General features: G+C 41.6%; 94 protein-coding genes and 3 tRNA genes (1 of these 97 running past the window's edge). 41 read left to right on the forward strand and 56 right to left on the reverse strand.

Annotation, left to right across the window (positions count from 1 at the left end; all coding sequences use genetic code 11):
- Window positions 1-141: 141 nt before the first annotated feature.
- The 5 genes from NZ848_RS15210 to NZ848_RS15230 all read right to left on the reverse strand — a co-directional run bounded on the left by NZ848_RS15210 (window position 142) and on the right by NZ848_RS15230 (window position 7995).
- Window positions 142-1704 carry a magnesium chelatase gene (locus NZ848_RS15210; RefSeq protein ID WP_390890887.1) on the reverse strand — a complete coding sequence of 521 codons (1563 nt, stop codon included), beginning with the start codon at window positions 1702-1704 and terminating at the stop codon, window positions 142-144.
- 413 nt (window positions 1705-2117) lie between these two features.
- A complete protein-coding gene (locus tag NZ848_RS15215; protein ID WP_259016236.1) occupies window positions 2118-3152 on the reverse strand; it encodes an Ldh family oxidoreductase in 1035 nt (344 codons plus the stop codon).
- A 3-nt stretch (window positions 3153-3155) separates the two neighbouring features.
- Window positions 3156-4100, reverse strand: a complete 945-nt coding sequence (locus tag NZ848_RS15220; protein ID WP_259016237.1) for a sugar phosphate isomerase/epimerase family protein — start codon at window positions 4098-4100, stop codon at window positions 3156-3158.
- A 191-nt stretch (window positions 4101-4291) separates the two neighbouring features.
- Complete coding sequence (gene nagA / locus NZ848_RS15225) at window positions 4292-5422, reverse strand: N-acetylglucosamine-6-phosphate deacetylase (RefSeq protein WP_259016238.1); 1131 nt, start codon at window positions 5420-5422, stop codon at window positions 4292-4294.
- A 128-nt stretch (window positions 5423-5550) separates the two neighbouring features.
- Complete coding sequence (locus NZ848_RS15230; protein ID WP_259016239.1) at window positions 5551-7995, reverse strand: hypothetical protein; 2445 nt, start codon at window positions 7993-7995, stop codon at window positions 5551-5553.
- A 394-nt stretch (window positions 7996-8389) separates the two neighbouring features.
- Between NZ848_RS15230 and NZ848_RS15235 the strand changes: the two genes are divergently transcribed.
- The 3 genes from NZ848_RS15235 (at window position 8390) to dnaJ (ending at window position 11453) form a co-directional block, all read left to right on the forward strand.
- Window positions 8390-9301 carry a hypothetical protein gene (locus NZ848_RS15235; RefSeq protein ID WP_259016240.1) on the forward strand — a complete coding sequence of 304 codons (912 nt, stop codon included), beginning with the start codon at window positions 8390-8392 and terminating at the stop codon, window positions 9299-9301.
- Window positions 9302-9648: 347 nt separating this feature from the next.
- A complete protein-coding gene (locus NZ848_RS15240; RefSeq protein ID WP_101725211.1) occupies window positions 9649-10212 on the forward strand; it encodes a nucleotide exchange factor GrpE in 564 nt (187 codons plus the stop codon).
- 89 nt (window positions 10213-10301) lie between these two features.
- The gene (dnaJ, locus tag NZ848_RS15245; protein WP_101725210.1) at window positions 10302-11453 is read left to right on the forward strand and encodes a molecular chaperone DnaJ; all 1152 of its coding nucleotides are present in this window, start codon (window positions 10302-10304) and stop codon (window positions 11451-11453) included.
- Between the two features lie 35 nt (window positions 11454-11488).
- On the opposite strand, the gene NZ848_RS15250 is transcribed toward dnaJ, so the two are convergent.
- Window positions 11489-14440: a tetratricopeptide repeat protein gene (locus NZ848_RS15250; protein ID WP_259016242.1), complete on the reverse strand. Its 2952-nt coding sequence runs from the start codon at window positions 14438-14440 to the stop codon at window positions 11489-11491.
- 273 nt (window positions 14441-14713) lie between these two features.
- On the opposite strand from NZ848_RS15250, the gene NZ848_RS15255 reads away from it, so the two are divergent.
- Complete coding sequence (locus NZ848_RS15255) at window positions 14714-17698, forward strand: glycosyltransferase family 117 protein (RefSeq protein ID WP_259016243.1); 2985 nt, start codon at window positions 14714-14716, stop codon at window positions 17696-17698.
- A gap of 56 nt (window positions 17699-17754) precedes the next feature.
- Here the strand turns inward: NZ848_RS15255 and NZ848_RS15260 are convergent, their stop codons facing one another.
- Window positions 17755-18522 (reverse strand): YdcF family protein, encoded by a 768-nt coding sequence (locus NZ848_RS15260; protein ID WP_259016244.1) that lies wholly within the window; start codon window positions 18520-18522, stop codon window positions 17755-17757.
- Window positions 18523-18637: 115 nt separating this feature from the next.
- Between NZ848_RS15260 and NZ848_RS15265 the strand changes: the two genes are divergently transcribed.
- Complete coding sequence (locus NZ848_RS15265) at window positions 18638-20074, forward strand: TlpA family protein disulfide reductase (protein ID WP_259016245.1); 1437 nt, start codon at window positions 18638-18640, stop codon at window positions 20072-20074.
- A 194-nt stretch (window positions 20075-20268) separates the two neighbouring features.
- Window positions 20269-20661 carry a RidA family protein gene (locus NZ848_RS15270; protein WP_101725205.1) on the forward strand — a complete coding sequence of 131 codons (393 nt, stop codon included), beginning with the start codon at window positions 20269-20271 and terminating at the stop codon, window positions 20659-20661.
- Here the strand turns inward: NZ848_RS15270 and NZ848_RS15275 are convergent, their stop codons facing one another.
- From NZ848_RS15275 to NZ848_RS15295, 5 genes are all read right to left on the reverse strand, one after another.
- Window positions 20662-21312 (reverse strand): response regulator transcription factor, encoded by a 651-nt coding sequence (locus tag NZ848_RS15275; protein ID WP_101725204.1) that lies wholly within the window; start codon window positions 21310-21312, stop codon window positions 20662-20664.
- A 9-nt stretch (window positions 21313-21321) separates the two neighbouring features.
- Window positions 21322-22005, reverse strand: a complete 684-nt coding sequence (locus tag NZ848_RS15280) for a sensor histidine kinase (RefSeq protein ID WP_259016246.1) — start codon at window positions 22003-22005, stop codon at window positions 21322-21324.
- A gap of 100 nt (window positions 22006-22105) precedes the next feature.
- On the reverse strand, window positions 22106-22789 hold the full coding sequence (locus tag NZ848_RS15285; protein WP_253534130.1) for a hypothetical protein: 684 nt from the start codon (window positions 22787-22789) through the stop codon (window positions 22106-22108).
- Window positions 22790-22813: 24 nt separating this feature from the next.
- Window positions 22814-23287 carry a hypothetical protein gene (locus tag NZ848_RS15290; RefSeq protein WP_259016247.1) on the reverse strand — a complete coding sequence of 158 codons (474 nt, stop codon included), beginning with the start codon at window positions 23285-23287 and terminating at the stop codon, window positions 22814-22816.
- Between the two features lie 217 nt (window positions 23288-23504).
- Window positions 23505-23699 carry a cold-shock protein gene (locus NZ848_RS15295; RefSeq protein WP_101725200.1) on the reverse strand — a complete coding sequence of 65 codons (195 nt, stop codon included), beginning with the start codon at window positions 23697-23699 and terminating at the stop codon, window positions 23505-23507.
- Between the two features lie 203 nt (window positions 23700-23902).
- Between NZ848_RS15295 and NZ848_RS15300 the strand changes: the two genes are divergently transcribed.
- The 3 genes from NZ848_RS15300 (at window position 23903) to NZ848_RS15310 (ending at window position 27529) form a co-directional block, all read left to right on the forward strand.
- Window positions 23903-24124 carry a PspC domain-containing protein gene (locus tag NZ848_RS15300; protein WP_101725199.1) on the forward strand — a complete coding sequence of 74 codons (222 nt, stop codon included), beginning with the start codon at window positions 23903-23905 and terminating at the stop codon, window positions 24122-24124.
- Between the two features lie 183 nt (window positions 24125-24307).
- Window positions 24308-25672: a M20/M25/M40 family metallo-hydrolase gene (locus NZ848_RS15305; protein WP_259016248.1), complete on the forward strand. Its 1365-nt coding sequence runs from the start codon at window positions 24308-24310 to the stop codon at window positions 25670-25672.
- A gap of 246 nt (window positions 25673-25918) precedes the next feature.
- Entirely contained in the window at window positions 25919-27529 is a 1611-nt protein-coding gene (locus NZ848_RS15310) for an IS1634 family transposase (protein WP_259016249.1), read from the forward strand.
- 205 nt (window positions 27530-27734) lie between these two features.
- Here NZ848_RS15310 and NZ848_RS15315 read toward each other — a convergent pair whose 3' ends face one another.
- Window positions 27735-28724 carry a YhdH/YhfP family quinone oxidoreductase gene (locus tag NZ848_RS15315; RefSeq protein ID WP_259016250.1) on the reverse strand — a complete coding sequence of 330 codons (990 nt, stop codon included), beginning with the start codon at window positions 28722-28724 and terminating at the stop codon, window positions 27735-27737.
- A gap of 136 nt (window positions 28725-28860) precedes the next feature.
- Between NZ848_RS15315 and NZ848_RS15320 the strand changes: the two genes are divergently transcribed.
- The gene (locus NZ848_RS15320) at window positions 28861-29853 is read left to right on the forward strand and encodes an MBL fold metallo-hydrolase (RefSeq protein ID WP_259016251.1); all 993 of its coding nucleotides are present in this window, start codon (window positions 28861-28863) and stop codon (window positions 29851-29853) included.
- 84 nt (window positions 29854-29937) lie between these two features.
- On the opposite strand, the gene groL is transcribed toward NZ848_RS15320, so the two are convergent.
- From groL to NZ848_RS15355, 7 genes are all read right to left on the reverse strand, one after another.
- On the reverse strand, window positions 29938-31569 hold the full coding sequence (gene groL, locus NZ848_RS15325; protein ID WP_253534135.1) for a chaperonin GroEL: 1632 nt from the start codon (window positions 31567-31569) through the stop codon (window positions 29938-29940).
- Window positions 31570-31681: 112 nt separating this feature from the next.
- On the reverse strand, window positions 31682-31957 hold the full coding sequence (locus NZ848_RS15330; RefSeq protein WP_101725194.1) for a co-chaperone GroES: 276 nt from the start codon (window positions 31955-31957) through the stop codon (window positions 31682-31684).
- A 211-nt stretch (window positions 31958-32168) separates the two neighbouring features.
- Complete coding sequence (locus tag NZ848_RS15335) at window positions 32169-32711, reverse strand: hypothetical protein (protein ID WP_259016252.1); 543 nt, start codon at window positions 32709-32711, stop codon at window positions 32169-32171.
- Window positions 32712-32770: 59 nt separating this feature from the next.
- Entirely contained in the window at window positions 32771-34051 is a 1281-nt protein-coding gene (locus NZ848_RS15340; protein WP_259016253.1) for an adenylosuccinate synthase, read from the reverse strand.
- Window positions 34052-34092: 41 nt separating this feature from the next.
- Complete coding sequence (locus tag NZ848_RS15345) at window positions 34093-34554, reverse strand: Fur family transcriptional regulator (RefSeq protein WP_101725191.1); 462 nt, start codon at window positions 34552-34554, stop codon at window positions 34093-34095.
- Between the two features lie 294 nt (window positions 34555-34848).
- Complete coding sequence (locus NZ848_RS15350; protein WP_253534138.1) at window positions 34849-35367, reverse strand: hypothetical protein; 519 nt, start codon at window positions 35365-35367, stop codon at window positions 34849-34851.
- Between the two features lie 46 nt (window positions 35368-35413).
- Complete coding sequence (locus NZ848_RS15355) at window positions 35414-37684, reverse strand: RelA/SpoT family protein (RefSeq protein ID WP_253534139.1); 2271 nt, start codon at window positions 37682-37684, stop codon at window positions 35414-35416.
- A 214-nt stretch (window positions 37685-37898) separates the two neighbouring features.
- Between NZ848_RS15355 and NZ848_RS15360 the strand changes: the two genes are divergently transcribed.
- Window positions 37899-37980: transfer RNA gene (locus NZ848_RS15360), tRNA-Leu, on the forward strand.
- Between the two features lie 134 nt (window positions 37981-38114).
- The gene (locus tag NZ848_RS15365; protein WP_259016254.1) at window positions 38115-39458 is read left to right on the forward strand and encodes a trigger factor; all 1344 of its coding nucleotides are present in this window, start codon (window positions 38115-38117) and stop codon (window positions 39456-39458) included.
- Window positions 39459-39535: 77 nt separating this feature from the next.
- Here NZ848_RS15365 and gpmI read toward each other — a convergent pair whose 3' ends face one another.
- The 5 genes from gpmI to NZ848_RS15390 form a co-directional block, all read right to left on the reverse strand.
- A complete protein-coding gene (gpmI, locus tag NZ848_RS15370) occupies window positions 39536-41074 on the reverse strand; it encodes a 2,3-bisphosphoglycerate-independent phosphoglycerate mutase (protein ID WP_259016256.1) in 1539 nt (512 codons plus the stop codon).
- Window positions 41075-41194: 120 nt separating this feature from the next.
- Window positions 41195-41719, reverse strand: coding sequence for a hypothetical protein (locus NZ848_RS15375; protein ID WP_259016257.1), 525 nt, complete (start codon window positions 41717-41719; stop codon window positions 41195-41197).
- 14 nt (window positions 41720-41733) lie between these two features.
- Window positions 41734-42243, reverse strand: coding sequence for a low molecular weight protein-tyrosine-phosphatase (locus tag NZ848_RS15380; RefSeq protein WP_259016258.1), 510 nt, complete (start codon window positions 42241-42243; stop codon window positions 41734-41736).
- 78 nt (window positions 42244-42321) lie between these two features.
- Window positions 42322-43971 carry an amidohydrolase gene (locus NZ848_RS15385; protein ID WP_390890888.1) on the reverse strand — a complete coding sequence of 550 codons (1650 nt, stop codon included), beginning with the start codon at window positions 43969-43971 and terminating at the stop codon, window positions 42322-42324.
- A 55-nt stretch (window positions 43972-44026) separates the two neighbouring features.
- Window positions 44027-45448, reverse strand: coding sequence for a M61 family metallopeptidase (locus tag NZ848_RS15390; RefSeq protein ID WP_259016259.1), 1422 nt, complete (start codon window positions 45446-45448; stop codon window positions 44027-44029).
- A 113-nt stretch (window positions 45449-45561) separates the two neighbouring features.
- Here NZ848_RS15390 and rpmH point away from each other — a divergent pair, with 113 nt between their 5' ends.
- Both rpmH and NZ848_RS15400 read left to right on the forward strand, forming a co-directional pair.
- Window positions 45562-45717 (forward strand): 50S ribosomal protein L34, encoded by a 156-nt coding sequence (gene rpmH / locus NZ848_RS15395; protein WP_101725182.1) that lies wholly within the window; start codon window positions 45562-45564, stop codon window positions 45715-45717.
- 118 nt (window positions 45718-45835) lie between these two features.
- The gene (locus NZ848_RS15400) at window positions 45836-46186 is read left to right on the forward strand and encodes a ribonuclease P protein component (protein WP_259016260.1); all 351 of its coding nucleotides are present in this window, start codon (window positions 45836-45838) and stop codon (window positions 46184-46186) included.
- A gap of 20 nt (window positions 46187-46206) precedes the next feature.
- On the opposite strand, the gene NZ848_RS15405 is transcribed toward NZ848_RS15400, so the two are convergent.
- The 6 genes from NZ848_RS15405 to NZ848_RS15430 form a co-directional block, all read right to left on the reverse strand.
- Window positions 46207-46896, reverse strand: a complete 690-nt coding sequence (locus tag NZ848_RS15405; protein ID WP_253534146.1) for a LytR/AlgR family response regulator transcription factor — start codon at window positions 46894-46896, stop codon at window positions 46207-46209.
- Window positions 46897-46922: 26 nt separating this feature from the next.
- Complete coding sequence (locus NZ848_RS15410; RefSeq protein ID WP_259016261.1) at window positions 46923-47507, reverse strand: TlpA family protein disulfide reductase; 585 nt, start codon at window positions 47505-47507, stop codon at window positions 46923-46925.
- Window positions 47508-47511: 4 nt separating this feature from the next.
- Window positions 47512-47757, reverse strand: a complete 246-nt coding sequence (locus NZ848_RS15415) for a tetratricopeptide repeat protein (RefSeq protein ID WP_259016262.1) — start codon at window positions 47755-47757, stop codon at window positions 47512-47514.
- On the reverse strand, window positions 47726-47938 hold the full coding sequence (locus NZ848_RS15420) for a hypothetical protein (protein WP_259016263.1): 213 nt from the start codon (window positions 47936-47938) through the stop codon (window positions 47726-47728). Before NZ848_RS15420 ends, NZ848_RS15415 begins: the two co-directional genes overlap by 32 nt.
- A gap of 142 nt (window positions 47939-48080) precedes the next feature.
- Complete coding sequence (locus tag NZ848_RS15425) at window positions 48081-49679, reverse strand: sensor histidine kinase (RefSeq protein ID WP_259016264.1); 1599 nt, start codon at window positions 49677-49679, stop codon at window positions 48081-48083.
- Window positions 49680-49770: 91 nt separating this feature from the next.
- Window positions 49771-50154, reverse strand: a complete 384-nt coding sequence (locus NZ848_RS15430) for a helix-turn-helix domain-containing protein (protein WP_253534152.1) — start codon at window positions 50152-50154, stop codon at window positions 49771-49773.
- A gap of 323 nt (window positions 50155-50477) precedes the next feature.
- Between NZ848_RS15430 and NZ848_RS15435 the strand changes: the two genes are divergently transcribed.
- The 4 genes from NZ848_RS15435 (at window position 50478) to NZ848_RS15450 (ending at window position 55285) form a co-directional block, all read left to right on the forward strand.
- A complete protein-coding gene (locus NZ848_RS15435; RefSeq protein ID WP_253534154.1) occupies window positions 50478-51152 on the forward strand; it encodes an ATP-dependent Clp protease proteolytic subunit in 675 nt (224 codons plus the stop codon).
- An 863-nt stretch (window positions 51153-52015) separates the two neighbouring features.
- A tRNA-Ala gene (locus NZ848_RS15440) sits at window positions 52016-52087 on the forward strand.
- 522 nt (window positions 52088-52609) lie between these two features.
- The gene (locus tag NZ848_RS15445; RefSeq protein ID WP_259016265.1) at window positions 52610-53704 is read left to right on the forward strand and encodes a slipin family protein; all 1095 of its coding nucleotides are present in this window, start codon (window positions 52610-52612) and stop codon (window positions 53702-53704) included.
- A gap of 48 nt (window positions 53705-53752) precedes the next feature.
- A complete protein-coding gene (locus NZ848_RS15450; RefSeq protein WP_259016266.1) occupies window positions 53753-55285 on the forward strand; it encodes an RtcB family protein in 1533 nt (510 codons plus the stop codon).
- 17 nt (window positions 55286-55302) lie between these two features.
- Here the strand turns inward: NZ848_RS15450 and NZ848_RS15455 are convergent, their stop codons facing one another.
- From NZ848_RS15455 to NZ848_RS15470, 4 genes are all read right to left on the reverse strand, one after another.
- The gene (locus tag NZ848_RS15455) at window positions 55303-56004 is read right to left on the reverse strand and encodes a hypothetical protein (RefSeq protein ID WP_259016267.1); all 702 of its coding nucleotides are present in this window, start codon (window positions 56002-56004) and stop codon (window positions 55303-55305) included.
- Window positions 55983-56600 (reverse strand): hypothetical protein, encoded by a 618-nt coding sequence (locus NZ848_RS15460; RefSeq protein ID WP_259016269.1) that lies wholly within the window; start codon window positions 56598-56600, stop codon window positions 55983-55985. Before NZ848_RS15460 ends, NZ848_RS15455 begins: the two co-directional genes overlap by 22 nt.
- A 161-nt stretch (window positions 56601-56761) precedes the next feature.
- Complete coding sequence (locus NZ848_RS15465) at window positions 56762-57394, reverse strand: NUDIX hydrolase (RefSeq protein ID WP_259016271.1); 633 nt, start codon at window positions 57392-57394, stop codon at window positions 56762-56764.
- Between the two features lie 68 nt (window positions 57395-57462).
- Entirely contained in the window at window positions 57463-59091 is a 1629-nt protein-coding gene (locus tag NZ848_RS15470; protein WP_259016272.1) for an NAD(P)/FAD-dependent oxidoreductase, read from the reverse strand.
- A 127-nt stretch (window positions 59092-59218) separates the two neighbouring features.
- Here NZ848_RS15470 and NZ848_RS15475 point away from each other — a divergent pair, with 127 nt between their 5' ends.
- From NZ848_RS15475 to NZ848_RS15490, 4 genes are all read left to right on the forward strand, one after another.
- Entirely contained in the window at window positions 59219-61588 is a 2370-nt protein-coding gene (locus NZ848_RS15475; protein WP_259016273.1) for a 4Fe-4S dicluster domain-containing protein, read from the forward strand.
- 77 nt (window positions 61589-61665) lie between these two features.
- The gene (locus NZ848_RS15480) at window positions 61666-62217 is read left to right on the forward strand and encodes an NADH-quinone oxidoreductase subunit J family protein (protein ID WP_259016274.1); all 552 of its coding nucleotides are present in this window, start codon (window positions 61666-61668) and stop codon (window positions 62215-62217) included.
- Window positions 62218-62273: 56 nt separating this feature from the next.
- Window positions 62274-62579, forward strand: coding sequence for an NADH-quinone oxidoreductase subunit NuoK (gene nuoK, locus NZ848_RS15485; RefSeq protein ID WP_259016275.1), 306 nt, complete (start codon window positions 62274-62276; stop codon window positions 62577-62579).
- Window positions 62580-62639: 60 nt separating this feature from the next.
- A tRNA-Arg gene (locus NZ848_RS15490) sits at window positions 62640-62713 on the forward strand.
- Window positions 62714-63050: 337 nt separating this feature from the next.
- On the opposite strand, the gene NZ848_RS15495 is transcribed toward NZ848_RS15490, so the two are convergent.
- Both NZ848_RS15495 and NZ848_RS15500 read right to left on the reverse strand, forming a co-directional pair.
- Entirely contained in the window at window positions 63051-64223 is a 1173-nt protein-coding gene (locus NZ848_RS15495) for a hypothetical protein (RefSeq protein WP_259016277.1), read from the reverse strand.
- Window positions 64224-64526: 303 nt separating this feature from the next.
- Window positions 64527-64934: a hypothetical protein gene (locus NZ848_RS15500; protein ID WP_253534168.1), complete on the reverse strand. Its 408-nt coding sequence runs from the start codon at window positions 64932-64934 to the stop codon at window positions 64527-64529.
- Between the two features lie 201 nt (window positions 64935-65135).
- On the opposite strand from NZ848_RS15500, the gene NZ848_RS15505 reads away from it, so the two are divergent.
- Together NZ848_RS15505 and NZ848_RS15510 are read left to right on the forward strand one after the other, a co-directional pair.
- Window positions 65136-66011: a DMT family transporter gene (locus NZ848_RS15505; RefSeq protein WP_259016278.1), complete on the forward strand. Its 876-nt coding sequence runs from the start codon at window positions 65136-65138 to the stop codon at window positions 66009-66011.
- Window positions 66012-66336: 325 nt separating this feature from the next.
- Entirely contained in the window at window positions 66337-68523 is a 2187-nt protein-coding gene (locus NZ848_RS15510) for a S9 family peptidase (RefSeq protein WP_259016279.1), read from the forward strand.
- A gap of 46 nt (window positions 68524-68569) precedes the next feature.
- On the opposite strand, the gene NZ848_RS15515 is transcribed toward NZ848_RS15510, so the two are convergent.
- Window positions 68570-70309, reverse strand: coding sequence for a glycosyltransferase family 39 protein (locus NZ848_RS15515; protein WP_259016280.1), 1740 nt, complete (start codon window positions 70307-70309; stop codon window positions 68570-68572).
- Between the two features lie 16 nt (window positions 70310-70325).
- Complete coding sequence (rpe, locus tag NZ848_RS15520) at window positions 70326-70994, reverse strand: ribulose-phosphate 3-epimerase (protein ID WP_259016281.1); 669 nt, start codon at window positions 70992-70994, stop codon at window positions 70326-70328.
- Window positions 70995-71153: 159 nt separating this feature from the next.
- On the opposite strand from rpe, the gene NZ848_RS15525 reads away from it, so the two are divergent.
- Window positions 71154-72110: an isopenicillin N synthase family dioxygenase gene (locus NZ848_RS15525; protein ID WP_259016282.1), complete on the forward strand. Its 957-nt coding sequence runs from the start codon at window positions 71154-71156 to the stop codon at window positions 72108-72110.
- Between the two features lie 143 nt (window positions 72111-72253).
- Complete coding sequence (gene chrA, locus NZ848_RS15530) at window positions 72254-73387, forward strand: chromate efflux transporter (RefSeq protein ID WP_259016284.1); 1134 nt, start codon at window positions 72254-72256, stop codon at window positions 73385-73387.
- 16 nt (window positions 73388-73403) lie between these two features.
- Here the strand turns inward: chrA and NZ848_RS15535 are convergent, their stop codons facing one another.
- Window positions 73404-73760: a hypothetical protein gene (locus NZ848_RS15535; protein WP_229236196.1), complete on the reverse strand. Its 357-nt coding sequence runs from the start codon at window positions 73758-73760 to the stop codon at window positions 73404-73406.
- A gap of 433 nt (window positions 73761-74193) precedes the next feature.
- Here NZ848_RS15535 and NZ848_RS15540 point away from each other — a divergent pair, with 433 nt between their 5' ends.
- Entirely contained in the window at window positions 74194-75177 is a 984-nt protein-coding gene (locus tag NZ848_RS15540; RefSeq protein WP_259016286.1) for a DUF4382 domain-containing protein, read from the forward strand.
- A gap of 148 nt (window positions 75178-75325) precedes the next feature.
- Here the strand turns inward: NZ848_RS15540 and NZ848_RS15545 are convergent, their stop codons facing one another.
- Window positions 75326-76759 carry a sensor histidine kinase gene (locus NZ848_RS15545; RefSeq protein WP_101725160.1) on the reverse strand — a complete coding sequence of 478 codons (1434 nt, stop codon included), beginning with the start codon at window positions 76757-76759 and terminating at the stop codon, window positions 75326-75328.
- A 295-nt stretch (window positions 76760-77054) separates the two neighbouring features.
- Between NZ848_RS15545 and NZ848_RS15550 the strand changes: the two genes are divergently transcribed.
- From NZ848_RS15550 to NZ848_RS15560, 3 genes are all read left to right on the forward strand, one after another.
- Window positions 77055-78020: a hypothetical protein gene (locus NZ848_RS15550; protein WP_259016287.1), complete on the forward strand. Its 966-nt coding sequence runs from the start codon at window positions 77055-77057 to the stop codon at window positions 78018-78020.
- Between the two features lie 109 nt (window positions 78021-78129).
- A complete protein-coding gene (locus NZ848_RS15555) occupies window positions 78130-79035 on the forward strand; it encodes a helix-turn-helix domain-containing protein (protein ID WP_259016288.1) in 906 nt (301 codons plus the stop codon).
- A 98-nt stretch (window positions 79036-79133) separates the two neighbouring features.
- The gene (locus NZ848_RS15560; protein WP_253534187.1) at window positions 79134-79898 is read left to right on the forward strand and encodes an SDR family NAD(P)-dependent oxidoreductase; all 765 of its coding nucleotides are present in this window, start codon (window positions 79134-79136) and stop codon (window positions 79896-79898) included.
- A 46-nt stretch (window positions 79899-79944) separates the two neighbouring features.
- Here NZ848_RS15560 and NZ848_RS15565 read toward each other — a convergent pair whose 3' ends face one another.
- The 4 genes from NZ848_RS15565 to NZ848_RS15580 form a co-directional block, all read right to left on the reverse strand.
- Entirely contained in the window at window positions 79945-81606 is a 1662-nt protein-coding gene (locus NZ848_RS15565) for an AMP-binding protein (RefSeq protein WP_253534189.1), read from the reverse strand.
- Window positions 81607-81779: 173 nt separating this feature from the next.
- Complete coding sequence (locus tag NZ848_RS15570; protein WP_253534191.1) at window positions 81780-83267, reverse strand: glycine--tRNA ligase; 1488 nt, start codon at window positions 83265-83267, stop codon at window positions 81780-81782.
- Between the two features lie 16 nt (window positions 83268-83283).
- Window positions 83284-83733, reverse strand: coding sequence for a hypothetical protein (locus NZ848_RS15575; protein ID WP_259016289.1), 450 nt, complete (start codon window positions 83731-83733; stop codon window positions 83284-83286).
- Complete coding sequence (locus NZ848_RS15580; protein WP_259016290.1) at window positions 83720-84877, reverse strand: AAA family ATPase; 1158 nt, start codon at window positions 84875-84877, stop codon at window positions 83720-83722. Before NZ848_RS15580 ends, NZ848_RS15575 begins: the two co-directional genes overlap by 14 nt.
- A 92-nt stretch (window positions 84878-84969) precedes the next feature.
- Between NZ848_RS15580 and NZ848_RS15585 the strand changes: the two genes are divergently transcribed.
- Entirely contained in the window at window positions 84970-85935 is a 966-nt protein-coding gene (locus NZ848_RS15585) for a helix-hairpin-helix domain-containing protein (RefSeq protein WP_259016291.1), read from the forward strand.
- A 31-nt stretch (window positions 85936-85966) separates the two neighbouring features.
- Here NZ848_RS15585 and NZ848_RS15590 read toward each other — a convergent pair whose 3' ends face one another.
- From NZ848_RS15590 to NZ848_RS15620, 7 genes are all read right to left on the reverse strand, one after another.
- The gene (locus NZ848_RS15590) at window positions 85967-86485 is read right to left on the reverse strand and encodes a hypothetical protein (protein ID WP_259016292.1); all 519 of its coding nucleotides are present in this window, start codon (window positions 86483-86485) and stop codon (window positions 85967-85969) included.
- A gap of 121 nt (window positions 86486-86606) precedes the next feature.
- On the reverse strand, window positions 86607-88994 hold the full coding sequence (locus NZ848_RS15595) for a TonB-dependent receptor (protein WP_259016293.1): 2388 nt from the start codon (window positions 88992-88994) through the stop codon (window positions 86607-86609).
- A 41-nt stretch (window positions 88995-89035) separates the two neighbouring features.
- Window positions 89036-90196, reverse strand: coding sequence for a DUF4249 domain-containing protein (locus NZ848_RS15600; protein WP_259016294.1), 1161 nt, complete (start codon window positions 90194-90196; stop codon window positions 89036-89038).
- 42 nt (window positions 90197-90238) lie between these two features.
- Window positions 90239-91369 carry a DUF4249 domain-containing protein gene (locus NZ848_RS15605; RefSeq protein WP_259016295.1) on the reverse strand — a complete coding sequence of 377 codons (1131 nt, stop codon included), beginning with the start codon at window positions 91367-91369 and terminating at the stop codon, window positions 90239-90241.
- Between the two features lie 27 nt (window positions 91370-91396).
- Window positions 91397-92539 carry a DUF4249 domain-containing protein gene (locus tag NZ848_RS15610; RefSeq protein WP_259016296.1) on the reverse strand — a complete coding sequence of 381 codons (1143 nt, stop codon included), beginning with the start codon at window positions 92537-92539 and terminating at the stop codon, window positions 91397-91399.
- A 30-nt stretch (window positions 92540-92569) separates the two neighbouring features.
- Window positions 92570-93610 (reverse strand): DUF4249 domain-containing protein, encoded by a 1041-nt coding sequence (locus NZ848_RS15615; protein ID WP_259016297.1) that lies wholly within the window; start codon window positions 93608-93610, stop codon window positions 92570-92572.
- Window positions 93611-93759: 149 nt separating this feature from the next.
- Complete coding sequence (locus NZ848_RS15620; protein WP_259016298.1) at window positions 93760-96150, reverse strand: TonB-dependent receptor; 2391 nt, start codon at window positions 96148-96150, stop codon at window positions 93760-93762.
- Window positions 96151-96282: 132 nt separating this feature from the next.
- On the opposite strand from NZ848_RS15620, the gene NZ848_RS15625 reads away from it, so the two are divergent.
- The 4 genes from NZ848_RS15625 (at window position 96283) to NZ848_RS15640 (ending at window position 100392) form a co-directional block, all read left to right on the forward strand.
- Entirely contained in the window at window positions 96283-97635 is a 1353-nt protein-coding gene (locus NZ848_RS15625; protein WP_259016299.1) for a M24 family metallopeptidase, read from the forward strand.
- A 358-nt stretch (window positions 97636-97993) separates the two neighbouring features.
- On the forward strand, window positions 97994-98686 hold the full coding sequence (locus tag NZ848_RS15630) for a response regulator transcription factor (protein ID WP_253534212.1): 693 nt from the start codon (window positions 97994-97996) through the stop codon (window positions 98684-98686).
- Window positions 98683-100056 carry a sensor histidine kinase gene (locus NZ848_RS15635; RefSeq protein ID WP_259016300.1) on the forward strand — a complete coding sequence of 458 codons (1374 nt, stop codon included), beginning with the start codon at window positions 98683-98685 and terminating at the stop codon, window positions 100054-100056. The genes NZ848_RS15630 and NZ848_RS15635 overlap by 4 nt, the downstream gene beginning before the upstream one ends.
- A gap of 141 nt (window positions 100057-100197) precedes the next feature.
- Window positions 100198-100392 (forward strand): hypothetical protein, encoded by a 195-nt coding sequence (locus NZ848_RS15640; protein WP_253534215.1) that lies wholly within the window; start codon window positions 100198-100200, stop codon window positions 100390-100392.
- 43 nt (window positions 100393-100435) lie between these two features.
- Here NZ848_RS15640 and NZ848_RS15645 read toward each other — a convergent pair whose 3' ends face one another.
- Together NZ848_RS15645 and NZ848_RS15650 are read right to left on the reverse strand one after the other, a co-directional pair.
- Window positions 100436-101248, reverse strand: a complete 813-nt coding sequence (locus NZ848_RS15645) for a mechanosensitive ion channel family protein (protein WP_259016301.1) — start codon at window positions 101246-101248, stop codon at window positions 100436-100438.
- A 76-nt stretch (window positions 101249-101324) separates the two neighbouring features.
- Window positions 101325-101831: a molybdopterin-dependent oxidoreductase gene (locus NZ848_RS15650; protein WP_259016302.1), complete on the reverse strand. Its 507-nt coding sequence runs from the start codon at window positions 101829-101831 to the stop codon at window positions 101325-101327.
- A gap of 186 nt (window positions 101832-102017) precedes the next feature.
- On the opposite strand from NZ848_RS15650, the gene NZ848_RS15655 reads away from it, so the two are divergent.
- The 4 genes from NZ848_RS15655 to NZ848_RS15670 all read left to right on the forward strand — a co-directional run bounded on the left by NZ848_RS15655 (window position 102018) and on the right by NZ848_RS15670 (window position 109427).
- Window positions 102018-102383: a winged helix-turn-helix domain-containing protein gene (locus tag NZ848_RS15655; protein WP_259016303.1), complete on the forward strand. Its 366-nt coding sequence runs from the start codon at window positions 102018-102020 to the stop codon at window positions 102381-102383.
- Between the two features lie 59 nt (window positions 102384-102442).
- On the forward strand, window positions 102443-103198 hold the full coding sequence (locus tag NZ848_RS15660; RefSeq protein WP_259016304.1) for a sulfite exporter TauE/SafE family protein: 756 nt from the start codon (window positions 102443-102445) through the stop codon (window positions 103196-103198).
- Between the two features lie 163 nt (window positions 103199-103361).
- Window positions 103362-105809: a glycoside hydrolase family 95 protein gene (locus NZ848_RS15665; RefSeq protein ID WP_259016305.1), complete on the forward strand. Its 2448-nt coding sequence runs from the start codon at window positions 103362-103364 to the stop codon at window positions 105807-105809.
- A gap of 261 nt (window positions 105810-106070) precedes the next feature.
- A complete protein-coding gene (locus NZ848_RS15670; protein WP_259016306.1) occupies window positions 106071-109427 on the forward strand; it encodes a ThuA domain-containing protein in 3357 nt (1118 codons plus the stop codon).
- A gap of 72 nt (window positions 109428-109499) precedes the next feature.
- Here NZ848_RS15670 and NZ848_RS15675 read toward each other — a convergent pair whose 3' ends face one another.
- Both NZ848_RS15675 and NZ848_RS15680 read right to left on the reverse strand, forming a co-directional pair.
- Entirely contained in the window at window positions 109500-110924 is a 1425-nt protein-coding gene (locus tag NZ848_RS15675; RefSeq protein ID WP_259016307.1) for a CotH kinase family protein, read from the reverse strand.
- 210 nt (window positions 110925-111134) lie between these two features.
- Window positions 111135-111935, reverse strand: a complete 801-nt coding sequence (locus tag NZ848_RS15680) for an XRE family transcriptional regulator (protein ID WP_259016308.1) — start codon at window positions 111933-111935, stop codon at window positions 111135-111137.
- A 93-nt stretch (window positions 111936-112028) separates the two neighbouring features.
- Here NZ848_RS15680 and dinB point away from each other — a divergent pair, with 93 nt between their 5' ends.
- Together dinB and NZ848_RS15690 are read left to right on the forward strand one after the other, a co-directional pair.
- Window positions 112029-113219, forward strand: a complete 1191-nt coding sequence (gene dinB / locus NZ848_RS15685; RefSeq protein ID WP_259016309.1) for a DNA polymerase IV — start codon at window positions 112029-112031, stop codon at window positions 113217-113219.
- Between the two features lie 27 nt (window positions 113220-113246).
- Window positions 113247-115343: the 5' portion of a DNA polymerase III subunit alpha gene (locus NZ848_RS15690; protein ID WP_259016310.1), read on the forward strand. It continues 891 nt past the right edge of the window; the window shows 2097 of its 2988 coding nt (coding positions 1-2097); its start codon is at window positions 113247-113249; its stop codon lies beyond the right edge, outside the window.

Raw genomic sequence — 115343 nt, forward strand, 5'->3', positions numbered from 1 at the left:
ATAGGACTATTTATGTACTTTTTGAATCTTACCAGGTAAAATATCGCTACGCCGCTTAGTAAAACCCGAATCATTCCTATCTGAACTAAAAAAAGAAGCTGCCCCTTTTTGGACAGCCTCTTTTGCGTAGTTATTTATCAATCAATACCGCTTAAAATCTTCATTATCTTCATCCTCATCATCAAACTTCATTTTGTTGGGGTCAAACATGCTGTCGAGCAGGTCTTTGAATTGCAGACCGGTGTCTAGCGCCTGTTTGCTGATTAACGAAAATTCGGCCAGGCCGTGCAGGGCAAATTCCATCATAAACAGCTTGTCGTTCTCGTTAAGGCGCGGGTGGAAATTCTCCACCAGTTCATCCAGCCCGTCAATGGTTTTTAGTCTGGCTTTGTATTCACGGTCGGTCAAATCGTTCAGAAAATCAATCACATTGCCTTCGCCAAACCAGGTTGATACCTGCTGAAAAGGATTCTTACCTGCTTTCTTTTTCTTCAATGCTTCGGGGTTCGGGAAGTACTTCAGAAACTCCGTCCGCATGGCTTTGCCAATCAGGCTTTGTGCCACATACACAGGGCCTTCAACCTCGCCTTCATATACCAGCTCAATTTTACCGTTAATGGCCGATATAGCTCCGTAAATGTCAGACACCCGGGCATGTACGTTTTTCTCACCGTTGATGAGTGAACGTCTTTCGGCTGAACTCAACAGGTTTTCGTAGGCCGAGATAGTCATCCGGGCAGAAACCCCGCTTTTCGCATCTACATATTCACTGCTGCGGGCTTCAACGGCTATTTGTTCAATCAGGTCTTTCAGTATATCGTTTACCTCAATTTTCTTCTGTTCGGCTTTAATAATGGCTTCCTGTTGGGTGATTTTACGCCCAATATCAATCGATTTCGGATAGTGGGTTACTATCTGGCTATCGATACGGTCTTTGAGTGGCGTTACAATACTACCACGGTTGGTGTAGTCTTCAGGGTTAGCGGTAAACACAAACTGGATATCCAGCGGGATTCTCAGTTTGAATCCGCGAATCTGAATATCGCCTTCCTGGAGAATATTGAACAAAGAAACCTGAATACGGGCTTGTAAATCGGGCAACTCGTTGATAACAAAAATACAACGGTGCGAACGCGGAATCATGCCGAAGTGAATGACACGTTCGTCAGAATACGGCAGTTTCAAAGTGGCAGCCTTGATAGGGTCAACGTCACCAATTAAATCGGCAATAGAAACATCCGGCGTAGCCAGTTTTTCATTATAGCGTTCGGCACGAGAAAGCCAGCTCACAGGCGTAGCATCACCTTTTTCGGCAATCAGGTCTTTGGCATAGCGTGAGAGCGGTTCAAGTGGGTCGTCGTTCAGTTCAGAGCCTTCCACTACGGCCACGTATTCATCAAGCAGATTTACCATCAGGCGGGCAATACGGGTTTTGGCTTGTCCGCGCAAACCCAGTAAGTTAATATGGTGCATAGAAAGAATGGCTTTCTCTACATCAGGTATAACGGTTTCTTCATAACCCCATATACCCGGAAAAACCGTTTCTTTATTCTTTAGTTTTTCAATCAGATTGTCTCTTAATTCTTGTTTAATAGATTTTGGGCGATAATTACTGGCTTTCAGTTCACCCAGTGTTTTAATTTTCAATAAGTTTTTGTCGAATGCCATAATGCGAATGCTGCTGATTTTGCGTGTTATAAGCATAACGGATTTAACGCCCAAATGGTTTGTGTGCCGATTTTATTTGCAGAAAATAATGATTTTTTAATGAGGATATAAGAAAGGGTCATTTCTATGGCAGATTGCAAAGAAATGACCCTTATGGAATGGCATTAATGCCTAGCTGCATTGACCCAGAATATACCATAAAACAACAAATACGATAATGGTGCCAAAGCAACCGCCACCTAATTTCTTTGCGCCATAACCGGCTAGCAGACCTCGTAGTAAATTATTCATGCGTGTTTCTGAATTTTATAGAGTTTTAAAATTTAAGTGTACGATGAAAAAAAACTACGCCTGCGCCATATTACGTATAGTTGTGGTAATCGCTCCACAAATCATATTCAAGCGGCTATTTTCAGAATCCACACTTATTAATTGGGGAAATTGTTCTACTAAGCTAAACCAACACCATATTTACGACCCAGTTCAAGCAAAGCCTTTTCAGTTTCAGGCAACAGATTTACGCCGTTGGCCAGTTGCTGCTTTTTTAGTTCAAGTCCTCTGGCGCCCGGCATTCTTACCGGTTGGTCGGGGTTAGCAGGTTCTGATGCCAGGCATTGGTTTTTCAGATATTCAGCCTCACGCTTAAAAGCCGATTCACCTGCAAAGCCTTTCGGGCTTATTATTTGTAAGTAAACAGATGCACCCCAAAGGGTAGGCTCATCAGCACGGCCATGGCCACCTAAGGCACTGGTGAGGGCTTCTACCATCAGGCCTAGCCCAAAACCTTTATAACCGCTGTCCAGCCCACCCAATGGCAGAATTGAACCGGGCGGATTGGCAAAGAATGTGGCAGGGTCGTTCGTAGCATTGCCTTGGGCATCCAGCAGCCAGTGATGAGGCAGCATCTCCTGATTCCGATGCGCACGTGCTACCAGACCGTTAGAAGTGGCAGACATACTTACGTCTATCATAATCGGGTCAGATTCCGTCGGATACCCCACCGCCAGCGGGTCAGGGCTGTATACCGGGGTAAGTCCGCCATACGGAGCCACGGTTTTGTTACGGGGGTCTGAACAGGCCAGCAGAATCATCAAACCTTGCCGGGCTACATTTTCAAGATAAGCAGCCAGACAACCAATATGATGCGATTGCCGAATGGTGATGATAGACGTGCCAAAGGCTTCAGCGCGTTTGGTAGCTTCTTCAATGGCTTTCACTACCAGCCAGGGGCCGGGTAAATAGTTGCCATCTAAGGCCAGCACTGCACCAAAATCATTAATGACTTTGGCTTGGCCTTGTTTGGTCATACCGTCTTTTTCTAACTCGCCAACGTAGGCAGGCAGCAACTGCAAGCCATGTGTCCGGTGGCCGAGTAGCTCACCTTCCAAAAGAATATCAGCCGTATGGAATGCCTTTTCTGCATCCAGCCCGGCTTGTTGCAATAGGTTCAGGCTGAACTGTAACAGTGCCTCTGAGCTTCTCATAAATCAGGCAGTGGCTTTGGCAACAGAGGCTTTCATTTTAGACAGACCCAAAGTGGCAGCTACCAGCGCATCCATTTTCCAGTATTCTTTGTTGAATAGCTCTAAAGATAACACAATGGGCGTATTTTTGCTGTTCAGGTCGCGCAGTATCTGGGTCATAGGAGCAATGCCATCGCCGGGTAAAATACGATCGCCGTCGTTGATGCTTTCTCTGGGTGGCTGGCCGGGGTAATCGTTCATGTGGAACATCTGAACCGAAGAACCATTGATGGTTTTCAGGCTGTTAAAGCTGGAACCTCCTTTATGCAGGTGGTACACGTCTGTCAATACACAAGCCTTGGGGTGGCCACTTTCAGAAGCCACAAACAGTACCTCACCAACCAGATGAAGATTGGTTGAGAAGCCCCACATTTCCAGTTGAGGTATCACGCCGTAGTTATCGCTTACCTCCAGCAATTTGCCATATCTTTCTGCTACGGCCTGTAAGTTAAGTACCTGGCCGGTAGTAGCACCAAACGGAGGGGCTGCAATGCGCTTACAGCCTATTTCGGCCAGCATAGCCATTTCTCTTTTGTTCTGCTCTAAAGCCTTTTCACGTTCGGTAGCATCATCCACTATCCATTTCGAGAAGCCGATGGCATCTTCAATGGTGATACCCAAATCGGCAGCACGTTTCTTAATATCTTTCAGGCTGCCACCTTGTGCCTTATATTTTTCAACGGTGTTTACCCATATTTCAATGGCATCATAGCCTGCTTTGGCAGCTGTTTCTATTTCACCAACCAGCCCGAGGTTCTGCTCGCGGATGGTACTGGTATTTAAACAGAATTTAAAATTGTGTTTGGCTTTGGTGTGGGTTTCGGCCATTGCATCCGGCAAACCCAGACCAAGGCCTGCACCAACTGCTAATGTGTTTTTAAGTAAGTTTCGGCGAGAGATAGCGCTCATTTGCTGTAAAATTTAATAAGTTTCAGATTGAATGTTTCATAATAGTATTGAAAAGTAAATATAGGTGTATATGAGCGGGTTTTCAAGGAAATCGCAAGTTTAGTGCAATAGGGGATGGGGAGATGACAGCCTTTTAAAATACCATTCTATTCCACCGCCATCATTCAGTAAAATGAGCATTTGCTGCTCACCTACCTGATTATCAGCGGCTCAAAATCCGTGAGGGCTTCATCAAATACCACAAACCTGGCTGGATACCCCGCTGCAATTTGCCCAACCGATTGCTCCATGTTTACTGCCCTGGCAGCCCGTATGGTGGCCATCTTGATGGCTTCTTCCAGGCTGATACCTACTTGCTGCACGGCGTTGCGCACAGCGTCAGCCATGGATATAGCCGCACCTGCCAGATTCCCCTCCGTGTTACGGTATTGTCCGTCTTTCAGGTAGGCATCAAATGCTTCCCATTGAAAATGCGTTACCTTACCACCCACAAAAAGCGCATCAGAAATCAGAAACAGCTTATCTTTTTTGATTTTATAGGCTATTCTTGCCGCAGCGTAGTCGCAATGGTAACCGTCGAGAATAATAGGCGCATATACATCAGGATTATCAAAAGTAGCGCCAACCACACCGGGTTCACGGTGGCCCATCTGGGTCATGGCATTGTACAGGTGCGTGCAAAGGCTGATGCCCTTCCGGTAGGCATATTGCGCCTGTTTATAAGTAGCGTTAGAATGGCCTAATGATAACCTGATGCCGCTATCGAGCAGCATTTCCAATTGCTCGTCGGTAAAGTTCTCGGCAGCAATGGTCATTATTTTTATTACATCTTTGCCGTATCTGATAATCTCTTCCAGCTCGTTGTTGGTGGGTTTTCTTACATAAGCTGCCAGATGCGCCCCACGTTTAGCCATATTCAGAAACGGCCCTTCCAGGTGCATACCTAATACGCCCGCATCAGGGTTTTTCTGCATAAAGTTTCTGGTCGCTTCTATGCCTTTCAGAATATTTTCTGTCGGTGAGGTTATCAGGCAGGGCAGCACATGGGTGGTACCCAGTGCCAGGCTGGCCTCATAAATATCCTGTATGGTTGCTTCGGTTGGGTATTGGGTAAAGTAGTGCTTTTCGCCACCGTTAATGTGCGTATCAATAAAACCGGGGGCAATATGCCTGCCTGCCAGGTCTATGGTGCGTGCCTTTTCATGCCCGAAACTATCAATGGGCTGAATGGCCTGCACAACGCCGTTTTCTATGATAAGGGTATGGTTTTGAAGTACTTGTGTGCCGGTATGAATAGTGGCATGGGCTAAGACGGTCTGCATGGTAATAACTACGCTTTTTTTTGTGGCAAGTTAGGGAAAATATGTTTGAAGGCAGGTTGTTAGATAATAAAATCATTTAGCTTTTCAAAATCTTTAGTAAACCCCATACAAGCAGTATTTCTTTAAATTTAATGCCATACTTCGGGATAAATAGTTATTTTTCCTATAATACTTAGGGGTAAACAACTATTATACGTTATTGAAGACGTGTTTGCCATTTGAGATAGCATTATTTCATTTTTATTGTTAAGTAGGTTTTTTACAATAATAGATAGTTTCAGACCATTATTTTTTAATAGGAATTTCCCGGCTTCAAAGTCAATAAAAGATTGCAAATAATAGGTGTTACTTTTAGAAGATTGTATTCTTACCTGGGTATCAAAATATGATTTTTTGCCAATTTCAATACTGAATTTGCTTATTAAAGTATTGTTTGTTTGAATGCTTCCTTGCAGAATATTTATTTGAGAGTTGAGTTGTGTTTTGAAATTTATTGCCGTATTAACTTTCCATGCAGTATTTAGGTTCAGAAAACCATGGGTTGTGTTGAGTACGGTAATCATATCTTGTGTTTTTTGGAATAACTTTATTCGGGCAATTCCTGAGGCTAAGAACCAGGAGAAATTACTGCCCGGGTTTATTCTGAAGATGTTCAGATTAATATGAAGGCTATTATTTGGCAGGTCGGTGTTTGTGAAACGACTACTAAAAACGCCATATAGCGGAAGATAAGTGTTTTCTGAAATTATATAATCATCATATCTTTTATAAGAAACCTGAAGCCCAAAGTTATATCCCTTTTCTATTCCTGAGTTTACCGAAAAATCCAGGCCTTTTTGGGTATAAAAACTTAATGCCGGGTTTCCTGTTTTTATATCATAAAGATTACTGCTATCTGGTGTACTGATGGTCTGCTGCCAGGTAGGTAGCATTGGTTCTTTGGCATATTTTATGGCAAATTTCAGGTTAGGTATTCTATACTCTATCCTTGTAAATGGGTTAACAATAAATGTAGGCTCTGAACTGAAATTGCTACCAAAAGCAAGTCGTTTGATGTCCCAGTGCCAATAAGAAACACCACTTATTATATCTAATCTACGTCTTTTATACAGTGCGAAAAGTGTTAATTCTGTAAGCTTGTTTGTTTGAATATTATCATAATTAATGTCGACAAGGGCATTGTTATTTTTAAATTTTGTAGTTTGTTTAATTGCCACGTCTTCAAAAACCTGCCTGGCTTTACCCTCTAATAGTATTCTTCGGCTAATAGGTTTTGAATAATTTAGTTGTAAAAGATGATAAACCTGATTGTTTCGTCTGGTATTAGATTGCTTTTGCAAATATGATAAACTTTCATTGCTAAAATCAACATTTTCAGTTGATACACCCACCCGGTTTTGATAATACACCGAGGCTATCACTCCTGTTTTTTTTCCTTTATGAATGGCATTTGTTTGAAAAATATTTTCAAATTTCTGTTGGTTATTTTCTTCTGTATGTATGTTGTTTACATTCTGAAGGGTAGAGTCAGAAAAGGAACTTTCGATGTTTTGATTATATAATAAGCGATTATTATCCACTTTTATTTGATCTGAAAACCGAATCGATAGTCTGTCAGTAGGGTTATATGTTAGGTAAGTATTGCCAATGATATGTTTGGCAGGAGCTAGTTTATCAGATACCTCATTGGTTTTTTGTGTATTTGTGCCTAAAAAACGTGTATCTATTTTATGTTGATTATTTGTTTCAGTCAGAATACTTCCATAGACAAATCCATTAAACTCTATTTTCTTATTTTGAAAAGTATAATTTAAACCATTGTCAAAAACTTTGTTTCTTCCTACTAAAACATTATTAGATAGTTTGTTTATTTCATTTACAAATGATTCTTTCGGTGGGTCATAAAGTCCTATTACTGAAGAGGCCCGATTAATTGAATTTCTGAAATTCGTCATCAATAGCCTATCGATTGTTTTTGAATCTATGCCTTTTTCATTAATATTATTAGCAGAAGAAAAAACATTGAAAAAACCTTTTGATGTAATCTTTGAAAAATTGCCATTAACAGAATAACGGGCATTTGGTGCAAAACCTGCTCCAATATTACCAAAGCCACCATTTTTTCTGTCTTCTTTCAGTTTTAAATTCAGTGTGCTTTGTGTTTTGCCAGAGGCATCTGTGGTTTCAATAAACTCCATTCGTTCAATCATGTCGGCCTTAATATTATCGAGTGTCAGAGCCGGTAAGCCACCAAATATTGTTTTTCCGTCAATTGTAATAGCAGTTACTGGTTTTCCATGAATACTGATATTATCTCCCCAATCAATAGTAAGACCTTGTACTTTTTCAAACAATGTTTTGGCAGAAGCATGTGGACGAGCATCGTCTGTATGAAGATTAATAATCAGAGAGTCACCTTTGTATTCAAATCTTTTTCGTTTTTGTTTAATAACCACTTCCTCAAGCGCGATAGTTCTTTCTTTTTGTTCAACTTCTCTCTTATTTTGGGCAAAAGCGTAGCTTATTTGTAGAAAAACAGAAACAAATAATACTATTCTTTTTATGACTATCATTTTCAGGAATCTTCGTAAGATAAAGTTAGAAGCATGGGTATCTTTAATAAAAAGTGCTGGCTCTGGTAAAATAAAATTAAAGCCAAATGAGTAGGTTATCAGAGACCATCAGTCTTCTGCACTAAAATAACATAGAATCCAGCCCTCTCCGAACCAGCCTATTACTTCTAAGCTTTTACTCAATCTTTTTTCGGGTTTTGACTTTAATGTTATTATTTTCTTTCAATTTTACTCTTTGTCAACTCCCTTTGAGGCATAACCTGAAAAAGAAAGTAAAAATACGAAACTGAAAAAAGCGATTAATTTTTCATTGTATTAATTGTTTTTGGTTTAAAAAAATGAGCCAGCTTGTAAAGTTAAATAATTTTTTATTATTTGGGATAAAATAAAAAATATGAAGAACTTAAAACTTACTCTCTTTCTGGTTTTTTTACTCTCTTATTCTACCATTCTTATTGCGCAGAATAATTCATTTGTTTTTGAAAAAACAAGTGCTATTCGACAAGAAGTGACCTTCATTTCGCAAATATATAGTAAGCCCAATATCCGAGAAGTAAAATTACCTAATGGGCAAACGGCAACTATAAATAACATTGGAGGGAGCCGGACCAGGCAACACCTAAGAATAAGTGATATTGTAATTAAACCTTCTAAAGAAAAAATAAGCCTTGGCATAAATACCAAACGAATAAAGAATGATGCCTATGGGATAGCCATAGACACCGACACCCCATTTACTACTGACCAACAAACACAGGCTACTTTAGATACTTATTTGAATCAGTTGGGCGAAATTCGCAAACTTACAATAAGCACAGACAAAATGGTATCACCTAAACCACTCGAAGAAGTGGTTTGGGGTGGGCCTTTATTAAACCCAATTCATGAATTGTCTGGAGTTTTGCTTGCCAATACCCTGATAAATTTACAAAAAGGTAAAGTCTGGCAAGATACTATTAAAGGTATTTATAACGCTTATATAAATAGTTACGAAGTAATAGAAATCAATAATGAAGATTTTGTAGTTGCATTATCAGGATATTTAGAAAAAACAATTCCACAGTCGCTTCCAAATGATGAAGTTGTTGATTTCAAAAGTGTAGTTGAAAGCGGAAAAAAAATTGAACCGGTTACCGTTATTAATTCGGCTAAATACACCGGTAAAATTGTGGTTTCTGCAAAGAGCATGCTAATAAAAGAAATGAATATACTGATGCATAGAAGCGAAACAGTGTCGCTTTTCGGTTCGGTTGTACCCAAAACGCTTGATATTGAATTTACAATTAAAAATAGGGTAGTCCGATAAATGATTTGTTTAGTATTACGTTTTTTGTTTAAAAGAGCAGACACAACATAAGTTTAGTTAAAGGCTACCCGATTTTTGGCACCTGTATAAATTACAGAAATTGTTTCTGCTAAATATTCGATTTCTCCTGACTTTCTCCGTAATCCAACACCCGGATATTGCACTTTTATTTATGATTTCCATTTTTTGATAATTTTATAATTCGCACCACAAAATTCATCTTCATTTGGAAATCTTTTATTTACTCTAAACAAATCAGGGTGTAACTGAAATTCTGCCATCTTGTCAGTAAATTATGTATTGGCAAAATAATTGACGATTTTTGCAAAAACAAAATTGTTGGAAAAATGGCAGAGAATAAAGAAGGACAAGAAATAACTGACGACCAAGTACAAGAAAACAGTGAAAATCTGGCAGAAGAAACTGCAGCAGAAACCCCGGCTACTGAAAGCACAGAAACAGAAGATAAACAGGCATTGCTGGAAAACCAGCTGGCCGAGGCTAAAGATAAATACCTGCGCTTGTATGCTGAGTTTGAGAACTTCCGCCGCCGCACAGCTAAAGAAAAAATTGAGACCATCCAGAATGCCTCTGAGGGCTTGATTAAAGAGTTGATTCCTGTAATTGATGATTTTGAAAGAGCCAACAAATCTTTTGAAACCGTAACAGAAATTGAACCTTTGAAAGAGGGGATATCGTTGATATTTAATAAGTTGCAAAAAACGCTGGCAGCCAAAGGCTTAAAGCCGATGGAGGCAAAAGACCAGGTTTTTGATGCCGAACTACACGAGTGCATTACCCAGTTTGCAGCCGGTGACGACAAAAAAGGATTGGTGATTGATGAGGTTGAGAAGGGGTACTTCCTGAACGATAAGGTGATTCGCTACGCTAAGGTGGTAGTGGGTAGCTAAGCAGACAATATTTTTTGAGCGCAATAGTATTGGGTAAACGGCAGGCATGGCCGGGTTCTGTTTACGCAATGCAAGTATATACAATCATTATGGCACAAAAGAAAGATTATTACGAAGTATTAGGAGTAGGTAAAAACGCTACTGAAGATGAGCTGAAAAAGGCTTACCGGAAGCTGGCTATACAGTATCACCCGGATAAAAACCCGGGCGACAAGGCCGCCGAGGAGAAGTTTAAAGAAATAGCTGAAGCCTACGGGGTGTTGTCTGATGCCGAGAAACGTCAGCGGTACGATCAGTTCGGGCATCAGGGTGTGGGTGGTGCCGGTGGTGGCTATGGTGGCGCAGGTGTCAATATGGAGGATATCTTCAGCAGTGTCTTTGGTGACGACAGTCCGTTCGGTAGCTTTTTTGGCGGTGGTGGCAGACGCGGAGGCGGTGGCCAGCCGGTTAGAAAAGGCTCTGACTTGCGTATCAAGCTGAAACTGGATCTGGAAGAAATTGCCAACGGTGTTGAGAAAAAAATAAAAGTAAAACGCTATGTGGCCTGTAATACCTGTAGCGGTAATGGGTCGAAGAACGGTAACTCGCTCAAGACCTGCCAGACCTGTAACGGCTCGGGGCAGATACGCAAGGTAGTTAGCACCATGCTGGGCCAGATGGTATCTACCAGTACCTGCCATACCTGTAATGGCGAAGGCAAGGTAATTGTAGACCGTTGTGAAGTGTGTTTTGGCGAAGGCCGTGTACTGAACGAAGACCTGATTTCTATTAAAATACCTGCCGGGGTAGGCGAGGGCATGCAATTGTCTATGACAGGCAAGGGTAACGTACCCACCCGTGGTGGTGTGGCCGGAGACCTGCTGATAGTAATAGAAGAAGAAGAACACCCCGAACTGAAACGCGACGGCAGCAATATTATTTTTGATTTGAAACTGAACTTTGCCGATGCCGTATTGGGCAAAGATGCCGAAATACCCACCATTGGCGGCAAGGTGAAAATCAATATCAAGCCGGGTACCCAACCCGGAGAAGTACTGCGCCTGAAAGGCAAAGGCCTGAAAGAAATAAACAGCTACAGCATTGGCGACCAGTTGGTGCATATTAATATTTATACCCCAACCAGCGTAAGCCCCGATGAAAAGGCCATACTGGAAAAACTAAGGGAAGCGCCGAATTTCCAGCCCAGAGCTACCAAAAACGACAAAAGTTTCTTTGACAGAATGAAAGATTTCTTTCATTAAGATGATGAAGCCCTCTGAATGGAGGGCTTTGTTGTTTATGGGGTACCTAGTTCGGTTAAGGCGTTTTGTACTTTCTGAAGGAAATTTTGGTATTCAATAGCTTCGGGGGTTGATTGAGTTAATTCAAACCATAAGTTTTCAGCTTTCTTAAAATATAAAAATGCTGCATCTTTATTGCGGTTATCCCTGTAAAATTCACCCAATTTGAAATAAGAAATGGCCAAACCATTTTTGAAATTAACCTGATTGGGATAGTCTCTGTAGAGTTCTTCAAAGAGCTGATTACAATTCTGAAAGAACTCTAAAGCATTTGGCAAGTTACCCATGGCATGGTTAAGGTCGCCTAATTTTTCATAAGAAATGGCCAGGCCATTTTTAAAATCAACCTGATTAGGAAATTCTTTGTAGAGTTCTTCACTGAGTTGATTATACTTCCTAAAGAATGCTAAAGCATTTGTAAAGTTACCCATCTCCTGGTTAAGTTCCCCTAATTTACCATAAGAAATGGCCAAACCTTTTTTGAAAGATGCTTGATTGGGATAGTCACCGTAGAGTTCTTTACCTAGCTTATTTCTTTTCAGAAAGAACTTTAAAGCTTTTGGCAGGTTACACATAGCCTGGTTGAGGTCACCTAATCTTTCATAAGAAATGGCCAGACTATTTTTGAAAGATACTTGATTGGGATAGTCTCTGTAGAGTTCTAGAAAAAGATTATTTTGTTTCTGAAAAAATTCTAAAGCGTTTTTCTGGTTACCAATCACCAAATTGAGATCGCCTAAATTGGAATACGCAATGCCCAGATTGCGTTTATTATTAATATTTCCGGAATCAATTCTGCAAAGTTCTTCGCCTATATTTAAGGACTTTTGAAAATACTGCATTGATTTTTCTAAATTTCCATGTGTTTGGTGGTAGTTACCTATTCTTTCAGATAGTCCTCCAAGGTAATTATGTATATTTTCAAGGTTATTGATTACACTTTCAGCATAGCTGCTGTATAATATAGACTCTTCATATTTGATATTGATTAAGTTTCCCGTACTCAATTCATATTTCAATTTTTTATTCAGGTTTAATACCAAAGCTGAGCAATCCTCAAAAAGATTTTCGTTTTTCTTTCGGGTTATTTCCTGTATTACCGGGCTGCATTTAAAGGCGGTTTCGGTTTTGTTATAGTCCAGCCAGCCTTTTTGTGCCAGTAATAGCAGGGTATCTTCAAGGTTTTTGCTGTCAGGAAGCAATTGTTCAAGCGTTTCAAAAAAGATACTTTCAGCAGGTAATACCGAAAAAACTGAAAGTAGGGCGGTTTCTTCACTGCTTAGGCTTCCTAAGTCATACATGGCCGAGATGATTTCAACCGGTGTGGCTTCTTTAAATTCATGCCAGTCGGTATCTACTTCCTTATTTTTGCTTAAGCCTAATAAGCCTTTCTGTTGCAAGTCAGATAGTAAATCTTGTAACTGGTAGTTCTTTTTTAATTTGTTTAAAACATGTAGGTTTTTAGCCAGTAACTCAATTACCAGCGTATTACCACCCACAGCCTGATAGATTTGCCTGAAAAGTTCATCTTCACGGGCATTATGCTTTTTGTAATATCGCATAAATAAAGCAAGCGCTTCCTTTTCTGGTAAACCACCAATTTCATAAAACGCTGCTTGCCGGAACTCCGTAATACGGGTGGTAAGTAGAATATGAAAATTGCTGCATCGGCGTAAAGTTTGGTAATTGACGTTGAGGTCATCCAACTCATTGGCATTATCAATAACCAGCAAACAGGGTTTGGGTAAAGAGGCCATGTTGGCAAGAAGTATTTCCAGCCGCTCTTCTTGTGGGGTTGTATCATCAAATTGTATCTGCAAGGGTACTGCTAATTTGAGCAGGGCATTCGTGATGCCTTGCTCATTCAATACCCATGCCAAATGGGTATAAGCATCTTGGTATGTATGATAATAGGTAGACACCAATGAGGTTTTACCAACACCCCCCTGTCCATTCACTAGTAACAGAAAATTTGAACCTTCCGAGAGTTTCTGATGAATAGCTGTTAACTCTTCTTTTCTTCCTAAAAATACTTCAGGTTCGAACGGAGGACGGGTAAGGTGGTGCGGTGGCTTGTTGGGTTGAGAATTTTTTATTAAGTCTTTTATTTCTTCCTGCCCTTGTTTTAAATGTTCAATTCCCGCTTTTATTAAACCGAACTCCTGAAGTTTTACAAGTACTAATTCTATATTACCGTTGGTTAATTTGCTTATTTCCAGCAGTCTATCCAGTTTTGTATTTATCCTGATAAATTCTTTTTTGAAATACGCTTTAGCAACAGTCAGCGATTCAGATGGTTTTTCTTGCCTTAATGCCTGAATTTCATGATTTATTTTTTCCAGAATAGCAGAGTTATCGGACGAATGCCTTATTAGTCCTTCCAGACTTTTTATTAAAAAGGCTTTAAGGGGCTTTTCGTCTTTATCATCCTTCATGCCCTCCATAAACACTAATTCATAGCACTCTGATAGATGTTCTTTGAAGAAAGCCTTAATTTCAACCAGTTTGCCCTCTTCGTCTTCATATCCCCTAAAAACATATTCATGTATATCTGCCAGCCATTCCTCTTGGTTATTTACCATTTTTATAATATCGCCAGTATCATGGGTTAAATTTCTTGAATCTCTAATCAGATTTTCGAAAGTCTTCTTTATATACTTATCATTGTACGGATTCTCCTGAAGATATCTAACCGTTACTAACTCAACGGCTTTTGGCACTGAGTTTATCATGAGTTTTTCAATGTCATGATTAAGTTCCGGGTCTGGCCTTCCAAGGTAGCCTGCTAATGCGACAGGGTCATATTGAGTGATGTAATTAGAAGCAAGGTTGCCAGCAATAGCTGTAATAATGTCGCCTAAACATCCGGTTGGATCAACGGCTTTAGCCACAGCGAAAGAGCCAAGTGCAGAGGCTAATTTTGCAAAATTGAATACTTGTTGGGTCATTTGATAATGCCGGAAGTGTTAAAATATTTCTGAACCCAAAATACAAATATTCTATGATAGAAGTTAAAAAGTTGTTTGGTTTATTTTGAGGCACATCAGATAGGGTTAAACCTCAAAACAAGTTTCATGGCTCTTCCCCCTTCCCCCTTTTAACATAATTTAAGTTCGATTTTAAGGATACTCTGACCTAAATTCTCTATTTTTGAGCCTCATTGTGATTTGGGAACCGAAACTATCCTGAACTAAAGCATTTAAACATTTATTTACTATCAAATGAACAATTTTAAAAGGCTTAATAATATTGTAGGCTGGGCTATATTTGCCATTTCATTGATTTCTTACACTTTAACGGTTGAACCCACAGCCAGTTTCTGGGACTGCGGCGAGTTTATTGCCTGCGCCTACAAACTACAGGTGCCTCACCCTGCCGGTGCTCCGTTGTTTTTGTTAATTGGCCGCATGGCCTCTTTGCTGGCAGGTAGCGACGTAACCAAAGTGGCGCTGATGATAAACATGGTGTCGGTTATAGCCAGTGCATTCACCATCTTATTTATGTTCTGGACCATCTCTTTGCTGGCGCGTAAGGTGTTCGGCAAAAAAGGTGAAGAACTCAACTCATCAGAAATTATTCTGGTTTTAGGTGCCAGTGCTGTTGGTTCTCTGGTGTATGCTTTCTCTGACTCGTTCTGGTTTTCGGCAGTTGAAGCCGAGGTTTATGGTATGTCATCGTTCTTTACGGCCATTGTGGTTTGGGCGGCTTTCAGATGGGAGTTGATAGAAGACGAGTCAGACGCTAACCGCTGGTTGGTTTTTATTGCCTATCTGGTAGGGTTGTCAATCGGTGTGCACTTACTGAATCTGGTAACTATTCCGGCGCTGGCCTTAATCTATTATTATAAAAAGACCAAAAAAGTAACATGGAAAGGTGGCATTATTGCCTTTCTGATAGGTATGGTGGTGTTGGGCATTGTTAATGTTGGCGTTATTACGGGTATACCGTCGCTGGCGTTCACTTTCGAGAAATTGTTTGTCAACGTGTTTGGTATGCCTTTCAGTTCAGGTAGTTTGTTCTTTGTTGTGTTTTTGATAGGCTCTTTAGCTTATGCTATTTTCTATACCAATAAAAAAGGAATGGTCGTTGCCAATACGGCATTGGTTTCGTTTGCTTTTATTCTGATAGGCTATTCAAGCTACACCATTGCCTTGATACGCTCAAATTACAATCCGCCTATCAACGAAAACAACCCGAGCAACGTATTGACCTACGTATCGTACCTGAAACGTGAGCAATATGGCAGCCGCCCGCTGTTATACGGCCCTGTATTTACAGGCAAGCTGGAGTCTATCGAAAACGGTGACCCTATCTACAAAATAGGTAAAGATAAATATGAGGTTTACGACCACAAGCCTAATTATATATGGGGGCCAAACAGCGAAAGCCTTTTGCCGCGTATGTGGAGCACAGATGCTAACCACCAGGCGGTGTACCGTCAGGAAATGGGCTTGTCGCCTGAACAAAAACCTACGCTTATAACCAACGTCATGTATATGTTTAAACGTCAGATGGGTTACATGTACTGGCGTTACTTTACCTGGAATTTCTGGGGGCGGTCAAGCGATATTGAAGGGGCCGGGCCGACTAATATTTTTGAGTCGAAGAGTGCATTGCCTCCGGCAGTAAAAGAAAACCGTGCCAGAACCAACTTCTTTGGTTTGCCTGTTATTTTGGGTATTCTTGGTTTATTATACCATTATTTCCGTCGTGAGCGAGATGCCCTCGTGTTATTCCTGTTATTTCTGTTTACAGGTCTGGCACTGGTAGTATTCCTGAATGCACCACCGATTGAGCCACGCGAGCGTGATTATATTTACGTGGGTTCGTTCTATATCTGGGCAATCTGGATTGGCTTGGGTGTAATGGGCTTGTTCGACTACGTGTTCAAGTTTATAAAAAATGTGCAGTCAAGAGCCATTGCCTCAACGGCTGTTGGTTTGGTAGTGCCTTTAATTATGTTGCCACAGGCATGGAGAGGCCATGACCGTTCGAACCGTTATCACCAGATAGATTTCGCCAAAAACCTGCTTAACTCTTGTGCCAAAGATGCGATATTGTTTACAGGTGGCGATAACGACACTTTCCCGCTATGGTATGTGCAGGAGGTAGAAGGTTTCAGAACAGACGTGCGCGTTTGTAACCTGAGCCTTTTAGGAACCGACTGGTACTGCGAGCAGATGAAACGTAAAACCTATGAGTCAGACCCACTGCCGATTACGTTCTCAACCGACCAGCTACTAAGTGGTGTAAATGACCAGATTCCGTTTGTAGAGCGTTTGCAGGCACCCATTAACCTGAAAGAGTTTCTGGAACTGGTAAAGAAAAATGACCCTGCTATACAGATACCACTGACAACCGGCGAGAGCATTAATTCTTTGCCGTCAGACAGCCTCTTCCTGACCTACAATGTTGAAGATGTGAAAAAACTGGGCTTTGTAGCCAAACAGTATGAGCCGTATCTGAACGGACAAATGGTGTGGAACATAGGCAAGCGCGATTTGTTGAAAAATGATTTGATGCAACTGGAAATGATTGCACAGAACAACTGGAAAAGACCTATCTATTTTGCAGGTACACTGGCCAGCGACAATTACCTGAACCTGCGCGAATACATGCAGCTGGAAGGCTACGCTTACCGCCTGATGCCATTTAAAGTAGCGGATGGTGAAGACGGCTTTGTAAATACAGACGTCATGTATGAGAAGATGCTAAAGAAAATGGCATGGAGAGAGATGAATAATCCGAAAGTATATTACGATTCTGAAACGTATCTGAAGGTTCCTATTATCACGGCTCGTCTGGCATTTCTGAGACTGACCGACCAATTGATTAGAGAAGGTAAAAAAGACAAAGCCAAAGAAGTATTAGATTATGCCAACAGGGTTCTGCCGGATGCGGCTATTCCTTACGACCAGCTTTGTACCAATTACGTAATGTATTACTTTGAAGTGGGCGACCCTAAAAAAGCAATGGAAATTGCCGAAGTAATAACCAAACGTGCCGACGAGAACCTGGCTTATTTTACCGAAAAAGCTACCCGAACAAGTGCCGAATGGATGCCGGATAACGTACAGCAGTTTATTGAAATCAGCCTGAGAAACCTGCAGATTATTTCAAATGTATGCAATCGTAACGGTCAGGAAGCTGCCGCCAAAAAGTATGAGGCAATCTACAACAAACACTATTCAAGATTAAGCAGATAACCTGCCCAGAGCAATAAACACCGGAGGGGCTTCTGAAAGGAGGCCCCTCCGATGTTTTATAACCAGCCAGCCAGTTTGTAGCTTACATAACCAATCATTTCTCTGATAACTAAATGGGCAGTTCGCATGGGCGATGTATCGGGTACGAACTGTACAAGGGCCCAGGTTCTGTTGCCCGAAATGTAATTAGAGCCATAAGGTGTAACCTTTACTCCGGCTTTGATGAAACAGCCCGTGGCTCTTTTCTGATGAAATGCCGATGTAATAAGCAGGCAGGTTTCGCCTGCAAAGTGCTTCCGCAACAGGGCGGCTGTGTTTACGGCATTTTCTCTGGTGTTGGTTGATTGGTCTTCTTTAAAAATGTCTTTCGCCGGCACGCCAGAAATAACCAGGTATCTGGCTATCTGGTCAATTTCTCTGGTGGGCCTTTCGCCAAGTATTGGTATCTCGCCGCCACTGATAATGATCTTTTTTATTTTACCAGCTTTATACAATTGAATGGCCTGAGCCGCTCTGTCGGCTGAGCCCCCCAGAAATATATTTTCTTCAGGTGTTTTGGCGGTGTTAATTATCCCGCCCGTAAGAAGAATGCCGACATCATGAGGCGGCACAGCCGCAATAGATGTTGGTGGTATTTCCCAAAGCCGGGCTATTTCATCAACAAAGAAAGGAGTAGAAATAAAGTAAAAAAACAGAAGGGCCGCAAGCAGCAGTTTCCTCGATTGGTTTCTGTTTTTTGTAATAAAAGCCAGCACAAGCAGAATAAGTATAATGCCTGCCGGCATAAGCACAAAAGCAAAAATCTTTGAAACAATATGAAACATGCCCCGGCGTTAAATTTGATGACAATATTTGAGAGTTTAACAAGCAATTAACTCGAACTCATAAATTAAGCACTTATATTTGCTATTTAACATATTAAGACTAAAAAATAAGAATATGCTCTCTGTAAAACACCGGACACACCTGTTTCTTATCGCATTTTTGTTTTCAATTGTCAGCTTATTTGCCCAGCAGCCGGGGCATTCTATTAAAGTAAGGCTCAAAGGTATGCCCGAAGGCCGAACCTGCCATCTGGCGCATTTTTTCGGGTATAATCAATACATAAAGGTTGACTCGGCCAGGGTAGAAAACGGTATGCTTGATTTTAAAGGCAAAGACCCTCTGAAAGGTGGTATCTATCTGATTGTTTTATCGCCCACCAAATATTACGATTTTGCAGTTGATGGCAAAGAGCAGTTTATGGAAATAGAGAGCGATACCACCGACTTTGTGGGCAAAGTAAAATTTAAAGGTTCAAAAGAAAACGATTTACTTTTTACCTACCGCAGGTTTCTGCAAGATAAAAACAAAGAAGCAGAGGCTGTGAATAATGCTGCCAGAGGAAAAAATGACCCGGCCACCCAGGATAACGTAAGAAAACAAATGGCGCAGATTCAGGCTGATGTTGAGGCATACATGAAAGCCTTTACCAAAAACAATGCCGGCACATTTGTAGCAAAGGTTGTAAAAAGCAATGTTGAACCCGAGCTGCCCACAGTTTTACCTAAAAAGGCAAATGGCAGGCCAGATTCTACCTATTTGTTTAATTATTATAAAGCCCACTTTTTTGATCATATAGATTTTGCCGATGAGCGCCTGTTGCGCTCGCCTTTTCTGCATTCAAGGCTCGAACGTTACTTTAAAGACCTGGTGTATCAGGTAACTGACTCTATCAATAGAGATGCCGACAGGGTTTTGAAGCTGGCTAAGGGAAATACAGAAGTTTACAGATTTGTGCTGTGGCAGATAACCAACAAATATGAAAACTCTGAAATAGTGGGGCTTGATGGTGTATTTGTGCATCTGGCTGAAAATTATTATCTGAAAAACGCACCCTGGCTGGATTCAACCCAGAGAGCTAAATTCAAAGAGAGAGTGGATATAATGAAACCGCTACAAACCGGGCTGGTGTTTCCGCAGTTGATTGTTACTGACTCAACAGGTAGAGAACACACACCTATGCAAAGCAAAACCAAATATACCGTTGTTTATTTTTATGACCCAGACTGCGGCCATTGCCGCGACTCCGCCCCGAAGCTGGTAAATTTTTACAACGCTAACAAAGGAAAGGTTACCGTTTACAACATAAGTATCATAAACGACAGGAAGAAAATCAGCAGCTTTATAAACACCTACAAAACCAATGAGCTGATAAACGTCTGGGACACCAGAAACAGATATGTTTATGCAAAAGACTTTGATGTTTACTCAACGCCAACCAATTACATACTTGATAAAAACAAAAGAATAATAGCGAGGAGGATTCCGGTAGAAAAAATTGAAGATTTTCTGAATTTCTATGACCGCCAGCAGTCGCAAAAAGTAGCTAATTAACCAAATTGGCCTGGTCAAAAGCAACAGCCACTCATGAAAACGGCTGTTGCTTTTTTTTTATTATCCGTACACTTTTTTGGTAAGAAAAATTAAGCTCAATATTACGGCAGTGTTATCAGATTGATAAAAATGATGCAGAATTTGTAAAAGGCTTTTTTTCTTCTAACTTTGCCCGCCAAATCTTAATAAAATTTATGAGTCGAATCAATATATCTACAGGTGCAAAGTGGGAAGACATTGTCGGGTATTCCAGAGCAGTAAAAATTGGTAATGTTATTGAAGTAACCGGTACCGTTGCTACCGATAACAGTGGTGAGCTTGTGGGTAAAAACGATGTATATATTCAAACCAAGTTTATTATTCTAAAGGCAGAGAAGGTGCTTGAACAACTGGGAGCCAGCCTGAAAGACGTTATACGCACGCGTATATTTACTACTGATATTTCAAAATGGGAAGCCATAGGCAAAGCGCATGGCGAGTTTTTTGGTGTTATAAAACCATGTACAACCATGGTAGAAGTTAAAGCCCTGATTGGCGAAGATTATCTGGTTGAGATTGAATTCTCTGCCGTGCTGGAAAACAAGTAATCAGACCAGGTGGTTTTTAATAGCAAAAGCCACTAGCCCTGCAGTATTTTTTACGCCCAGTTTTTCTATCATCCGTAGCCGGTGCCCTTCTACAGTTCTGGGGCTGAGAGACATCTTGTCGCCGATTTCTACGGTTGAAAGGCCGTCGCAGATGTGCTTCAGAACCTCTTCTTCACGTTCAGACAGGTCTGTTTTATAGTTGAATATTTTCTTTTCCTGTTGGTTCTTCCTGGTCATTTTGCGCAGCATTACCTTGCTTGCAAAATCGCTGAAATAAGTACCCGTTTCCACTACTTTTTTAATGGCTTTTTCTACCTCTTCGGGGTCGCTGTCTTTCAGCAGGTAACCGCTTGCGCCTGTCTCCATCATGTGCATCACATATTTGTCTTCATCATGCATAGAGAGTATCAGCACCTTTGTTTTCGGAAATTTCTCCTTAACAATCTCGGTAGCTTTCGTGCCATCTAACTGTGGCATCTGAATATCCATCAGAATAACATCAACTGTTGTATGTTGCAGCTTATGAAGCAGCTCAAGGCCATTGGTAGCTTCCATTACCACTTCAAAACCGGAAACCTGTTCCAGAATCGAAATCATGCCTTTTCTGAAAAGGCTATGATCATCTACTACTGCAATTCTGATATTTGACATAACAAATAACTAAGATAATAACGGAATCTCTATGGTTGAACTCGTTCCTTTGTCCAGAATAGACTGAATAGCAAATGTGCCATTCACTACGCTCAGACGGCTTTCTATGTTTCGCAGACCCAAACCAGACTTTACGTCTTTTTTTACCGCTTCCAGGTTAAATCCTTTACCGTTATCAGTGAATACAAAGCTAAGTTTTTTGTTCAGAAGCGACAGCTTGAGGGTTATCTCTTGTGCTTCGGCGTGTTTCAGGGCGTTGTTAACCAGCTCCTGGGCTATCCGATACACGGTCAGTTCAATTTTATTATCAAACCTTTGGGTGTCGTCTATGCCTTCATGGTTAAAAATAAACAGTACTCCGGTGGCTATGTGTATTTTCTGAATAAACTCGTCAATGGCTATAATTAATCCAAAATCTTCAAGCGTGCTGGGTACCAGTTCGCGCGATATTCTTCGCACCTGGCTGATTGATTCTTCCAGAAACTCCTTGGTTTGCTGGCCCTGCTCTATCACTTCGCCTGAGGTATCTATTTTTTTTAGTAACTGATTAAAGCTCATCTTGGTTACCGAAAGCATGGCGCCTACCTCATCATGCAGGTCTTTGGCTATACGGCGTCTTTCAACTTCCTGAACCTCCAGCGACGACTCAAGCAAGCGTTTATGCATCTCGGCCTTAAGCTCCTGAATATTCATCTTTTGCTCTGCTTGTTTTTTCTTATAATAGACCACAAACAAAATGCAAAAGATAATTAGTACCAGAAGCCCCGCGGAACCCAGAAATATAAGCTGCAGGTCACTCATCTTTATGACTGTTGTACAAAAAGTTACTGTAATAAAATGCCAGCGAGACCGTAAAATGGAATACAAAACTAAGGGCTGAGTTTATTCCCCAGGTAATTTGCGTGGTGGATATGGCCGCCTTTACCAGAAACAAATTTACAAAGAGGCTTCCACCAAAATAGAATAACAGCCCAACACTTACCCAAAAGTAGGAAAATTTTGTGATATTTTCGACTTTTAAATCCTGTAGCAGCTCATAGAAATAAGCCAGCACAATTACGAGTATAATCAGGCTTGATGCTGTGTAGGTATATTGATTAAAAGAGCCGGTATTCAATTTGGTAAGCGAGCCAGAGGGGATTTCAAGAATGGCACAGATAGTGAAAATGAAAGAGGCTGAAATAATAAATAAACGCCAATATTTATAGTGCAGTAGCCTGTAGTAAAACCATACAATAAGGTAAAAACCCAGTACAGACTGCCAGTTGTAAAAAAATAAAGTGTTAAAGTTTTTAAGTCCTGAGTAATAGAGTAAATCTGAGGTTACTCCGAAAGTGTTTCTGATGAGTGTAAGAATAACATACACAGCAAGTATTCTTAGTTCAGCGCTAAGATATTTTCTTTTAAATAGTATGATTAACGCCGGAATAAGAATACTTACTTCTGAAACCGTTGAAAAGAGCATTAGTCCGTTCATTCGATTAGTTTCGTCCTTTTAAATTTAATTTTGGCCGTACGGTGGTTGAGGAGAACCGCCTCCCAGTCCATTGCCATTCGGGTCGTCGCCGTTTCCGCCAAGGCCAATCATAATGTCACTGCCTTTTTCATCTACAGCAACAAGAAATAATCTTGGCCTCATTTCAGGGTCTCCACCTTCAATTGGCTCTGTAGAAATCTGTGTTAATCCGGTTTCGGGGTTAATTTTTTCGTAGGCTAGTCCGTAATAAACTCTGATACCAACCACTGTGGCTTGTTTTTGGGCAGTTGCAATTAAATTTTCAATGCTTTTGATACCAAAAAACTCTGCATCTCTTATGGTGTTATCAATTATAAATCTCGAATCATAAGAATTTTGTCTGCTAGGTGCAGCCACATCTTTTTTGAATTGGTTCGAGTAATCCTTTGTAGAAGAAACCGAACATATAGTTCCTATGTTTTCAGCTTCTTTTAGGGAGTAAGGCCAATTTTCTGTCATGATAGTGAGTTGTTTTAATGGTTAAATAAAAGGATAATTGTTTTGTAGTGTTTTAGAAAACTCACCGAAATATATGAGTTAGTTTTAAAAGAATTGTTAAAATACGTAAAAACCCCTGATGAATTAAGTGTTTTTACGCGAAAGCAAAAAATAAAACCTCACTATTGTTCACAATAGTGAGGTTTCTGAAATGAGCTCAATCGTACTTAGAAAAAAATTATATTTTTTTCACGTTGACTGCATTCAAACCTTTACGGCCTTCGACAACTTCGTATTCAACTGTATCGTTTTCACGAATTTTTCTGCCGCCTAGTCCAGTCACATGAACGAAGATCTCTTGCCCTGAAGCGTCATCAACGATAAATCCAAAGCCTTTGGTCTCGTTGAAGAATTTTACTACACCTGTTTGCATTGAAATTGAAAATTAAAAGAAAATGAAAAATTGAATCGCAATGTACATATTTTTAATGATAGTGCAAGTTTTTTGACAAATTTATTAGGACAAAACTCATATTTATTTGCACAAAAATGTATCGGGCTATATTAAAAAATTGTAGTTTTATTGTTTATAAGGATATTATTAGTAGATTCGTAATAACTTTGTGAAAAAAAGAAATGATACGCCTAAGATACCTAGTAGAAAACCAGCTTTTCGGGGTTTGTTCCCGTCTGGGAGAGAAGCTTAACTTCTCAGCAAGTAGCGTGAGGTTGTATTTTATCTACGCTTCTTTTTTTACCTTCGGTTCGCCGATTATCATCTACCTTGTTCTGGCGTTCTGGATGGAAGCCAGAAAGCATCTGCGTCGTCATAAAAACCCTACCGTCTGGGAGTTTTAGTGCCGTAAGTATCTTCGTTAAGTATATTGTATTTAAGGGCAGTACTTTGTATTTGGCCGTAATGTTGTTTTTCAGAAATTCGCGTTTTCTTCGTTGCATATACAGGCAAGTTGATTGGTAATCTTGCCTAAAAAATGTACTTTTGAAAAAACGAAATCTATAAACACTTCCTGACAGACACGTATGAAGAAAATCTTCTTTCCCTTGCTTTTTTTAGCGCACATTGGCTTTGCGCAGCAAAATCCGGACAGCCTGCAAATCAGAAAAATCTATGATGAGATTCTGACAAAAGGCGAATGTTACAATGTATTGACTTACCTGTGTAAGAATATCGGGCCGCGCCTAAGCGGGTCTGCCGGGGCAGCAAAGGCTGTGCAATACACCAAAAAAGTAATGGAGGATTACCGCTTTCCAAAAGTGTTTTTACAAGATGTAATGGTGCCGCACTGGGTGCGCGGTGCTAAGGAAGATGCCTACATTGAAACCGGTAAGGCCAAAATGAAGGTGCCAATTGTAGCCCTGGGTGGCTCAGTTGCTACTCCGCCCACCGGAATTAAGGCAGAGGTAATTGAGGTGAAAAGCTTTGAAGAACTGAAAGCTTTGGGAGAAGCAAAAGTAAAGGGCAAAATAGTGTTGTTTAACCGCCCGATGGACCCTACCAAAATTAATACCTTTGAGGCTTACGCAGGGGCTGTGCAGCAACGTGGTAATGGCGCTTCTGAAGCCGCCAGATACGGTGCAGTAGGCGCTATTATACGCTCAATGACTACCCTGCAAGACGATAACCCCCATACCGGAGGTATGAGATATGCACCGGGCATACCGATGATACCTACGGCTGCCATCAGCACTAACGGAGCTGATAAGCTGAGTAAGCTATTAAAGGAGAACCCGAAATTGAAATTCTATTTTAAACAGAGTTGCGAAACACTGCCCGATGCGCCATCGCACAATGTAATTGGTGAAATTAAAGGCACCGAAAAGCCGGATGAGATTATTGTAGTTGGCGGGCATTTAGACTCTTGGGACCTGGCAGAGGGCGCCCAGGATGACGGAGCAGGGTGCGTACAGGCAATTGAAGTATTGCGCACACTGAATGCACTGGGAATAAAACCGAAGCGTACCATACGAGTAGTGATGTACATGAACGAAGAGAACGGTTTGAGAGGTGGAACCAAATATGCCGACCTGGCCAAACAAAACAACGAAAAACATATTGCAGCCATTGAGTCAGACAACGGTGGTTTTGCACCCCGTGGCTTTGGCATGGTAGGTACCAACGAGCAGATAGCTAAAGTAGAAGTGTATAAAAAGCTATTGGCACCTTATGGGCTGGCAGAAATTGGCCGTGGTAGCGGTGGGGCAGATATTGGCCCTTTGGGTAATCAGGGTACATTATTGATTGGTTTCAAACCAGATTCGCAACGGTATTTTGATTTTCATCATGCGCAAACTGATAACCTGGATGCCGTTAATGAAAGAGAACTGAAACTGGGTGCCGCCTCAATGGCAGCACTGGTTTACCTGATTGATAAATATGGTCTTTAATGGTATAGCAACTGAGCCCCTTTGACCGACGGGGCTCAGTTGCTTTTATAACCTTACTATTACTCTTCCCATTTGCCCGCCTTTCAGAATCTTCTTTATTTCTTCTTGAGTTTGACAGTTGTTTTTGGAAAAAGCTCTTGGATGGCTAACTGGGGGCTATTTTGGCTATTTTTCGGAAAAAGTGTAGAGAGCCGATTGTGTTTTTGTCTATTGACATTCAAAGCTATATGGTTGTAATTTTGCATTATGGCATATTTGAAAGTAGAGAGAAAGCAATCAGGCACTTATTTGCGCATTTTGGAGAGTTTCCGAAATGGGTCAGGGAAGCCTAGTTCGAGGGTTTTGTATTCTCTTGGTAAGGTTGAAGATTATAAGCCTGAAGAACTTCGTAACATTGGCATCAGATTTTACGAATTAGGTGGAGGAGAGTTGAAGACTATTTTGGAAGGGGACCTAATCGAATTAGGTCGATACAATTATGGTTATCAAAAAGTATTTGGTTATGCCCTGGAGCAGTATGGGTTAAGGCTTCTTTTGGATCGTCTTCAGCAAAAGAGCAAGCTTCAGTTCAGTCTTTTTGACAGTGTATTTCTGATGCTTTTGGAACGACTGCAAAGCCCTTGCAGCAAACGCAGCAACTTTCAGCATCGTGATGAGTACATAAACCTTCCCGAATTGTCATTACAGCACTTGTATCGGGCTCTGGATAAGTTGGCTCAGTATACTGAGTTAATCCAGCAGCAGATTTTTCAAACGGGTCGGAATCTTTTCAATCAAAGCCTGGATGTGGTATTTTATGATGTAACGACCTTCTACTTTGCCAGCGAAGTTGAGAAAGAAGGACAACTCAGACAAATGGGTTTTGGTAAGGATGGCAAAATAGGTAAAACACAAGTTCTTTTTTGTATGCTCATAGACCACCTGAAAAACCCTATCGGTTATAGGGTTTTCAAAGGCAACACCTATGAAGGGGATACTTTTAGGGAAGCACTGGGCGACCTTAAAAAGCGATACCAGATTGACAAAGTAATTGTAGTAGCCGATAGGGGGATGCTTTCAAAGAAAAACCTGGAAATAACAAATAGCAAAGGCTACGAATTTATCATTGGAGAACGTTTGAAGAGTCTGCCCCAAAAAACGCAGCAAACCCTACTCGACTTAAAGAATTACCATCAGCAGTGGATATACAAAGATGCTACCGGACAAGATGTTTTGATTCGCTACACCACATTAAAACAGGAAGGCAAGACCTTTATTACTACCTACTCGGCAAAAAGAGCGGCCAAAGACAAGCAAGACCGGGAAGATAAACTACAGCACGCACAGCACCTCTTGAAGAACCCTTCGAAAATCAACAATAAAGCCACCAGATTCTTCTTAAAATCAAATGAAAACCAGAAATATAGCCTGAATGAAGAAAAAATAAAGGTCTCCGAAAAGTATGATGGGTTTTTAGCTATAAGCACCAATAATCAAAGCATGGCGGTAGCCGAAGTTCTGGACCAATACAAACAACTATTCAAAATAGAACATAGCTTCAGAACCTTCAAATCCCATCTGGAAACCAGGCCCATGTTTCACTGGACAGACCAGCGAATCGAAGGACATATATGCCTGTGTTACATAGCCTTCGCCATACAAAACTTTGTCTTACAAAAAATTAACCGCGATAAAAATGTAATCACTGAAAAAGGGTTGAGGGATACCCTTGACAAAATGCAAGTAAGCCTGATAGAAAATAACGGAGCCAAATCTTATCTAAGGTCTATGCCAACAGAAAACGAAAAAATTATCCTCCAAAAACTGGGCTTAAAACCAATATTACCCATACAAACGCAAGCAAAGTTTAAAATCTGAACTCGTACTCCAAATAACGGTTTGTAGAGAGCCGATTGGATATTCATGTACCTTATTATCAGCCACTTATCCCAAAATCGTGTCAAACTCAAGAGAACTGAAACTGGGTGCCGCCTCAATGGCAGCACTGGTTTACCTGATTGATAAATATGGTCTTTAATGGTATAGCAACTGAGCCCCTTTGACCGACGGGGCTCAGTTGTTTTTATAACCTTACTATTACTCTTCCCATTTGCCCGCCTTTCAGAATCTTCTTTATTTCTTTGCTTAGGCCTTTTAGTGTTACGGTTCTGGCAATCTGCTCAATTTTCGTTGGCTTCCATTTGCCGGCCAGGTTCTTCCACATCTTTTTTCGCCATTCAATATCACATTCTGACGAGTCAATACCAAACATAGAAATACCCCGCAGAATAAATGGATAAACCGTTGTGGTTAGCTCAGCCGATTGTACCAGCCCGCAGATACTAACGACACCGTTATATTGCATGGTTTTCAGGATAGTGGCCAGAATTGCCCCACCTACCGTATCTACACAGCCGGCATACAGGCCTTTCAATAGTGGCCTGCCCGAATGGTCATGTACAGCATCCCGATTTAGTACCTCTGTTGCTCCAAGATTTTTCAGGTAAGCAGCGCCTTCCGGTTTACCTGTAACAGCTACGGTTTCAAAGCCTAATCTGGCCAGTATCATTACGGCCAAAGTGCCTACGCCTCCGGTTGCGCCGGTAACAATTACTTTGCCTTTATCTGGCGTAAGGCCGTTTTGTAATAATTTATCTATGCACAATGCGGCAGTCAGGCCCGCTGTGCCAAAAATCATGCTTTCTTTCAGGCGCAGTCCACGTGGCAGCTTTACTACCCATCTGGCTGGTATCCGAATATATTGGCCGAAACCTCCTGCGGTATTCATTCCTAAATCAAAGCCGGTTACCAATACTTTTTCGCCCTTGCTGAACTGGTCAGTGGCCGACTCCTCCACTATGCCTGCTGCGTCAATACCGGGTGTATGCGGATAATTGCGCGTAACACCTTTATTGCCGGTTGCCGATAACGCATCTTTATAGTTAAGTGATGAATACTTAACGCGTATTAATACTTCGCCTTCCGGCAGGTCATCAGTAGAACGCTCAATAATCTGATTGGAATAGCTTTTGTCGGCGTTTTCGCTGACATAAAATGCTTTAAATGTAGGCATACCAGGCTTGGTTGTTTAAGCAAATATCAGTAAAAGTTTCAATACACCCGCAAAATTTTTGCTTCAAATTACAGGCCTTAGGCAATGGAACTTTTATAAGGCACTTTGGTTTTTAAGTAGAAACCTTGCAATTAAAATGCCTTATACTTCTAATCCTGATTTAGTAAATCTGACACTACCGTTTGCGTGGAGTGGTACGCCTGTTGACAGCAAAGGGAGATTCATTAACCATGAGTTTCCGTTTGTTGATTCATTCAAAGACCTGATAAAATGGCAAACCACGGTTAATCCGCAAAAGCAGGAAAAGAAAAATGATACCTGGCGTGCAGAGGTTATGTTTAACCAGGGGTTTATGACGTCAAAGGATGATTGCATCGTGTGGCTGGGGCATGCCTCATATTTTATACGGCTGGCAGGTTTTACCTTTTTGATTGACCCCGTGTTATTTAATGTTTCTCTGTTAAAGCGTCAATCAGCCTTACCCATAGAGGCTGGCGATTTAAGGGGTATTGATTACATTCTGATTTCGCACGACCACCGCGACCATTGTGATGAAAACAGCCTGAAACTACTGGCAGCCAATAACCCCGATGCCATGTATCTGACAGGCTTGCAACTGGATGCATTGTTACCGGTTTTTACAAAAAGTAACCAGGTACAGGCAGCAGGTTGGTATCAACAATACAAGACAGATCCGGCCGTTAAGGTTTCTTATGTGCCAGCAAGGCACTGGGGCAGGCGATTCCTGACAGATACAAACAAACGCTTGTGGGGTGGTTTTGTTATGGAGGCAGCCGGTAAAACCATTTATTTTGGCGGTGACTCCGGATACGGTGGCCATTTTAGAGACATCGGCGGGGTATTTCCGGATATTGATTATTGTATGTTAGGTATTGGGGCCTATAAACCTGAATTTTTTATGGCGCAAAGCCATACATCACCCGCTGATGCAGTAAGGGCTTTTCATGATACCAGGGCAAAGGTAATGATACCCATGCATTATGGCACTTTTGATTTGGCCGACGAACCACTGGGCGACCCATTGAGGGTCTTAAAAAGACTGGAGTATGATGGTGAAATTAATGGAGAACTGGAGGCCTTAAAAGTAGGAGAGGTGCTGAAAATTTAGTTTGAAAACGGTATAACCGGCTACAAAAACAAAGCCCCCGGATTGCTCCGAGGGCTTTTGAATATATTTTGAGAAAGCAGATGATTACATCATGCCACCCATACCACCGCCATGAGCATGGCCCATGTCAGGAGCTTTTTCTTCTGCAATATCAGAAACTACAGCTTCAGTAGTTAACAACAGACCTGCAATAGAAGCGGCGTTTTCAAGTGCCAGACGGGTCACTTTAGTTGGGTCAATAATACCTGCTGCCAACATATCTTCATATTTGTCTTCGCGGGCATTGTAACCGAACGAACCTTCACCGGCTTTTACAGCTTGTACAATTACTGAACCTTCGCCACCTGCGTTGGCAACGATAGTACGTAATGGTGATTCGATAGCTGATCTGATGATGGCAATACCGGTGGTTTCGTCACCGTTAAGGCCTTCAAGACCTGCAAGAGCTGATTGCGCACGGATTAACGCCACACCACCACCTGCTACGATACCTTCTTCAACCGCAGCGCGTGTGGCATGAAGGGCGTCATCAACGCGGTCTTTTTTCTCTTTCATTTCTACTTCTGTAGCAGCGCCGATGTAAATGATAGCTACACCACCTGACAATTTAGCCAGACGTTCCTGTAGTTTCTCACGGTCGTAATCAGAAGTAGTTGATTCGATTTGTGCTTTGATCTGGTTGATACGACCTGCAATTTGCTCTTGGTCGCCAGAACCATTTACGATAGTTGTATTATCTTTATCAACGATGATTTTATCGCAATGTCCTAAATATGACAAGTCAGCATTTTCAAGTTTGAATCCGCGCTCTTCAGCAATTACAGTACCACCTGTCAGAATTGCGATGTCTTCCAACATAGCTTTACGACGGTCGCCAAAACCAGGGGCTTTTACTGCACATATTTTCAATGCACCACGGATTTTGTTAACTACAAGTGTAGCAAGGGCTTCGCCATCTACATCTTCAGCAATAATTAACAACGGACGACCAGTTTGTGCAACGCCTTCCAACACAGGAAGTAACTCTTTCATTGAAGAGATTTTTTTCTCAGAAATAAGGATGAACGGTTTCTCCAGTTCAACCTCCATTTTCTCAGCGTTGGTTACAAAGTAAGCCGAAAGGTAACCGCGGTCAAACTGCATACCTTCTACAGTTTTTACTTCGGTTTCAGTACCACGTGCTTCTTCAACAGTGATAACACCTTCTTTACCAACTTTATCCATTGCATGAGCAATCATCTGACCGATTTCGTGGTCGTTATTGGCAGAGATAGTTGCTACCTGCTCAATTTCTTTTGAAGTTGAGATGGCTTTTGACTGGCCTTTCAATGCCTCAACTACTGCAGTAACGGCTTTGTCGATACCACGTTTCAAATCCATTGGGTTTGCACCGGCAGCTACGTTTTTAGCACCGATGGTGTAGATTGATTGCGCCAAAACTGTAGCAGTTGTAGTACCGTCACCAGCCTGGTCAGCAGTTTTAGAAGCCACTTCTTTTACGAGTTGTGCTCCCATGTTTTCAATCGAATCTTTCAATTCGATTTCTTTTGCTACAGTTACACCGTCTTTAGTGATTGCAGGTGAACCGAATTTTTTATCAATAATAACGTTACGGCCTTTTGGTCCAAGCGTTACTTTTACAGCGTTTGCAAGTGTGTCAACACCACGCTTCAATTTTTCTCTTGCTTCTGTATCAAAAATGATTTGCTTTGCCATGTTGTTTTTACTAATTATTAATTAGTGAATGAAAATGATTGAATAGGAATGGTTTTTATGGCAGAACGGATAAACCCGCACTACCTATAATGGCGAACCCGGGGTCCGGTTTTTAAACAATTGCGTAGATGTCTGATTCACGCATGATAAGGTATTCTTTGCCTTCAACGGTAATTTCAGTTCCGGCATATTTTCCGTATAGAACGCTGTCGCCAACTTTTACTAGAAGAGGCTCATCTTTTTTGCCAGGACCTACTGCTACTACAATACCTTTTTGTGGTTTTTCTTTAGCAGTGTCGGGAATGATAATACCGAATGCCGTTTTTTCCTCCGCCGGAGCAGCTTCAATTAATACTCTGTCTGCTAATGGCTTTACGTTTACTGACATAGTTATTTTTGATTTTTATGGTTTTAATAATTGTACTTGTGAAAACCAGACAGTAATGTCTGATATTGAGACTGTTCTGTTATGAACAAGATTTTTGCCAAGGAGCCGCAAAGGTAAGGTTTTCTGACAAATTTTCAGTATTACCTGACAAAATTGTTAAAAGTATGACAGAAGCCGGAGTAAAGCAGGTAAAAGAAATCTGGAAGCTGATTTATTTATTGAACATAACCTGTAAGGCAGCCCACAGGTTTTTTTTATGTGCGGTATCAGTTGAAATGGTTTGCAGGTTGTTGGCAAGCAAAAAGGTAATACCCGACAGGTTTTTTAGTTGATACGGCGTCAGTACCACATCCCAGTTCAGCCTGCTAAGCCCTACGCCGAAGCTTATTAATTTACTGGTTGTTTTCTGAGCCAGAAAAGAGGGGTAGTCAACAGCGGGCATTACCTGAACATCAATCAGGTCTACCTGTGCCAGAGATAAACCTACTGCCGAAAGGATTTTACCAAGAAACGCTTTTTCATCTTCCGAAATCCGTTCGGCTAATATCAACACCTCTTGTGTCAGATGCAAAGCAGCAGGTTTTGAAACCATCGTTTGCGGATTCTCTTTCACTGCCGGTGCGGGGGCATCAGCAATGGCTTTAGTACTTTCTTTGGTCATTACGGTTTCTATCGATACAGGAGCTTCCTGAACCGATGGATTTTTGTAAATGATTTCTTTGTTGAAAAGATACTGTGCCAGAATGCTGTTCATTGATAAAAAAATGAAGTCTCACAGTTTTGAAGGCCGTGAGACTTATGAACTATGTTTGATTAAGATGCAATGGCTTCTCTCAGGATAATGGCCTCACGGTCCGGGCCTGTTGAGATGAAACTGATTGGAATTTCTAATTCTGCTTCTAAGTAATTAATGTATGCCGATAACTCAGCCGGAAGCTCATCATAAGTATGGTAGTCGGCCAGTGAGCATTTCCATCCTTTAAATGATTTATAAACCGGCTCAACTGCAATATCTGTTAAGTCAAAAGGCATTTGCTCTGTTAAAGTGCCATCTGGCAGGCGGTAATGCGTGCATACCTGAATTTCGTCAAGGAAATTCAGTACGTCTACCTTCATCATAATTAACTGCGTAACGCCATTCAGCATGATGCTATATTTAAGCGCTGGTAAATCTAACCAACCAGTACGGCGTGGACGCCCCGTTGTAGCGCCAAATTCTCTGCCTTCCTGGCGTATGGCTTCGCCCAGGTCATCGTGCAATTCTGTAGGGAACGGCCCGCTGCCTACTCTGGTGCAATAGGCTTTAAAAATACCGTACACTTCTCCAATCTGCCTTGGTGCAACACCCAGGCCAGAGCAAACACCTGCTGCTGTGGTATTAGAGCTGGTTACAAACGGATAAGAACCGAAATCAATATCAAGTAAAGAACCCTGAGCGCCCTCTGCCAGAATTTTCTGTCCTTTTTTCAGTGAATCGTTTACTATATATTCAGTATCAAGAATGTTAAATCCTTTCAGGAATTCTATAGATGCAAAAAATTCTCTCTCAGACTCTGAAAGGTCATAAGCAAATTCATGAAAGTCTAATACCTGTTTGTGGTTATCAACCAATGATTGGTATTTCTCTTCAAAATTTGGCGACAGGATGTCTCCCAGTCTAAGCCCCTGGCGTGATACCTTGTCTGAATACGCCGGGCCGATACCGCGTAAGGTAGAGCCGATTTTTGAATCACCTTTTGATTTTTCAAGAGCGGCATCCAGCAAGCGGTGCGATGGAATAATAATGGCAGTCTTTTTTGAAATAATCAGGTTTTTTTTCAGCTCAAGGTTGTATTTGGCCAAGCCTTCTATTTCTCTGCGGAAAACGATAGGGTCAAGCACCACACCATTGCCAATGATATTGAGGCAGTCGCTACGGAAAACACCCGAGGGAATCTGGTGAAGAACGTGTTTAATACCGTCGAATTCAAGTGTATGGCCGGCATTGGGGCCACCCTGAAAACGTGCAACAACCTGATATTCAGGGGCAAGTACGTCAACAATCTTTCCTTTGCCTTCATCGCCCCATTGTAAACCTAAAAGTATGTCAATCATTATTTGTAAAAAGAATATGTCTTGTATTGTAACTGATAAAATTAATTTCTGTTTTCGCAATTTTCACGCTGGCAGTTGCCATAAAATATAAGCGAATGGTGCATTACTCTGAACTGCAGCATTTCGCCAACCATGCTTTGGATGTTCTGCACCCGGGGGTCGCAAAACTCCATAACCTTATGGCAGTCAACACAAATCAGGTGGTCGTGTTGGCGGTAACCGTAGGCTTTTTCGTATTGAGCCATGTTTTTACCAAACTGATGCTTGGTTACCAGGTCACACTCAACCAGTAAATCAAGGGTATTGTAAACGGTTGCCCTGCTTACCTGATATTTTTTGTTTTTCATTGAAATATACAAATCTTCCACCTCAAAGTGGTCGTCACGAGAGTATATTTCTTCCAGTATAGCATACCTTTCCGGCGTTTTTCTAAGTTGTTTAGATTCCAGATAGGCGGTAAATATGCGCTTGGCTGAGTCAAAATTTGATGGATTAGGAACCATAATATCCGCTGTGTTTGACTATTGTTTAGCAATCAAGTTACAAAGAAAATAGATAAAACCCGAAAATGAACACATCATTGATTAATTTTCTAAAATTGGGATTGTAAAACAACCCAGGCCCCGGCATCAGGCCTTCGGTCTTGCAGGTAGTAAAACTGATTATTAAGCATTTTCAGAAGCCGGAAATGATAATGGCAATGGGCGCAGGTATTGAAATCTTAAGAGATACACAACAACCAGAATACATAGCTTACATTAAACAGCAGGTTTGGCCTGGTAAGCAGGTGTTTTACCCTAAAACCTCATGCTTAACCCCAGGCCATTACTATCTGTAAAACCCAGATTTATTTTTTGTATAACCGAGGTTCTGGCTCGGAGGTTGTTCTGGCGCGCATTGTATATATTTACTGAGCTTTGTACCCACTCATTAGAGGCTTCAATCAGGCAGACACCTACCGTCACAATTCCGATACCCATCAATACTTTCGGCAGGCTCCGCACTGTATAATTTACATCCCGGCCTTCGGCAAAAGTAGTAGCAGGGGTGCCTTTCAGGGCAATCACTGTCAGGCCTAATCCGGCGGCGGTTATGGCAGTACCAACCGGAGCCACCAAGGTACCCCAGTTATACTTTACCCTGGGTTGCCAGGTATCTTTAAATAAACTTTTTACTCTTTTATGGGGTAGTTTAAAGCCGTTTCGGTAAATAACAGTAGTAACAAATACTCTTTTGGTAACAAGGGTATCGGTTGTCTGTGCAAAGCAATGAAAACCTGTAAAAAATAAGATTATTATAACAGCAATGGGTTTCATTAAGTTTTAGGTTTGATAGGGTGATACTTTTGGGTAATTTCAGATTTTATTCAACATCCACACGGGTGACCTGATGAACGCCCTCTATTTCGCCCAATTGTTTCATGAGGGTTTCAAGGTGTCTGGTGTCCTGAACGTACAGTTTGATAACGCCCGTAAAGATACCATCATTTGTATCAACTGCCAAAGAGCGCATATTAATATGGAGTTCGCTTGAAATAACCTTAGAAATATCCTGTATCATGCCCATGCGGTCAATGCCATCCAGATGAATGGTAGCAACAAATGCCTTAGCTACCTGCGACGACCACCTGGCTTTAATAACCCGGTTGCCGTACTGAGACAACAACTGTTGTGCGTTAGGGCAGGAGTTTCGGTGTATTTTTATGCCCTCATTAACGGTCAGGAAACCAAACACGTCGTCGCCCGGTATAGGGTTGCAACATCTGGCCAGCGTGAAGTCAATTTCCTGCAGGTCGTCTCCAATAAAGAGGGTATCATCACCTTTAACTTTCTTAAATTCTTTCTCAAAACTTTTGGCATCAATAAAAGCCTTGTTGTCAATCTCAATTTTTGCTGTTTTATTAAGCCTTACGTCTCTTTCATGCTTAAACTTCTTAATCTCATCGGGCATTATGTATGCCTTTCCAAAAGCATAGTAGAGGTCGTTATAATCTTTTTTGTTGAAATAAGCCCTCAGCTGGTTCAGGGTTTCCAGGTTGTTATCAAGCCCCAGGGTTTTCAGCTTTTTAGTTATAATTTCTTTGCCGTCGCTGTAATAAACTCTGTTTTCTTCCTTTAGCAGGTCTTTAATACGTGCTTTGGCTTTGGTTGTGGTTACAAACCTGAGCCAGTCTTCTGACGGCTTCTGGCTCTTGGTGGTAAGAATTTCAAGCTGGTCTCCGTTCTGAAGCACATAACTGATGGGTACCAACTGGTTATTTACCTTACCGGCTGTGCATTTTCTGCCAATTTCGGTATGTATTTCAAAAGCAAAATCAAGCACGGTGGCGCCTTTTCTGAGCACCTTGAGGTCGCCTTTGGGGGTAAAAACAAAAACTTCTTCGTTATAGAAATTGCCTCTGAAGTCTTCAAGAAATTCAATTGCCGATTTATCGCCTGAGGTAAGCGTTTCACGCACCTGGTTAATCCAGCGGTCGAGCGGGGCATTCATAGACGTATCGTTGCCTTTGTATTTAAAGTGCGCCGCATAACCTCTTTCTGAGATTTCGTCCATGCGTTCGGTACGAATCTGCACCTCCACCCATTGTCCCGTGTGGCTCATAACAGTAGTATGTAAAGATTCATATCCATTGGCCTTTGGAATAGATATCCAGTCTTTGAGCCTGTCCGGATTAGGCTTGTATTGGTCTGTAACAATAGAATAAACCTGCCAGCAGGCCGACTTCTCCTTTTCGGTAGGTACGTGCGTCAGAATAATTCTGATGGCAAAGAGGTCATAAATTTCTTCAAACGGCGTATTCTGTTTTTTTATCTTGTTCCAGATTGAATAAATATGTTTCGGCCGGCCTTTAATAACAAACTCAAGACCTGCCTCCAGCAGTTTTCTCTTAAGGGGTTTAATAAAATTATCAATGAACCGGTCGCGGGTAGATTTCGTACTTTTAAGTTTCTGCGCTATCTCTTTAAACATCTCCGGTTCGGTGTATTTCAGATATAAATCTTCCAGTTCAGATTTTATCTTGTATAAACCAAGGCGGTGTGCCAGAGGTGCATATATAAAAATAGTTTCATGCGCAATTTTAAGCTGAGAGTTACGCGCCATGCTGCCCAGTGTGCGCATGTTATGCAGCCTGTCGGCAAGTTTAATCAGAATCACCCTTACATCTTCTGAAAGCGTTATCAGCATTTTTCTGAAATTCTCTGCCTGGGCAGAGGTACCCTGTTCAAAATTGCCTGATATTTTGGTAAGGCCGTCAATAATGCGTGCTACTTTGTTACCAAACTCTTTTTCAATTTCTTTCAGCGTCATATCGGTGTCTTCAACCACGTCGTGCAGCAATGCGCAGATAATAGAAGTAGCCCCCAGGCCAATTTCTTCCACGCATATCTGAGCCACTTCAAGCGGATGATAGATGTAGGGTTCCCCGGATTTCCGCCGCATATCTTTATGGGCTTCCATCGAAATAGTAAACGCCTTTTTTATTTGCTTTGCATCGTCGCCTTTCAGCGTAGGTTTGGCAGCCCTGAGTAATCTGCGATACTTGGTTAATATCTCGGCTCTTTCTTTTTCAAGGTCTATCATTGGTTCAGACTGACTTCTGGTTTCCGGTTTTTCTGCAACGTCTGCTGTCATTCTTATGGTTTATTGTATTCCTAAAGACTAATATAATTAATTGCCGACTGACCAGCAAATTATTTTTAAGGCGGGGCGTAAATTTCTGTTTTTTTAGAGCCAGAAAAAAAAGTTTTAAAAATTTTAATTTTTTTTGAGAAAACTCTTGACAAGAGTTAAAATCGTTACTACCTTTGCAGCCCGTTCAATGATAAACGGACGTAAAAATTGAGATGCGGGCGTGGCGAAATTGGTAGACGTGCCAGACTTAGGATCTGGTGTCGCAAGGCATGGGGGTTCGAGTCCCTCCGCCCGTACAGACAACCCTCTGAACCTCACCCGGTCAGGGGGTTTTTTAATAATAGCAGTTTTCAGACTTTATTTCTTCGCTTCATTCCGGCTTTGCCCTGAATGCGGCGATTTTAATTCTTAAACCTCATATTCCGACATAATGGAAACAATATTTGAAAAAACTTCTGCAACCACCGGCAGACTTACAGTTAATGTTACAGAAGCAGACTACAAGCCGGAAGTTGATAAAAAAATCAAGCAATACACAAAAACAGCTCAGGTGAAAGGTTTCCGCCCGGGTATGGTTCCTAAAGAATATATTCAGAAATTATACGGTAAAAGTATTCTGGTTGACGAGGTAATCAATCTGGTTTCAAAATCAACTAACGATTACATTACTGACAATAAGTTGCGCGTAGTTGGCGATCCTAAGCCTGATAACGAGCTCTCTTCTAAAGTAGACTGGGATAACAGCAAAGAGTTTACTTTTGCGTATGACCTGGGTCTTGCATCTGATTTTACAGTTGATTTGAGCGCGATTCCGGCTGTTACCAATTATGACATTGAGCCAACTGAAGATAAAGTAAACGAAGCCATTGAAGACATCCGTCGTCGTTTCGGAAAAGACGCAGAAGCTGAAGAAGTTGAAAAAGAAGATCTGGTTTTTGGTACTTTGAAACAAGAGTCTTCTGAAATTGAAATCAAGGATGCTACCATTTCTACCGGCCGTGTTAACGAAGATGCATTCCATATTTTTAAAGGACTTGAAAAGGGCAGCAGTGTGAAATTTGATATTCAGTCAATTTTTGCCAATGTAAAAGACCTTGGTTATGCTACCGGTAAAAGTGAGGAAGAAGCAGCTGCTATGGCTGGTGAGTTTGAATTTACTGTTGAGAAAATAACCAGAGTAGCTGCCGCTGATATTGACCAGGAGTTTTTTGATAAAGCGCTGGGCGAAGGTAAAGTGTCTAATGAAGAAGAGTTCAGAGCTGAAATCAGGAATATAGTGAAAGAAAACTATGACCGTGAAAGTAATTATCTGCTTGATTTTGAAGTGGAGAAAACGCTTCTGAACAATATTCATATCGAATTACCTGATGCATTCCTGAAAGACTGGTTGTTGATTATCAACGAAGGTAAATTTACTGCAGAAGATATTGATAAAGATTATGATGCGTTTGCTCGTGGTTTACGTATGGATTTAATCCGTAACGAGGTGGCTGCTAACAATGAAATCAAACTGGAGTACAACGATATAGTGGATGAAGTAAAAGCAGAAATGCGTAATTATTTCGGAGCTTATTCGTACGAAGGCCTGGAAGATATCATTGACAACATGGCTCGTAAAACCCTTAAGGAGAACAAAGACAACGCTGTTCGTAAATATACCGACCGTGCCTTTGGTAAAAAAGTTCGCGAGTTCCTGAAAGCAAATCTGACAGTTGAAAAGAAAACCGTACAGGTTGACGAATTTAACAAAATTGCAGAAGAGGTTTATGCCTAAGCTTTTGCAAAAAGTACATAAAAAGAATCCCCGTGGTATTGCACTACGGGGATTCTTGCTTTTATACTGGGTGTAGATTATGAAATCAACACGTTTCCGGTCATTTCTTGGGGTATTTCTACACCCAACAAAGTAAGTATGGTTGGCGCAATATCACCCAACTTGCCGTCTTTCACCTCATAGCGGTCTGTTTTATCAACAACTATACATGGCACCAGATTCAGCGAGTGTTGTGTATTAGGCGATTGGTCGTCGTTAATCATGTAATCGGCATTTCCGTGGTCGGCAATCACAATTGAAGTATAGCCGTTTTCAAGGGCGGTATCAACTACTTGTTCAAGGCATTTATCTACGGCCTCTACTGCTTTTATTACGGCTTCAAACACACCCGTGTGGCCTACCATGTCGGGGTTTGCAAAGTTGAGACAAACAAAGTCAACTTCCTGTTTTTTCAATTCAGGCAGAATGGTGTTGTCTATGTCAAACGCTGCCATTTGCGGTTTAAGGTCATAGGTAGGCACGTCTTTTGGAGAGGGGCACAACAAGCGGCTTTCGCCTGCAAACGGTTCTTCACGGCCACCAGAGAAGAAGAAAGTTACGTGCGGGTATTTTTCTGTCTCGGCAATGCGAATCTGTTTTTTACCTGCTCTTTCAAGCACTTCGCCTAAGGTATTGGTCAGATTATCTTTGTCATAAATTACGTGTACGTTCTTGTACGAATCATCGTAATTTGTCATGGTAAGATAATACAGATTCAAAGCTTTCATTTCATACTGAGGAAAATCATGCTGTGTCAATACCTCAGTTATTTCACGACCACGGTCAGTACGGAAGTTGAAACACATTACTACATCATCTTCTTCAATTTTTGCAACCGGTACACCGTTTTCAGTAATTACAATCGGTTTCAGAAACTCGTCGGTAACGTTTTGCTCATAAGAAATCTGAATGGCATCCTGCAACTGCTCAATGGTAAGGGTGGCTTCACCAAGACCCTTCACCATGGCATCATAAGCCAGTTTTACACGCTCCCAGCGTTTGTCTCGGTCCATTGCATAATAACGGCCTATCACACTGGCAATTTTACCGGTTGATTTGCTCAGATGCGCCTGCAAGTCGGCCAGGAAGCCCTTGCCACTTTTAGGGTCGCAGTCACGGCCGTCGGTAAACGCATGCACAAACACATCTTTTAAGCCGAAGCCGGCAGCGGCGGTGCACAAGCCTTTGAGGTGGTCTATATGCGAATGAACGCCACCGTCTGATGCAAGACCAATAAAATGTACTTTTTTATTATTGTTTTTGGCGTATTCAAAAGCCTTAACCAAAGCGGGTTCTTTAGCTAAATACCCTTCTTCTACTGCTATATTGATTTTTTCTAATTCCTGATAAACCACGCGCCCTGCGCCCAGGTTCATGTGTCCTACTTCTGAGTTACCCATTTGTCCGTTAGGTAATCCTACGGCGCGTCCGCAGGCTTCTAAGGTGCTGTGCGGATACTCTTTTATTAATTTTCTGAAATAGGGTACGTTGGCTGCATCAATGGCCGAGCGCCATTCTTCACCCGGTTTAGGAATCCCCCAACCATCAAGGATTATCAAAATTACTTTTTTGTTCATAATGTTTTACCCCGTCACCTGTATAAGTAGGTTTGTATTAGAAACTTTTCATGTTTGGGGTAGGGTTAATGGCATGAAAGTTTCATGAATTTCTTAGCTATGTTTGCAAGGCAAATTTACTCATTTTTTCTTCAACTCTGCTAAAATCTTCTTTCCTCTGCTTTTAATTGCCGGCGAGCCATCCTGGTTTTTCAGCAACAGGTCTTCAAGGGTTAATCGTAGCTCAGGTTTTAGTTCAGGCAGTTTACGGGCTATATTATAGCAAACGGTAACAGAAAAGGCTCTTATCGCTATGGCTTCATTACTATTCAGGTAGCCGAAGCAGATGTCGTACACTTCACCTGTATATTCTTCCGGTATATCTGTATACTGCCAAACCCGTATAACGTTTCTTTTAACGGCGTCAGAAGCATCGGCCTCATGAAGTTTATCAATAAACCTTCTGAAATAAGGAATAATGAGAAAAGGATGTCTGACGGCACATTCGCTGAGTACCCAGGCAGCTTTTTGTGTAAGCACGTAGGTGCCCTGAAGAAAGATTCGCATTAATACGGCAAATCTTTCTTCATCGGCACCAATTATATCGGCAATATGCTTAACCCTGGTTTTTGAAAACTGAAGGGTCAACTCTTTTTCGATATTCATTGTATCATCAAATCTTACAGTTCCTTTTCTTTTACAAGCTTATATTTTTCAATTAGATGCCCGAGCAATTCTTTACCGCTTCTTTCTACAATCTGAAAAACCTCTTCAAAGTCTTTTTCAGAGCCATAGTAGGGGTCTGGTACCTCAAAAACACCCTTTACGTTCGGGTCGTAGTCGCGCATTAAAAAGAGTTTTTCAGCAGGGGGTGGTGTTTGCTTTATCTTGTAGTAAAGGGCGTGCACATCTTTAAAGTTTTTTTCATCCATTACTACAATGTGGTCGAAATCATCCAGATCGGCAGGTGTAATCTCTCGGCCTTTGTGGATAAGCGCAATGCCGTGGTTGAGCGCACTTTTAATAGCCCGGTGGTCAGGTGCCTGGCCTGCATGCCAGCCCATAGTTCCGGCCGAATCGCAGTCTATTTTATCTTCCAACCCGTGTTTTTGTATTAAGTCTTTAAATACACCTTCTGCCATGGGTGAACGGCAGATATTTCCTAAACAAACGAACAATACTTTTACCATAGTTTTAAATGAATTTGTAAAGTTATTAAGCGTTTAAAATTGAAGAATGTTTCTCAGCAAGGCCTTTTTAATCAATATTTAATAGACTTTTTGGCCGCCTATAAAGGTATTAATAACTTTAATACTACGAAGTTTTTCTTTGGGCGCTTTCATAATATCTGCTTCAAGAATCACAAAGTCAGCCATTTTGCCGGTTTCAATACTGCCCCGTTCTTTCTCTTCAAAATTGGCAAAGGCACTCCAGATGGTCATGGCTTTCAAAGCTTGCTCGCGGGTTAAGGCATTTTCCATCTGAAAGCCACCGTTGGGGTAGTTTTTATCGTCCTGGCGGGCAACGGCTGAATGAAACCCAAACAAGGGGTTGACGTATTCTACCGGGAAATCGCTGCCATTGGCAATAAGACCGTTTTGTTTCAACAGGTCCTGAAAAGCGTAGGCGGTCTTTGCCCGCTCTTTGCCTAATCGGTCACCTGCCCAGTACATATCTGAAGTTGCGTGAGTAGCCTGAATTGACGGAATGACCGAGTATCGCCCAAATTTGGGTACATCTTCAGTTGAAACCACCTGTGCGTGTTCTATACGCCAGCGGCGGTCGTTTTTGCCTTTCAGTAACTTGCCGTAAATATTCAGAATCAGTCTGTTGGCCGAGTCGCCGATACAGTGTGTATTGGCCTGATAGCCAGAATTATAAATGGCTGTAAGGCTGCGTTCCAGTTCGGCAGGGCTAAGTAGTAAAAATCCGGTTTTTGAGGGTTCGTCGCTGTAAGGTTTCAGCAGGCAGGCTCCTCTTGAGCCCAAAGCTCCATCTGCATATAATTTAAACGAGCGCACATTCAGGCGGTCGGTTTTGTAAATCCCTTTTTTGATGAAATATTCCAGATTGCGGATACCCAATGAAACCATTACATAGTTACGTATTTGCAAAGATCCCTGTTTCTGCATTTTATCAATCAGTTCAATATCATCCTGATTCAACCCTGCATCCGAAACCGTGGTAAGCCCATATTTTACACATTCTTTTTGTGCAGCCAGTAGCATGGTTTGCTTTTCTTTTTCGGTAGCTGACGGAATCACCCTTCTGGCTAATCCCATGGCGTTGTCTACCAGAATACCTGTCAGTTGGCCATCCATTACTTCTACATCGCCACCACTTACTTTACTGGCAGGCGAAATCTTTGCCAGTTGAATGGCTTTGGAGTTAATAAGGGCCGCATGCCCGTCAATGCGCGTAAGCAGAACAGGCTTGTCCGGAAATGCCTTATCGAGCAAATCTTTAGTCGGAAAAACCTTTACATCCCAGTCGTTCTGGTCCCAGCCCCGGCCAATAATCCATTGGTTTTCGGGATGCTCGGCGGCAAACTTTTTCAGTCGCTCAATTATTTCTTCGTAAGACGTGGTCTCTACCAGATCACATTGCCCAAGCATCTGCCCCAAACCCAGGAAATGACTGTGGGGGTCATAAAAACCCGGGTAAACCGGCTTCTTGCCGGCATCAACGGTATGTCTGGCTGTGTAGCCCGCCAGTATGTCTTTAGAGCTGCCAATACCAACAAACTTGCCGTTTTTGACAGCAAAGGCTTCTGCCACAACAAACTGGCTATTAACCGTGTACACAATTGCGTTATGCACTATGAGGTCTGCCTCTTTTTTTTGTGCCAGCGAGCTGCTATACACAAAAGCCATACAGATAAATGCCACGCGTGCAAGAGTAGATTGATAGAGTTTCATAGATGTTTATTTTTTGCAATATACTTAAAGCCTTGCCTTATTTTACACAAATGCCTTAGGTTGTTGTTTTAATGAGGCAAAGCATACCTTCCTCGTTTCTCACCATCTCCAGATTTATTAATTGCAGGTACCGGTTCAGTAAGTCAGATAATGACTCTTTGCCGTTGATACAGACATCAAAATACCAGTCTAGTTTTTCATTGGCTACTTCTTCGCAAATGGCTTGATAATCCTGATACGAATAGCCTTTGAAGGGTTTGCCGAATTGCTCCCACATTTGTTTCATCACATCGTCGAGCGAGCGGGTGTGGCTTGAAACTTTTCTGATGTGCAGGTCTAATATCTGGGCAGCAATGGCACCTTTATGATAAACAGACACCTTACGGCCGGGGATGCTTGGTGTGTAGCCGTCCAGCCAGAGGTCCCACGATGATTCAGCCAGAGATTGTGCTGCATTATCGGCGTTGTCGAAATGTCTTTTACAGCAAACTTCCAGTTCTTTCAGGTATTGCGCTTCATTAAAAACTCCGGCACGGCTTAATATCAAATCTCCGTAATAGGTAGTAACGCCCTCAGCCACAAAGCAGGTCGGGAAATAGTTTTCCTGGGTGTAATCATAAGGCAGAAGCTCAACCGGCCGAATGCGGCAGATATTCCAGGTATGAAATAATTCATGCGAGGCCAGCCCCAGTAAATCAATATACAGTTCTTCAAAGTTCTGATTATCAGGCCCAAGCACCTGCATGGTTGAACTCCGGTGTTCAACCCCGTGATAATAAGGTACCGGCAAAACCCAGGTCAGAAAATGATATTCAGGCTGAGGAAACTCTCCAAAAATAGCTATTTGTGCCTGTGTAAATTTGCTGAAATCGGCTTTGATACGTTCAAAATCCGGGTTGATGTTGCCTTCAAACCATAGATTGAATTTCACGTCGTCAATCTCGTAGAAATCATGTTTCAGGCTGGCGCTTACAATAAAAGGACTATCGGCCAGGTGATAAAAATCGTCAAAATGTAAGAGGTGTACTGATGAACCCGGGTGATGGGTAATCGTATTGATGCCGGCAATTTTCTGGCTTTCGCCTAGTTCCAGCTCAATGGTGCAGGGTTCATTTATTCTACCCTCTGCATACAGGCATAAATTTACCGGATTTACATACAATATGTGTTCGTCTACGTAACTGCTACCCGCATTAATAATATGCGCAAAATAGTTATAGCGCACAATAACGCTGCTGATACCCTCTGTTTCTACCAGCCAGCGATCTTTGGTTATTTTTTTGCAGGCCAGTGTTTCGCCGTTTGTGTCGGTAACCTCAAATTGCTGAATATTTTTAGCAAAATTCTGTAGTTCGTATCGGCCCGGGCGCCATGCAGGCAACTGCAGCTCAAGTGTATCGGCCTGAATATCAGTGATAAAGCATTCTATATCAATAAAATGTGAGTGGCGGTTTTTAGAATAAATTTTGTAATGCATGAAACAATTTTTTGTTGTGCTGTTGGCTTTATTAAAATTATTGCGTACTTTTGCAGTCCCTTATGAAAGGTGCGGGTTATTGTGAATTAAAAGAACAAAAATAAATAAATATAATGAAACGTACATTCCAACCATCAAACAGAAAGCGTCGTAACAAACACGGATTCCGTGAGCGTATGGAATCTGCAAATGGCAGACGCGTATTGGCTGCACGTCGTGCACGTGGCAGATGGAAATTGACTGTTTCTGACGAGAAAAAACACAAATAATCTCGTTTGCAGCAGTTTGATAGTTCGATTTTACAATTTGTAAACCCGACGTAATCAAGATATTTAGCCACCTCTGGGTGGCTTTTTTATTAGCTTTACGGGTAATTATTTTTACTGAATGGTAAAGAAAACTTTCAGAAAGAACGAAAGACTATGCAGCACCAAGGTAATTGGCGGCCTTTTTGACAGAAAAGATTCTGCCAACGATGGTGTTTTTGCGTATCCGGTAAGGGCTGTTTTTCGGCATTCGGAAGAAGAAACTACTCAGGTGCTTTTCTCGGTACCCAAGAGGCAATTTAAACATGCGGTTGACAGAAATCTGATTCGCCGACGCATGAAAGAAGCCTACCGGCTTCATAAAGTACAGCTGCCCGGGCAATATTACATTGCATTTATTTATGTAGGCAAGAAAATTGAAGAGTACGCCATAATTGAAAAAGGCATGAAGAATTGCCTAAAAAAGTTGTAAATGGCCGCAAACCCATTGTTCTATTTTTTAAACTTCTCTCTTATTTCTGGTAAACGGTCTTCATAAGACGCCCCAATGAAAATCTCTCTGTCGGCAATCCAGACCGACTGCCTTGTAAGTTTCTGTATTTTATTGATGTTAACGATATAAGAGCGGTGGATTCTGATAAATTGCCCGGCTGGTAAAAGCTGGAGCGCTTCGCTGATGTTCTGTCGGCTCAGCAGCTTTTTACTTTTAAGCACATAGGCCATATAATTGCCCTCGGCCTCTATGTAAAGCAGGTCATCAAAAAAGACTTTTTCTTCTTCATAGCCTGTTTTTAAAAATATAAAATCTATGGTGGTTTCGCGGGTTGGCTGGCTAATCTCCAATGCCTTATTGCAGGCTTTGGTGAATCTCGCCAGCGAGAAGGGCTTCAGCAGGTAATCTATGGCATCTAATTCAAAGCCCTTTACGGCGTATTCAGAATAAGCCGTTGTAAACACCACCATTGGCGCTTTTTGCAGTATATTGATAAACTCAATGCCCGAAATGTCGGGCATTTTTATATCAAGAAACAATAAGTCTATTTTGTTTTGCTGCAAGTAAGGTATTGCCTCAAATGCATCTGTAAAAGTGGCTTTCAGTTCCAGGAAGGGTACTTTAGCTGCGTGCATCTGCACTACTTCCAGGGCATGGGGTTCATCATCTATGGCTATGGCGGTAAGCATGTAGGTTTGTTAAAATACTGCTGAAATTAAATCATTTTCTTCTGTCTTGTCAATAACAAACTGTCTAATTGCTGATACAATTGAGGCAGATTACTAGGGCGAATGGCATGCCTGTTAATGATTTTACCGTTTTCATCTACAATAAACTGCCAGGGATAATAAGGCATTTCGTTCTTACTCACTGTCTGGTCGAAAAGCTTCATGCTGAATTCATTGCTGACCAGATAATGATGCCCTTTCGCTTTAGCAGCAGCTAACTTCCGGCGCCATAGCACACTGTTGCTCACTGTTTTTAACGGATAGTTGCTTTCAGAACAGATATAGACAAACGTAATAGGTTTGTTTTTGTAACGTGCTTGCAGTTGAGGAACATAATTTTTCAATTCAACAAAACAGGCTCCACAGTTAACCGACGAATGGTCGACATAATGTAATGAGCCTTTGTGTTTGTCGAGTATCTGCTTTAACTCAGTTACATCTTTGGCCTCTTCTATGTTTATTTCAGGTTCAAGGCGAGACTCATAATACTTATTGGCTGAAAAAGCTCCAATAACCATAACAACAAAAATAACTGAAAGTATAATAGAAAGTGTTTTAAATTGCTTTTTCATCATTTTATTTTTTATTGACTAAAATTTGTTGCAACATTTCTTTGCCCCCCTCGTTTTTCGGATTCATGGCAATCGATTTCTGATACATCATAATAGCCTCTTCACGTTTGCTATTGGCATTGAGCACTTCGGCATAACTGTCATTTACATTGAAGCTTTTCGGAAACAGAAATGTGTTAATTTTAAAAGTTTCCAGTGCATATTGTTGTTGTTTAGCTCTATGAAGCAGGTCGTAACCCAGCCAGTACATAATTAAGCATATCTGCAGAGGTGCTTATTATTTTATTGTCGCCGTAGGTGCCGCCGCAATTGTAAGTACAATAATGTTTACTACCGGTTTTTATAGAATCTACATTTTTAAACCGGTTATCAAACCAGGTTGCCATTCTGTTGCTGAGTACTTTTTTGGGGTCACTATCAGGTTTATCCATTTTCAGGTAGGTATTAGGCATTTTAGCTACCTCAAAAATGTTCTTTTCTGGTGGTTATGATGTTCTGCGCCAGCGCACAAGCCATGGCAAAGCAAATAACAGTTGTTAATGTTAGCTTTTTCATAATTGTTGTAAGGTTAAATCACCAATAGGTAATAGTAAGAGACACAAAGAAATCTTGTTCGCTTTGCTGAATGTCGAGTGTGTGGCGGTTTTTGTAAATCAGTTCCAGGCGTTTCTTGACGTTTTCAAGGCCTATGCCGTTGTTATTCTTTTCAGGGTCTGCCTCTGACCTGGCGTGAAGCGAGTTATGAACCTTGAAATATAACCGGGTGTCGTCATAAGTGAGCGTAATATAAATCCATGAAGGATTCCGGAAACTGATGCCGTGTTTAAAGGCATTTTCAATGAATGGATTCAGCAGCATTGGGGCCACAAATATTTCACGGTCTGTGGGCTGAATATTTACTTTTATCTCAATATTGTCTGACTCCGCAATGCGCATCTGTTGTATCTCTATATAGTTTTGCAGATACTCTATCTCTTTATAGAGCGGAATCCGGTCCTGGTTGTTTTCATTCAGCATAAAGCGCATCATATCGCCCAGTTTTTGTATGCCGTCAGCGGTTTTTTCTGCATTTTCTTTCAGCGAAACCGAGTAAAGCGTATTTAAGGCATTGAACAGAAAATGTGGATTAATCTGTGACCTGAGTGAAGAAAGCTCAGCTGTTTTACGGGTAAAAAGTTCGGTTAATTTTAACTTCTCCTTAAAAAATATACTTCTGAGAAATGCGCCAATGGACGAAATGAAAACGATTAAAAAAAACGGCACCAGAAAATCGCGAGTGTTGAGGTAAAATCCCTGATGGCCGTTTGATACCCAGAAAATCTGATTAACAACCAGAAGCGCCAATGTGCCTAAGATACATACAATAACGAAGAGTATAATACCGGCTGAAAACCCTTTAGAGCCTAAATTGGAAATGTTGGGTATAATTCTTTCAATAAATACATTCTGGGCTATGTAAACAGTTGCCAGAAAAAGTGGTATAAAAACACCTTCTCTCAAATCGCTCTTCCAGAAACTAACCGGCAGTTGCCCCCAAAATGCAAAGCCCGTAATGGCTAGTACAACGAAAGCTACCAGCAGGAAATCTAAATACTGAAAGTTCTTCTCAGGCTCTTCGTTTAGTTTGTTTTTAAGAAAGTAATAAAACTGTGAAGCCGCTTCGTAAATGCCAATCATGGTTAACAAGGCTATGGTATTGCTTACCAAATTTACCTTGCGGAAAAGCGAATAAACTTTGAAACCGATAATTTGTTCGTAGTCGTCTGTTCTGAAACGCCAGTAAAGTTTAAAATAATCATAGAAAAAAACACTGGCGGCACTAAATAGAACCGTAAGAAACAAATAGGCAATTATTTCATCTTGTTTGCGCTCTTTTGACTTTAATCGTGGGTAGGCCAGGTAATGAAAACACGCCCAGGCTGCAAAAGACAGCACACCGCCGGCTATGGTAGGGAAAATAGTATTAATTTCATGGTTATACCCGGCAAGGTCATTCCAGATGTTATGCGTATAATTGGAAAATACCGTAGCGCCAAATGTTGAAGATTCGGCGAGTTCGATATCTCTATCGAACTCACCGGCCATTTCAAATAGTCTACGGGTAATGTAAATGGTAAATGCCAGAAGGATAAACCAGAACTCGTATTGTCTGAACTTTCGAAATGATTGCATAGCTTTTTCATAAATTTTCAACAAAACTATGGCTCAATCATTCGCTGAAAATAATAATGTTACGAAACTGCCCGAAAATGTGATGAATTTTTCAGAAGCCAATCTTTTGCCGTTCTTCCTGTGGTTGTTGTGTGCCAATGCGCAGTAAATCGCCCAGCAAACGTTGCTGTTCAAATTTTTCACGCCAGTAGTGGGCGGCCAGTTGCCATTTTTCTACTTCCGATTTCAGCTTTTCATTTTCCATTTGTAGTTTCTCCATACTGAAATCTACAGGCTGCAGGTCTATGCCCATCAGCTCTATAATATTTACCTGCAACAGTCCAGCTATTTCAGTTGCCCTGGCAATGGTCAGTTCAGTTTTGTTGCGCTCAATATCGCCATAGGCTGTGGTAGAAATCCCCAGCATATCGGCCATGTTTTCTTGCGAAAAACCTTTTTTTTGGCGTGCCTGACGAATTTTTTCTCCGATATTCATAGTTATAAATTGCAAACAAAACGTAAAGTGATAATAGTGCGGTAAAACGGTCTTTTACAGATAAACGTTTTTTGTATTGAAATGTGTTCAAAACAGCTCCGATGCCATATTGCTTAGGGTTGCCATGGCAGTTTTAAAACCCGGGCAGCCGTAAAATCGGAATTTCTGATAAAATATCTGTATTTCTGACAACAATTTACTGAAAGAAATTACATCTTTGTATCGAACAAAACGAAAATATAGAAAGTTCTTAAAACCGAACTTCGTGCTATGGTTTCGTGTTGAAGAATTATATAATCAGAAATTTAATAGAATATTGTACTATGCATTTTGGAGAAGAATTTCGTAAGTATGCTGTTAACCACATGGGTATGAGTGGTCTGGCGCTTGATGACTACATGAAACATAACGTTACCAACATGACGCCCAACATCATTGAAGAGCGCCCGATGCGTTTTGCAGCCATTGATGTGTTTTCGCGTCTGATTATGGACAGAATCATTTTCTTAGGTACTGCTGTTGATGACTACGTTGCAAACGTAGTAGTAGCTCAGTTGTTGTTTCTGGAGTCTGTTGATGCCAAAAAAGATGTTTTAATGTATATTAACAGCCCTGGTGGCTCTGTATATGCCGGCCTGGGTATGTATGACACCATGCAGTATGTACGCCCTGATGTGGCTACTATCTGTACATCATTGGCGGCCTCTATGGGTGCGGTATTGCTGGCAGGCGGTGCAGCAGGTAAGCGCTCTGCTTTGCCTCATGCCCGTGTGATGATTCACCAACCAAGTGGTGGCGCCCAGGGGCAGTCGCGCGACATGGAAATTACGGTGAAAGAAATCATTAAACTTCGCAGAGAATTGTATGAGATTCTGGCTAACCACGCCGGTAAAACAATAGAGCAAATTGAGTTGGATTCAGACCGTGACTACTGGATGAAAGCCGAGGAGGCCAAAGAATACGGCTTGATTGACGAAGTGCTTTATCGTGAGAAATAATTAAGTAATTGCCATCAATCGTGGGGCTTTCTGTTGCTGTAAAAGGCACTAGAAAGCCCCATTTTTATGCCTGATTCAGGTCTTTTCTTAGGTGTAATATATCGGAAAAGTACAATTTTTGACGAGCTTAAATACTTATAGTTTGATTTTTAACTTTTCAAAATTGCCATATAAAAACTAATAAGTCTGGCTTTGCAGCAGAAACGAAAGTACGAATAATTACTTCTGAAACACGCACCAAAACCAATTAGTTGCTTAACGGTATAAATTTAATTTTAAGGTTTTTTTAAGAATTGTAAATTTTAAAATGCTGTATATTAGTGTTTTATGATTTACTTTAAAAAAAACTGAAAAAATATTTGGATAATAGAAAATAAAATCCGCTATCTTTGCAGTGCAAAAAACAAAGACAAACATGTATCTATTGAAACTAAATATAGCAAAGGGCAGTAGCACAAGAGTGCTTCCGTTTGATATGGATACATGCAGGGTAATTAGTAAATTGAGGTAGAGTTCATACACCGAAATATACAAAGCCCGGCATTCTTGGAAAGTCGGGCTTTTTTAATGTAAAATAACCAATAAAGAAATTTTATTATGGCAATCAGAAATTCATATCAGCAGCATATCAATCCGGTGAATCCGAAACGATTCGATAAGGATTTACTATGTCTGAATGAAAATGCAGGTATTGTATTTTTTGATAAGCGTGATAGATGTTTTGATGCAGCAAAAAAACTGAGGTTTAAGTGTTTATGCACATAGATTTGTTCTGAACTGAACAACAGCATAAGCCCGGCCTCTGTTACTAACAAGGCCGGGCTTATTGTTTTTTAGCCCTCTTCAAATTAGCTGTGATTGGTGGAACATTGGTGAAATGGTTATCACGTTACCCTGGCAGGGTAGTGTTATGGGTTCGAGTCCCGTATGTTTCGCGATAGAAATGCAATTGAACCTGATGAGGGTTTCTGTATAGCCCCATAGTATTGGTGACGAAGACCTATATGCTGTCAGTTAAGTTTCTATTAACGACTCTGTGTGTTGAAGGTTCGAATCCTTCTTCCTCGCAAGGAATAGCTCAATGGTAGAGCAACAGACCAAAAATTGCAGGTTCGAATCCTGCCGGGCTCGTGAGGGCCTGTGGCGAAATGGTAGACGCGACGGATAATTTATCCTACTAACAAAACCATCAGTCTGAAATTATTCTGGCGTTTTCTCTGGAAAACGCAGTTCAGAAAAGCCAGAAAAGAAGAGGATACCGATACACAGAAGTAATTGCTTTGTTGTCTGAAGGCCATCATACGCCAGCCGGATTGATGCACCGGTTGAAATGAACAACCGCCTGTTCAGGGTCTAAGGTCAACAAACCAGTTATTAAAGTTTATCTTAATCTGATTTCCGTTTCAAAGAATGGAATAACGTAAGACTGATTTTTAACCATGTAATTATTTAAAAAAATGAAAAGGATAAGAGTAAATGCCAATCAATTCGGGTTGGTTTTGAAAGACGAGGCTTTTATGCAATTGCTTGAAAAAGGTGTATACACCTTCTGGGGAAGAGAAGAAGTCTATCTTTACAATAAAGGAACAGCTTTTAATGCCCCAATAGAATTGAACGTCTTATTGCAACACGCCGAAGTAGCCGATGCTTTAGAGGTAATTGAAGTAAAAGATAACGAATTGGCCGTTCAGTTTGAAGACAATCGTTTCTTAACTGTGCTCGGAGCGGGTAAATATGCGTTCTGGAAAGGTATTAAAAACTATACCTACATCATGGCAGACATCAGCAAGATTGAGATTACTGAGCCGCTCAGCATTCAGTTAATCAGTTCTAAATTATTGCCTTATGTGAGAGTTCATGTAGTTGAGACTTACGAAAAAGGTGTTTTGATTGTGGGTGGAAAATTTGCCGGTATTCTTAACGGAGGTACTTATTACTGGTGGAAAAACAGCATCAGTATTCAGGTTGCCAAAGCTGATATGCGGAATTTACAATTAGAGGTTTCCGGACAGGAAATTCTTACTAAAGACAAAGCCAACATCCGGTTAAATGGGGTTGTTCAATACCGTATCACTGATATTGTAAAGGCTTTGTATGAAAACAAGGACTGCGACAGGCAAGTTTATATTTTACTCCAATTAGCCTTGAGGGAGTATATCGGAGGATTAACCCTCGATGAGTTGTTGGATAAAAAAGATAGCATCGGTGAGTTTATCATGAAAAGTGCTTCCGGAAAAGTAGCTGATTTAGGTATTGAAATCAGGAGCTTTGGTATCCGTGACATTATCTTACCAGGAGACATGAAAGATATCATGAACCAGGTATTAATGGCTGAGAAAAAAGCACAGGCGAACATTATTATGCGGAGGGAAGAAACCGCTTCGATGCGTAGCTTGTTGAACACTGCCAAATTGATGGAAGAAAACGAAACCTTGTGGAAATTGAAAGAGATGGAGTATGTGGAGAAAATTGCAGACAAAATCAATAACATTTCGGTTTCTGGTAACGGACAAATCTTGGATCAATTGAAGCAGATTTTTGTGAAAAATTGAAAACAACACAGGGGCATAAATGATGCCCCTCAATAACAAAGTATTAAAATGGAAACAACGATTTCATTAGATGAAATATTAGTATTGGGAAACATCCCTGAAAACCTGCATGGAGTTTTCATGAGAATCACCAATGGGCTCATTCAAAAAGCGGAATACCCCAAAGAAAAAGTATTAAGACTTTTTGCAGAGATGCTGGCAAATCCGAAGAAATTTGCCAATTCAAAAAACAAAGTTACTAATCTGGCAAAAGAGCTTTACCTGTTGCAAAAACAAGGCAATAAAGTGGAACTTTCAGAAGAAGGAAAAACGTATCTGCCTGAAGAAATACCACATTTTGCAATAGACCGGAAGGAGAAACAAAAAGAAGGCATGTTTCAATTAGCAACAGCCTCAATACCTTATAAGATATATGGTGCAGAACATATAGAAGAGGGAGCCGTTGCACAAATGGAAACAGCCATGAGCCTGCCTGTGGCAGTAGCAGGCGCATTAATGCCCGATGCGCATCAGGGTTACGGCTTACCTATCGGGGGCGTACTGGCTACTACTGCCAATACGGTTATACCTTATGCAGTAGGCGTAGATATTGCCTGCCGCATGTGCCTTTCAGTATATGATTTACCCGGTGATTTTTTTAAACGCCAACCCGGCTTGCTAAAAAAAGCATTGGTTGAAAACACAAAATTCGGTATGGGTGGAGAAACTGCTCATAAATTTGATGAAACCATAATGGACAAAGCCGAATGGCAAGCCACAAAAATAATCAGAGACCTGAAAGATAAAGCCTACCGACAATTGGGTACATCTGGCACGGGTAATCACTTTGTGGAGTGGGGAATTGTTGAGGTATTTGCCGAAGATGATTTGCTGGGAATACCCAAAGGTGAATATCTGGCTTTGTTGTCTCATTCAGGCTCTAGAGGTTTTGGTGGAGCAGTTGCCAACTATTACTCACAAATTGCCAGGCAAAAAACCAAATTGCCAAAAGAAGCGGCCCATCTGGCCTGGCTGGACATGAATACCGAAGAGGGGCAGGAATACTGGATAGCCATGAATCTGGCAGGTGATTACGCTTCGGCTAACCATCATGAAATACATAAGAAGATAGCAAAGATGATAGGTGAGAAGCCTATAAAAATGGTTGAAAACCACCATAACTTTGCATGGAAAGAGGTATTGGCCGATGGTACTGAAGTGATAGTCCACCGAAAAGGGGCTACTCCGGCAGGGCGCAACGATTTGGGGATTATCCCCGGCTCTATGACAGACCCCGGCTTTGTAGTACGTGGAAAAGGTGAGGCAGAGGCTCTCAATTCGGCTTCGCATGGGGCTGGGCGATTGATGTCGAGAAAAAAAGCTTTGAGCTCTGTTACCAACAGCGCCTTAAAGAAAGCGCTGGCCGAAAAAAATGTGTACCTGATTGGCGGAGATTTAGATGAAGCGCCTATGGTTTACAAGAATATTGAAGCCGTGATTGCCTCGCAAACTGAATTAGTTGACGTATTGGCTAAGTTTACACCAAAAATTGTAAGAATGGCTGATGCCCAAACCACCAGAAAAGAAGGACGGGAGGATTAATGCCTCTCGTTTTTTTATCAGATTTCAGTAATTTGATGCTTCCAGATTGAAATAATTCTATTCTTTCTGAACTGTTGGGATGAATACTCTAAGTGCGCAATTATTTCTTCTTCAATGTTGGGTCTTCTAAGAAGTTTTTCTAACTCAAATTTAACAAATTCTTTTACAGGTTTATCAGACTGAAGTATGCTTTCGCTGATTTTAGTACAATTATTAAAAATATAAATGATATCCTCAAAGTCACTATTCCATCTATAGTCTTTGCCGTGTCTTACTGATTTGAGCGCCTCTAATTTTGAAGATATAAAATAGGCAACAGGAAATATCTGAATTGAAGTCTCCTGGTCTAATGAAAAATCAATACTATTTTTTACCCCTTCTATATACCATTTATTCGAAAACCCTAGAATACCCTCTTCGTTTGGCATTATATCAACAGTAATACCAAGAAATTTATATCGGCAAATTACATTCGAGTCAATATCGTTTTTAAATCCTAAACTCCTTATTTGCTCTTCTATGTCGCTGTAATCTCCTCTACTAATTACTTCAACTACTACATCAATATCATCAGTAATGCGTACATCTTCTTTTGAAAGGTCATCGGCATATAGAGATACAACAGCACCTCCTACAAAAACAATCTTATTTTTAATAGGAAGTAAGGCATTAGCTATTATTCTTAACCTTTCTATATTCAGAGATTGATTGGAGGCCATGCGTCTGTTATGCGTTTTTCAAGTTCTTGTGATGCTATTTTGATTATTCTTGAGCTGCCTGTTCTGATACCATCAATCAATGATAACAATTCGTATAAATTATTATTTTGCCTGACAATTGAGGGTATTGATGGATATAGAGGTTCGATAACCTGACCTCTTATATCTCCCTCAGGGTGTTCCCAAATGTATTTATCTTCTGATATTATCAAGTGCTTCAAAGGGTCAGCCGAATGAGCGGTTGCAATGCCTCTGGCTAGACCTGCCGGTCGAGCCGGGAAGACGTATTTTATACCATAAATCAGAAAATCAAGTAAAGCTCTTTTGTTAATCTTTTTGGTTTTTACATCTTCTATCAAACCGGAAAAGCTGGATCTATATAGAGATTCAGAAATTTCTGATTCACTAATTTGTAGTATTTGAGCTAGTGTTTTATTGTTTGCCGGTATCACGACAAAGTCTTTTAATTGAAGTTTATTTTCTTCCGCTTTTGACTCGAAATTAGACTGATTCCATGCATTGGATATCTTTGAACTTGCAATAATTGCCATAAGAATAACTATATCTTGTGGCCGCATGCCATTATGTTTCTTCATGCAAATTGATTTTTGATTTGCAATTTGCAAATCGAGAATCGAGAATCAAAGCGTTTTGTGAAAAATATGATGGATTATTAATGGAATATGTCAGATGAAAATAAAGAATGGACCCAAACCACCAGAAAAGAAGGACGGGAGGATTAACGCCTCTCGTTTTTTTATGACTCCAGAAGATTAATAATTTCTACCAATTCGGCTATCATCATGGCAGTGGCACCCCATACAATTTGGTCATCTACCACAAAACCCGGCGTTTCAAATTTGTAGCCTCTGGTTTCTACCTGTCGCGTCTGCACGGTTTCAGGATTGATAAATACAGAAAGTGGTATTTCAAGTATGTCGGCTACTTCGCGGGCATCCGGATAAAAATCGGGCTTATAATTAATGTATCCAAGTACAGGCTGGCATAGCAGATTTGAAGGTACTATATATAGTTCTGTCAGATTACCCAGAACTTTTACATCAGATGCCTTGATGCCAATTTCTTCCTGCGCTTCTCTTAAAGCCGTATGCTGAATATTTTTGTCTTTCAGTTCGGCACGTCCACCCGGAAACGCCATTTGTCCACCATGCACACCGTCATATTGCGGGCGCAAAATAAGCGGAACCAGTATGTCTTCTCCTTTGGGGTAAAACAATATTAAAACGCCGCTTCGCCGGGTGCTATCATTAGGTTCTCCTTTCAAACGCATACGGTTGGGCGACATCTTTCTTACGATTTCAGCATGACCCGGCAAGGGTTGATTGTTTAATCTGTCGGAGAGTTTACTAATGAATTCAGCGAAGGTCACGGGGGTAAATAGACTTTAGGTTAATATTTAGTTTCTGCAATATAAGCAAAAATCTCTATCATTTAACCTTAATTACCATAAAGTCGGGCCAATTGTTCGGCACATCTTTCACCGTCCATTGCAGCAGACACAATGCCTCCTGCAAAACCTGCCCCTTCTCCACATGGGAAAAGTCCTTTAATTTGCAGATGTTCCAGTGACTCTTTATCTCGCGGAATCCGCACCGGCGACGACGTCCTGCTCTCAATGCCAATCAGTTGCGCCTCGTTGGTAACGTAACCTTTTATCATCTTTCCGAATTGCCTGAATCCATCCTGTAACGGCCGGGCAATGAAATCGGGCAGTACTTCAACCATATCTAAAGAAGTTAAACCGGGTTGATACGACGTAGCATTCAGAGAAGCTGAAATCTTGCCATTCAGAAAATCAGAAAGCCGCTGGGCAGGTGCTAACTGGCAATGGCGATTTTCGGTGTCAGACTTGTTTTCTTCATTCATTAAAGCAAATGATTTACTTTTGAGCGCAAAATTAAAAGCCCGTTGTTCTACTTCTTTTTGCAGTTCAAGTCCGGCCAAAGGCCCCAGGTTTTTATTTTTCTGCCAATCGGCTTCATTGATGGCTACAACAATGCCTGAATTAGCAAATTTTGAATCCCGGCGGTTGGGCGACATCCCGTTAACCACCAGCTCGCCCTCGTCTGTTGCCGACGGCACAATAAAACCACCTGGACACATACAAAAACTAAAAACCCCCCTCTGTACATTATTATAATAGGTTTGCGCTACCAGACTATAAGCGGCAGCCGGTAGTATTCCCCGTTCGGGGCGGTGATACTGGTGCTGGTCTATCAATGACTGCGGGTGTTCAATGCGCACCCCCATAGCATAGGGCTTGGCCTCTATCAGAATGTTTTTACGGTGCAGCAGCTCAAAAATATCTCTTGCCGAGTGGCCGGTTGCCAATATCACGGCAATACCCTGATACTCCCTGCCATCGGCTACACTTACACCTTTTATCTGGTCGTTAACAATCTTTAAATCAGTTACTTTGGTGTTGAAATGAATTTCGCCACCTGCAGCCAGAATACTGTTGCGTAAATCGGCTACTACATTGGGTAGCTTATTGGTACCAATGTGCGGGTGTGTATCTACCAGAATCTGCGGGGTAGACCCATGCGCAACCAGTATTTCAAGAATACGCCTCACATCTCCACGCTTTTTAGAGCGGGTGTATAGCTTTCCGTCAGAATAAGTACCAGCGCCACCTTCTCCAAAACAGTAATTAGAATCCGGATTAACTATGTGTTCCTTATTAATGGCCGAAAGGTCTCTTCTGCGTGCCTGTACGTCTTTGCCTCTTTCCAGCACAATTGGTTTAATACCCAGTTCTATCAGTCGCAAGGCAGCAAATAAACCTGCTGGCCCTGCGCCTATCACAATAGCCTGCCTGTGGCTGCTCACATCTGCATAATTCTTCTGAAACTCCATTACCGGAGCAGGTTTTTCTCCTATATATAATTCCAGATCCAGGTTAACTTTCACCTGGCGGTTGCGGGCATCAATAGACTGGCGGAGTTTCTGAATGTGTACGTCTTCGGTAGTTGCAGGTAAAGAAGCCTGTTGAAGAACAAAATGCCGTAGGGCGGTATCATCAAGAGCCACCTCCGGCTCAAGTGTGAGTGTAAATAATTTGCGCATGATTGAAAGGTGTTTATCCTTTAAATGTCAAAAAAATAAGGTCTTCTGCTGGCAGTAAACCCTTATGTGTAAATCTTTTTGTCAAAATTAGGGTTTTAAAGATTAAATGGCAAATTTGAGTTTATATTTGCGTAAGGATTTAGCCGATAGGAAGGATATAGAAATGGGATATTTTAAAGATATAAAATTAGGAATACAGACCACCGTGAAAGGCATGAGCCTGACGCTGCGTCACTTCTTGAATGCACGCCAGAGCAGAAAACCTATATCTGTACAGGACCCTGATTATTTTAAGCAGGATGTGGGCATTGCAACGCTCCAGTTTCCGCACGAAACAATTGCAGTACCTGATAACGGCAGATACCAGTTGGATTGTGAGATAGATGATTGCATTGTGTGCGATAAGTGTGCCAAGGTTTGCCCGGTTGATTGTATTGATATTGAACCCATTAAATCAGCCGGCATTATTGATTATGCCTCTGACGGCTCGCCGATACGCTTATATGCCGGAAGATTTGATATCGATATGGCCAAATGTTGTTTCTGTGGCCTTTGCACAACAGTATGCCCTACAGAATGCCTGACCATGACCAACGAGTACAATTTCAGCGTGGTAGATGTGGCCGATATGAACTTTGCTTTTTCAAATCTTTCGCCCGCGCAGGCAGAAGAGAAGAAGAAATTATATAACGACTACGTGGCTGCTAAAGAGGCGTTTAAGGCGATACCCAAAGAGAGTATTCCGGAAGTTGAAATGCCCGAGAAAAAGCCTAAAACAACCTTTAAGCCTGCCATGAGGCCGGTTGTGAAACCCGCCGCAGAAAAAGAAGATGCAGATAAGGAGCCAGAAACAAAAGCAGATGCCCCGAAACCGGCCTTCAAGCCGGCATTTAAGCCTGTAATGAAACCGAAAATTGCCGATGCTGAAAATATAATACAGGAAGACGGAAAGCCGGAAGAAACGCCGAAGCCTAAGATATCATTTAAGCCTGTGTTTAAACCGGCTGTTAAACCGGAATCAGAAGCCCCACAGAGTATTGCACCGGAAGAAGCAGCACAGGAAGCAGCGCCTAAACCCAAGACGGCGTTTACACCTAAGTTTAAGGCGGTTTCAAAGCCTGAAAGTTCTGAACCTGAAAGCATCGCGTCTGAGGAAGTTACGCAGGAGGAAGCACCCAAGCCCAAGCCTGCCTTTGTGCCTAAGTTTAAGGCCGTGGCAAAACCAGTAGAAACATCAACAGAAGATAAAACAGGAACAGCAATACCAGCGGCTGAATTAGTGCCATCTGTTGAGGCTAAAGCAGAAGATATTGAGTTGGAAATGCCTGTTAAAGCAGCGGTAGGGGAAGCAGCACCCAAGCCCAAACCAGCCTTTGTGCCTAAGTTTAAGGCAGTGGCAAAACCAGCAGAAACATCAGCAGAAGATAAAACAGAAACAGCAATACCATCGACTGAAATAGTGCCAAAAATTGAAGCTAAAGCAGAAGATATTGAGTTGGAAATACCTGCTAAGGCAGAGGTAGAAGAAGCCGCACCCAAGCCCAAACCTGACTTTGTGCCTAAGTTTAGGGCGGTATCAAAACCAGCAGAAACATCAACAGAAAATAAAACAGAAACAGCATTACCATTGGCTGAAATTGTACCATCTGTTGAGGCTAAAGCAGAAGATATTGAGTTGGAAATACCTGTTAAGGCAGAGGTAGAGGAAGCCGCACCCAAGCCCAAACCTGCCTTTGTGCCTAAGTTTAGGGCGGTAGCAAAACCAGCAGAAACATCAGCAGAAGATAAAACAGAAACAGCATTACCGGCGGCTGAATTAGTACCATCAGTTGAGGCTAAAGCAGAAGATATTGAGTTAGGATTAACTGCCGCCCTTATTAATGAAAACGTTCCTGAAAATACATCGGTTTTGAATGAGTCAGCAGAACCAGCCATGGTTGAGGCGGATATAAAAGCTGTTGAAGAAACAAAAGAAATAGAATCACCCGGTGCCGTATTCATGCCTTCTGTCGAAGTAGAAGTACAATCAGAAATAGTTGATACTGAAAAAACGGCCGAAGCAATTAGTACCGGGCCTGTTGAGGAGGCTGAAAAACGGGAAACAATTGAAAAACCTGTAACAGAGGAAACACCAGAAGTAGCATTGTTGCCTGTTGATACCGTTTCTGTTATTGAATCTTCAACAAAAACAGCTGAAAAAGAACCCCCTCTGGCAAAAGAACAAGTAACTGAGCCTGCACCATTACCAGAGCCTGTTACAGATGCAAACAAAGAGGCAGAACCCACCATTTCATTGTTTGGTAACTTTGCCCCAAAAGATGCGCCAAAGCCCAAAGCTAAGGCTGTACCTAAACCGGCCGCCAGCCAGTCTTTATTTGATTTAGATGGCCCGGCAGGAGAGAAGATGCCGAAAGAAACGCCGAAACCTAAAGGCAGGTCGGCCCCTAAACCGCCCAAGCAGCAGTCGTTGTTTGACTTTGGTAGTCCGGAAGAATAAATAATTTCAGCATAATAATTTTAACAGGATTTCAGGCTATCCCCTGAAACGCGGTCAAGAATAACATATAACCAGGTTTGGAAGATTTACTTAAACATATTGATGAAGAGCTGGTAAAGCAAATTGCCTTCTTTTTTATTGCAAGCATTACCATTGGCGGGGCAGTTTATCTGCTTTTTACCAGAAACGTACTCTATGCGGCATTCAGCCTTTTGGTTACTTTATTGGGCATGGCAGGGTTATATGTCTTTGCCGGGGCTGACTTTCTGGCAGTGAGCCAGATTATGATTTATGTTGGCGGTATTCTTATTCTGATGATTTTCGGTATCATGCTTACCAATAAAACCAAAGACAAACAGGCGGCAGATAAAGTGAATACAATACTGGTAAGCCACCATAACCGGTTCTGGGGGGTGTTGGTAGCAGGTTTATTGTTTTTAGGTTTTCTGAAAGTAATTTTTACCGCCAATTTTCATCTGATTACCCGCCATACCATTCAGGGAACCACCGTTAATAAAATAGGCGTAGAGCTGATGACTAACTATGTATTGGCTTTTGAACTCATTGGCTTGCTTTTGCTGGCAACACTGGTTGGTGCAGCTTACGTGGCAAAAAAGGATAAAGTGTAGAGAAAAATTATTCACTAATCCGCAATTCACCATTCACGATTACTTACAATAAACAGATGATATACATACAAAATTACCTCATAATCGGGGCCATTCTGTTTTCTATAGGGTTGGCAGTAGCAGTAACCAAGCGTAATGCTATTCTGGTGCTGATGGGGGTTGAATTGATGCTCAATGCGGTTAATCTGAATTTGATTGCCTTTAGCCAGTATGACCCTAACCGGCTACAGGGACAAATGTTTGCACTCTTTGTGATGGTGGTGGCAGCAGCAGAAATTACGGTTGCATTGGCGATTATTTTGAAAATATATGATTATTTCAAGAATATTGATTTGGATGGGGTAAGTGAATTAAAAAAGTGAAAAAAGTATTTGACAAATACATTTACGCTTGCTACCTTTGCAGTCCCAAATCGGGAACAAGGCTGCGTAGCTCAACTGAATAGAGCGTCTCACTACGGATGAGAAGGTTAGGGGTTTGAATCCCTTCGCGGTCACAAGAAGTCAAAAGCCCTGCTAAAACAGGGCTTTTTTTGTTATTTTCTCTTCTTTTTTGCATAATCTTCTATATTTTCTCAAGGCAAATTCGGTGGCACTTTTTTCTCCCGGTGGCACTACTTTTCGGCTTTTTCGTGAAAGACTAAAAATTATCTTAAAATTTTTAATTTGATGTGTAAGTTTTCTTTTGCTTCCAACCTAACACAAGCTTAAAAAAAATTTGTATTCATTTATTGTTACTCATGAGCATTATCAAGCTACGTCCGGACAGAAATTTTTTTACTGTAATGCTCCTAATCAGGCAGCCTGTTTTTGTGCAGGAGTTAAGGAAAAGCCTTAATTTTCATTAATTACTTCTATCATTCCTCCTCTTTCTGATTTTTTTTCCTCAAAGTATTCAGCAGGAACATAGAAAAAATTCCCACTTTCAACTGGGATGATTGTAAAAGGTGGGGTACAGTTTATGAAACACTGTTCTAGAAGTCTTTTTGTTTTATTGGAATCGTCGTAATCTTTTCCTTGTACATATACTATTGCTTCTGGCTTTAAATTCTTAAAAAAAAATTCATCAATCTTTCGATTTACAGATGGGAATGAATATCCTATCAAAACAACAATTTCTGTGGCTGTAGCTATAGATTCAAGTTTAGTTTTAATGCCATCATTAGATTCACTCTCCCACGCGAATCTAATACTTGAGGACTCTTTTGTACCACCAATTTTAGCAAAGTCATGATGATGATTATGAATCTTTTCAAGAACTTTAATATACCTCTTAGCAGTATCTTCATATGAATCATTTATCGCATTGTTTTCTTTTTCAACTATATCCCAAACACAATGCATTTGAATACAGGTTCCATTCAATTTTAATATATTAGCCCCATTATAAGCTTCAGGATTGATATTAGCACCTCTAATATATTTATAAATTTCAAATGCGGAACCACTATTAATATTATGTAAATCATTAGCAATGGTGGACTCAAATAAAAGATCATAGTTCCATGTTATGAATTGGAAATTATTAGGAATCTCCACTTTTAGCATATTATATGCATCACTTCGTTTTTCACCGACTGTTCTAATCAAATTTTCATAACGTGAATCCGGGTAACTTTTAGAAAAACTGATATTGCTACTCTCTATGTTAGTGTTTTGAAATTTTATTTTATCTATCTGAATAAAATGATAAAAAGTAAAAATTACTTCCAGAAATAATTTGTAATCATAATAATTTTCATCCCGGAAATCAGTTTGAAAATATCTTTTTGCTAGAGTGTCCATGCTACAAACTTTTTCAAATGCGTATGAAAACCTTGTAAAAAGATCTTTTATATTCTTTACAAATGGATAATAAGATTCTAATTTTATATTACAATTTTTCTCATAATCTTCAAAGAATTTTAAAATGTGTTTTGGGGTATTCTTAAAATCTGAGACAACTGGAATGGTTGCTGCACTAGCTCCAGCTCCCAAATAATAGGTGATTTTATGCTTTTCAGCCATATTGTAGAATAAGTTAAGTATAGTGTTCCACAAAAATAAAAAATATTCAATATTTTGAAACTATCTCTTGTCCTTTAGTGCCTTTACTTAGTTGATAATTTTGATGAAGAAGAGGCTGCATGGCAAGCATTGACTTACTTTTAGAGAATCCGACATTTATTCCTATCGTTTTTTTGGAAACAAGCTTCAGCATAAGACGAATTGATTTTTATTAATTATATTACCCCCCAAAAACAAAGATAGGAGTAAGCCCTAAGACTTACTCCTGCTTGAAGATATATTGAAATATATAAGAAGACTAAATTAAGGCTCAAAAATCAGGCGTTCGTCCTTTTCAATTACCGGGATATTCTTCACAAATTCATCATACCCTGCCTCATCTTCATGGTTGCTGTAAGCGCCATAGGCATCAATAGTATAACCAATGGTGCCGTCTTTCGACTCAATGATGTAGATAATCGATGATTCCGAAGGGCTTGATTCTCCCTCAAAACGATACGTCTTAATGATTTCCAGTTCTTCAGGCTGATAATGCTTGTCAGAGTCTGAAATATGAAAACCTTTGGCCGCCCATCTGAACTCTTTATCGAAGCCCTTTTTGGCCAGCTTATCCAGAATAGTAACCATGGTGGTCATGTCTGTACTTTTGTCTGAATATTCCTTTAGCGGCTCCATTGTTGTTACCATTGCCTCATTGTTCGTAGTATCCATAGTTGTAAGATTTAATACTTATAATCTTACAATTGTTGTGCCTTGGCCAGATAACCGCCGTCTGGCCATGTAATTGTGATACAAAATACTCATCGTACAGATGAGTGTAGAAAATTTTACCAAACCGAACCAATTAAATGTTGAAAGTGTATTTTATAATATAGTGCCTGCGGCCTTATTTCTCTTTATTAACAGATTTTCATGCGTATTACCTATCTAAAACTGGTTGCTACTGTTTTTTTCTGGGGTTCAAACTTTGCAGCCGGAAAAATAGCCATACAGTCGTTCGGGCCATATTCAACAGCCTTTTTACGTTTTACAGTAGGGGCCACTCTATTAATGTTGATGCTTTATAAGCAAGAGGGTAAAATTCCTAAGCTGAGCCCAACCCAGTGGAAATGGGCAGCAGTAGCCGGCTTATTGGGGGTGGTACTTTACAACCTGAGCTTTTTTATGGGTATTCAGTATATGCCTACGGTGCGTGCATCGCTCATTATTGCGTTTGCACCCATTACTATTACATTAGGCAGTGCCATTTTCTTTGGCGAGAAGGTTACTTTTCTGAAATGGACAGGTATTCTGATATCCATAGCCGGCGCTATGGTAGTAATTGTGAGGGGCGATTTCGGTAATCTGTTAGAACAAGGTACCTGGGGCATTGGCGAGTGGTTTATTATGGGCGCAGTGTTGTCGTGGACGGCCTATACCCTAACCGGAAAACTGGCTTTAAGAACCATGCCTGCGCTAACACTCAGCGCTTTTTCGGCGTTCATAGGCTGTATTCTTTTATTTATACCTGCCATGCAGCATCAATTGTTTGAGCGCATGGCTACTGCCAGCTGGCAGGCTTATGTGTCGGTGGTATATATGGGCGCAGCTGCTACAGCTCTGGGTTTTATCTGGTATTATGAGGCCGTTCGGTTAATTGGTGTTACCAAATCGGCCATTATTGGTAATCTTACACCAGTATTTGCAGTGCTGATTGCCGTTTCTTTTTTAGGCGAAAAGCTCACCATTCCCACGCTTATCGGGGGGGCACTGGTTCTTTTGGGGATTCTGCTTACCAGCAGGAAATGATGTTTTCCGGACGGCTAGTTAAGGACTTTTATCTTTAGTTGTTATTTTTATCTGGTACTTCAAATTATACCTTTGTGAAGCTCCGTGCTAAACTTCGTGACTCTCCGTGGTTAAAATTTCAATTAGTATTTATTTCACCCGGTATGGGTGAGGCTGAACTAAATTTTTAATCAATAATTTCGTTTTTAGGTTGCTTAAGTAATAGTACGCAGGGAATATTAAAGCTCAAATGCTGAAATCTTAGTCCCATACTAATTTATTTGTATGGACAACAACCTTTTTTGCTTAATTTAGCAACCCAAAATCATCCTTCATTTACCAGACTATGCTAAGAAAATTATTTGGCTTTTGTTTCTTTATTTGGGCATTTAATGCTACCGCACAACCGGGACAATCTTCCAAATGGACCCCCGATGGCAATGGATATTATTCTGTTGAAAAACAGGAAATTGTAAAATTTGACTTGCTTACACAGCAGGCACGAGTAATTGTGAGCAAAGATTTACTGACACCTAAGGGCAGTAATGCTCCGCTGGCTGTTCGTGATTTCAGTTTCTCAGACGACCAGAAAAAATTATTGATTTTTACCAACACCAAACGGGTATGGCGTTACGAAACCAGAGGCGACTACTGGGTGCTGGATTTAACTACCAAAGAACTTAAAAAACTGGGGGCGTCTTTGCCTGAGGCCTCTCTGATGTTTGCAAAGATTTCGCCCGATGGTAAAAAGGCAGCCTATGTAAGCAAAAACAATATTTATGTAGAAGAACTGGCTGGCGGCAAACCCAAAGTGCTTACTACAACCAATGGCACCAAGAAATTGATAAACGGTACCTTCGACTGGGTTTATGAAGAGGAATTTGACTGCCGGGATGGTTTTCGTTGGAGCCCCGACAGTAAGTCTATCGCCTACTGGCAGATAGATGCCAACACCATCCGTGATTTTTACATGATTAACAATACAGACTCTATCTATTCATTTGTAGTGCCGGTAGAGTACCCCAAAGTTGGTGAAGCCCCATCTGCCTGCAGAGTAGGGGTGGTAAATGTAACAACAGCAAAAACTACCTGGATGAAAGTGCCGGGCGATAGCCGCCAGCATTATATTCCTCGTATGGACTGGGCGGGTAGCTCTAACCAGCTGATTTTGCAACAACTGAACCGCAAGCAGAACCAAAGTAAGCTGATGTATGCCAATGCCCTGACAGGTGCAGTGAGTACTTTTTATCAGGAAGCAGACGAAGCATGGGTAGATATAAGCACCCATTGGGCTGATGAGAATCCTGCCGGATGGAGATGGTTAAAAGGCGGGAAGGAATTTATTTGGATAAGCGAAAAAGATGGCTGGAGACACCTGTTCAGGGTGTCGGCAGATGGCAAGAAAGAAACCTTAATCACCAAAGGAAACTTTGATGTGATATCACCCGAAGCAATAGATGAAGCAAATGGTTATGTCTATTTTATGGCTTCTCCTGCCAATGCTACCCAGAAATACCTGTATCGTGCCGGGCTTGATGGTGCCGGTGAAGCCGTAAGAATTTCGCCTGCTGTGGAAGAAGGTACACATGGGTATCAGATTTCCCCAAACGGAAAGTTTGCCTACCATAGTTTTACTAACTACTTTACCCCTACGGCCATAGAATGGGTTGCTTTGCCCGAACACCAACCCCTAGACCCTCAAAAAGACATCAGCAAAAAGATTGATGTTGAAAGAAAGAAAAAATCAAATGTTGAGTTTTTCAGAATAACCACCGAAGAGGGAATTGAAATGGACGGTTGGATAGCCAAACCGAAAAATTTTGATGCCTCAAAAAAATACCCGATTGTATTTATGGTATATAGTGAGCCGGCATCTCAAACCGTTACAGACCGCTTTGGTGTAGGCCGCAATGGGCTTTATAACGGCGATATGGCTGCGGATGGATACATTTATGTGTCGCTTGATAACCGGGGTACTCCAGCGCCGAAGGGCAGAATGTGGAGGAAATCAATTTACAGAAAAATTGGCCTTTTAAACACCCGGGACCAGGCCATGGCTGCCAAAAAGATATTGGAATGGCCTTATGTAGACAAAGAGCGTGTGGCTGTGCACGGTTGGAGTGGTGGTGGGTCATGCACACTTAACCTGATGTTTCAGTATCCTGAAATCTATAAAACCGGAATTTCGGTAGCGGCAGTGGGAAACCAGCTTACTTACGACAACATTTATCAGGAGCGTTACATGGGCTTACCGCAGGAAAACCGGGAAGATTTTATTAAAGGTTCGCCCATTACTTATGCCAAAAATCTGAAAGGAAACCTGTTGTATATTCATGGCACCGGCGATGACAACGTTCATTACCAGAATGCAGAGCTGATTGTTAACGAATTAATCAGGCACAACAGACAGTTTCAGTTTATGGCCTATCCTAACCGCTCGCACGGCATATATGAAGGAGAAGGTACAAGAATGCACCTGAATACCCTGTTTACTAATTACCTGAAACAATATTGCCCTCCGGGAGGGAAATGATAAATATTTGACACGAAAAATCCTCCGGCTTGCCGGAGGATTTTTTTTAGTACCTGCTTTTTTCCAAATCAGTTATCAGTATCTGGCGTCCATCAGGTTTTTTAATGAAAATTCTGTTTTGCTCTTCAGGATTAACTCTCTGAATAATATCTGAGTTTTTGGGTAGATAAAAATTGGTAAGCTGCGCATCAACCACCGAAAACGGTGGCAAGTCTTTGCCGCCCGGTGTGCTGTTGTCCAGAAAAGAACAATAAACTACCGTATCGCCTTTGGCATAAAGGTTCACTATTTTGTCAGCAGCCAGTTTATATGGGTTTTCTTTTCTTGGTTCTGCAAAATGCATAAAATACCTGGGTGCTTTGTCTTCCCAGATGTTTACCACTATTCCACATACCAACACCAGTTGCACGCCCAGAAGCAACACTAAAGCATACTTAACGCTCGATTCCAGCAATAATAACTGCCTGATAAGCAAGGCTGTCAGCACAATGCCAAAGGCATACATATAGCCTATGTATCGGGGCATAATTCTGAATGTATTGCCATCCTGAATTGAAAATAATATCAGAAACACAAAAGGCAACAAAGTGAGCATTGATAAAAATACCAGTAATGGGTGATTGGCTGCTTTACTCTTCTGAAATAAAGTGCCTAGCAGAATAACTAGCAGTACTATATTAAGGGTTAGCACCATAAAATGAAGCCTGGCGGTGCTGTAAAGAAAGAAATCGAGTACCAGCAACCCGCAGACACCGGCAACTTTCAGTTTGTCAGACGGTAGCCATCTGAAACAAGACACCCCAGCCAAAACACTTACCAGTGCAATGATTGTATTTTTTAGACCTGATAAATGAATATATAGCCCCTCGCTGGTTATAAATGCCGATGAAACTACAAAGCGCAACTGTTTAAAAATGTTGGGCAGGGTAGCCACCGACAGGTAGTCGTCAGGGGCTGTTCTGGCCATTATATTATATGATTTTACGCTGTTTTCAACGTATTCAATTAACCAGCGGCCACCGTCTGATTTTAGCCAGGCAACCACGCCCATAGCCGGAATGAGCATGGCAAGCGCAAGCCCTACCCATACCCTGAGTTTCCTCACGTAAATGATTACATAAAGCCCGTGAATCAAAAAAAGCGGAAATGCCGAGATGTGGCATAGCTCGCAGGCAAGTGCACTCAGGCCATAATACAAATAAAAGGCAAGGCTGCTTTTATTGTTTTTTTCTTTCTCTAAAATAATCAGAAACAAGTGGGTGGCCAGCAATGAAAAAAAGAAGAGCAGCGCATAATTGCGGGCAACTTGCGAATAGGTAATATTAAAGGGAGAAACAGCGGCTAAAAATGATGCCAGCAAAGCCAGATTAGATGATTTAAAATGTCTGTTAACAAACACGTATGTCAAAAACACCGTCAACAGGTTAAATATTAAAGACATAAACCGCAGGTCAGCATCCTGAAGGCCAAACATCTGTGTCCAGTAGTGTAAAGAATACGTATATAAAGCCCCATTGCCGGTGTCAATCCGAGCTATGGAATCAAAAAAATCATGAATACTTTTTTCTGACCAGAACTCCCTTGGGGTGAAATAGGGGCTGTCGGGCTTTCTTACTGAGTTCCGCTGGTTATTGCCCTCGTAGCTCACGAACTGGCTCACAAAAAGCGAGTATTTCTCGTCGCCTGCCAGGCCATGTTTGCCTATGTTATGAAAACGCAATAAAAAAGCAAGCACCATAATGCCTGCTAATATAATATAGGTTGTTTTTCGGCTCAGAGAGAACATACAGCTTCAGTTGTATTTAATGATGAGTATCACATATATTTTTCAGGTCTCTGATGGTTTGCGCAGGGTCGGTCGAGTTAAAAACAAAACTACCGGCTACCAAAGCATTGGCACCTGCGTCTACTAAAAGGCCCGCATTGGCAGTGGTTACACCACCGTCAATTTCTATCATTGTGCCAAGTCTGCGTTCATCTGCCATCCGGCGCACTTTCCTTACTTTTTCGTAGGTATGTTCAATAAATTTTTGTCCGCCAAAACCAGGGTTAACAGACATAATCAGAACCATGTCAATATCATGAAGAATGTCTTCAAGTACGTTTACCGGCGTATGCGGGTTAAGCGCCACACCGGCCTTGCAGCCGGTATCTTTTATTTGTTGCAAAGTACGATGCAAATGCGGGCAGGCCTCGTAGTGTACAGTAATAATTTCAGCGCCTAGTTTTTTAAATGTTTCAATATAACGCTCAGGCTGAACAATCATCAGGTGTACATCCAGCGGTTTTTTTGCATGGCGTTGAATGGCTTCAAGCACGGGCATTCCGAATGAAATATTAGGCACAAAAACACCATCCATAATATCAATATGAAACCAGTCTGCAACAGAGTTGTTCAACATTTCGGCATCTCTTTGCAAATTGGCGAAGTCGGCCGCCAGTACAGAGGGGGCAATAATCGTATTTTTCATACTACAAAGGTACGTTATTTTCGTTAAAAAAATGTGTGTAACCGGAAAGACAATTCAGCCTGGTACCCGCTTAGCAGTGCTTCCAATACAGAAACATACGCCGGTTTTATCAAAAACAACTAAAAAAAGATTAGTTTTGCAGAAAAAATAAATCATTTCATGGAACAAGCACTGCTTGACGAAATACCGTCATTAGACCTTGCAGACTTTACCTCCGGCGACCCTGAGCGTAAAGCCAGATTTGTGCAGGATATCGGAAATGCCTTTAACACCATAGGCTTTGTAGCAATAAAAAATCATGGTTTGACAGAAGACCTGCGGGTAAAACTTTATGATGCCGTTCAGAAGTTTTTTTATCAGGCAGACGAATTGAAAACAAAATATGAGTTTCCGGAGCTGGCAGGGCAGAGGGGTTATGTGGGCAAAGGAAAAGAAACCGCCAAAGGGCATAATCGCCCGGATCTGAAAGAGTTTTATCATGTGGGTCAGCCGATTGCCGAAGGCGAAATGCCCAGCAATGTTTTCCCGTCGGAGGTTCCGGAGTTTGAAACTTACACGCTGGCCGTATATAAAACTTTTGAAAATACAGGTAAAACACTATTAAGTGCCATTGCCCTTTATCTGGGCTTGCCCGAAGATTACTTTGAAGAAAAAGTAAGAAACGGCGATAGCATTTTGCGTGCCTTGCACTATTTTCCGATTGAAAATCCCGATGCACTGCCAGAAGGAGCCGTAAGAGCTGCGGCACATGGAGATATAAATCTGATTACCTTGCTGATGGGCGCTTCTGCCGAAGGGTTGGAAGTATTACGCCTGGATGGCAAATGGATTCCGGTTACGGCATTGCCAGATCAGATAATCATCAACGTAGGTGATATGCTTGACCGCCTGACGAATCATAAACTGAAATCGACGATTCACCGGGTAGTAAATCCGCCTCGTGAAAAAATGAAAACGTCCAGATTCTCTATTCCTTTTTTCATGCATGCCAGAGCAGAAACAGACCTTACCTGCCTTGAAAGTTGCATTGATGAGGCCAATCCGCGCAGATATGAAAACATGACAGCCGGCGAATTTCTGGACGAAAGACTAAGAGAACTGGGGCTTAAAAAATAGGCTTCATGTACTGTTATTTCCGCATAGCACAGAAAAATCAAATTTTCTGTGCTATATTTATTTAATTTATCGACATATATCCAGGAAAACCTTAAATGATTAAAACCCGCCAGATTCGATACTTCATTTTTTTAAAAGATGTTATGATTCTTGCGCTCACCTGTTTTGGCGGGCCTCAGGTGCATTTAACCATGTTTCTGGACAGATTCGTAAAAAAAAGAAACTACCTGACCGAAGCAGAATTGCTGGAGCTGCAATCGTTGTGTCAGATACTCCCCGGGCCAACTTCAACACAAACCATTACAGCCCTCGGATTTCGGCTCGGCGGAGCCAACCTTGCCTATATTACGCTGTTTATCTGGGTGCTTCCGGGCGCTATCTTAATGACGCTCGCAGCCTTGGGTATTACTTATATAGAAAAAGAGCAACTGGCCAGCCTCACACGTTTTATTAAACCTATGGGGGTGGCATTTATCATTTTTGCAGCCTATTCTATTGGTATAAAAGTAATAAAAACACAGGTTAGCGTTATTTTAATGGTGCTGGCAGCTATGGCCGGCTATTTTTTTCCTTCGCCTTATATTACGCCAATCTGGATATTACTCGGTGGCCTGGCCACCGCACTTAAATTTAATGAGCAGGAGAAAATGCAGAAAGAGCCGATCAGAATTGAGTGGGGCAATTTCTTTTTATGGATAGGCGTATTGCTTTCTTCAGCTATTCTGGGGGCTGTTACGCACTCTTTACCGATACGTTTATTTGAAAATTTTTATCGTAACGGCAGTCTTACTTTTGGCGGGGGGCATATCCTTAAACCGCTTTTGTATAATGAGTTTGTAAAGTTTAAGCACTACCTTACCGCCGACGAGTTTTTGTCGGGGCTGGCAATAGTTGAAGTAGCTCCGGGGCCTGTTTTCTCAATTTCTTCGTTTGTAGGTACTTTATCTATGCGAGAATGGGGGATATACGGCGAGTTGCTTGGAAGTTTTGTTTCAACAGCAGGTATTTTTTTGCCGGGTACATTTCTGATATTCTTTGTAATCCGTTTCTGGGACCAGCTAAAAAAATACAGGGGTATCAGGGCCTCGCTGGAAGGCATTAATGCCGCCAGCACCGGTTTAACGGCAGCGGCGGCATTTTCTCTGTCTCAACCAATGTATGTGGATTTAGTATCGGTAATGACAATAATACTTACTTTTATTCTTTTACTGACCCGATACGTGCCAGTGTATCTGATTATAACAGGCGGCCTGCTTATGGGTTGGGCAAGCGCCTGATGTGGTTGTGAAAATACTATTTAATGGCAAATCTGGCCGTAAGAGCTATGTCGTCAAGCCATAATCCCTGATACCCAATCACGTTTATTGCCGGTTTCCAGTCAACGCTTAAATTAAGCGGAATCTCTCTGAAAGTGTACTCCAGCCCGAGTATACCATCTGCCCCTACAATAGCGTGCGAATCGTTGTTATCAAACCAGGGGTTACCATATTGGCCTCCGTTACCCCAAACACCTACGTGTCCACCAACACCGTAGTACCATCTCCAACCGGCAGTCTGAAAAGCAGGAGCATGAATTTCATACAAACCCGTAATGTTTATGCCGCGCCAGCGTGTATAAACTATACCTTCTATGGCTTTTCTTTCAGACATGTTGTGTTTGATACTCAAACCGTATCCATAATTTAAACGTAGGCCGACTCCCGTTTTGTAGTCAGATTGGGCAGAAGCTGCTGTAATCGAAAAAATAATAAGGCCTGTTAACAAAAATAATTTACGCATAGTGCTGAATAATTATTGATTAATAAAGAATAGTTAGCGTATATAAACGATAAAAACCTATTCCAAATCTGTAAAAGGGTTAATTGCCAATCTGAAGGATATGAATTGTAGAAAATCTTGTGAATGATGGGTATAAAATTCCACATCTCAGGTTTTTTGGAGCCGGATTTTACCAATGGTACGCTGTTTTGATTAGTCAGGTTGTCAATTACAACACAGAACATTTACAATTAACAACCATTCTTAAATGATATGAAGCACACCTGTACTTTAGTAATCATTTTTTAACTAAATCCTGTTTTTTATGAAAGTTACAAGATTGTTTCTCGGCGCAGCGCTTATTGGCTCACTCGGATTCCTGCAAATGTCTTGCGAAGACTCCTCAAACGACATGGGTCCCGATGGGGGCTCAGCCTCCGGCACTCTGAAAGTTAGTATTACTGATTCACCCATTGACTCACCGGAGGTTAAAGGGGCATTTGTAACAGTAACTGAAATTAAAGTAGATGGAAAAACATTTGATGGCTTTAAAGGCCCCAAAACCGTAAATCTGCTTGAATTGCAAAACGGTAATTCGCTTGAGCTGGGAAGCGGAAATTTTAACGCTGGCACATTCAGCAAAATAACATTGGTACTTGATTACGAAAAAGATGCATCTGGTACGGCGCCTGGATGCTACATTCAGAAAGCAGATAATACCAAACAAAAACTTCAACTTAACGGAAGTACCCAGAATGCAATAGAACTGACAGCCAAGCAATTTGCTGTGCAGGAAGGTAAAGCCACTGAGCTGGTAATGGATTTTGACCTCAGAAAAGCCATTAAGTCAGAGACATCGGGCTCACAAACTACTTATTCATTTGTAAGTTATGGCGAGCTTCAGGCTGCCATCCGTACCGTAGATAAACCGTCTTCAAGCGACATTAGTGGTAAAATAGATAATTACAACTCAACCACAATGGGCGACGTAGTGGTTTACGTTTACAAAAAGGGTACGTTTAACCAATCAACTGAAACTCAGGGACAGGGAGAAAGCCAGATAAAATTCAAAAATGCAGTTACCAGCGCCAAAGTTGATGGCAGCGGTAATTTCAAGGCGGCCTTTTTAGAGCAGGGCGATTATGAAGTACATTGTGCTTCTTACAGCAAGCCAACCGGAGGTTTCTTTGGTCTGAAAGCCCTTCTGAATATCCAAAGCAAAAACAATGTAGATTTAAGCAGTATTGTACTGAAATCTGATGCCGATGTAAGTCTGTCAATCTCGGTTAGCACTATACTTGGCTTGTAATAGAGCCTAAAAGATACTGGAACAAAATGTGTTACACTGTTCGGAATAAGTAAAACACATTTAACTCAAAGAAGGAGCCATAAGGCTCCCATAAAAACCGCCAAACCGGCGGTTTTTATTTTTACCCGTCTACGTATACGAAGGCAAGTTAAACAGAAAGGAGTTTTTCAAATTGATTACCTTTGGCAGGATTAAAAGTTTTAGGGAAAAACAAATGAAACCTGGCGCCTTTATTAACTTGCCCCTCGGCAAATATAAAACCATTATGGTTGCCCATAACTCTTTTGCAAATAGCTAAGCCTATGCCGGTTCCTTCGTATTCATGCCGCCCGTGCAGCCTCTGAAAAATAACAAATATTTTTTCGGCATAACCAGGTTCAAAACCTATACCGTTATCCTGAAAACACAAATGGTAGAAAGTGCTTTCTTCTCTCAGTCCTTCAATAAAAAATATGTCTTTTCCTGACATCTCCTCCGACGATATTTCAATAATCGGTGCAATGTCATTCTGAGAAAATTTAATCGAATTGTTAATCAGGTTATAAAACAACTGTTTTATCTGAAACGGGAACGCCTTTATTACCGGAAGTTCCTCGGTAATAATCCTTACTTTTTTCTCTTCAATGGCCAGTGATAAGTCGGTTTCAACTTCTTCCAGCATCTGGTTAAGATCTACCGTCTGTAATTCCTGATCGTAATGATTAACCGTTCTCGAGAACGTGAGTAAATCGTCAATCAGTAATTGCATTCTTTCGGCAGACTTCTCAATTTTATTGAGCGATTCCTGCCCGTCCTGATTCAGTGACGAGTAGTGTTTTTTAAGCAGTATACCGCTGAAAGCCCGAATTTTACGCAGGGGTTCTTTCAGGTCGTGAGAGGCCACGTAAGCAAATTGTTCCAGCTCAGAGTTTGTGCGCTGTAATTTATCCAGATTATTTTCAAGCGCCTTCTGAAACCTGATGCGCTTGCGAAGCTCGTAAATCAGAAACCCGAAAGAAGCCAGCAGTAACAGTGCCGACGATGCCGATAGTGAAATAATGTAGCCTGGCAGGTGTTTATCGTTACTTATTTTCAGCGCATATTTGTTATTAAGAATCTGCTTTTCGGTAAGTAAAAACAGATTCATCACATTTCTGATTTCATCCATTTTCAGCTTATCGCTTTTCAGGCTCTCGGCACTTACAGCGGTTTTTATTCGTGCAAGTTTAATGTTGGTTTCTGTAATCTGTATTTTTTCGGCAATGAGTTTTTTCAGTTGCATCAACCGTTGGGTTTGCCCTTCGTTATGCTCTACCAGGTCTTCCAGTTCGTTTATTATTTTGCCAATAACACGGTAAGCATCGTAGTATGGATTCAGAAAAACATTTCGTTGGGTAAGCAAATAGCCTCTTTGCCCGGTTTCCATGTCTTTCATTTTTGATATCAGCTCTTCTCCTTTCATCATTACCTGGTAGTTGCGCTCAATGTCTTCCATATAAGCCAGTGTCTGATGTACTTTCAGATAAGAAACAACCGTAAGTATCATCAATAGGATAATACAGGAGATAAACGAAATCGTTACGTATCTGAACGGTTTGCGCATGAGTAGTGAATGTTTTTTTGGCTATTTATATGTAGGCATTGCATTGTATCTGCAACACCCGGGGCTTTCGTCAGTCAAAGTTAGGTATTCTCATCTTTATTCAGGGGTAAAAACCCGAAAATTCATCTTTCTTTGTTCTATTTTTAATTTAATAATTACTTTTTGTAGAATATATTTCTCGGTTTGGCTGTGTTTTTGCCTTTTGCCGGCAGGCAAAAGGCAATGGTACAACAATTTTAAAGTATAAATTGGAAATATCCGCAAGGTAATTATATTCATTTAGCGATACTTTAATATGGAAAATTTAACACAATCAAGAAGAAGAGCATTTGCCGGGGCAATGGTTGTGGCACTTACGTTTGCTACTGCTTTTGGGATTTTTCAGGCATATAGATCAAGTGCCATTTCTGACGAGCGCGACAGATTTACGATACAGGCTGATTCGCTGATGACGGTGAAGCAAAACCTGGAAGAGGAAATAAGCGGTCTGACCAAAGATTTAAACGATGAGCGTGATGAAAACGCCGAACTGTTAAACAGAACCGAATACATAAATGGCTTGCTGGCAGAAAAAGAAAAAATAATGGCAAGACTTAATAAAGAGGCTGAAGTGCTAAAAGGTAAGAATAAGTCTAAAGATGAGCAACTGGCTTTACTGAATAATCAGATTATTGAACTGAACGACGTAAAAGCTCTGATGGAAAGAAACTTAACAGATTTGCAGGCAAGTAATGCCAATCTGGTTTCGGAAAATACCGAATGGAAAGTAAAATATGATGAACTGCGCGCACAGAGAGATGAACTGAATACACACATTGCCTCGCTCAATAAAAGGATAGATGAAATTATTTATGACGCCCCTGCCGATAACTTTAAGGTTGAAGTGCTAAAGACCAACGACAAACTTACCGCCAAAGCAAAAAAAGCACATTCGTTAAGGGTTTCTTTTTTGGTGCCAGAGAGTTTAAAGAATAGCAAAGAGGGCCAACAGAAGGTGTACCTTACTGTTCTTGACCAAAAAAATATGCCTGTAAAAGGTTCAATAAAAGAAGTGAGCGTTATGCGCGGAGAAAAGCTGATGCCTGTGGCCGTTCATGCCATGCAAACTGTTGATTTGGCACGGAGTCCTCAAAATGCAACATTTGAGTTTGATTTGAAAGAAAAATTAAAACCCGGTACTTATAAAGCTACTGCATACGCAGACAATGATTACCTGGGTACGGTAGAATTTAAGGTAAGAAACAGTTTCCTGTTTTTCTGATGCTCAGCATTTTGATTTTAAAGGGGCGGTGAACATGGGTTCATCGTCCCTTTTACGTTATTGGGCTTTTTAATTTAGATTGGTATATTTGTATTTTGCAAATGCTATAATGAAAGTAACAACACTTGAAGATTTTTATAAAGAGGCCTCATTAGTTGTACCTGAAGGAATTAACAAAGAACTGGGGCATTTTAATGTGTTTAAGCTGCATGAGTTAGCGGCGGCAGGTAACAAGCGTACAACGATGCCTTACAACAGACGGGATTATTATAAAATAAGCCTGATAAGTGGCAAAAACAGAGCAGAATATGCCGATAAGGTAATTGACATTGAAAAAAATGCCTTGCTATTTGCCACACCTAAAATTCCGTATCACTGGTTGCCGCAAGACGATAAGCAGCACGGGCATTTCTGTATTTTTACGGCTGAGTTTCTGACCCATAGCAAAAGTGGAGTAGTGCTTGACGACCTGCCGATATTCAGACCCGGGGGCTATCCTATCTTTCAGTTATCAGATAAAGTGGCCGAAGATATTCTTCATGTTTTTAATAAAATGTTTGATGAAATCGCATCAGACTATATCTATAAGTATGATTTGCTGCGTAATTATGTTTTAGAACTAATACATTACGGCCAGAAATTGCAGCCATTAACCGCCTTGCACCCAACTCACAATGCCTCGGCCAGAGTTTCTTCTTTGTTTATTGAATTACTTGAGCGCCAGTTTCCAATAGAATCTCCGCATCAGAAATTATCTTTGCGCTCAGCCAAAGACTATGCAGACAGGCTTTCGGTACATGTGAATCACCTCAATAAAGTGCTTAAACAGAATACAGGTAAAACCACTACCGATATCATCAGCAGCCGCGTTGTTCAGGAAGCCAAGATTCTGCTGAAGCAAACAGACTGGAACATATCTGAAATTGCCTATTCGCTGGGCTTTGATGAGATTGCTCATTTCTCTAATTTTTTCAGGAAGCATACTTCATTTTCGCCGTTGGGTTTTCGTGCGTAAGGCAATTGATTGATTTTTGCAATTTACGGATTGATACACGTAACCGGTCTGTTGGGTATGGGTTATACTTTTGTGTCATCATTTTAAATAATAAAATTATGGCACAAACAAACAACATTGCTTTAGTAACAGGCGGAAGCCGGGGCTTAGGAAAAAACATGGCGCTACAACTTGCCCGTAAAGGTTTAGATGTAATACTTACGTATAATCAAAAAAAGGAGGAGGCGTTTCAGACAGTAAACGAAATAACTGAATTAGGCCAAAAGGCAGCAGCATTACCACTGAATACAGGCGATTCTAAAAGTTTTGATTCATTTTTTGAACAGGTAAAGCAGGTGCTCACAGACCAATTCAATGCAGAGAATTTTAATTTTCTGATAAATAATGCCGGTATTGGGATTCATGCCTCTTTGTCTGAAACCACCGAAGAGCAATTTGATACCCTGATGAATATTCATTTTAAAGGCGCTTTCTTCCTTACACAAAAAGCCCTGCCGCTGATTGCTGACGGAGGCGGAATAGTAAATATTTCTACAGGTCTTACACGTTTTTCTTTTGCGGGTTATGGGGCTTATGCTTCAATGAAAGGAGCAATTGAAGTACTTACTAAATATCAGGCAAAAGAACTGGGCAGCAGAAAAATAAGAGTGAACGCCGTAGCGCCGGGCGCTATTGAAACAGATTTTGGTGGAGGTGCAGTAAGAGACAATGCTGATATAAATGCTCAAATATCGTCTATAACGGCACTGGGCAGAGTGGGTTTGCCAAACGACATAGGTAGTGTAGTAGCCTTTTTATGTACCGACGATGCAAAATGGATAAACGCGCAACGCATTGAAGTGTCTGGCGGAATGATGCTATAATGTTTTGGTTTATGGGGGAGCGAGCTACCAGGCGCCCCCATAACTTTTACTGCCATACTACGGATTCTTTTCTGTTGTACCAGGTTTCCAGATACGACTCAAATTCTTTTTCTATGTTACCCCTTTTTATCTTCATGGTTGGGGTAAGTTTGTTGTTATCAATTGTCCATGGTTCATTCAATACAACCATTCTGCGTACTTTTTCATAGGGTTTCAGGGTCGCGTTTACAGCATGGAGGGTTTCCTGCAGGCTTTCATTAACCTTCTCCACGCTTTCGGCTTTTCCTATGTCAGACAATATCACCAGCGCAATGGGTTGGGGTAAGTTATTACCTGCCACGCATATCTGTTCTATCATGCAATTGGCAGAAAAACCGGCTTCAATAGGGGCAGGGGCCACGTACTCGCCTTTAGCTGTTTTATACATTTCTTTTACCCTGCCGGTTATTTTCAGGTAACCTTCATTATCTATTTCGCCAACGTCGCCAGTATGAATCCAGCCTTCTGTATCAATGGTTGCGGCTGTCATTTCCGGTTCGCGGTAATAACCTTTCATGTTCCAGGCCGAGAGTGTGCATATCTCGTTAGTTTCGGGCATCAGTTTTATCTCCATTCCGGGGTAAGGCTTGCCAATTGTTCCGTTTTTTATTTTTTCTCGGGGCATCATGGTGGCTACACCCAGGTTTTCGGTCATTCCGTAGGCTTCCTGAATTATTATACCCAGTTTTTTAAACCACTCAATTAACAATACAGGCATAGGCGCAGCAGAAGCCAGAATAATGATGGCATCATTCAGCCCCAATCCTTTGCGTATTTTTGTTTTAATCAGGTTATTTACAATGGGAATCTTCAATAAAATATCCAGCTTGCTCTGCGAAATTTTTGACAATATACCCAACTGAAATTTGGTCCAGATACGCGGAACGGCCAAAAAATGTGTCGGACTGGCCACTGCCAGATTTCTGGCAAAACTCTCTACTGTTTCTGCAAAGTAAACCGTTGCGCCGGCAATGGTTGCTCCAGACTCTATCACCATTCTTTCGGCCACATGGCACAATGGCAGATAAGATATAAACCGCGATTCAGGGTAGTCGAGTTTTGTATAATGCCGGGTATAATAAAGTGCCATAGTTAAAGCCTTGTAAGTTACCATTACACCTTTTGGGTTGCCGGTAGTGCCAGAGGTGTAAATAATACTGAAGAGGTCGTTCAAATCGGGTATAAAATTATCCTGCTTAGGCTTAAAACTATTCATGATTAATTCCCATTGCACATGCTTTGCCTGTGGGTTATAAGTAGGAAATGAAATACACTTTACGCCCTCAGGTATACCAGGCTCAATGCTTTTGGCGTCGTCCATTTTACCTATAAATAGTACCCGGCAGCCACTGTGCGTCATTACCTGATTCAACTGTTCGGCATTTAATGTTCCATAAAAAGGCACAGATACATGGCCTGCCATCAGAATACCGAAATCGGCAATCAGCCATTCTGCACAGTTTTTTGAAATAAGGCCAATGTTTGTTTTGGGCGGCAGGTTAAGCGATTCCAGATAGCTGGCTATTGTACGGGCCTGCAGCCCTACTTCTTTCCATGAAAAATCTTTGTATGTATTGCCAAATGGCTGTTTTAGAAATATCTTGTCAGGCTGGTTTTTTTCATGGTCATAAAAATACTCCAGGAAGGTTTTATCTGGTAAAAGTTCCATAGCAGTGAAAGGTGTTAATAGGTTTCGGTTTTGTAAAATTAAATTAAAAAAGCAGAATTGCTAATTTGTGTGGCAAATTGCCTTTTGTATATTGTGCTTTTTGCGACAAAACAAAAGCAGCATGACTCAAGTGCTGAATCATGCTGCTTTCTAGTTAATTCAATTCTTTATAATCAGATATTTTCAAGGATACGCTCCATTGAAACTTCGTATCCGATTTTCTCTTTTAAAGCGCTTACAGGAACCCTTTCCTGCGCCATTGTATCGCGGTAGCGGATTGTAACCGTATCATCTTCCATTGTCTGGTAATCAACGGCAATACAGTAGGGCGTGCCAATTAAGTCCTGGCGCGTATAACGCTTACCGATAGCACCGCCGTCGTCATAGATAGTTCTGAAAGAAGATTTAAGCGATTGCGTAATGGCTTCGGCTTTTTCTGCCAATCCGTCTCTTTTTACCAAAGGCAATATAGCAGCCTTAATAGGAGCCAGAGCCGGGTGCAGTTTCAAGTAAGTACGTTCTTTTTCGTTTTCACCTTCGCCTACAGTTTCTCTGGTAAAGGCGTTACAGAAAGTAGCCAGGAATAGTCTGTCTGCACCTACTGATGTTTCAACCACGTAAGGAATATAATTGCCGTACGGCTTACCGTTGGCATCAAGGTCAGCATCAAAGTATTGTTGTTTTTTCTTCGATAGCTCCTGATGGTTACGTAAATCGAAATCGGTTCTTGAGTGGATACCCTCAATTTCACGGAAGCCAAAAGGGAACTGGAACTCAATATCAACCGCGGCATTGGCATAGTGAGCCAGTTTCTCGTGGTCATGGAATTTCAGTTTCTCAGCCGGTAAGCCCACCGCCTTATGGAATTTCAAACGGGTTTCTTTCCATTCTTTATACCATTCCATTTCTGTTCCGGGGCGTACAAAAAACTGCATTTCCATTTGTTCAAACTCACGCATACGGAAAGTAAACTGGCGCGCCACAATCTCGTTTCTGAAAGCCTTACCAATCTGAGCAATACCGAAAGGCACTTTCATACGGCCTGTTTTTTGTACGTTCAGGAAGTTAACAAAAATACCCTGTGCAGTTTCAGGGCGCAGATAAATCATGCTGGCATCTTCTGCCACCGAACCTACCTGCGTAGAGAACATCAGGTTAAACTGGCGTACTTCCGTCCAGTTAGCTGTTTTTGATATAGGGCAAACAATATTTTCAGCAATAATTAATTCACGTACACCGGCCAGGTCTTCAGCGCCTAACAAACGGCCCATTTCTGCCAGCAATGCCTGCGCTTTTTCCGCCTGCCCTGCTGCTTCATATTCTTCTGCTTTGCCTTCCAATAACTGGTCGGCGCGGTAGCGCTTCTTGCTGTCTTTGTTGTCAATCATCGGGTCGTTGAAACCATCCACGTGGCCTGAGGCTTTCCAGGTAAGGGGGTGCATAAAAATAGCCGCATCAATCCCCACAATGTTATCATGCAGTTGGGTCATGGCTTTCCACCATGCTGTTTTCAGGTTATTTTTTAGCTCTACACCGTTTTGGCCATAATCATAAACGGCCTGAAGACCGTCGTAGATTTCAGATGAAGGAAACACAAAGCCATATTCTTTGGCATGAGAAATAATATCTTGCAGTGAATTAGTTAGTGCTGGTTTGCTCATTTAATTATTTTAATTTTTACTTTAAAACTAATTTAGGAATAGGTCTGATACCTTTTTGCGCAAGTAACCTCTCTTGACGAGAGTTTTTTAAAATATGATATCCACTAGTTTGAATCCAGAAATAAGGGGTTGGAGCTCTAATTTTTTTTATTTCTGGAGCATGATTATTTAACCAATCATTTAGCCAAGTTAACTTTGATATTACTGTATTAACCTCATTGGTATAAGCAGAATGTACTTCTATAAAATAAGCAAATCCTTTGTAGCCAAAGGCATAATCCCAACGAGGAGAATTAGGATATTTACTGGTTGTGCAAGAATCAATATCAATACTTCCTTCGCATTGCGGTGCATCTTGAAGTGAAATTTTATTTGAATAACTGCCTAATGCTCTTAAGCCACTTTGATAGCAATTTGTAACATCAGGAGTATTTTGTATTGCCAACTTAAATTTATTCATAGTCATTAATGACAGAGTTTGATACAATTTCTGATGCTCTAGAACTAAAAGATGATAAACCTCCCCATTCTGAAATAGCAGAATCTTCACTCCCTGCATCTAAAGAAGAAATGTCCTTGATTGACACTCCGTCATGTTCTCTATCAAAATAATAAGTAAATAAACTTTTTTTCTCAAGTAGAATTCTGAAAATACGAACCAAGGAAGGGTTTTTAGTTAAATTGAATAATTCAAAAAGTGAATCACTGTTCATATTTGATTCCTTCAAAAAGCGAATAGCCCATGCAAATTCAAGTAATACAGGTGAATGTGTAGATACAATAACTTTATAATCCCGAGAAAGTAAATCTATTATTTGTAGTATTACAGATTCTATAGCTTGCGGGTGCAATCCCATTTCTGGTTCCTCAATTATTACATACTTTATGTCGTCTTTTCTACTAACTTTTGACGGTGGGCATAGTAAATAAAAACTTAATAGTAATGGCATAAATTCCTTTTGTCCGGCACTCCATGCCATAAAAGGAATATTCGATTTGCCAATTTCCAATTTGAAACGCTTTTTCCCTGATTTATCTAATATTATTTTACCATCGTGAAAAATACTATCATTAAAAGAATCTCTAAGTGGTTCTTTTAATCGTTGGGATTGAGGAAATATAGTGTCATTTTTCCCATTTTCTAAGAATTGCCTTAAAGTTTCACTAAAATAGCGTAGAACATAAGGTACAGAGTCTTCATAATCCGTAAAAAATCGTGGCCAGCCATTTTGCAAACAAACAACGCGTTGAGCAGGAATGTAAAACAGAGATTCTTCTTTAGTGAAAGATTTATCTTTACGTCCTCGTTTCTCGATAATGTCGCTTTTTGTGAAGGGTTTTTTATCAAAATGGATTGAAGTGTTATCGTTCCAGATTTCAGACATTCCTTCACCAAAAAATCTATCCAAATTGCTATTTATATCTTTACCCCAAATATATCCATATTGTTCTACAATCTTTTGTATATTGAATCTATCATTGATAAGTTTTATTAATTGTAATAAAATACTTTTCCCACTTGCTTGTGGTCCAACAAACAAAGTTAAATCTCCAAAATTAATATTGGCATCTTTGATTGGACCCAGTGATTTTACTTTAATATTATCCATTCTTAATAATATTTTTGCAAACTTAGCGAAAACATTGCAAATACGTTAGCTATCTTATTATTTTTGGAGTAATTTGTCTGTGACCATTATTTATGAACCGAATCCTGAAATTTATTCGTGCTTCTCTTAGCATGTCTTCGCACGAGGCCAAAGGGGTTTTAGTGGCCTTTTTCATTATTATGGCTGCTATGCTATTCATGGCAGGCGCCGACTACTTTTTTAGCCAGAAACCACAGAATCTGACTATTTCGTCTCCCAAAGATATTGACAGCCTCACGGTGGCACTAGATACCAAGGCCAGTGCGTATAGCCCGTATGGTGAAGCCAAATCAGGCTTTGGTAGTTCGGGCGGTAAAAATTACAAACATTTTCATTTCGACCCGAATACTGCCACAGTTCAACAATTTCAAGAATTGGGTTTACCTAAGTTTATTGCTGAGCGCGTAGAAAAGTATCGAAGTAAAGGCGGGAAGTTCCGTAAGAAGGAAGACTTCAAGAAAATTTACGGTTTGTACCCAGAAACCTACGAGCGCCTGGCACCTTATATTGATTTACCTTCGGCAGATGAAACATCGGTCATTTCCCCACAAACTAACTCAGTAACCCAGCCGGCAAATCCTGAAAAGAACGAAGCGCCAGCCAGAGAGTTGAAGAAGGAAAACAAACTAACCAGGTTTGATTTGAATACAGCCGATACCACGCAACTTAAGTTAATTAACGGAATTGGCTCCGGCTATGCCAGGCGGATTGTGAAGTTCAGAGATGCACTGGGTGGTTTTGCCAAAGCAGAGCAGGTAAGAGAAACTTACGGTTTACCCCCCGAGACGGCAGACGAATTGTTAAAATATGGATTTGTGAGCGGAAGTATAAAGAAGCTGAAAATTAATCAGGTGGCAGTATCTGAACTAAGGCATTTGTATCTGAAGTATCACCAGGCAAAGGCCATTGTTGCTTACCGTGAGCAGCACGGAAGTTTTAAATCAATTGAAGATTTGAGACAGATAAAAGTACTGGACGAAGCCACTATTCAGAAAATTGAACCGTATCTGGAGTATTAAAAAAAAACAAGAGGGGCGTGGGCCCCTCCGGTTATCTTGTATTTTTGCAAATCTTCACCGATTCTTCAAACTTGTTCACAATCTCTTTCACCAGCCGCTCATCTTTTGTGTGAAGCGAGAAATTTGTTTTGCTTTCATTTTCATCATCACTTTTAAGATTAAACGAGCCGCCAATATTATGATTCTGGCCAAAGCCCACTTTCACTTTCATTCTGTCGGCAGGTACAATCATCTTCAGTTGGTATTCTCCACCATCTTCTTTGGCGTAAGAAATCTTTTGTACATCTTTCAATAACCAGGAGATTCTCATTCCGAAATTCAGGTCTGAGTCTCTGGCATCAATATTCATATTCATCTGGCAGCCTTTAAATTTAAAAGTAGGTACGGCTTCATTGTCGTTAACTTTTAAATGGTGGCCATCTTTCTCTTTTACCAGTTGGTCTAGCTGGTAGCTCAGCCATTTGGTATTTGATTCTAAAGTTTGAGCAAAGGCAAGGTTTGAGCCAAATAAAAGAATGAATGAGGTAATTAATAATTGTAGCTTTTTCATAATTCAGATAGTTTACTTGTTAGTTTATAAGTAGATGCAGAACAGTTATTGAGGGTTGCTTATAAACAAAAATAAGTCCCCGGGCAGAGGACTTATCTTCAAAATGCCGTAAATATTGGCCTTACATAAACCTGAAGTTGTAAGATAATGATACAATTGGCGCACCAAATACAACCAGTTTATAGGCCGATACAGCAGTACCTTGTGTACGAATAAATACAGAGTAGGCGTTTTTCTTACCGTAAAGGTTAAAAACGGTGAATGTCCAGTTACCTTTAAAACGTTTGTCTTTCATGCTCGGTTGATAGATGTTCCACGCAAAGTCAAGGCGATGGTAATCTGGTAGTCGGGCATTGTTACGCACGCCATAGTAGGGGTAGCTGGTTCCCTGATAGATAATAAAACCCTCTGGCATGGTAAAGGGGCGGCCGGTGCTATATGAGAAGTTAAACGAAAAATCGTGGTGCTTACCCTGATTAATAATTACAGAAGCATTGAATGAGTGCGGGCGGTCATAATTAGCAGCATACCACTTGCCAAAGTTAATCTGCTCGCCAAAGGTTGTGCCTTCAGATACCATATTCTGAGAGCGGCTGTAGGTATAGTTTACCCAGCCTGTCATTTCACCTTTTTTCTTTGAAATCATAAATTCCAGCCCATAAGAGCGGTTTTTACCTTGCAGCAATTGCATTTCAGGGTGAGCGTCAAGCAGGAAGTCGGCACCGGGCTTATAATCAATAATGTTATTGGTCATCCGATAGTAGCCTTCAACCGATAGCTCGTAGATATTGCCCGGCAGGTTATGAAACAAACCTGCTGCTACCAATGAGCTTATTTGCGGACGAACGTGGGTGTCAGAAGTTTTCCAGCGGGATGTAGGCAGGGGAGTAGTTGTATTAGTAACTACCTGCATATACTGGCGCATGATGTTATAACCTACCTTTATAGAGGTTTTGTCGCTAAGCGAATACTTAAAGCCTAATCTTGGCTCAAAGCCGCCGTACGATTTAATGATTTTGCCTCTGGCATAAGAAATGGTATCTCTGACCGACAGTGCATCTTTTGGCTGGTTAGGCTCATAAATCTGCACATCGGCAGGCCCCAGCGCAAAAAACTGAGAGTATCTTACACCTAATGCCAGCGTGGCTTTAGGAGAAAGGGTGATTTCGTCTTCTGCATAAATACCGGTTTCTAACGAATATTCGTTCGGTGTTTTCAGAGCAAGCACACTGCGGCTTGTGCCGGGCTTTAATTCTCCGGGTCCGACTCTGTATTTTGTAGCGCTTATACCGACCTCAATGTTATGCTTTGCATAGTTAAAGTTAACATTGGTTTTGGCTTGTTTGTAGTCGATGTCTGACATTAAAACTACTTTGTTGTCAGAGTTCAGTTCTGGCAGCAATGTTTTAGGTAAATAATAAGCTGATACCACCGTAGTTTGCATATTGATTTTTGGCGATATGGCATAAAACCAACGTGCAGAGAAGCTTCTGCTCCGGTAATCATACTGAGTTGATGTAGCATTAATGTTACCAATGCCACCCAGCAACTGGGTCTGAAAGAAATCTTTACTGTAATAGCCTGAAGCCGTAATGGTATTTTTAGCATTGACACGATAAAAAAGCTTTGCTACGACATCGGTAAAGTTTGCTTTGATATCGTCCAGTTTTTGGGAAGCCAATGGCAAAAGGAAGTCGTTATAAGATGCCCGGCCTGAAATCATTACGCCCAGTTTGTCTTTTATAACAGGAACATCAAGCGAGAGCCGATTTGATACCAGACTGATACCGCCGTTCATTTTAAATTTATCGAGTGACGGCTGAGCCAGCGTTACATCCATTACTGAGGCTGCTCTGCCACCAAAACGGGCAGGCGTATTGCCTTTGTAAACCTCAACGCCTGATGCTGCCTCAGAAGGAAACGCCGTAAACAAACCAAACATATGGGTGGGGTTGAAAATCGGGATGTCGTCTAGTAATAAAAGGTTCTGGTCAGTTGTACCGCCTCTGATATTTACCCCGTTTGAGGCCTCGCCGACACTGGTTACACCGGGCAGCATCTGCAAACCCCGCAGAATGTCTATTTCGCCTACGGCAGCAGGTAGTTTTCTGAGGGTTTTTATATTTAATTGATTAACCCCCAGTAAAGGGCGCTGAATGTTGGCTTCTACACCTTTGCTTGATACAATCACTTCTTCCAGCTCGTTTTCAACACGGCCCATTGAGTAATTGCGTCTCATATCTGCATTTATTTTAATACCGTCTCTTACAGGTCTGTAGCCTACAAACTTAACAGTTACGGCGTGTTCTCCATACGGAATATTAATGTCAAAATATCCGTTTTCATCGGTAACGGCGCCAAACTTCCCATAATCAACATTGATAGATGCCTTGGCAAGTGGTTTACCATCAAGTGTATCTTTTACATAGCCGCTAAAGCGGTAAAAAACCTGTGCCCTGGCTGCTATGGTAAGTAATAGAAATGAACTTACGATGTAAAGTTTTCTCATTTTTTAAAATAGAACAATTGATGGTGAATATGAATATAAAATCAGTTTTTAGGCTTTTTTACTCTTGGAACCCAGCCTTTGGGTTCAATTTTTGTACGGGTGGCACTTTCAATACACAAGGCCAGCGGAGGCCTGTCAGGTACACCGTTCACTGTGGGTTCTGGTATAATCTGGTGGTCTAATAACCCAACAGGATACGCTTTGCCAGCTGCATTTTCACGGCTTATCCAGTATCTTATTTTTTTCATACTTGTAACCATAAAGAATCCGGCAACCATTTCATTACTTTCGTTGATATTCTTTACGTTACCAATTATGGCTGCGGGTGGTGTGTCAACCAAACTGCCATTGTTCTGAACCTGGTCGGCTAACAACTTTAAATATCTGTATGCACCAGGCGAAATAGATTGTTGAGTAATTTCTATCAGGCTTCCGCCTTCTTGATAATAAGGTATTTTAGCTACAAGCCTGCCGCTTATGGTTTTTCCGTTACTATAAATATCACTGAAAACGTTCAGGTCTTTGCTTTTCAGTATTTCCCAGCAATTGCCATCGCAGAAATAATCATAGCTTAGATTTTCATACCCTGCTTCCTTTCTGCATCCGGGGGGCGTATTGGTTGTTCCTGTAAGATGATAACGACCATCATTGCAGGTAGTGCAGATATCCTGAAGCTCCCATAATTTCCACGACCACATATAATTGTTATTCTGGTCGCCGGGGTCAGGGGTATCTATGTAAACATAATTGGCGGGGTCATAATACACGCCGCGGGGTACTCCCCTTGGCATAAACTCATCATACACCTTTACCATATCTGCCACCTTTATCAGCGTTTCTTTGTCAGATTTATATTGCCTGCCATCTGCTTTCTGAATATTTAACTGATACGAGCTTCCTTGTTTCAGCCGGAAAGACAGCGGTAAACTATAAATGCCGTTTTCTTCTTCTGCAAACCTGATTTTTTCCTTTTCGTCTACTATTAATTCAATTACAGCATTTTTTACAGGTATGGTATAATTGTTGTTTTCAGACGAAACAGACTCGTGTATTTTTATTCTCTGTTGCTCGTCAAGGTCAGTAAGGGTTGCATCAATTGTCAGAAAAATGCTTTTTCCATCAAAAGTTGCAGAAAACGGCTCAACACAGGAACAAACCCATAGCAGCAAAGAGATACAAAAAACACCTATAAATTTGTTCATTTTAATGGTAATTAGGTTTATATCATGGCCTTACAAGCTACCTTAATCAATCCAGCCATCGGGCTTGCTTGGCGTACGGTACTTGCCTTCCAGGCAGGGTGCCAGCGGCGGTCTTGTTAAATCGGGCCCTGATGGCTCTGGTATAAATGTGTGCCCCAAAAGTCCGATTGGTCTGGCTAAGCCTGAAGCATTTTCGCGTCCGATCCAATATCTCACAGCTCTTACAGACGTTACCATGAAAAATCCGGCCACGGCTTCATCAGGGTTGGTAATATTCTTTACATTGCCAATAATGGCTGCGGGCGGGGTATCTACCAGACTACCGTTGTTCTGTACCTGATTCACAAGCAGTTTCATGTATTGAAAAGCATTAGGTGAAACCGACTGCTGTTTTATTTCAATTAAGGCTCCTCTGGCAGCATAATAAGGTATTTTAGCAATCAGCCTGCCTAAAATTGGTTTTCCGTTTGAATAAACATCACTAAAAACATTCAGCTCTTTATTATAAAAAATCTGCCAGCAGTCGCCGTTGCAATTATAATCATAAGTTGCATTGGCATAATTGGCTTCTATCTTACATTCGCCGGGCAATGGATTCAGAAAAAACCTGCCACCATAACAGGTTGCACATATACTTTGCTTTTCCCACAGTTTCCAGGTCCACATGTAGCTGTTTTTTTCATTGGCAGGGTCTTCGGTGTCAAGGTAAATATAGTGTGCCGGTTCTGTTCCGAGCGATGCCTCTATGCCATCTACCTTAAACTCATCATACACATTTGTAATAGCCGGAATACCGCCCAGCTTCTCTACTTCAGATTCATATCTGGTGCCATCTGCCCGCTGAAAAGCAAGTTTATAACTTCTGCCAACTTGGGTATGAAAAGATAAAGGAAGTACATATACCCCGCCTGAACGCTCAGTAAGCGGAATTCTCTCGGTGTTGTCTACTATGATTTCTACCTTGGCACCGGCTACAGGAATGGCATAAACAGTATTGGCGGCACTGTAAGACTCTATTATTTTTACCGATTGCTCTTCGGCTAAATCGGTAATAGTAGCATCAATTGTCAGTATTTTTCTTTCTTGCTGAACATTCAGGTCGTAAGGCTCTACGCAGGCATAAAACATTACACAAATTGAAATCAGGTATGCGAGGTTTTTGCTTTTGAGCATTTGATTGATTATAAAAATGATGTTTTCTTAATTTACCCAACCTTCCGGTTTGGCATCGGTACGGAATCTGCCCGGTATGCACGGCGCCAGAGGTGGCCTGGGTGGATCTGGCGGTAATGACGCGGGCTCATAGTTGAGCTTATGCCCCAGAATACCGGTTGGTACAGCGCCGCTGCCCTCGGCGTTCCGGCGGCTCAGCCAGTAGTTTACTTTTCTGACACCCGTTACCATAAAAAAGCCTGCTACTGCTTCTGTAGCATTATTAGTGTTTCTGATGTTACCAATAACGGGTGCAGGCGGGGTATCAACCAGGCTTCCTGTTGTTTGCGCCTGGTCTGCCAGTATTTTCAGATACCTGTATGCTGCAGCCGTAACCGATTGCTGGGTAATTTCTATTAAGGCACCTTCTGCCGAGTAATAGGGTATTTGTGCTACCAACCTTCCGGTTATGGGTTTGCCATTGCTAAACACATCACTGAAAACATTCAGTTGCGCACTATAAAAAATATCCCAGCAATTGCCATTACAAGCATAATCAAAAAATGGCGTCTGGCTATATTTTTCTTCTCTTACACAATCGCCAAAAGGCAATGGTGAAGTATAATACCTGCCATAAGAGCACGATTTACAAATGATTTGTTTCTCCCATAATCTCCACGACCATACGTAATTGTTTTTCTCGCCGGCGGGGTCATTGGTGTCAATGTAAACATAATTTGCCGGCGCTTTACCAAAGGCAGTTTCAAGGCCGTTCAGCATGAAGTCATCATAAACTTTTTCTATTTCGGGTACGGTTGTCATTATTTCTTCTGCCGACTCATATTTTGTTCCGTCAGGTTTTACGAAAACAAGTTTATACGCATTCCCTGCCTTTACTTTGAACGACGCAGGTAACGCATAAATACCACCGTCTTTTTCTGTAAGTGTTATCTTATCTGTATTATTGACAATAACTTCCACTTTCAGATTGCTAACCGGAAAAGCATAAACCGAGCTATTACGGCTTTCAGACTCTGTGATAGTAAAAGTCTGCTGCTCGTCGGTGTCTTTAATGGTAGCGTCTACAGTTAGTATTTTTCTTCCATAGGGGAACGCAACTTCAAACGGTTCAACGCAGGCAAACACGCCAAAAACAATTGACAAAAACACCCAGGTCTTTTTAGCACTCATTAACATCTGTATTTATTATTTGTTGTGTGATTAATTTAACCAGCCATCTGGTTTTTCAGGTGTGCGTGTCGGCCCTTTTTCACAGGCATAAGAGATAGGAAAAGTAGATAAATTAGGTTTACGACCTAATAACCCGATTGGGGCAGCTTTGCCAATGCCATTTTCCCGACTTAACCAATACTTTTGAACCACCATACTTGCTACCGAAAAAACACCTGTAACAGGTTCATCAGCGTTACTTAAATTCCTGATGTTTCCTATGATAGCCGCAGGGGGTGTGTCTACCAGGGTTCCATTGGTTTGCTGCTGTTCGCTTACCAGTTTAAAATATTTATATGCCTTTTCTGATACAGTCAATTGTTTAATTTCAAGCAGGGCACCATCAGAAGAATAATAGGGTATTTTTGCTACCAGCCTTGATGTAACCAGTTTTCCGTTTGAAAATCTATCGCTGAAAACATTAAAATCTTTGTTATTCAAAATTTCCCAGCAGTTAGTTTTACAGTAATAATCGTAATAATCTATACGGCAAAATTTCTGGCTCTCCCAAAGTTTCCATGTCCATACATAATAATCGGTGGTATTACGGTTGTCCTGAAAATCCAGAAAAACATAGCTGGCCGGTATATCATTGAAATCGCCTTTCAGACCTTTTACCTCAAAATTATCAAAGATGCGGTCTATGGCAGGTACTGGCGTTGTTTTTTCCTCTGTCGACTCATAGGTAGTTCCATCAGGTTTCTTAAACCGCAGCTTGTAAGTTATGCCGGGTTCAATCCGAAAAAACTCAGGCAAATAATAAACTCCGTTTTGGTTTTCGTGCAGGCTGATTTTCTCTGAGCCACTCACTATTAATTCAACATCCAGGCGCTTAACAGGCGTATTGTAAATGTCTCCGCTAAAATTGTTGGTTTCGTTAATACGAATGGCCTGTGTCGGTTCTACATCATTTAAATTAGCTTCTACAACCAGGTACCGGGCATTATTTGGCAGTGGAATTTCATAAGGCATAACACAGGCGCATAGCAGTTGTGCAAGCAAAAAAAGTATAGCTTTTGAGAATCTTTCCATCACAACAATATTTACCGGCTATTGTGAAACTAATTATTACAAATATAAATATTCAAAGAGAGATTAGAAATTAATAATGTGTAGTGAAGACATTTAATAGATGAAACCCCTTAATGAGCCGTTGAAAAGCCTTAATTATACTTACTCGGTTAGAAGTCAACCTGAAAACTCAGAACCGGCACCAGGCCGTTTCCGGTTTTTCGGGTTTCAAGCCGGTTTTCAACGCTGTTGTATTGCACGCTTGTTGTGTTTATCCGATTGGTGGCGTTCTGAACATCAAGCGACACAACCGTTGCATATTTACTTTTATTGGCTCTGTACGATACCCGGCCATCCAAACGGAAATAGGCAGGTGCCTGCAACGAATAGTCGGCTCCTTTAAGCTGAACGTAGGTTCTCTGACTGGCAGATGCAGCCTCGTCAATAGGAGTATACCTAAACCCGCCGTTATAAATGGACCTGGCACCTATCTGAAAAACAGAGCCGTTTTTAAAAGTAAATTCACGCCCGAAAGTAAATGCAGTGCTGAACACATCATTGAAAGAAGAGTTGTAGGTCTTACCATCAAAGGTCTTATATCGGGCATTGAACAATGAGCCTGTAAGAACCAGGTAGTATTTTTTTGAAAAGAACCGTTCAACAGATAGGTCTATTCCGTAGTTTTTACCTTTGCCCTTGCTTACAGTGACAGACTCAGGGAAGTAGTCAGAGTAATTTAACATCCAGTAAGATGACCCGGCTACAGGCTCAACCGGAATTTTTCTCAGTAGTTGGTAATAGGTTTCAGCCGAGAATTTCCAGAGGCCGGGTGTTACATAACTATAACTCAAAATAAAATGGTTAGACCTTGGAAAAGACAAATTCTTGTTGGGTTTAGACGAGGTAATTACCCCTGCTATGGTATCTCTTTTGCTATAAAAATAGGCGCTCATAGGCAAAAGCTGTGCGTAAAGCCCATAAGCAAAACTGATGGTATGCGCTTTGGGTGAACGATACAGGACAGATAACCGTGGCTCTAAAGAGGCGGTATTGTTCAGAAAAAGGTGCATGCTATGCAAGCCGGCGTTTAGCGTAAAGCCATTGCCGAGGTTTTGAACTAGCTGCGCATAGACCTGCGCGGTTTGTGTGCTACCGCTGCCGCTTACAGATACCTGCCGCCCGGCCTGAAGCTGGTTAATGTCTGTTACGTTATTACGGGGGGCGGTTTCTCTGAAAAAGTCGAAGTCGATGTAATTCAATATCAACCCGGTTTTCAGCCTTGTTTGGCTGCTGAACTTATAATTGTAGCTAAGCGAACCCGCAAGCCTGAATTCAGAGAATCGCTGGGTGTCGTACCTGAACCGTTCGTCTTTCAGGTTCAGAGTGTCAGAGTTACGTCTGATTGAGCTACCTATTACCGCCACAACATATTTGAGCGACGATTTCTCGTTGATATTACTGGTATGGGTAATGCCCATAGCGCCCATGTTGGCCGGGCGCAGCCGGTCTTCCCAGTTGTCGGGTTTTCCGGGTATGCGTTTATCAGGGTCTTCTACCGGAAAATAGTGTTCGGTGCTTAGCCCGCCTAATCCGAAAACGGTAGTGGTTTTCTTACCGTCTTTACTATGAAAAGCCAGATTGAACGACAAATCCTGAAAAAGATTGGATACCCGTTCGCCCACAAGGTAATATCCCATCTGGCTCAACAGCCCCAGGGTAGAGTATCTGTAATTAACCAGATAAGACGAACGACCTTTGGTGATTGGCCCTTCGGTAGAAAAATCCAACCCCAGTAAGCCTATTTTTGTGCGATACTCTCTTTTTTGCTGATTCCCCTCTCTGAACCGGATATCAAAGGCACCGGTAATGGCATTGCCGTATTCGGCAGGCATACCGCCGGTAAAGAAGTCTGAGCGGCTCAGTAGTTGTGCACTGAAAACCGTGATGCCTCCACCGCCCGAACCCGGCTGCGCAAAGTGGTTGGGGTTAGGAATATCAATTCCTTCCAACCGCCATAAAATGCCATAAGGTGAGTTACCTCTTACAATAATTTTATTTTCGTTTTCGTCGCGGCCGGGTTTAACGCCCGGATACGCCAGCGCCATCCGGCCGGGGTCGTTAACCGATGCCGGGATACGCTCGGTTTCTTCAACCGTAAAAGACCTTGCACTTACAAAAGCCAGGTCATTTACCGGTCGGCTGGTGTTTTGCGAAGCCGTTACTTTTACTTCCTGCAAATCGCTGCTTGCTTCTGCCATCTCTATGGTTAGCACGGCTTCTTTTACTGAATTAAGAATAAACTCTTCGCTTGAGTAAGCCTCATACCCAATTGAAGTACACTTGACAGAACGACGCCCTATGACAACATCAGGAATTGAAAAAAGCCCCGAAGCATCGGTAATGGCTCCTTGTGTAGTGCCGGTTACCTGTACTGAAGCACCGGTAATGGGCTGGCGGGTTATGCGGTCAATTACGCTGCCTCTCACCACCTGAGTTTTGGTTTGAGCCAGTACTGATACACAGCAGAAAAAAGTTAACAAAATAGTAATGGGTATTTTCATAGGGTGGAAGAAGGTTTAAACAAATATATTGAAATAATGCCGAAATCAGATAGCTAATAAAAAATGTTACAATTGCTCATTTTTTTTAATGACCCCGAATTATCTTTGGGAACGTCAATCAAACTAAACATCATGAAAAAAATCTACCTGTTTGTGTTTTTTTATATAACTGTCAACCATGTTTTTTCACAGAATGCAATTCCGCTCATTCTTTCTGAGCGAGAGCGGGCAGTGGTGATAGATGAAATTCTGGAAGACAGAATGAACAATCTGTTGCCACAACTGATGCGCAAAGAAGGCATTGATATGTGGGTGCTGATAGCAAGAGAATATAACGAAGACCCCGTTATGAAAACCATGCTCCCTTCTGTTTGGCTTTCGGCACGCCGACGGACAATTATGGTGTTTTTTGACAAAGGGCCAAAAGAAGGTGTAGAAAGACTGGCCATTGCACGCTACGACGTAGGTAATTTGCTGAAAGGTGAATGGGACCTGAACACAAACCCCGACCAGTGGGATGCCCTTATAAAGGTAATTAAAGAAAAGAACCCTAAGAAAATAGGTCTTAATTTTTCGACCCACTATGCCCATGCCGACGGGCTGACCTACACTGAACACAAGGAGTTTTTAGATAAACTGCCAACAGATTTACAGGGAAGAATAGTGTCGGCAGCCAACCTTGCTGTTAACTGGCTGGAAACCCGCACCACCCGCGAAATGATTATTTACCAGCAGATATGCCGTATTTCTCACGAAATTATTCAGGAGGCATTTTCAGATAAGGTTATTCAGCCCGGCATTACCACTACCGACGACGTGGTGTGGTGGCTGCGCCAGCGTGTAACTGATTTAGGCCTGGAAACCTGGTTTCACCCAACGGTGGATATTCAAAGATTTGACCCTGAAAACTTTGACCACCTGCGGACATTTTCAAAGCGGCCGCAAAAGCAGGTAATTATGCCCGGCGATTTGTTGCATTGCGATTTCGGCATTACCTATCTGCGCCTTAATACCGACCAGCAGCAGCATGCCTATGTGCTTAAACCCGGCGAGGCAGATGTACCCGGGTATCTGAAAGCTGCTTTCAGACAAGGCAACCGTTTACAGGATAACCTCACTGATAATTTCAAGGCAGGTTTAACCGGAAACGAGATTCTGGCAAAGGCGCTTGCTCAGTCTAAGAAAGAGGGTTTAAGAGGCACAATTTATACGCATCCCATCGGGAATCACGGCCATGCAGCGGGGCCAACCATAGGTATGTGGGACAACCAGGGCAAAACCATTGGCAGCGGAGACTACCCACTCAATTTCAATACAGCTTATTCAATTGAACTGAATGTGTCTGTAGATTTACCTGAATGGAAGAAGCCCATCAGAATAATGCTGGAAGAAGACGGATTCTTTGACGAGAAGGGTTTTCGCTACATTGATGGCAGGCAGACAGAGATTATTCCGATTCCTAAACCGCTGAGCGGTGTGAAGTAATGAAAAAGAAATTGGTAAAGATAATTGCAATCTTTACCAATTTTATAATATGAATCCCAAAGCTAAGAAATGCTTGCAAGTACGGATTTAACGAAATTAATTGAACCTATCTTCCGCTTTATCTATTCGCACTTTTCTATGTAATGTTAGCCCATAATTCTTTTTTGGCCTTGAAATGCTCCTTAATTGTTTGTTAGAAAAACCTTAAAAAAAAATAAATGCCTGAAACACTAGTTTTAGCTTTGTATCTTTGAGTAAGTTATAGGCTTGAAAATAGATGCTGTCAGCCGCTGAAACCAGCTTTCGGCCAAAGCAATATGATTAAGATTAAGTACAATTATAAAGATTCAGAAAGGAAATGTCGGTAAAGAAAATTCTGGTAATTGAAGATGATCAGCGAATTGCTCAATTACTTACACGCGGCCTGGCCAACAAGGGTTTTGAAATAGACGTGGCTCACAACGGTACACTTGGCTTAAAAAGAGCAGAGTCAATAGATTTTGACCTGATAATATTAGACATTAACCTGCCCGAAATGAATGGCTTTGATGTTTGCAAACACCTGAGAGTTGTTAAACCTACATTACCGATTCTGATGCTGACAGCCATGAGCGAGATTGAAGATAAAATAGAGGGTTTTGAAGCAGGGGCAGATGATTATATAGTTAAACCATTCGATTTCAGAGAATTGTATCACCGTGTAATGGTGGCTTTAAGACATAATAATTCTGAGCCTGAAAATGTGAGTAATATAATGCGAATTGCTGACCTGGAGATTTTTCTGGACAGTAAACTGGTGAAACGAGCAGGGCAGGAGATAAGACTGACCGCCCGCGAGTACGATTTCCTGCTGTTTCTGGTACGAAATCAGGGAAGAATTATTTCGAAGCCAGAAATTGCCACAAACGTATGGGATATTCACTTCGACACCGGCACCAATGTAATAGAGGTTTATATTAATATTCTGCGTCGTAAAATTGATAAGGGCTTTGAGCCTAAGTTGATTCATACCCGCCCGGGGCTGGGTTATATGATTAGAGAAAGTGCATGAAAATTCAAACCAAAATAGCAATCCAGTTTTCAATAATTGTTGCCAGTTTATTGTCTTTGTTTTCGTGGATTATCTACCAGCAATCGGCCTCTTACAGAGAAGAAGAGTTTCTGGAACGTCTGAAAAACAAGGCCCTGACAACCGCATCCTTTTTTATTAAAGTAGATGAAATTGACATGGCATTGCTCAGAATCATCGACAAAAACACCCTCACCGCCCTTCACGACGAAAAAATCCTGATTTTTTCAGATAAAGACGAGTTGCTCTACAGTAACATTGACGACATTGTCATTGATTATGACGCCGCCCTGCTGGACCGCGTGCGTGAAGCAAAATTCTTAGAGCTTTCAAAAGGCGAAAACGAATCGCTGGGGCTGGTTTATAATCTGGGTAAGCAAAACTATGTGGTTCTGGCCTCGGCCTATGATAAATTCGGTAAAAGCAAACTCAAAAATCTGCGACATACACTGGTAGTGGGTTTATTGGTGGGTATATTAATTACTATTATACTGGGGGTTTTCTTTGCTGGCAATGCCCTAAAGCCTGTTAATGTGTTTATCAGTAAAATAAGCACAATTACGGCCAACAACCTAAGGCAGCGTATTGAAGGATACGATACCAAAAATGAAATTGGTATGCTGGCTGCGGCCTTTAACAAGATGCTTTCGCGGCTGGAGCAGTCGTTCGAACTCCAGAAAAGCTTTGTTTCTCATGCCTCTCACGAACTACGCACACCATTGGCGGCGTTGAAGTCGGAGGTAGAAATTAGTCTGGAAGAAAACCTGACTATCGACCAGCACAAAGGCATTCTAAAGAATATCCGGCACGATATCAACAGGTTGATAAATTTGTCGAACGGGTTGCTGCAAATTGTACGTCCGTTTAAATCGCCTCTCATTAATTTTGGCGAAGTACGGATTGACGACATTATTTTTCAGGCGCAAGACGAGCTGGGGCTAGGTAAGCCGGAGTATAGAATTACCGTGAAATACGCCCAGGAACCCGAAAACGAATATTCAATTATTGTATTTGGCAATGAGGCGTTGTTGAAAACCACTTTTATTAATCTGATAGATAATGCCTGCAAGTATTCGCCTTTGCAGCAGGCAGAGGTAATTATAGATTTTACAAAAAACCACACCCTGATAAGTATAAAAGACGAAGGCATTGGTATACCAAAAGAAGACCTCGACTCAATTTTTGAACCTTTCTACCGCTCAAAGAATGCACTCAATATATCCGGTTTTGGTATCGGGTTATCTGTTTGTAATAAAATAGTAGAGCTGCACAAAGGTAAAATAAGTATTCAGAGCGAGCTCAATTCGGGCACCAAAGTGACGGTTCAGTTACCCAATGCAGATACCCACTGAACAGTATTTTAATGTGGATACTTATAGTTTAATCGGCATTTAATACCGGCTTATAATGATTTTAATACTTTTGGCTGAGATTTGTCACAGAAAGTTCGCCAGACAGGCGGGCAACTTACAAATCTCAAAACTATTAAAAACATGAAAAAGTCAATCTCATTAGCAGCTTTAGCAGTTGCTATCCTTTTCGCCCCTGTTACATTTGCTGCCAAAGGTGGCATTAAACAACAAGCTCCTAAAGAAAAACCGGCCAAAGTAGAGAAAAAAGAAGCCAAAGCTGAAAACAAACCTACCGAACCAGCCAAAAAACACCATAAAAAAGAAAAGAAAGATTGATTTGAAGAAGAATGATACAAGGGGCTACCTGCAAGGGTAGCCTTTATATTTTTATACCTTCGGCCGTAAAGCGTTTTTTGATGGCCAGCAGCAGGTCAGACCTCATGCCTGAGGCTTTGGCTGAAGACTTACACCATACGCTCAGGCGCAGGGTAATCCATGAGTCCATCAAGTCTACTACCTGCACCATAACAGGCTTTAATTCATCGGTCGAAACCCGGTTTCCTTCAGATGCTGAGGCATTATAAAAATCGGGGTGTGAAGAAGCAATCTCCTGAAGCAGCAGTATGGCTCTGTCTACATCATCAGTCATGATTTTCAGGTTGATAAGATTACACACCTTGTCATCTATAATTGTTGAATTTACCACGTAATCTCTGGTAATAACCGCGTTCGGAACAATAATATGCCCGTTTTCAGGATTATTGATAACTGTAAACTGTAACGTGATGTCTTCCACAATGCCCTGATTACCGTTGGGGAGCTTGATAGAATCCCCAATCCGGAAGGGCTTTGATACAACAATAAAGATACCACTGACAATATTGCCAAAGGTTTGTTGCGTTGCCAGACCAATCACTACCGATAATATACCTGCACTGGCCCAAAGCGTGGTGGCCAGTTTCTCCAGACCAGGTATAAGATGAATAACGGCTATCAACGCCACGGCAAAAATGACAAAGCTGGACGCATTTTTCAGGAAACTGAAAGTAGTGGCATTGATACGCATATTGCCGGCACTGCGTAGGGCGTATCTGTTTAATGCCTTACGCGCTACCTGCGACACAATTAATGCCACAACCAGAATAATAAGAATACTTACCGAATGGAAAAAATCAAGAAACGCACCTTTCATACTATGGCAACAAAATGTTTTATGCCACAAAGGTAATCTACACCTCCTGTAATTACCAAAATACCGGCTTCTGGTTTTATTGAATGGCAGATACTACCCTGATACTGACCACTTCTCTTACCCAACGGGCGTGTTTTTTGTCTTTAGGCACAACGAATCGAAAGGGACCTTCGCCTTTGGGCAGTGCCTGCCCATCTACCTTATCGGCTATGATGATTAGCTGGTCTGTAAATTCGGGGTCCAGTTCAGGTAAAGCAAAAACTGCCTGGTATCCGTCAACCGCTTTGGCAATCAGATATTTGGTCAGGTTTTTGCCACGCAGCTGGCCACCAAGTGTGGCTCCGGCCTGCTTTAAGATTTCTGATACGGCAACACCACTGAACAAATGTTCTTTACCGTCTTTGTCTCTGCCTTTAACCTCGGTGCGTGGCAGTTTCGCAAAATCAGTTTCAGTAATGGTAAGTGGTTTTTCAACCTCGCCTTCTACTTTCAGGGTGGTTGTCTGTGCATCAGCAAAGCCTGAAACAAGCATAAGCACCAGGATGCTGAGCGCTAATTGAATTCGGAAATATCTGGTCATCATTCGTTTGGTAGTTTTATGTAGAATCGCTATATTTTTTCAAATATAGCGTTCAAATATAGAACATTTCCTGCAAACGCAATAAATGCAGAGGCTATAAATAATCGGGTAATTAGTAATGGGGTGGGTATTTCTTTCAAGGCTTTATACTATTTTTGTAAAAAGAGCTTTATTTTAAACGCAACAACTATGCAGGAGTTACTCTCTGGCGAGAAAGACATAAAAGTGGCCGGTAGTATCTGGATTGAACGCGCTGATGGCTCAGAGCGGTATCTGGGCAAGGGGCGTATTCAGCTAATGGAACTTATCATTGCGCATGGTTCAATCTCTAAAGCGGCACAGGCCATGCAGATGTCGTACAAAAGAGCCTGGGATCTGATTACTTCTATGAACACCCAGTCAGAAAAACCTTTAGTGGCTACACAAGTAGGCGGCAAACAGGGCGGCGGAGCCATAGTAACTGACGAGGGCCACCGGGCAATAGAGGCCTATAAAGCATTGCAACAACGATTCGAGGCATTTATGAGACAGGAGACCCAAAAATTATCGGAGTAAATGTTTTATTGCCTTCAGTAAAATACTGATATTGCGTTGTGTTTTAATAAATATAGCGAATGGCTCAATCTATTCTCATGGACTCTTCCACCTATCTTCTGCTTTTTCTGATGGCCATTGTGGCGTTTCTTTATTCTTCTGTTGGGCACGGAGGGGCAAGCGGATACCTGGCAGTAATGGCATTGGCAGGAGTAGCGCCATCGATGATGAAATCGTCTGCGCTAATCATGAACCTGGCCGTTTCATTGTTTTCTTTTATAGGGTTTTACAGAGCGGGTTATTTCAGAGTCAACCTGTTTCTGCCGTTTGCACTGGCAAGTATTCCAATGGCGTATCTGGGGGGTACCATGACACTGCCCGACAGCCTCTATAAAAAAATTCTGGCGGCCTGCATTCTTATATCTATTGCACGCTTGTTATACCAGTTCAGGTCTGAAGAGACCCCTAATCGCCCTGTGCCACTATGGGCAAGTCTGTTTTCGGGCGCCGGCATCGGTTTGTTGTCGGGTATGATAGGTATTGGCGGTGGTATTATCCTTAGCCCCTTGATGTTGCTGATGCGCTGGGCAAAACTTAAAGAAACTGCGGCGGTATCGGCGTTGTTTATCTTTGTCAATTCACTTTCCGGTTTGTATGGCCAGTTATCAAAAGGGGACATTCATCTCACACCAGACCTGCAATGGGCAGTAGGCGCTACCATAGCAGGCGGGCTGCTGGGGTCTTATTTTGGTAGCCGGCGTTTCAATATTCCTACGCTCCGATACCTGCTTGCCACCGGGCTTGTCATAGCCACTATCAAGCTTTTCTTTACCTGATTTCTTAACGGGTCAAATTCTCCTTTTTTAACACCGAAACACCAAAAGGTTTCCGGAAGCTGTTATATTTGTTGCACAATTGCTCTTTGCTTTTCCATAACTGCTGCTTTTCTACCCGGCAAAGTAAGATTGAATAATTTAACAACCCTGTACACTTCCTTTTATGAAAAGAATCTTATTCATTCTTATATTTTTTACTACGGCCCTGCAAGCCCAGCAGGCCTACCTTAAGCTCTGGTACAAGCAACCTGCCAATACCACCTGGACCAAAGCCTTGCCATTAGGCAACGGACGTTTAGGCGCTATGGTTTATGGTAATGTAAAGACTGAAACTTTTCAGCTGAACGAATCTTCATTCTGGTCGGGTAGCCCCAACCGCAACGATAACCCCGATGCCAAAGCCGCATTGCCGGGCATCAGAAAATTAATTTTTGAAGGTAAAAATCTGGAAGCACAGGAGTTGGCACAGAAAAGCATCATTGCCAGAAAAAACCACGGGCAGATGTTTTTGCCTGTCGGTAATTTGCAACTGGATTTCCCCGACCATGAGAGTTACGATAATTACAAACGAGAACTGGACATTGAACAGGCCATACAAACCACCACTTATCAGGCCAACGGAATAAAATATACACGTACTGCATTTATATCTATCCCCGACCAGATAATGGTCATCCGCCTGAATGCCAATAAGCCTAAAAGCATTTCGTTCCGCTTATCAATGAACAGCCCTTTTAAAACGGCATCAGCAGTTCAGAAAGACGAGTTATCGGTCTGGGGGCTGGGCAAAGACCACGAAGGCGTAAAAGGCGCGGTAAGGTTTAACACCATTGCCAGAATACTACCCAACGATGGACAAATGAGCAGAAACGATTCAAGCCTGAATGTTGAAAACGCCACGGCCATTACACTTCTGGTATCTGTTGCCACCAACTTTGTCAATTATCAGGATATAAGCGGTGACGAAAGCAGAAAAGCCAGGGGCTACATGGAAAAAGCAGCAAAAATACCATACAGCAATTTGTTCAATAACCATATATGCGAGTACCAGCAATTGTTTAGGCGCGTAACATTAGATTTAGGCTCAACAGAAGCAGCAAAACTGCCTACCGACGAACGCCTGAAAGCTTTTGCACAAGGTAACGACCCATCTTTGGTGTCGTTGTATTTTCAGTTTGGCCGGTACCTGCTCATATCTTGTTCACAACCCGGCGGGCAACCCGCAAACTTGCAGGGCATCTGGAATAATCAGGAGAATCCGCCCTGGGACAGCAAGTACACGATTAATATCAACACCGAAATGAATTATTGGCCTGCCGAACTCACCAACCTGCCAGAAACGCATGAGCCGCTGTTTGATATGGTGCATGAGTTGTCGGAAACCGGCGCTGAAACTGCTCGCAGAATGTATGGCGTCAATGGCTGGGTGGCACACCACAATACCGATTTATGGCGTATAAACGGAGCAGTAGACGGGGCTTTCTGGGGTATGTGGCCAATGGGCGGCGCCTGGCTGAGCCAGCACCTGTGGCAAAGGTATTTATACAGTGGCAACAAAGCATTTCTGCAAAAATATTATCCGGTTCTAAAGGGCGTTGCTACTTTCTACCATGATTTTCTGGTTACAGAGCCAACGCATCAATGGTTGGTGGTAACACCCAGTACATCGCCTGAAAACTCGCCTGCCGGTAGGCCCAACTCATCTATTACAGCGGGTGCAACTATGGATAACCAACTGGTGTTTGATGTGTTTTCTAACCTTATCAAAGCTGCCGAAATTCTGAAAACAGATGCTGAATTTGCGGATCAGATTAAAGCCAGACTGAAATTGCTGCCCCCAATGCAGATAGGGCAGTATAATCAGTTGCAGGAATGGCTGGAAGACCTGGACGACCCCAAAGACCAGCACCGGCATGTTTCGCATCTGTATGGTCTTTTTCCGTCTAATCAGATTTCGCCCTATCAAAACCCAGCCTTATTTGCTGCCGCACGTAATTCATTAATTTACAGGGGCGATGTGTCTACAGGCTGGTCAATGGGCTGGAAAGTAAACTGGTGGGCAAGGCTGCTGGATGGTAATCGCGCCTATAAACTGATAACCGACCAGTTGTCGCCCGCCGAAGCGCCCGGCCGGAAAGGAGGTGGTACCTACGACAACCTGTTTGATGCCCACCCGCCGTTTCAGATTGACGGCAACTTTGGCTGCACCGCCGGTATTGCTGAAATGCTGGTACAAAGCCATGACGGGGCCATTCATTTACTGCCTGCCCTGCCTGACCAATGGACAGAAGGCCGCGTGAGCGGTTTAAGAACCAGAGGCGGCTTTGAAATTATAAAAATGGCCTGGAAAGACAGCAAAATAACAGAACTGGTTATTAAATCTACCATTGGGGGTAACTGCCGCCTGCGTGTAGGAAATGCCATGAACCCGGATATAACAATGAGCAAAGCAGAGGGCATAAATCCTAATCTGTTTTTCCAGACGGCTGCTATTAAAGAGCCACTCTTATCACCCAAAGCCAAAGTCAATGCCGATTTTATCAGGCAAAAATTTGAGTATGACTTGCCTACTGATGCTGATGAAACGTATGTAATATTATTGGAGAGGTGAGTGATATGCCAAGGCGAATATTTGGCTTACTGCAGATTAATCAGCATAAACATAAGCGGCCATATTACAATGAAATGGCTGCTAAAAAGTAACGCTATCAATGCCAGAAGGCTAAATAGGTAGCCATGTAAGTAGTACATATCTGCATAACTCAGTATAATCTTATATATATTCTCAAAAAAATACTTTTAATGTATTACTGACACTTATTCTTTGCTTTTTGATTACATTTGTTGGTCATTCAAATTATTAGAAATTCTAATGAAAAAACAATTCAATCCTATTCTTATTCTACTATTTCTGCTTGTGAGTGCAAGCTCTTTTGCACAGCAAAAAAAAGTTTTGGTTTTTTCTTTAACAAAAGGTTTTCATCACAACTCCATTAAAGAAGGTAACCAGTTTTTTCTTGACTTAGGCAAAAAGCAGGGTATTGTGGTAGACACCACAACCGACGCCACTAAGTTTAATGAAGCCAATCTGAAAAACTACAATGCTGTTGTGTTTTTAAGTACTACCGGCGACGTGCTGAATCCGGCACAACAGGCCGATTTTGAGCGGTATATTCAGGCCGGTGGCGGGTACTTTGGTATCCATGCGGCATCAGATACCGAATATAACTGGCCCTGGTACAACGACCTGATGGGAGGGTATTTTGCCAGCCATCCGGGCGGCAGAGTATCAAACGTGCAAAAAGGTAAAATGATTACGCTCGACAAGACCTTCCCGGCTTCGGCGCATTTCCCTGATACTTTTGAAAAAACCGACGAGTTCTATGATTTCAAATCTTTGAAAAAAGATATCCTGAAGTTTATTGTAAGGGTAGACGAAAGCAGCTACCAGATGGGTAGAATGGGTGACTTCCACCCGATGGCCTGGTATCATGAGTTTGACGGCGGTAAAGCCTTTTACTCAAACTTTGGTCATACACCTGAAACCTTTACCAAAGAGCCATTAATAGCAGAACACTTCTGGCAGGGTTTAAAATGGGTAATGGCAAACAAGCTTGACTACTCAAAAGCCCGCTCGGTACGCGCACCGGAAGAAAACCGTTTTGAGCGCATTACATTGGCAAATAACCTGAACGAGCCTACCGAGCTGGCCGTGCTACCTAACGGCAAAGTAATTTTTGTAGAGCGCAAAGGAGCCGTAAAAGTATGGAACCCCGCTACCAAAAAAGTGAAAGTGGCAGGCCAAATGCCGGTTTACACCAAGTTTGAATATGGCCTGATGGGTGTGGGTGCTGACCCTGACTATGAGAAAAACCACTGGATTTACCTGTACTATACACCAGACGAAACCCGCGAGGCAACGAAAGATAATTTCCTGTCAAGATTTGTGTATGACGACAAGAAAGACACCGTGGTGATGTCGTCAGAAAAAGTGTTGTTGCGTGTGTTTGTCAAACGCGATGAGTGTTGCCACACAGGTGGTTCAATAGACTGGGACGGTAAAGGAAATCTTTTCCTTTCAACCGGCGACGACACCAACCCGTTTGCTTCAGAAGGTTATGCACCTATTGACTTTCAACCGGGTCGTGAAGGATGGGACGCCCTTCGTTCATCGGGTAATACCAACGATTTGCGCGGTAAAGTACTAAGAATAAAACCGGAAGACAACGGCACCTACAGTATTCCTGAAGGCAACCTGTATCCGGTAGGAACCGACAAAACCCGCCCTGAAATATATGCAATGGGTATGCGTAACCCATACAGAATTGCGGTTGATAAACGCAACGGCTATTTATATTGGGGCGATGTAGGCCCTGATGCCGGTAAAACTAACGACAAACGCGGCCCTGAGGGTATTGTAGAGTTTAATCAGGCGCGTAAACCGGGCTTTTTCGGCTGGCCTATTTTTACGGGCGACAACTTTGCTTACAACCACTATAATTTTGCAACCAAAGAGTCAGGTCCTAAATATGATGCAGCTAAGCCTATCAACGATTCGCCCAATAACACAGGTCTGAAAGAACTGATGCCTGCCACAAAAGCCTGGATTTACTATGGCTATGGCCCATCAAGACAATATCCTGAGTTTGGTAAGGGTGGTTGCAACCCAATGGCAGGGCCGGTGTATTATTCAGACGATTATACAAAAAATCCGAAACGTTTCCCGAGTTACTTTGATGGCAAGTTCTTTGCCTATGAGTGGATGCGCGACTGGATTTACCTGATAAGCATGGATAAAGACGGCAACTATCAGGGTATGGAAAGATTTATGCCTAATACCCGTTTTTATCACCCGATGGACATGGCTTTCTCAAAAGATGGCCGTCTGTTTGTGTTAGACTACGGTATGAACTGGTTTGCCCAGAACGAAGAAGCCACCCTGTCGGTAATAGAGTATAACCCCGGTAACAGAAAACCGGTTATTACCATGGCAGCCGATAAAAAGGCCGGTGCAGCCCCCTTAACAGTGGCGTTTTCATCAGCCGGAACAATGGACTACGATAAAGATGCGCTGAAATACGCCTGGAATTTCGGCAAGGGTTTACCTGTAAGCACACAGGCTAACCCGAAGTTTACTTTCACCAAACCAGGTGAATACAACGTGGTATTGACCGTAACTGATGCCGCCGGAAACAAATCGTCGCAAACTACGATTGTAAAAGTAGGAAATGCCGAACCGACAGTAAACATTTCAATAAAGGGTAATAAGACGTTCTTCTTCGATAACGAAAAAATTGCTTACGACGTAAAAGTAACCGATAAAGAAGACGGTACCCTAAGCAAAGGTATTGACCCTGAAGATGTAGTGGTAAACATCAATTATCTGGAAGGCTACGACAAAACCATGCTTGAACAAGGCCACAAGGAAAATGTGAACTTTGCAGCAGGTAAACGTCTGATTGACCTGAGCGACTGTAAGGCTTGTCACTCGGTAGATAAAAAATCAATCGGGCCTGCTTATATAGATGTAGCCAAGAAGTACCGTCGCGGACAAACGGCTATCAACCAACTGGCTGAAAAGGTTATTAAAGGTGGCGGCGGTGTATGGGGCGAACAAGCCATGGCTGCTCACCCGCAATTATCAATATCTGATGCCAGAGACATGGTTGACTACATCTTGTCTTTGAACGACACCAGAAAAACCTCGCAGCCTGTAACAGGTACTTATGAAGGCGCGGCTCATAAAGGCAAAAAAGAAGGTGCGTATATCATTCAGGCTACTTATACCGACAAAGGCGGCAAAGTAATAGGCCCTCTGACAACCAGCAGATCTTTAGCTTTGCGTAGCCCTAAAATGAAGGCTGTTACTTATGATGACGCAAAAGCCGTATCGAAATTTGCAGTAGAACAATTAGGTGGCGATGTAGCCGTGGCGAACGAAAACGACAGCTACCTGGTTTTCAAAGGTATTGACCTGACGGGCATTAAAACCATTGTGGTAGGGGCAATATCGCAGAAAGGCACAACCGTAGGTGGTACCCTGGAAGTAAGACTGGGCTCACCGACCGGAACAGTGGTAGGCACCGGCGAAGTGCAGGAAGCAAGTATGGCTCCTGTTAAAGTAAAGGTAAACACAGCCGGCGAGCAGGATATTTATTTTGTATTCAAGAATCCGAAAGCTGAAGGCAAACCATTGTTTGCTGTAAACACCATTGAGTTTCAGAACTGATTGATGGCTGAAAGATAATAAAAAGCGTACTTATGGCTTGCCGTAAGTACGCTTTTTGTTTGAATTTTACATTTACAGAATACCTTTTACCTGACTTCTTAAAGATTTAGTTGCGTAATCCCATATAATAAATGTGGTCGTTTTCTTCTTTACTTCTACTTCAATACCTTTATTATGAGTTTTATCGGCCTCAATAATGAATGGTTCAATTTGCTTTGCCCAGATATCTAGCTGCGAAAGTAGTTTATCGTTTTTAACGAAATTACTGATGAAATGGCTTTTTAAAGTATTATACTCCTGATCAAAACTTACCCACGTAGCTGCCAGTTTTTCACAAGCGGCAGAAAGCTGCATTTTGCCGATACTGGTTTTAAAGGGCAGGCAACCGTTAGATATACCTCCCCATTTATCAACCATGCCTGTGTAGTCGTTCGAGTTCAGGATTATATGTTCAAAAGTGCCATCCATATCCCAAGGAATAAGGTGCATTTTCTTATTTTTCTTGTCTTCAAACCAATAATAATTATGGTTTTCACAAGAGTTTACGGTTTCATCTTTACAATACCAGTGAAAAGGCCCATCGTCATGTCTGATTGCTCTATCTACCACCACGTATGACATTATCTCATCAATTTTCATGTATTTTTTTACCACGTCTTTACTATTTGCCGGGGTAGAGGCAGCTAGTGCCTGGCCGAATTCTTTTATTAAATTAATATTCTGCTCTTCTTCATTGGTTTTTAAGGCTTCAATAAAGGCTTTATCAGATTGAACATCGCCGTTGGGTTTCACCGGCCACACTTCCTTATATACATTGCCTTTTCCTTCCTTATAAAAATACTCAGCAAAACGATTGTCAATTTCTTCGGTAAGACCATATAAACCGGAATATTTTTTATTAATAATTAATCTGGCGTGAACCGAGCGGGGGGCAGGAACACCCATTTCGGCAAAAAGCCAATAGGAAAGGCGTTCACGAAGCTGCGATTTATCATAGTTTTGCGAATGGAACTGAAGTTTGTTCAAATCAAAAAAGCGTTCTTTGCGGTCATTCCAATTGATTTTTACTTGCATGCTGAGCTTTTCACAAATTTTCCATCCACTGGGGTACCCCCAATCAGGGTCTGACAAACAGCCTGCAAAAGCCCCGATTGAACCTTTGTAACGCACACCGACCGGGCTGATGGTGTCACCTTCAAATATCAAAGCGGCTTCTACGTATTCTTCTGCGGCGGGATTGGCATCTATTTTTGCCAGGTCTTCCGGTTTAATCATCAACTCATAAGTCCTTACTTTTTCCTGATTGTAGACATAATCAGATTTCTGTCTCAGATAATTCTCATTGCCTCTGGGTTTTATATTGGGTAGGTCGTAGTTGGGAAGATTAGATTTTATTGGAGTAGGCATATCCTCTTTTGAGCAGGAAACAATTATTATTACACCCAAAATGGCGAGTGCCAATAATTTGTAAAGCTTTTTTAGTCGAAGTACAGCCATTGATTGGTAGGGTTTTATTATGAAAATAAATAACCGGGCAAAACAGAGCATCTGTTTTTATGAACTCAGTGCTTTTATTAGCTTAAACGTTGAAGTGTTCGCTCAGTCTTTTGTAGATACAAAAGAGGTTTCGGTAATAGTATTCTTAGCAAGATATAATATTTTCACAATAAATACATACAAATTGGCTTGAATCTCTATGCTTACCTTTTAAGGTTTCCCCCCAAGCCTCTGCTTTATTTCCTCAATTCCTCTGGTAAGGCCACTCATCTGCTGAAACAGATTGTTCAGCGAGTATTCGTCAGGGGCATATTCTTTTGTGCTGATGTAGCACTTAAATTCCCATAGCTCCAGTATGCTCTCCAGTGGTATTTCGTAGGGGCTATACATTTTGTTGTCAGATACCATCAGTAAAACGCCTTCCTGCTTTTTTATATATACGCGCTTATACGCAATGCCAGAGGTAGCCACTACCACATACGTGCGGCCGTCTTTTACATCACTCATACGTTCTATGAATCGCCCGATAATGATAGATTCATCGGGGATAGGCAGCATCGAATCGCCGGTAAGCGGAAACCCCCTATGTGTACCGTTACCTATAAATGGCAGAGCTGCCTTGGGGAGTGTTTCTATAAATTCGGGGTCGGCATAACCGCTCAGATACCCTGCCGAGGCTTTTACCGGCACCACTTCTATGCTTTCAAACTTGCCATCATCCTTAATCAGAATCGGAAACAACAATCGGTTTTCGCCTACGTGCATCAGCCCTTTCAAATCAACCTTGCTTAAGTCAGACTTCACCAGGGCATCAAGCGCCAGATGAAAATAAGAAGAAATAGCCACAAGTGTATCAATAGGTATTGCCCTTGTACCCTGTTCATAATTGGCATAGCGGGTGCTCGGAATGGCCAGCGCATCGGCCAGTTGCTCTTGTGTGAGCCCTTTGCTTAACCGCATTAATTTGATGTTACGCGCAATTTTTATCTGACTAACTAATTGATTTTCCATAATCTACACAATTTGTATAGACAATATTACACAAAATGATTATACTTTTATCGCAGAATCCCTGTAAAATTTTTCCACATTATAATTTTGTATATGGACAAAGCCATAGTACACTATGATCTCGATTCCTTTTTTGTGTCAGTCGAACGATTAAAAAATCCGTCACTTATTGGCAAACCTGTGGTTGTGGGTGGGTCAAGCGAGCGGGGTGTGGTGGCCTCGGCCAGTTATGAAGCCCGCAAATTCGGAGTGCATTCGGCCATGTCTTCACAACTGGCTAAACGGCTGTGCCCCGATGCCATTTTTGTAAAAGGCGACCACGAGTCGTACATCAAATATTCAGGTATGGTTACTGATATCATTACTGAAGATGTACCCGTAGTAGAAAAAGCCAGTATTGATGAGTTCTATTGTGATTTTACGGGCATGGATAAATTTTTTGGCTGTTATAAATGGGCAAAAGGAATTAAAGAGCGCATTACGAAAGAAACGGGCCTTAATACCACCTTTGGCCTCAGTACAAGCAAGACCGTTAGCAAAGTAGCCACCAATGAGGCCAAGCCTAACGGCAAAATGCAGGTACTTACAGGTTACGAAAGGCCGTTTCTGAACCCCCTGTCAATCAATAAACTACCTATGGTTGGCGACACCACCGCTAAAACCCTGAGAACCATGGGCGTAAAAAACATAGGCACACTGGCCGCTATGCCCATAAAAATGATGGAGGCCGTATTTGGCAAAAACGGAAAGTTATTCTGGGAGCGGGCCAATGGCATTGATGATACCCCCATTGTGCCGTATCATGACCAGAAATCATTCTCAAAAGAAATGACTTTCGATAAAGACACCACCGATGTGGCCCGGCTTAAATCAGTACTGGTGTATATGGTAGAAAGCCTGACTTTCGATTTGCGGAGCCAGATAAAATGTGCCGGATGTATTACGGTTAAAATACGCTATTCAAATTTTGATACCTACACCCGGCAAACCCATGTACTTTATACTTCTGACGACCAGGTGATTATTGAAAAAGTACTCGATTTGTTTGATAACCTGTACGATAAAAGGCTTTTAATAAGGCTGATAGGGGTAAGGCTCAGCAAACTGGTGCAGGGGTACTCGCAGATAAACCTGTTCGACAATTCATCCAGGTTTGCCTCGCTGCATCAGGCTATGGACAAAGTGAAGTACAAACATGGCGAAAAAATACTGGGCAGGGCTTACGGTATGCAACTGGGTAAAGCCCCTATGGAAAAAGCAAGAAGCCTGCAACTGACCAGGTAATCATCAAACATTTAACATCTATAATATATGTATTTAAACTGCCACAGCCATTTCAGTTTCAATTATGGTACGCTCAGCATCAAAGATTTGGTTGCCAGAGCCAAAGCCGCCGGATGCCGTAACCTTGCGCTTACTGATATTAACACCACCAGCGGCCTGTTCGATTTCATAAAAGAGTGTAAAAAAGCCGATATTAAAGCCATTGTAGGGGTAGAGTTCAGAAACAGCGATGAAGTAAAATACACTGTACTGGCAAAGAACCAGAATGGGCTGCATGAAATCAACCGGTTTTTGTCTGAGTATCTGGCTTCCGGAAAGCCCTATCCGCAAAAGGCGCCGCCATTCCGGGATAGTTTTGCTATTTATCCGATGAGCTATTTTGAATCAAACCCAACGCTTGACGAACACGAGTATATAGGCGTGCGGTTCTGGGAGCTAACCCGGCTTTTTAAGTTTCAGAAGCACCCGGCTATTCAGAAGGTGCTGGCCATACATACGATTACGTTTCATGACAAGATTACCTTTAACCTGCACCGTTTGCTGCGGGCCATCAGTAAGAATGTACTTTTGAGCAAGCTGCCTAAAAATGAAGAGGCTTGCCCTGACGAGATTTTTGTTGATATCCCAACTCTGATCGACAAATTTGCCGATTACCGTATGTTCATGAAAAATACTGCTCTGGTAATTAACCATTGCAATTTTGAGTTTAACACGCACACCGATAAGAATAAAAGATTCTATACTAAAAATAAAGAAACTGATATGGAGTTTCTGCGGAAACTTACTTTAGATGGTGCTTCTAACCGGTATGATATAACAAATGCTGAAGTGATCAGGCGGATAGATAAGGAGCTGGAGATTATAAGCCAGATGAACTTTGCGGCGTATTTTCTTATGACCTGGGACATCATCAATTATGCCAGATCAAGAGGGTATTTTCATGTAGGCAGGGGCTCTGGGGCTAATTCAATTGTAGCCTATTGCATAGGTATTACAGATGTAGATCCTATTGAATTAAACCTGTTCTTTGAGCGGTTCATCAATCCTGAACGCACATCACCGCCTGATTTTGATATTGATTTTTCGTGGGATGAGCGCGACGAAATCATTCAGTATATTTTTAAACGATACGGTAAAGAGCACGTTTGCCTGCTGGCCACCTATAACACTTTTCAGCGTAACTCAGCCATACGTGAGCTGGCCAAGGTTTTTGGCCTGCCCAAGCCAGAGGTGGATATGTACCTGCGCTACCCCGAAAGGGCCCAGAGCAACGAATATATGCGGTATATTCTGAAATACGCTCCGTTGATGGACGAAATGCCTAACAACCTGTCTATCCATGCAGGGGGTATTCTGATTTCGGAAGAACCCCTGTTTAATTATACCGCACTGCAACCCATGCCCAAGGGGTTTCCGATATGCCAGTGGGATATGTACGTAGCTGAAGAAATTGGTTTTGCCAAGTTTGACGTGCTGTCGCAACGGGGGCTGGGGCATATAAAAATGGCTGTTGACCTGGTGCGAGACAATCACAGGATTAACATTGATATCCATCAGGTGCATAAATTCAAAAAAGATGAAAACATCAGGAAGCAACTACAGGCCAACGAAACCATGGGCTGCTTTTATATAGAGTCGCCGGCTATGCGCCAGCTGATGCGGAAACTCAGATGCGATAATTACCTTACCCTGGTAGCGGCCAGCTCTATTATACGGCCGGGTGTTGCCAGCAGCGGCATGATGAAAGCCTACATAGAACGGCACCACGACCCCCACAATATTCAGTACCTGCATCCAAGAATGAAAGATTTGCTGGAAGATACCTACGGAGTAATGATTTATCAGGAAGATGTGATAAAAGTGGCTCATGGATTTGCAAAAATGACATTGGGCGAGGCCGATATGCTCAGGCGTGCCATGTCTGGCAAATATAGAGCCAGAATGGAATTTGAGAAAATAGTAGACAAATGGTTTGCCAATTGCCGGGCTGAAGGCTATAGCGACGAACTGGCAAAAGAAGTATGGCGGCAGGTAGAGAGTTTTGCAGGTTATAGTTTTTCAAAGGCGCATTCGGCGTCTTATGCAGTAGAGAGTTACCAGAGTTTGTATCTGAAAACCTATTTC

This window comes from Emticicia fluvialis, assembly GCF_024793945.1.
Lineage (GTDB): Bacteria > Bacteroidota > Bacteroidia > Cytophagales > Spirosomataceae > Emticicia > Emticicia fluvialis.

Excerpts from the sequence above, each read along its gene's own strand:
- NZ848_RS15210 (WP_390890887.1), bottom strand. The coding sequence starts at position 1,704 with ATGCTTATAACACGCAAAATCAGCAGCATTCGCATTATGGCATTCGAC.
- NZ848_RS15275 (WP_101725204.1), bottom strand. The coding sequence starts at position 21,312 with ATGTCAAATATCAGAATTGCAGTAGTAGATGATCATAGCCTTTTCAGA.
- NZ848_RS15625 (WP_259016299.1), top strand. The coding sequence starts at position 96,283 with ATGAAAAAAATCTACCTGTTTGTGTTTTTTTATATAACTGTCAACCAT.
- NZ848_RS15340 (WP_259016253.1), bottom strand. The coding sequence starts at position 34,051 with ATGATTGACATACTTTTAGGTTTACAATGGGGCGATGAAGGCAAAGGA.
- rpe (WP_259016281.1), bottom strand. The coding sequence starts at position 70,994 with ATGAAAAATACGATTATTGCCCCCTCTGTACTGGCGGCCGACTTCGCC.
- NZ848_RS15545 (WP_101725160.1), bottom strand. The coding sequence starts at position 76,759 with ATGCGCAAACCGTTCAGATACGTAACGATTTCGTTTATCTCCTGTATT.
- NZ848_RS15390 (WP_259016259.1), bottom strand. The coding sequence starts at position 45,448 with ATGCATTACAAAATTTATTCTAAAAACCGCCACTCACATTTTATTGAT.
- NZ848_RS15640 (WP_253534215.1), top strand. The coding sequence starts at position 100,198 with ATGAAAAAGTCAATCTCATTAGCAGCTTTAGCAGTTGCTATCCTTTTC.
- NZ848_RS15375 (WP_259016257.1), bottom strand. The coding sequence starts at position 41,719 with ATGAATATCGAAAAAGAGTTGACCCTTCAGTTTTCAAAAACCAGGGTT.
- NZ848_RS15300 (WP_101725199.1), top strand. The coding sequence starts at position 23,903 with ATGATACGCCTAAGATACCTAGTAGAAAACCAGCTTTTCGGGGTTTGT.
- NZ848_RS15460 (WP_259016269.1), bottom strand. The coding sequence starts at position 56,600 with ATGAAGAAACATAATGGCATGCGGCCACAAGATATAGTTATTCTTATG.
- groL (WP_253534135.1), bottom strand. The coding sequence starts at position 31,569 with ATGGCAAAGCAAATCATTTTTGATACAGAAGCAAGAGAAAAATTGAAG.
- gpmI (WP_259016256.1), bottom strand. The coding sequence starts at position 41,074 with ATGAACAAAAAAGTAATTTTGATAATCCTTGATGGTTGGGGGATTCCT.
- NZ848_RS15550 (WP_259016287.1), top strand. The coding sequence starts at position 77,055 with ATGGAAAATTTAACACAATCAAGAAGAAGAGCATTTGCCGGGGCAATG.
- dnaJ (WP_101725210.1), top strand. The coding sequence starts at position 10,302 with ATGGCACAAAAGAAAGATTATTACGAAGTATTAGGAGTAGGTAAAAAC.
- NZ848_RS15505 (WP_259016278.1), top strand. The coding sequence starts at position 65,136 with ATGCGTATTACCTATCTAAAACTGGTTGCTACTGTTTTTTTCTGGGGT.
- NZ848_RS15405 (WP_253534146.1), bottom strand. The coding sequence starts at position 46,896 with ATGCTTACCGCCATAGCCATAGATGATGAACCCCATGCCCTGGAAGTA.
- NZ848_RS15570 (WP_253534191.1), bottom strand. The coding sequence starts at position 83,267 with ATGAGCAAACCAGCACTAACTAATTCACTGCAAGATATTATTTCTCAT.
- nagA (WP_259016238.1), bottom strand. The coding sequence starts at position 5,422 with ATGCAGACCGTCTTAGCCCATGCCACTATTCATACCGGCACACAAGTA.
- NZ848_RS15560 (WP_253534187.1), top strand. The coding sequence starts at position 79,134 with ATGGCACAAACAAACAACATTGCTTTAGTAACAGGCGGAAGCCGGGGC.
- NZ848_RS15645 (WP_259016301.1), bottom strand. The coding sequence starts at position 101,248 with ATGAAAGGTGCGTTTCTTGATTTTTTCCATTCGGTAAGTATTCTTATT.
- NZ848_RS15500 (WP_253534168.1), bottom strand. The coding sequence starts at position 64,934 with ATGGATACTACGAACAATGAGGCAATGGTAACAACAATGGAGCCGCTA.
- NZ848_RS15230 (WP_259016239.1), bottom strand. The coding sequence starts at position 7,995 with ATGATAGTCATAAAAAGAATAGTATTATTTGTTTCTGTTTTTCTACAA.
- NZ848_RS15610 (WP_259016296.1), bottom strand. The coding sequence starts at position 92,539 with ATGAGTGCTAAAAAGACCTGGGTGTTTTTGTCAATTGTTTTTGGCGTG.
- dinB (WP_259016309.1), top strand. The coding sequence starts at position 112,029 with ATGGACAAAGCCATAGTACACTATGATCTCGATTCCTTTTTTGTGTCA.
- NZ848_RS15655 (WP_259016303.1), top strand. The coding sequence starts at position 102,018 with ATGCAGGAGTTACTCTCTGGCGAGAAAGACATAAAAGTGGCCGGTAGT.
- NZ848_RS15665 (WP_259016305.1), top strand. The coding sequence starts at position 103,362 with ATGAAAAGAATCTTATTCATTCTTATATTTTTTACTACGGCCCTGCAA.
- NZ848_RS15215 (WP_259016236.1), bottom strand. The coding sequence starts at position 3,152 with ATGAGAAGCTCAGAGGCACTGTTACAGTTCAGCCTGAACCTATTGCAA.
- NZ848_RS15350 (WP_253534138.1), bottom strand. The coding sequence starts at position 35,367 with ATGAAACCCATTGCTGTTATAATAATCTTATTTTTTACAGGTTTTCAT.
- NZ848_RS15335 (WP_259016252.1), bottom strand. The coding sequence starts at position 32,711 with ATGAACAGCATTCTGGCACAGTATCTTTTCAACAAAGAAATCATTTAC.
- NZ848_RS15430 (WP_253534152.1), bottom strand. The coding sequence starts at position 50,154 with ATGAATATCGGAGAAAAAATTCGTCAGGCACGCCAAAAAAAAGGTTTT.
- NZ848_RS15590 (WP_259016292.1), bottom strand. The coding sequence starts at position 86,485 with ATGAAAAAGCTACAATTATTAATTACCTCATTCATTCTTTTATTTGGC.
- NZ848_RS15605 (WP_259016295.1), bottom strand. The coding sequence starts at position 91,369 with ATGCTCAAAAGCAAAAACCTCGCATACCTGATTTCAATTTGTGTAATG.
- NZ848_RS15270 (WP_101725205.1), top strand. The coding sequence starts at position 20,269 with ATGAGTCGAATCAATATATCTACAGGTGCAAAGTGGGAAGACATTGTC.
- NZ848_RS15330 (WP_101725194.1), bottom strand. The coding sequence starts at position 31,957 with ATGTCAGTAAACGTAAAGCCATTAGCAGACAGAGTATTAATTGAAGCT.
- NZ848_RS15630 (WP_253534212.1), top strand. The coding sequence starts at position 97,994 with ATGTCGGTAAAGAAAATTCTGGTAATTGAAGATGATCAGCGAATTGCT.
- NZ848_RS15345 (WP_101725191.1), bottom strand. The coding sequence starts at position 34,554 with ATGGTTCCTAATCCATCAAATTTTGACTCAGCCAAGCGCATATTTACC.
- NZ848_RS15410 (WP_259016261.1), bottom strand. The coding sequence starts at position 47,507 with ATGAAAAAGCAATTTAAAACACTTTCTATTATACTTTCAGTTATTTTT.
- NZ848_RS15535 (WP_229236196.1), bottom strand. The coding sequence starts at position 73,760 with ATGTCTGAAAGAAAAGCCATAGAAGGTATAGTTTATACACGCTGGCGC.
- NZ848_RS15250 (WP_259016242.1), bottom strand. The coding sequence starts at position 14,440 with ATGACCCAACAAGTATTCAATTTTGCAAAATTAGCCTCTGCACTTGGC.
- NZ848_RS15540 (WP_259016286.1), top strand. The coding sequence starts at position 74,194 with ATGAAAGTTACAAGATTGTTTCTCGGCGCAGCGCTTATTGGCTCACTC.
- NZ848_RS15595 (WP_259016293.1), bottom strand. The coding sequence starts at position 88,994 with ATGAGAAAACTTTACATCGTAAGTTCATTTCTATTACTTACCATAGCA.
- NZ848_RS15380 (WP_259016258.1), bottom strand. The coding sequence starts at position 42,243 with ATGGTAAAAGTATTGTTCGTTTGTTTAGGAAATATCTGCCGTTCACCC.
- NZ848_RS15470 (WP_259016272.1), bottom strand. The coding sequence starts at position 59,091 with ATGCGCAAATTATTTACACTCACACTTGAGCCGGAGGTGGCTCTTGAT.
- NZ848_RS15580 (WP_259016290.1), bottom strand. The coding sequence starts at position 84,877 with ATGGATAATATTAAAGTAAAATCACTGGGTCCAATCAAAGATGCCAAT.
- nuoK (WP_259016275.1), top strand. The coding sequence starts at position 62,274 with ATGATATACATACAAAATTACCTCATAATCGGGGCCATTCTGTTTTCT.
- NZ848_RS15420 (WP_259016263.1), bottom strand. The coding sequence starts at position 47,938 with ATGGATAAACCTGATAGTGACCCCAAAAAAGTACTCAGCAACAGAATG.
- NZ848_RS15310 (WP_259016249.1), top strand. The coding sequence starts at position 25,919 with ATGGCATATTTGAAAGTAGAGAGAAAGCAATCAGGCACTTATTTGCGC.
- NZ848_RS15415 (WP_259016262.1), bottom strand. The coding sequence starts at position 47,757 with ATGTACTGGCTGGGTTACGACCTGCTTCATAGAGCTAAACAACAACAA.
- NZ848_RS15455 (WP_259016267.1), bottom strand. The coding sequence starts at position 56,004 with ATGGCCTCCAATCAATCTCTGAATATAGAAAGGTTAAGAATAATAGCT.
- NZ848_RS15260 (WP_259016244.1), bottom strand. The coding sequence starts at position 18,522 with ATGTTTCATATTGTTTCAAAGATTTTTGCTTTTGTGCTTATGCCGGCA.
- NZ848_RS15670 (WP_259016306.1), top strand. The coding sequence starts at position 106,071 with ATGAAAAAACAATTCAATCCTATTCTTATTCTACTATTTCTGCTTGTG.
- NZ848_RS15355 (WP_253534139.1), bottom strand. The coding sequence starts at position 37,684 with ATGACAGCAGACGTTGCAGAAAAACCGGAAACCAGAAGTCAGTCTGAA.
- NZ848_RS15220 (WP_259016237.1), bottom strand. The coding sequence starts at position 4,100 with ATGAGCGCTATCTCTCGCCGAAACTTACTTAAAAACACATTAGCAGTT.
- NZ848_RS15650 (WP_259016302.1), bottom strand. The coding sequence starts at position 101,831 with ATGATGACCAGATATTTCCGAATTCAATTAGCGCTCAGCATCCTGGTG.
- NZ848_RS15445 (WP_259016265.1), top strand. The coding sequence starts at position 52,610 with ATGAAAAGGATAAGAGTAAATGCCAATCAATTCGGGTTGGTTTTGAAA.
- NZ848_RS15320 (WP_259016251.1), top strand. The coding sequence starts at position 28,861 with ATGCCTTATACTTCTAATCCTGATTTAGTAAATCTGACACTACCGTTT.
- NZ848_RS15660 (WP_259016304.1), top strand. The coding sequence starts at position 102,443 with ATGGCTCAATCTATTCTCATGGACTCTTCCACCTATCTTCTGCTTTTT.
- NZ848_RS15510 (WP_259016279.1), top strand. The coding sequence starts at position 66,337 with ATGCTAAGAAAATTATTTGGCTTTTGTTTCTTTATTTGGGCATTTAAT.
- NZ848_RS15425 (WP_259016264.1), bottom strand. The coding sequence starts at position 49,679 with ATGCAATCATTTCGAAAGTTCAGACAATACGAGTTCTGGTTTATCCTT.
- NZ848_RS15255 (WP_259016243.1), top strand. The coding sequence starts at position 14,714 with ATGAACAATTTTAAAAGGCTTAATAATATTGTAGGCTGGGCTATATTT.
- NZ848_RS15235 (WP_259016240.1), top strand. The coding sequence starts at position 8,390 with ATGAAGAACTTAAAACTTACTCTCTTTCTGGTTTTTTTACTCTCTTAT.
- NZ848_RS15265 (WP_259016245.1), top strand. The coding sequence starts at position 18,638 with ATGCTCTCTGTAAAACACCGGACACACCTGTTTCTTATCGCATTTTTG.
- NZ848_RS15565 (WP_253534189.1), bottom strand. The coding sequence starts at position 81,606 with ATGGAACTTTTACCAGATAAAACCTTCCTGGAGTATTTTTATGACCAT.
- NZ848_RS15515 (WP_259016280.1), bottom strand. The coding sequence starts at position 70,309 with ATGTTCTCTCTGAGCCGAAAAACAACCTATATTATATTAGCAGGCATT.
- NZ848_RS15280 (WP_259016246.1), bottom strand. The coding sequence starts at position 22,005 with ATGAATATTCAGGAGCTTAAGGCCGAGATGCATAAACGCTTGCTTGAG.
- NZ848_RS15635 (WP_259016300.1), top strand. The coding sequence starts at position 98,683 with ATGAAAATTCAAACCAAAATAGCAATCCAGTTTTCAATAATTGTTGCC.
- NZ848_RS15290 (WP_259016247.1), bottom strand. The coding sequence starts at position 23,287 with ATGACAGAAAATTGGCCTTACTCCCTAAAAGAAGCTGAAAACATAGGA.
- NZ848_RS15450 (WP_259016266.1), top strand. The coding sequence starts at position 53,753 with ATGGAAACAACGATTTCATTAGATGAAATATTAGTATTGGGAAACATC.
- chrA (WP_259016284.1), top strand. The coding sequence starts at position 72,254 with ATGATTCTTGCGCTCACCTGTTTTGGCGGGCCTCAGGTGCATTTAACC.
- NZ848_RS15400 (WP_259016260.1), top strand. The coding sequence starts at position 45,836 with ATGGTAAAGAAAACTTTCAGAAAGAACGAAAGACTATGCAGCACCAAG.
- NZ848_RS15680 (WP_259016308.1), bottom strand. The coding sequence starts at position 111,935 with ATGGAAAATCAATTAGTTAGTCAGATAAAAATTGCGCGTAACATCAAA.
- NZ848_RS15615 (WP_259016297.1), bottom strand. The coding sequence starts at position 93,610 with ATGGAAAGATTCTCAAAAGCTATACTTTTTTTGCTTGCACAACTGCTA.
- NZ848_RS15525 (WP_259016282.1), top strand. The coding sequence starts at position 71,154 with ATGGAACAAGCACTGCTTGACGAAATACCGTCATTAGACCTTGCAGAC.
- NZ848_RS15585 (WP_259016291.1), top strand. The coding sequence starts at position 84,970 with ATGAACCGAATCCTGAAATTTATTCGTGCTTCTCTTAGCATGTCTTCG.
- NZ848_RS15305 (WP_259016248.1), top strand. The coding sequence starts at position 24,308 with ATGAAGAAAATCTTCTTTCCCTTGCTTTTTTTAGCGCACATTGGCTTT.
- NZ848_RS15620 (WP_259016298.1), bottom strand. The coding sequence starts at position 96,150 with ATGAAAATACCCATTACTATTTTGTTAACTTTTTTCTGCTGTGTATCA.
- NZ848_RS15295 (WP_101725200.1), bottom strand. The coding sequence starts at position 23,699 with ATGCAAACAGGTGTAGTAAAATTCTTCAACGAGACCAAAGGCTTTGGA.
- NZ848_RS15555 (WP_259016288.1), top strand. The coding sequence starts at position 78,130 with ATGAAAGTAACAACACTTGAAGATTTTTATAAAGAGGCCTCATTAGTT.
- NZ848_RS15600 (WP_259016294.1), bottom strand. The coding sequence starts at position 90,196 with ATGAACAAATTTATAGGTGTTTTTTGTATCTCTTTGCTGCTATGGGTT.
- NZ848_RS15365 (WP_259016254.1), top strand. The coding sequence starts at position 38,115 with ATGGAAACAATATTTGAAAAAACTTCTGCAACCACCGGCAGACTTACA.
- NZ848_RS15575 (WP_259016289.1), bottom strand. The coding sequence starts at position 83,733 with ATGACTATGAATAAATTTAAGTTGGCAATACAAAATACTCCTGATGTT.
- rpmH (WP_101725182.1), top strand. The coding sequence starts at position 45,562 with ATGAAACGTACATTCCAACCATCAAACAGAAAGCGTCGTAACAAACAC.
- NZ848_RS15285 (WP_253534130.1), bottom strand. The coding sequence starts at position 22,789 with ATGAACGGACTAATGCTCTTTTCAACGGTTTCAGAAGTAAGTATTCTT.
- NZ848_RS15495 (WP_259016277.1), bottom strand. The coding sequence starts at position 64,223 with ATGGCTGAAAAGCATAAAATCACCTATTATTTGGGAGCTGGAGCTAGT.
- NZ848_RS15315 (WP_259016250.1), bottom strand. The coding sequence starts at position 28,724 with ATGCCTACATTTAAAGCATTTTATGTCAGCGAAAACGCCGACAAAAGC.
- NZ848_RS15675 (WP_259016307.1), bottom strand. The coding sequence starts at position 110,924 with ATGGCTGTACTTCGACTAAAAAAGCTTTACAAATTATTGGCACTCGCC.
- NZ848_RS15240 (WP_101725211.1), top strand. The coding sequence starts at position 9,649 with ATGGCAGAGAATAAAGAAGGACAAGAAATAACTGACGACCAAGTACAA.
- NZ848_RS15385 (WP_390890888.1), bottom strand. The coding sequence starts at position 43,971 with ATGAAACTCTATCAATCTACTCTTGCACGCGTGGCATTTATCTGTATG.
- NZ848_RS15435 (WP_253534154.1), top strand. The coding sequence starts at position 50,478 with ATGCATTTTGGAGAAGAATTTCGTAAGTATGCTGTTAACCACATGGGT.